The following is an 84,258-nucleotide window of genomic DNA, read 5'->3' on the forward strand; positions in this document are numbered from 1 at the left end:
TCGACGTGCTCTGGGCGATGCTGCGTGACAAGAGGCTGTTCACCTCCGCCCCACCGGTCACGCAGACGGCTTGACTTCATCATTGAGATTCCTCCCGGCGGTGCGCTAATTACGTAACCAGCAGTATCGATATGAGGATGCGGCGGGGCAAGGGGTCTGGCGCATCGATTTCCCGGCGGCCCCGCGGGCTGTCCAGCGACCCTTCCGGCCGGTTCCGGGCATGCCGGAGTACCCGGCGGCGAGCCGGGTGAAGGGCGTACGCGGCTACGCCGGGGCGGCGACCGCCCGGCCGATCAGGTCCACCACGGAGTCCACCAACCGCTGGTCCGGCAGGCGCTGTTCGCCGACCATGCGGAAGACCAGCGAGGCGGCGACGAGCGTCGCGGCGGCGGCGAGGTCGACGTCGGGCCGGACATCGCCGCGCGCCACCCCGCGCTCCAGGAGATGGCGGGTCTCGCTCATCACGCGCGCCGTGTAGTCGCGGTACGCGCCCGGCTCGGCGCCCGCCTCGGATGCGGAGCCGATCACCCCGGCGAGCAGGCGGGAGACGCCGGGCTGCCGGTACGCCTCCATGCGCGCCGTCAGCACGGCGCGCAGCTCGGCCCGGAAGTCGCCCATGTCGGGGACGGTCAGCGGCCCGATCCTGGACTCGGCGGCGGCCAGGACGAGATCCTGCTTGGTGGCCCAACGCCGGTACATGGCGGGTTTGCTGACGCCGGCCCGGGCCGCCACCGCGTCCATCGTCAGCGCGCCCATGCCGTGCTCCGTCACCAGCGCCACGACGGCGTCCAGCACGGCCCGGGTGACGCGCTCCTCGCGAGGTCTGCCGGGGCCCCGCCGCGCCTTGGGCACCTGTTCGTCGGCCATGCCCCGACCCTACGCGGACCGGGCCCGCCCCCTCCCGCAGGGGTGCGGCCCCGGGCTCACCGCGTCAGCTCGTCCCGCAGGACGTGCTTGGTGATCTTCCCGGACGGCGTGCGGGGCAGGTCGGGGCGCAGGACGAGCTCGCGGGGCACCTTGTAGCGGGCGATCCGGGTCTCCAGCCAGGCGCGGACGCCCTCCAGGCCGAGCGAGGCCCCCTCGCGCGGGACGACGACGGCGACCACGGTCTCGCCCCACTGGGGGTGGGGCCGGCCGACCACGGCGACGTCCAGGACGTCGGGGTGGCCGCGCAGGGCGCCCTCCACCTCCTGCGAGGCGACGTTCTCGCCGCCGGTGATGATCACGTCCTTCATCCGGTCCACGACCGTGACGAACCCGTCCTCGTCGACCCGGCCCAGGTCCCCGCTGCGGTACCAGTCGCCCGCGAACACCTCGGCGGTGGCCTTCTCGTCGTCCAGGTAGCCCAGCATGCGGGTGTCGGAGCGCAGCCAGATCTCGCCGGTCTCCCCCGCCCCCGCGTCGGCGCCGTCCCGGCGCACGACCCGCAGCTCGACCCCGGGCATGCCGCCCCGGCCGATCGCACCGGCCTTGGCGACCTGCTCGGCGGGCGGGAGCGAGGCGCCGACCGGGCCGGTCTCGCTCATCCCGTACACCTGGTGGAAGTTCTCGGAACCGTACGCCTTCATGAGGCGGCGGGCGGTGCCCGCGTCGAGCGGCCCGGCACCGTAGATCCAGGCCCGCACGGACGAGAGGTCGTACGAGGCGAAGTCGGGGACCGCCTGGGTCGGCGCGATGAGGGCGATCGGGGCGCCGAACATCGCGGTGACGCGTTCGCGCTGGATGACCTCCAGCATGCCCCGGGGTTCGTACTCGCGCTGGAGGACCACCGTGCCGCGCGTCAGCAGCGTGCCCATCACCCAGTTGTTGAGCGGGGAGGCGTGCCAGACGGGCATGCAGATCAGGAACCGCTCGTCCCGGCGGAGCGGGATGGCGGCGGCGGTGTAGGCGGCCGTCAGGGTGATCGTCCGATGCGTGTGGACGCAGCCCTTGGGGGTGCCGGAGGTGCCCGAGGTGTACAGGATCTGCGCGACCTCGTCGTCCGGACCCGGCTCCCCGGCGTACGGTTCGGCCGCCGCGATCCGTGCCTCGAACGCGTCGGCGGGCAGGGTGTCCGGCTCGGCGTCGGGGTGGCTGACCAGCCAGGTCACCCCGGCGCCGGCGGCGGTGGCGTGCTCGCCGATCTCCGCGTCGACCACGGCGACCGCGGCCCCGCAGTGGGCCAGCTGGCGGGCCACCTCGGCGGTCCGGAGCTTGTGGTTGACCGGGACCAGGGTGGCGCCCGCGTACCAGGCGCCGAACGCGGCGAACAGGAAGGCGGGGGTGTTGTACGTCATCACGGCCAGCCGGTCGCCGGGCCGGAGTCCGGCCTCCCGCAGCACGGTCGCGGCACGGCGGGCCGCGTCGGCGAACTCCCGGTAGGACCACCGCTGCTCGCGGTAGACGACCGCTTCGTGGTCGCCGGCCGAGCGGACGGCGCTGTCCAGCAGGGTACTGAGGTGCATGACGTTCTCCTGACGAACCGGACCGTGCGGACGGACCATGGCGGGAAACTCTGAATGATGGTTCACTTCTTTCATGGCCTACCGCAAGACCCCAGCCGAAATAAGCCGGCTCGAAGCAGCCAGGGAGCATCTGATCGCCGCCGCCACCTCGGTGGTCACGGAGGTCGGCTGGTCGCAGGCGTCGGTCACCGCCGTCGCCGACTCGGCCGGCATCGCGGCCGGCTCCGTCTACCAGCACTTCGCCTCCAAGGCGGCCCTGGCCGTCGAGGTCTTCCGGCGCGCCGCCGGCCGCGAGGTCGAGGTGCTGGGCAAGGTGCTGCGCGAGCCGGGGACACCGGTCGAGCGGCTGGCCCGGGGCGTCGAGGTCTTCGCCCGCCGCGCCCTGGAGAACCGGGGCCTGGCCTTCGCGCTGCTCGCGGCCCCGGCCGATCCGGCGGTCGGCTCCGAACGCCTGGAGTACCGCCGCCGCTACCGCGCCCTGTTCGCGGAGGTGGTCCACGAGGGCATCGAGGAGGGCCTGCTGCCCGCGCAGAACGGCGAGATCACCGCCGCCGCGCTCACTGGCGCGGTCGGCGAGGTCCTGGTCGATCCGCTCGGCGCCGGCGACGGGGAGACCACCGAGGCGCTGCTCACCGAACTCGTCGCCATGGCTCTGCGCTGTGCGGGCGCCCCGCCCGCACAGCTGCCCTGACACCCCTTCCACCAGGAGGCTCCCGTGCCCGAAACCGCCGCCCCCCGCTCCCACCCCACGGCCGCGACCCACGAAGTGACCAACCAGGCACCGCCGTTGACGGGTCACGACGCGGCCGACGACGTGGTGCTCCTGGAGGGCCTGCGCCGCGAGGGCGCCGAGTGGCACACCGAGGAGCTGCACCGGCTCGGCCGCCTCGTCGGCAGCGCGCAGGCCCAGGAGTGGGCCGAGCAGGCCAACGTCAACGAGCCCGTGCTGCGCACCCACGACCGCTACGGCCACCGCGTGGACGAGGTGGACTTCCACCCCGCCTACCACCACCTGATGAACGCCTCGGTGGGCGCGGGGCTGGCCGGCGCCGCCTGGGCGGACGAGCGCCCCGGCGCCCATGTGGCGCGCGCGGCCGGATTCATGGTGATGTCGACGCTGGAGGCGGGCCACCTGTGTCCCGTCTCCATGACGTACGCCGTGGTCCCGGCCCTGCGGCACGCCCCCGACCTCGCGAAGACGTACGAACCGCTGCTGACCAGCAGGGTGTACGAGGCCGGGCTGCGCACCCCGGCCGAGAAGCCGGGTCTGCTCGCGGGGATGGGCATGACGGAGAAGCAGGGCGGCACCGATGTGCGCGCCAACACCACCGTGGCCACCGAGGCGGGCGACGGGACCTGGCGGCTGCGCGGGCACAAGTGGTTCACCAGTGCCCCGATGAACGACCTCTTCCTGGTCCTCGCCCAGGCACCGGGCGGCCTCTCCTGCTTCCTGGTACCGCGCGTCCTGCCGGACGGCAGCCGCAACACCTTCCGCATCCAGCGGCTCAAGGACAAGCTCGGCAACCGGTCCAACGCCAGCAGCGAGCCCGAGTTCGACGACACGGTCGCCTGGCTCGTCGGCCCCGAGGGCAAGGGCGTGCGCACCATCATCGACATGGTGACGATGACCCGTCTGGACTGCGTCATCGGTTCGGCCGCCGGCATCCGCGCCGCGCTCGCCCAGGCCGCCCACCATGTGCGCCACCGCTCGGTGTTCGGCGCCAAACTGATCGACCAGCCGCTGATGCGCAATGTGATCGGCGACCTCGCGGTCGAGTCCGAGGCGGCGACGACGCTCGGGCTGCGGCTGGCCGGCGCCGCCGACCGGGCCCAGCGGGGCGACGCGCGGGAGCGGGCGTTCCTGCGGCTGGCCACGGCGGTGTCCAAGTACTGGGTGTGCAAGCGCCAGCCGGTCGCGGTCGCGGAGGCGCTGGAATGCCTCGGCGGCAACGGCTACGTCGAGGATTCGGGCCTGCCGCGCATGTACCGGGAGGCGCCGCTCAACGGCATCTGGGAGGGCTCGGGCAATGTGAACGCCCTTGACCTGCTGCGCGCGCTGGCCCGGGAGCCGGAGTCGCTGGACGCCTTCCGCGCCGAGGTCGAGGCCGCCTCGGGGGCGGACCGCCGGCTGGACGCGGCCTGGCAGGAGCTGCGCGGCGAACTGGTCCTCACCGAGGACGCCCCGCTGCGGGCCCGGCGCCTCATCGAGCGCGCGGCGCTGGTGCTCCAGGGCTCGCTGCTCGTCCGGCACGCGCCGGCGGCGGTCGCCGACGCGTTCTGCGCCTCGCGGCTGGCCGGGGACCGGGGGCTGGCCTTCGGCACCCTGGCGCCGGACACCGACTTCGCGGGGCTGCTGGAGCGGCTACCCGCGTAGGCACCCCGGAACGGAGCCGGACCGCCCCCGTCTAGGGCCTGTCCGGCTCCGTTTCCATGAGCCCGCGCACCTCGGCCGCGTGGACCGCGCCCGCCGGGTAGGGCAGGGTCCGCACCAGGTCGTCGGCACGTGTCAGCGCCTCGCGGGCCGCGCCGGCGTCGCCGAGCCGGTGCAGGGCGAGCGCCAGCACCGTGAGCGCGTCCGCCTCCGCGATGCGCTCGCCGGTCCGGGCGGCGCGGGCGACCTCGTCCGCGGCCAGCCGGCGCGCCGGTTCCGGGCGGCCGCTGTGCAGCTCCGCCCAGGCCGCGAGCACCGGCACGTCCCGCTCGTGGCCCTTCAGGGCGCGCCGGGCGTGGCCGGGGAGTCCGTCACGCAGGGCGAGTTCGGCACGGGCCGCGCGCACCTCGTGGCCCGCCTGGCGGTCCACCAGCCCGGGCGACGACTGCGCCCGGTCCAGCAGCGCGGCGGCGCCCGGGGCGTCCCCGGTGCGCATCCGGACCAGGGCGAGGGCCGCCTGGGTGTACGGAAGGCACCAGGCATCGGCCTGCTCGGCGCCCGCCACGGCCGCCTCGGCGAGCGTGCGGGCGGTGCCGAACTCCTGGAGGAGCATCCACAGTTCGGCGAGGTTGGCGCGTTCGAAGGCGGCCCCGGCCGGGTCACCCGACTGCTCGACCAGGTCGAGGGCCCGCTGCCCGGTGGCGACGGCCCGGCGCAGCTGCCCGCTCCGCCGCTCGTTCTCCCGGAGGGTCGACAGCACCTGGCCGAGCAGCGTCGGGTCCCCGTACGCCTCGGCCGGGGCCAGCGCCAGGTCGGCCGCCTCGCGGGCCTCGTCCAGCCGGCCGCTCAGGCCCAGGATGCTGGCCCGCAGCGAGTGTGCCCGGGCCAGCAGCCCGTGCCCGGCCCGGCCGGCCACCCGCTGACCGGCGGCCACCGCCTGCCGGGCGGCCGGGTGGGCGTCCTCGTACCGGCCCTGGATGCGGCACAGCACGGCCTGGGCCAGGTAGTGGCTCGCGGCCGGCTCCGGCGCGGTGCCGGGGGTGACCGGGTGCGCGGCCAGCACCTGCCGGCCGGCGTCGGGCAGGCCGGTGCGCCCGAGGGTGTCGGCGAGCCAGGCCGCCGCCAGCACGATGTCCTCGTGGTCGCCGCGCCGGACGAACTCGTCCAGCGCGAGCCGCAGCACTTCGGCGGCCTGGGCGAAGTTCCCCATGCGGCGCAGCACCTGGCTGTGGGCGAGGCGAGCGCGGGCGGCGTCCACGTCGAGCCGGGCGACCAGGTCGCGGTAGTAGCGGTCGGCGGTGTCGTTGGCGAAGAGAGCGGCGGCCCGGGCGGCGGCCCGGCGCAGGTATTCGGCGGCGCGCGGGTCGTCGGCGCGGGTGAAGTGCGAGGCCAGGGTGTCCACGGCGTCGGGGCGGCGGCGGAGCACGGCCTGCGCGAAGGCGCCGTGCAGCTGCCTGCGGCGGACCGCGGACAGCTTCTCGTAGCAGGTGAGCCGCACCAGGGGGTGGCGGAAGGTGAGACCCGCCTCGTGCCGGCCTCCGACCAGGATGTCCCGTTCCTCGACGAGGGAGGCGCCCATGGCCCGCTCCAGCGCGTCGGTCGCGGCGCCCCCGGTGACGGCGGGGTGGAGTCCGTGGGCGGCGACGTCGAGCAGCTCCGACAACGATGTCTCGGGTCCGGCCGCGGAGAGCGCCTCGACGATCCTCCGGGCGTCGCGGTCGAGCCGCGCCAGCCGGTCCGCGACGAGCTGCCGGACGCCGTCCGGGGCCACGGTCCCGGCACCGTCGGCCAGGCCGTGGGCCAGCTCGACGGCGAACAGCGGGTTGCCGAGGGACAGTTCCCAGATCCGGTCCGGGGCGCCGGCGGCGGGGGCGGCGGTCGGCCCGACCGTGTCGCGTACGACGGCGAGGCACGCCTCCTGGTCCAGGCGCGGGACGTCCTCGCGGACGGCGAGGCCCTGGCGGGTCAGGGAGGACAGGCCGGCACCGCGCGGGTCTCCGTCCGGGATCTCCTCCTCGCGGTACGTCACGAGGAACCGCCAGCCGTCGGTTCGCGCCGCCCGCCGGGCCAGGTGGCTCAGCAGCTGGAAGGAGCCCAGGTCAGCGGCGTGCAGGTCGTCCAGCACGATCAGCACCGGCTGGACGGAGGCCAGCTCGCCGAGCAGGCCGGCCGTGGCGCGGAAGAGCCGGTCGCGCTCCTCCTCGGGACTGCGCTCGGAGTCGGCGCGGACCCGGCCGAGCGCCGGCAGGAAAGCGGCCAGTTCGGGGTACTCGCCGCCGACGCGGGCGCGTTCCGCCTCGTCGCGTTCGGCCAGCCAGCCGTCCAGGGCCTCGGCGAAGGCGCCGTACGGGGTGTGCCCCTCCGCGTCGTGTCCGCCGCCCCACAGGACGGCGGTGCCGGACGCGGCGGCCTGCCGGGCCACCTCGCCGACCAGCCGGGTCTTGCCGACGCCCGCTTCGCCGGTGAGCACGTTGACGACGGCACGCCCGTCCGTGGCGAGCAGCCGCCCGAGCACGGCCTCGCGCCCGCGCAGCGGGGTGGCGGCGGGCACGCGGAGCGAGGCGGGCAGGGAGGGCGCGGCGGGCGGTCCGGCGGGCTCCGCCGCGAGCGCGGCGCGGTGCAGGCGCTCGGTCTCCGGGCCCGGCCGTACGCCCAGCTCGGCGTCGAGGGCCGCCCGGCAGACGTGGTACTGACGCACCGCGCGGCGGCGCAGGCCGAGCCGGGTGAACGCGCCGATGAGGACCTGGTGCGCCATCTCCTCGGCCGGGTTCGCCGCGACGACCTGTTCCGCGACGGCGGCGGCCTCCCCGGGAGCGCCCGCCTCCAGGTGGGCCGAGGCGAGCCCCAGGAGCAGCTTCTCCTTGAGCCCGGCGAGTTCGGAGCGCCGGCCCTCGGCCCAGTCGGCGTAGCGGTCGTCGGGGAGCAGTTCGCCGGAGAACAGCTCCAGGGCCCGGGTCAGGGCGTCCGCGTCACCGGTGGCGAGGGCGGCGCGCGCGGCGTCCTGGGCGTGGTCCACGTCGACCCGGACGGTGCGGGGGTCGAGGCAGAGCAGGGGCCCGTCCGAGACGAGGTAGGAGGACGCGGCGCGGGAGGCGAGTTCGGGCTCCAGGGCGCGGCGTGCGGCGTGGAGGGCGACGCGCAGACTGCCCTGGGCGGCCTGGGGGTCCGCGTCGGGCCAGCAGACGTCCATGACCTGCTCGCGGTGGAGCCGGTGTCCGGGGACGACGGCGAGCAGCTTCACCAGCGACTGGGCGGTCAGTCTCGGCCACCGGGCGGCGGGTTCGGGGCCGCCGTCGCGAGTGACCCGGAATCCCCCGAGGAGGCGTATGCGGAGCAGTGGTGCTGTCGGGCCGGTGCCCGCTGTCTGGCGCGCGTTCATGAGGGCGCCACTTTATCCGGGGACGCACAGGACCCTCCGGGCGGTGCCCGGAGGGTCCTGTGGTTTACGCGGTGGGACCGGATTCAGGAGAGTTTGTACGTCACCGTCTTGGGCGTCCCGTCGCTCTGGATGAGGTAGCGGCCGCCGACGAGTTCGGCGGACTGGTCCGCGCCCCGCTCGTCGAAGTTGAGCGTGACGACCTCGTCCACGCCGTCACCGTCGAAGTCGGCGGCGAGGTAGTTGCGGGCGGAGAAGGAGCCGGAGCCGTCCGTCCGCCCGAGCGCGGCCGGGTACGGGTGCTCACCGTCGAGGAGGCTCGGGTCCCAGAGGTAGGCACCGCCCTGGACACCGGTGACGACCACCTTCTGACCGCCGGGGGCGGTCAGCCATCCCCCGGAACGCGAGTCCGGCGTCAGGAACAGCGTGTGGTCGTCGCCGCCCGGCAGGAACGACCGGACGGTCGCGGCGCCGGCCTGCATCAGGGTGCCGTCACCGTCGAAGTAGTTGCCGTGCGTCCACAGCCCGCCCATGTAGGTGCGGTGCAGCATCTCGCCGGTACGGCCGTCGCGGATCTCCATGACGTTGTACGGAAGCAGCGCGTCCGCGCCGCTGGCGCCCAGCGGCGCCCACGCGATCCAGGTGTAGACGACGGCGTGGCCGTCGGCGTAGGGGATCTCGGGCGAGGCGTACACCGCGTGGTCGAGAAGGCCGCCGCGCAGCTTGCCGTCCTGCGCGCTGGAGGGGGCCTTCGGCTCGATGGACCAGCCCGCCGCCCCGGTCTTCGCGTCGAGCTGCACGGCCCGCATGACAGGGGCGTCGAGCTGGATGGCGTCGGCGCTGACGTACTGCGCGTACACCTTGCCGTCGCCCGTCGACGGGTCGGAGAAGCGGACGTCACCGGCGCTCTCGGGCGCGGAGTACGTCCAGAGCGCCTTGCCGTTGCCCCGGTAGGCGCGCAGCGCGTCGGTCGGGACGAGGACGTCGGCCTTCTTGTCACCGTTGACGTCGGCGAGCACGACGGACCGGACGTACTGACCGCCTCCGTCGATCGTCGTCAGGACCTTGCCGGTCCGCGAGTCGAGCACGACGACGGCGCTGTCCGCGGCGACGACGATCTCCGGCTGCTTGTCCCCGGTCACGTCCGCGGTCTCGATGCGGTGCACCGAACCGGGGAGAGTGGCCTGCCACAGCTTCTTCGGCTTGCCGTTCAGCAGCGAGGTGCCGGAGTAGGCCCAGACGGCGTGTGCGTTGCCGCCGCCGACGAAGTCGGCCTTCTCATCGCCGTCGACGTCGACGCTCCGCGCGTACGCCATGTCGGCCTGGAGCGGCGTGAACCGCTGCTCGGCACCGTCCTTGAAGTCGTACGTGCGGACGTTCTGGTCCCCGTCGACGACGCGGATGTGGCGGCCGCTCTTGTCCTTGAAGACGTCCTGGAAGGTGGGGGACGCGGTGGCGCCCTTCGTCTGCCAGCGCACCTTGCCCTTGCCGGAGAAGACCGTCAGGGAGGCGTAGCGCCCGCTCACGTTGGCGGCCGTGCCGATCCCGGTGTCATCCTGGGCGGCGGCGACCAGCTTCTTGTTGACGACGTCGAGCCGCCAGGTGCTCGGGCCGTCCTGGTAGTTGCCGGCACCGCGCTTGGTGGTGTGCTGCCAGAGCGCGGTCTCCGGGTCCGAACCGTCCAGGACGCGGACGGTGGCGGCTCCCACGAACAGCTCGGGTGTCAGGGAAGACTCGCTGACGGCATACTCGGGCTTCTTGTTCCCGGTCAGGTCACCGACCGCGAAGGCGGTGGGGAGCACGTTGACGCGGCTGTCCAGGGTGGTTCGGCGGCCGTCGCCGAGGTCGTAGGCGACGACCTCGTAACGGACCTCGTCGTTGGGGTCGGACTGCTCCACGGCGACGAGCCGGCCGCGCTCGGCGTCCACGCGCAGCTGCCGGCTGTAGAGCGCGCTGTCCTGCTGCCAGACGACCGAACCGTCGTCGGTGTCGAGTACGAGGGTGCGGCCGCGCGCGGTGGTGATCTCCGTCTTCCGCAGGTCCCAGGAGACGGCGACCCTGCCGTCGCCGAGGTCCTGCAGAGCGCCCCAGGTGGCGGGCTGGATCTCCTCGGTGTCGTACGTCCAGGTACTGGACTCGGTGAGCTTGCCGTCGGCGTACGAGAAGCGCGTGCCGGTCAGCCGCGCCGTCTCGGACGTCGAGGAACTGCCGTTCATGCGCGGGGCGTCGCCGACGAGCAGGGCGCCGTCGACGACCTGGACCATGGTCGCGTAGGAGTAGAACTTCGACCAGAGGGTGCTCCCCGTCCTGCCGTCGAGGACGGTGACGATCGTGCCCGAGGTCATCTTCGTGCCCGGGATGGTCACGCCGGTGGGCGGGTTCTCGCCCACGCTGGCCGAGAAGACGACATCCGGCACACCGTCACCGGACAGGTCACCGGAGCCGTAGCCCTGGTCGGACGCCGGGGTGAAGGGGCTGACGGCGTTGTAGCCCATCTGGACGAGCGGCGGGTACAGCTCCCTGTCCCACACCCGGAGCGGCTTGACGCCCCAGTCGGCGTACAGGGACGTGGCGGTATGGGACCACTGCTCGGTGCCGTCGGCGGCGGAGCGCGCGACGTGGCCGAGGCTGTGCAGGGTGAAGTAGTCACCCTTCTTGCTGTCAGCGGGCATCGTGGCGGCGAAGCCCTTCACGCCCTCGACGGACGAGGTGGACGTCATGGTGACGTTGGCGGCGGCGTCGGTGGTGGCGTCCTGGGGAGCGGCGCTCCCGGCGGTGGCGTCCGGGTGGGAGCCGCCGGCGGTGCCGGTGACCTTCGCCGGGTCGCTCGTGTCGATGCCGGCCGTGCCGTCCCCGTAGAGGTCGGCCTGGAGGCGGTCCGTCAGTTTCTTGGCCTGGGCGCTGGTGAGGCGCATGCCGTGGGTGCCGTCACCGCTGTCGGCGGCGAGGGCGTGCGGGGCGGCGGTCAGGGCCAGGCCGGCCGCGACCAGTCCGGAGGCGAGCCGCAGGGCGCGCCGCGAGGTGTGGGCTCTCATCACTTGTCTTCCTGCGCGATGTGGACGGCCGAACCGGCGCTCAGGACCGGCTGGTCGAAGGAGTACTGCAGGGCGTCGTCGCCGGTCTGGTTCTCGATGCCCACCGTGGCGCCCGCGCCGCGGTCGGCGACGGACTTGTACTGGAGGGTGACCGAGCCGGTGGCCTCGTCGAAGACGGCCTCGAAGGTGGCGCGGTCTCCGGAGCCGTCGGCGTAGGCGGCGTTGTTCCAGACGACGGCGAAGGAGCGGTTGCCCTTAGAGCCCTTGACCGCGGTCTGCACGCTGGACTTCTTGTCGAGGAGCAGGTCGTCCCAGAGGGCGGCGACGGTGCCGTTGGGCCGGGCGGCCGAGGGGAGCGCGACGTTGGCGTAGTCACCGATGCGCGGCTCAAGGAAGTTGATCAGACCGTTGGTCGAGACGGAGGCGCTGGTGTAGGAGACGCCGTACAGCTCGACCGGGAAGGGCAGCGAGACCGTCTTGGCGTCCTCGTCACCGGTGAGCGCCACCTTGGTGGAGCCCTTGATCCAGGAGTACGTCGCCGGGGCGCAGGTGTTGCCGTAGGCGTCGGTGCGGTTCGGGAGCTTCACGTTCGCCGTCCGGTCGCCGTCGACGGTCAGGGCGCCGCGCGAGACGCCGTTGCACAGGATCGGGGCGGCGGGCGTCACGGTGAGGGTGTAGCTGCCCTCGGAGACGGCCGGCAGGGTGTACGTGCCGTCGGTGGCGGTGGTGACCGCGGGCACCGGAGAGCCGGAGACCTGGACGGTGGCCTTGGCGAGCGGGCGGCCCTGGACGTCGAGGACCTTGCCGGAGACCTGGTGGGAGGAGACCGCGGCGAGTGCGAAGTCCTTACCGAGGTCCTGGCCGGTGGTGACCGTGAGATCGGAGACCGTGGCCGGGGCGAAGCCGTAGCCGCTCAGCTTGAAGGAGTACGTGCCCGGCGCGAGCGTGAACCGGTAGGTGCCGTCGGCGTGGGTGCTGACCGCACGGGTGCCGGTGGCGCCGGTGGCCTCGATGGTGATGCCGGACAGGGCGGCGCCGGTGGTCTTGTCGGTGACCTTGCCGGTCATCGTCGCGGCGGTGTGCGGGGCCTTGTCGATGGAGGCGAAGATGTCGAGCTTGCCCTCGCCCCAGACGTTGTTCATGTCGGCGGTGCCGCCGCAGTGGGTGTCGTCCACGTCGATCGCACCGTCGTTGAGCAGGGCGCGGGTGGCGTCGATGTCACCGATGAGCGAGGGAGCGGCGGACCACAGCAGGGCCACCGAACCGGCGAGGTGCGGGGTCGCCATCGACGTACCGGAGATCGTGTTGTACGCGTTGCCCGGCCAGGTGGAGCGGACGTCGACGCCCGGCGCGGAGATGTTCGGCTTGGCCGAGCCGTCGATCGGCGAGGGGCCGAAGCCCGAGAAGTCGGCGATCTTGCCGTTCACGTCGTAGGCGCCGACGCCGTAGGACTCGGCCTGCGAACCCGGCGGGTGGGTCGTCGAGCAGGTGGCCCCGTCACCGTCGTTGCCGGCCGCGAAGGCCTCGAAGATCCCCGCGGAGTTCCAGGCGTTCAGGATGTCCGTGTAGAAGGTGCCGTCGTCACCGCCCCACGAGTTGTTGACGATGTTCGGCGCGAGGTCCGGGCGCGGGTTCTGCCCGTTCGCGTCCGTCGGCGCCAGAATCCACTGACCGGCCTTGAGCAGATCGCTGTCCTGGCACAGGTCCGTCTCACAGCCCTTGGCCGCGATCCACTTGGCGTTCGGGGCGACGCCGACGCCGTTCTCGCCGACCATGGTGCCCATCGTGTGGGTGCCGTGGCCGTTGTTGTCGCAGGGTGCGTCGGTCGAGCACTGGCCGGTGGCGTCGTACCAGTTGTAGTCGTGGGTGAACGAGCCGTCGCCGTTGTTGCCCCGGTAGTTGTCGACCAGGTCCGGGTGGTCGAACTGGACGCCCGAATCGACGTTGGCGATGACGATGCCTTCGCCGCGGTCCTCGTACTCGTCCCAGACCCGGTCGGCCTTGATGTCCTTGACACCCCACTCGGGGGTGCCCTCCTCCGCCGCCCGGGCCTTCGCGGCGGCCTTCACGGCGGCCTTCGTCCGGGCCTCGGTGGGCGCCTTCTCGATGTCGTCGAGCTTGTACTGCCGCTCCTTGACGATCCGCTCGACGTCCGGGCGCTTCGCGAGCTGCTCGATCAGGTCCTGGTCCCCCGTGACCTTGACCGCGTTGGCGATCCAGAAGTCCTGGTGGCCGACCTTCTTCTTGTCGAAGAAGGCGGTGAGGGACCGCTGGCTCTGGTGGGCCTTGGTCTTCAGCTCGTTGAACGCCGACGTGGCGCGGGCGGCGTGCCCGTGCTTGCGCTTGGCGGGGGTGAGGTCGGCCTTGTCCTTGAGGACGACGAAGAACGAGCTCTCGCCGCCCTTGTCCACGGCCTTCATCAGGGCGGAGTCGACCGGGGCGGTCGGGCCGGTGGCCGCGGCGGCGGACGGGGCGCCGGTCAACAGGCCCGTGATGGTGAGCGCTGCTGCCGCCCATGCGGCGGCTCTCCGCCGGGGCGATCGGGACAGGTGCATCGGGATGCTCCTCCAGGGACGGTACGGGGGAGTCCGCACGCTAGGAGGACGGCGTTACTCGGGCATTACAAGCCCGCCCCGGCCGACGTTTTCGCTGGTCATGCCGGTTCGGGGGACTTCACGGCAAAGGTCGCGGGCGGGCCGCGTCAGACGGCGGCGACCCCGTTCGTTACGCCCCCGCTCGCGTGAACCCGTCGATGAACGTCGGGATCGCGCCGTGTCCGCCGTTCCTGCCGGCGGTGGCGGAGTTCCCGGCGGCCGGCGCCGCCCGGTCAGCGGCGGCGGCCGGGCTCCCCCGACTCGCGCAGCCTTCGCCACACCGCCTTCGCCGCGTGGTGTCCGGACATGCCGTGCACCCCGGGGCCGGGCGGGGTCGCGGAGGAGCAGAGGAAGACCGCCGGGTGCGCGGTGGCGTACGGGACGCGGGCGAGCTTGGGGCGGATGACGGTCTGGAGGCCGGTGAACGCGCCGCAGGCGATGTCCCCGTCCACGTAGTTCGCGTTGCGCTGCGCGATGCCGGGCGGGCCGGCGACCGCGCGGGCGAGGACCAGATCGCGGAAGCCGGGGGCGAACCGCTCCAGCTGGCGTTCGATGACCTCGGTCGCGTCGCCCTGCCAGCCGGCCGGGACGTGCCCGTACACCCAGAAGACGTGCTTGCCGTCGGGGGCGCGGGACGGGTCGACCAGGCTGGGCTGCGCGGTGATCAGGAAGGGGACGCGCGGGTCCCGGCCGCCCACCGCCCGGCGCAGCGCGTCGTCGATCTCGCCGGCGGTGGGGCCGATGTGCACGGTGCCGGCCCGGCGGGGCTCGTCGGCGGTCCACGGCACGGGACCCGACAGCGCGTAGTCGATCTTGAAGCAGGAGGCGCCGTAGTGGTACGCCCGGTAGGCACGGCCGAGTCCGGCGATCCGGGCGAGCGCGGCCGGCGAGGTGTCGAAGACGTAGGCGCGGGCGGGCGGCAGTTCGTCCAGGCGCTTGACCTCCGTACCGGTGGTGATCGTGCCGCCCAGCTCCCGGAGGTACGAGGCGAGGGCGTCGGAGATGGCCTGGGAGCCGCCGCGCGGCACGGGCCAGCCCCGCTCGTGCGCGGCGAGCGCGAAAAGGAGGGCGACGCCGCCGGTGGCGAGGCCGTTCGTGGGCGCGATGGCGTGCGCGGCGAGGCCGGCGAGCAGGCCGCGGGCCTTCTCGTCCCGGAAGCGGCGGGAGAGCAGGGCGACGGGCTGGACGGCGTCGAGCCCGAAGCGCGCCCAGCGGTACGGGTCGCGGGGCAGCCCGTCCCAGGGGGTGCGCAGGAAGTCCTGGGCGAGGGTGTCCCAGTGGCCGAGGTACGGGGCGAGCAGCCGGCGGTAGGCGCCCGCGTCCCCGGGGCCGAGCGACATCGCGGTCTCCCCCACCGAGCCGGCGAGCACGGCGGCGGTGCCGTCGGGGAAGGGGTGGGCGAGCGCGAGGGCGGGCTGGACCCATTCCAGGCCGTGCCGGTCGAGGGGCATCGCGTCGAAGGCCGGGGAGCCTATGGCCAGGGGGTGCACCGCCGAGCAGGGGTCGTGCCGGAAGCCGGGGAGCGTCAGCTCCTCCGTACGCGCCCCGCCGCCGACCGCGGTCCCGGCCTCGAAGACCTGGACGGCGAAGCCCCGGCGGGCCAGTTCGACTGCGGCGGTCAGTCCGTTGGGGCCGGCGCCCACCACGACCGCATCGAGCATCGACGGCACCTTCGGACTCCTTTGTCAGCCGACGGTCGGAGCACCCAGGATATTCGCAGGCACCGACAGCCGGGGGGCGGGTAGTGTCCTGGCCCGATGACATCGGAGAACCTCGCGAGCCCCGCCGGCTCCGCCATGACCGCCCGGGTCGCCGAGATGGCCGCCCGGCTCACCCGCGTACCCGGCATCCGGGCCGTCATGCTCGGCGGCAGCCGCGCCCGGGGCACCCACCGCCCGGACTCGGACTGGGACCTGGGCGTGTACTACCGCGGTACGCCGGACACCGCCGCCCTGTCCGCACTGGCCTCCGCGTTCCAGGGCTCCCCGGTCGAGGTGACCGGCCCCGGCGGCTGGGGACCGTGGGTCGACGCCGGCGGCTGGCTGCGGGTGGACGGCGCGCAGGTCGACTGGATTCTGCGCGACCTGGACCGGGTCGAGGCGGTCTGGGCCGACTGCCGCGAAGGCCGCTACGAGGTGGGAATCCAGCCGGGACATCCGCTGGGCTTCTGGTCGCCCGCCTACCCGGGGGAGGTCGCCCTCGGGCGCATACTGTCCGACCCCGGCGGAGAGTTGGCGGTGCTGAAGCGGGAGACCGCGGTCTACCCGGAGCCGCTGCGCGAGGCGCTGGCCGGCGCGGCCTGGGAGGCGGAGTTCTCCGTCCAGGGCGCCCGCAAGTCGGCCCCGGCGGGCGACCGGCTGCATGTCTCCCTCTGCCTCTCCCGGGCCTTCGGCATCCTCGCCCAGGCGCTCCACGCCCACCACCGCACGTGGTGCCTCAACGAGAAGGGCGCCATCGCGGCGACCGCCGCCCTGCCCGGGACCCCGGCGGGATTCGCGGACCGGGTGGACGCGGCGCTGCGGGGCCTGGACGCGGCGGCGGTGGAGACGGCCGCGGAGCTGGTACGCGAGGTGCGCGCGGTGCTGGCGTCATGACCGGGGGCCGCGCGGGCCCCCGGACTTCCGCGCATGATCGCCGGACCGCAGCGCGTGGTGTTCGACCGCCCCGAGGCCCGCAGCGCCTCGCCGCGCGACCGGGGAGCTACTGGGCCTCTGACCGGCCGGCGCGCAGCGCCTCCAGGACGCGGTCGGCGGTGCCGTGGTCGCGGGCGGCGGTGAAGGGCAGGGTGTTGCCGCCGGCGATGCGGAACGGGGCGCCGGACAGCGTGGCCTCGGCGCCGCCCGCCTCGGCGACCAGGAGGAGCCCCGCCGCGTGGTCCCAGGCGTACTCCCAGCTGAACGCTATGGCGTCGAGCTCTCCCCGGGCCACGGCGAGGTATTCGAGGCCCGCCGAGCCGCAGGGGCGGGCGGCGAAGCCCTCGGCGCGCAGGCCGAGCAGGGCGGCCTTCTGCGCGTCGGTGGTGTAGTCGGGGTGCGACATCGCCACGCGCAGCACGGCGTCCGGTGCGGGCGAGCCGGAACGTATCGGGGTGCCGTCGAGCCGCGCGCCCCGGCCGCGTACGGCGACGGCCATCTCGTCCGGGACGGGGGCGTACGTCCAGGAGGCCAGCAGCTCGCCCCGGTGGGCGAGGGCGACCAGGGTGCAGAAGCCGGGTTCGCCGCGGACGAACTGACGGGTGCCGTCGACCGGGTCCACGATCCATACGGGCGCGTCGCCGCCCAGTGCCTCGTACACCTTCGGGTCGGCGTGGACGGCCTCCTCGCCCACGACGACCGAGCCGGGCAGGAGCCGGCCGAGGGAGGCGGTGAGGTGTTCCTCGGCCCGCCGGTCCGCGACGGTGACGAGGTCGTGCGGGCCGTTCTTCTCGACCACCTCGTCGGCGGCGAGCTGCCGGAAGCGGGGCATGATCTCGGCGGCGGCCGCTGCGCGGACCGCCGCCTCGATGTCGGACAGGTCACCGGCGAGGAAGGCATCGATCATGCCCCCAGCCAATCATGGGCCGCCGGGGCGCCGGCGGGCCGGGCCGGTCAGCCGTTGACCGTCCACTTCTGGTTGGCCGTTCCCGCGCAGGTCCAGATCTGCAGCGGGGTGCCGTTGGCCGAGTTGTTGCCCGTGACGTCCAGGCACTTGTTCGCCTGGGGGTTCACGATGTCGCGGGCTCCGCTGACCGCCCACTTCTGGGCGGCCGTTCCGTTGCAGTCCCAGAGCTGGACCTTGGTGCCGTCCGCCGTGCCGCCGGAGGCCACGTCGAGGCACTTGCCGAGGGCCCGGATCGTGCCGTCGGCGCCCACGGTCCACTTCTGCGCGTTGGTGCCGTTGCAGTCGTAGAGCTGGACCGGGGTGCCGTTCGCGGTGCCGGCGGCGGCGACGTCCACGCACTTGCCGGCGAGCCCGGTGATCCGGCCGCCCGTGCCGGTCTGGCTGTCGCTGGTGGTGACGCGGACGTGGTCGACCACGAGCTGGTTGGGGAAGGCGGTGCTGCCGTCCGGGTCGCCGGGCCAGTAGCCGCCGACCGCCAGGTTGAGGATGAGGAAGAAGGGCTTGTTGAAGACCCAGGCGTTGCCGTTGGTGTCGGCGGGGGTGCGGTGCTGGTAGACGTTTCCGTCGACCGACCAGGTGATGGAGTCGGGGGCCCAGTCGACGGCGAAGGTGTGGAAGGCGTCCGCGAACGCCTGGCCGTTCGGCAGGGTGTAGCCCGCGCCGATGCCGCCGGAACCGGAGTAGCCGGGGCCGTGAAGGGTGCCGTGCACGGTGGAGGGCTCGAAGCCGACGTTCTCCATGATGTCGATCTCACCCGAGTTGGGCCAGCCGACCTGTCCGAGGTCGTTGCCGAGCATCCAGAAGGCGGGCCACATGCCCTGGCCGCGCGGGATCTTCATGCGCGCCTCGACGTGCCCGTACGCCTGGGTGAACTTGCCGGAGGTGTTCAGCCGCGCCGAGGTGTACTGGCAGGTGCCGTACCAGCACTGGTAGTTGGCGGGATTCTCCTTGCGGGCGGTGATGACCAGATGGCCCTGGCCGTCCAGCGCCGCATTCTTGTTGCCCGAGGTGTAGTACTGCCGCTCGTGGTTGTTGACGTTGTCGCCGGTCTCGATCTGCCACTTGCTGCCGTCCACGGCGGAACCGGCCGCGCCGTCGAACTCGTCGGAGAACGTCGTCGTGGCGGTCGCCGCGGCCTGCGACATCGGCGCGGCGTCCGCCGGGGCGGGGCCTCCGGCGCCGGCCAGACCCGCGGTGGCCAGGGCGAGAGCGAGTGCCGGGAGTACGGAGCGCAGCAGGCGCCGCGAAAGGCGTGGGGAGTCCATGACTCTCCCTTCCGGTGCAGGGGGGAGGGAAGGGGAACCCTGCCGCGCACATGTAAGTCATGCGCATGACAGGTCGAGCAAGCACGGTGGAGCGGACGCTGTGGAACGGGCACGGGTCACTTGGTTCGCTACGTGATTTAAGAAGTGAAGAAAGGCGGTGTCAAGAGTTTGGTACGGACCACAGGAGTCGAAGTGACGGCGAGCCGCCCGCGCGCACTCCGGTCCGCCGGACTATTCCGTGCGACGGTGGCGTTGTCACCGGCCGGAACCCGTACGAGGCGGACGAGCCGGGCGGAAGTGGAGGCAGGGCTGTGCACGGTGAGTACAAGATTCCCGGCGGCAAGCTGGTCGTGGTGGACCTGGAGGTCGAGGGCGGCGCCCTGCGCGACGTCCGGGTGGCCGGTGACTTCTTCCTGGAGCCGGACGAGGCGATCCTCGCGATCGACGCGGCCCTGGAGGGCGCCCCGGCGACCACCGACACAGTGGCCCTCGCCGCCCGGATCGACGCGGCGCTGCCGGAGTCGACGGTGATGCTCGGCCTCACCTCGGAGGGGGTCGCCGTCGCCGTGCGCCGGGCGCTGGCGCAGGCCACGGAGTGGAGCGACTACGACTGGCAGCTCATCCACGACGCCCCGCAGTCCCCGGCGCTGCACATGGCCCTGGACGAGGTCATCACGGCGGAGGTCGCCGCGGGCAGGCGCCCGCCGACGCTGCGGGTGTGGGAGTGGGACGCGCCCGCGGTGATCATCGGCAGCTTCCAGTCGCTGCGCAACGAGGTGGACGCCGAGGGCGTCGAGCGCCACGGCGTCACCGTCGTCCGGCGGATCTCCGGCGGCGGCGCGATGTTCGCGGAGCCGAGCAGCACCATCACGTACTCGCTCGCCGTGCCCCAGTCGCTGGTCTCCGGGCTCTCCTTCGCGGACAGTTACGCCTATCTGGACGACTGGGTGCTCGAAGCCCTCGGGGACATGGGCATCAAGGCGTGGTACCAGCCGCTCAACGACATCGCCACCGAGGTCGGCAAGATCGCCGGTGCCGCGCAGAAGCGGGTGGTCGGCCCGGACGGCGGCCCGGGCGCGGTGCTGCACCACGTGACCATGTCGTACGACATCGACGCCGACAAGATGCTGGAGGTGCTGCGCATCGGCAAGGAGAAGATGTCGGACAAGGGCACGAAGAGCGCCAAGAAGCGCGTGGACCCGCTCCGCCGGCAGACCGGCCTGCCGCGCCAGGCCGTCATCGAGCGGATGATCGAGTCCTTCCGCAACCGGCACGGGCTGACCCGGGGCGAAGTGACCCCGGAGGAGCTGGCCCGGGCGGAGGAGCTGGTCCGTACGAAGTTCGCGAACGACGAGTGGACCGCCCGGGTGCCCTAACCGAGGGGCGGCGGCCGGTGGTCCTGCCAGCGCAGCTCCGCCTCCAGCTGGGCCGCCAGCGAGACGAGCCGCTCCTCGCCGCGGGACGGTCCGAGGAGCTGGGCGCCGACCGGGAGGCCGTCCCGTGTGAAGCCCGCCGGGACGTTGACACCGGGCCAGCCGAGCACGTTCCACGGCCAGGCGTACGGGCACGCCTCGGTCATCGCCACATCGGTGCGCCAGGCGCTCAGCCCGTCGAACCGGCCGATCCTGGGCGGCGGCATCGCGGTCGTCGGGGTCAGCAGCACATCGAAACCGGCGCCCCCGCGTCCGAGGTGGAACAGCGCCCCGATCCGCCGGTGCTGGTGCACCTCGCGCGCCCGGGCCGCCCGCACCACCCTGCCGCCCAGCCGGGTGCCGGTGCGCAGGGCGCTGCGGGTGCGCGCGTCCAGGAGCGCCGGTTCGGGGTGCAGGGCGGCGAGTTCGGCGATGCCCGCCGTGGCGCGGGGCACGAAGCCGAGGCCGATGAGCCCGTAGCGCGGCCGGGCCTCCTCCACGTGGTGGCCGAGCCGGGCCAGCGCCTCCGCGATCGCGGTGACCGCGCGGCGCACCTCCGGGTGGGGTGCCGAGCCGGTGAGGGTGAGCGGGGGCCGCCAGGCGAGCGCGATGCGCAGCCGGCCCGGGTCGCGGCGGGCGGCGGCCGAGGCGTCGACCGGCGGCGGGCGGTGCGGGTCCTCGGGGTGCGGCCCGGCTACGGCGTCGAGGAGGAGGGCGGCGTCCTCGACGGTCCTGGCCAGCGGTCCGTTGACGGTGAGGCCCTGGAACGCGTCGCTGTGCGGGTGCACCGAGATCCGGCCGCGCTGCGGTTTGATGCCGACCAAGTGGGTCCAGGCGGCGGGGATGCGGACGGAGCCGGCGCCGTCCGAGCCGAGGGCGGCGGGCACCAGGCCGGCGGCGACGGCGGCGGCCGAACCACCCGACGAGCCGCCCGGGGTGTGGCCGGGGTGCCAGGGGTTGCGGGTGGCGCCGAACGCGGCGCCCTCGGTGAACGGCCACTGGCCCAGCTCGCAGGAGTTGGTCTTGCCGACGATCACCGCCCCGGCCGCGCGCAGCCTGCGGACGGCCTCGCTGTCGGCGGTCGCGGCGGCCCGCTCCCCGGCGCAGCCGAAGTACGTGGGCATCCCGGCGACGTCCGTGTCGTCCTTGACCGCGACGGGCACCCCGAGCAAGGGCAGCCGCTCCCCCGCCGCGAGCCTCCGGTCGGCCTCGGCGGCCTCGGTGAGCGCGGCCTCGGCGCGCAGGTGGCGGAAGGCGTTGAGGGTGCCCCGGCTCGCCTCGATCCGGTCCAGGGCGGCGGTGACGAGCGCGGCCGAGGTGGTCCGGCCGTCCGCGAGGTCCCGCACGCTGTCGGCGAGGCCGCGCGGGGCGGGGTCCGCGGTCTCCCGGTCGGGTACGGGGTCTTCGGCCGTTCGGGTGGCCGGGGCTGAGGACATGGGCGGCTCGCCTCCTCGTACCGTCAGGTGCGCGCGTACACCTGCCCGCGCGAACGGGCTTACTGGAGGGTAACGAGTGGGCGCGCCGCCCTCAACCGTTCGGCGCGACGGTCCTTACGGGCGCACGCTGATCTCGCCGATGCCGGTGCCGAGGCCGGCGCAGTGCGCGGTGGACTGGCCGGACTGGCCCGGGGCGAGGGTGACGTGCTCGCCGTCCACGTCGGGTGACCAGCCGCAGACCAGGTGGACCCAGAAGGTCTGGGTGGTGGAGCCGTTGTTCCGGCACAGCGCGTAGCCGGTGTAGTCGTCCACGGCGTGCTTGCCGGTGTCGCAGGACAGGCCGGGCGGCGTGGCGGCGGCCGGGGCGGCGACGGCGAGGCCGCCGGCCAGGGCCAGGGCCGTGGACAGGCCGGTGACGGCGGCCCGGCGCAGCGCGGTGCGGGACAGGTTCCCCAGGGTCTTCTTCATGGTGCCCTTCCGGTGGTGACCGCCCGTGACCGCCGGGGCGGCACGCGCGCGGTCGCGTTCGACTCTGGCGCGGGCGGAGGCCGGAGCCTGGCCGCCCGCGTTCTGCCTAACCCGGGAACCCCGCGAAACGTCACGCTGTGTAGACGCCGTCGGCGGGTCTTGCGCCGAACGGGCGGCGTTCACTCCCCCGGCGTACGCTCGACGGGACCGGACCGCAGTCATCCGGAAGTCCCCCACGACCCTTCGCACGAGGAGGCGACGTGACCGGTTCAGCTCTCGGCACCCGCCCGGCCGCGTGGGCCGCCGCGTTCCTGATCGGCGCCGGCGGTACCGGCGTCCTGGGCGGCGTGGCCCACGCGGAGGACATCGACCATCTCACCGCCCAGCAGATCGCCGACCGCTCCCGGGACGCGCTGCTCGGCGCGGAATCGCTGCACGTGTCCACGCGGGGCGACCTGGGCAAGGGCACTCCGTCCATGTCCCTGGACCTGGCCGTGGACCGGCACGGCAACTGCAACGGCTCGGTGGACCTGGGCCGGAGCCAGGGCTCGGTGCTGATCGTCAAGCGCGGTGACGACGTGTGGCTGAAGCCGGACGCGGACTTCTGGAAGAACCAGGTTCCGAACGGCGGTTCGGCCTTCGCGGCGATCGTCGGGGACCGCTATCTGAAGGCGCCCGCCGACAGCCCCCGGCTGCGCGCCCTGACGAAGACGTGCGACCTCAACACCTTCCAGAAGCTGGTCAGCGACAACGCGAACGACGATTCGGGCACCCTCAACAAGGGCGCGAAGACCACCATCGGCGACAGGCCCGTGGTCCCGCTGACCCGGATGCGCGGCGACCTGACGCTGACGGTGGACGTGGCGGCGACGGGCAAGCCCTACCCGCTGCGGCTCTCGCTGCGCGGCGGGGACGGCACGGACGCGGTGGTGAACTTCTCGGACTTCGACGAACCGGTGCCCAGGAACACGCCGTCGCCCGCCGACTCGTACGACGTCAGCGCGCTGCTGAGCCGGACCTCCGCCCCGTCGTGACCTTCGCCATCAGCGCCACGTACACGAGGAGCGAGGCCGCGAGGCCGACCGCCCACCCGTAGTCCGCGAGCGGTTTCAGGAACGGGATGACGCCGTCCGAGGGGAACGGCCCCTCCCCGGGCTTCGAGTGGGAGCCGCCGATCGCGAGGACACCGCCGATCGCGAAGGCGGTGACGGCCCGCCAGTTCCAGCCGCCCGTGTACCAGTAGCGCCCGCCGGGCCGGTAGAGGTCGGCGAGGTCGAGCACGGTGCGGCGGACGATCCAGTAGTCGGCGATCAGGATGCCCGCGACCGTGCCGAGCAGCCCGCCGACCAGGCCGAGCCAGGTGAAGATGTACAGCTCGGGCGTCTCGGTGAGCTTCCACGGCATGATGACGACGCCGACGACTCCGGTGATCAGCGCGCCCGTGCGGAAGCTGATGAACTTCGGCGCGAGGTTCGCCAGGTCGTACGCGGGTGAGACGACGTTCGCCGCGATGTTGACGGAGATCGTCGCGACCAGGACGGTCACCAGGGCGTAGAGGAGTCCGAAGACGTTGTCGGTGTGGGCCACCAGCTCGACCGGGTCCCAGACGGCCTTGCCGTAGACGGCCTGGGAGCCGGAGGTGACGAGCACCGAGAGGAGCGCGAACAGGGTCATCGTCGTCGGCAGCCCGAGCGACTGGCCCCGGATCTGGGCCCGTTGGCCCGCCCCGAAGCGGGTGAAGTCGGGGATGTTCAGGGAGAGCGTGGCCCAGAAGGCGATCATGCCCATCAGGGACGGGAAGAAGACGGGCCAGAAGTCCTTGCCCCAGCCGAGCTCCGACGGCTGGTCGAGCAGCGGTCCGAAGCCGCCCGCCTTGACGGCGATCCACACCAGGAGCACCACCGCGCCGACGATCACGAACGGCGCGGCCCAGTTCTCGAACCGGCGCAGCGCGTCCATCCCCCGGTGGATGATGGCGAGTTCGAGCGCCCAGAAGAGGACGAAGCACAGCCAGAGCGTCCAGGGCTGCCCGCCGATCTCGGACGCCTCGGCCCAGCCGCCGAACACCTTGCCCAGCAGCGTGAAGATGCCGACGCCGCCGATCCAGGTCTGGATGCCGAACCAGGCGCAGGCGACCGCCGCCCGGATCAGGGCCGGCAGGTTGGCGCCGCGCAGCCCGAACGAGGCCCGCGCCAGCACCGGGAACGGGATGCCGTACTTGGGCCCGGCGTGGCCGGTGAGCAGCATGGGCCCGAGCACGATCAGGTTGGCGAGCGCGATGGTGAGGACGGCCTGCTTCCAGTCCATGCCGAGGGCGACGAGACCGGAGGCGAGCAGCCAGGACGGAATGTTGTGGGCCATGCCGACCCACAGGGCGGTGAAGTTGTACGTGGTCCAGACGCGCCGCGCCAGCGGGACGGGCAGCAGGTCCGCGTTGACGAAGCGGGGGTCGTCGGGGACGGCGCCGGGGGCGAGTTCGACGCGGTCGGAGCGCCCGGCCGGTATGGGCTCCGGTGAGGAGGACGGGGAGGGAGGTGCGGTCGATGTCATGGCGGCTGGACCCTTCGCTCGGGGCGGTGCCGTGCGGGGCGGGCGGGGCGCGGGGGGTTGCGTACGACCGGAGGTGCGTTCGACCGTGGGGGCGGTCAGTCGGTGAGGGCGGGGATGACGGCGGAGCCGTAGGCGTCGATGGTGGCCTCGCGGGCGTCGTGCATGTTGTACACCGCGAACTGGTCGACGCCCAGCCCCTTGAGGTGTCTCAGCTTCTCGACGTGGGCGGCGGCCGGGCCGAGCAGGCAGAAGCGGTCCACGATGGCGTCGGGGACGAACGCGGTGTCGGGGTTCCCGGCGCGCCCGTGGTGGCTGTAGTCGTAGCCCTGCCGGTCCTTGATGTACGCGGTCAGCTCGTCCGGGACCAGGCCCGAGTGTTCGCCGTACCGGGCGACGAGGTCGGCGACGTGGTTGCCGACCATCCCGCCGAACCAGCGGCACTGGTCCCGGGCGTGGGCCAGGGCCTCGGGCGAGTCGTCGTCGGTGACGTAGGCGGGGGCGGCGACGCAGATGGTGACCGAGTCCGGGTCGCGTCCGGCCCCGGCCGCCGCGTCCCGTACCGCCTTGATCATCCACTCGGTGAGGTAGGGGTCCGCGAGCTGGAGGATGAAGCCGTCGGCCTTCTGCCCGGCGAGCGCGAGGGCCTTGGGGCCGTAGGCGGCCATCCAGACGGGGAGCTTGCCGTCCTTGATCCAGGGGATGCGGACCGGGTTGCCGTCCACGTCTGCCTCGCGGCCCTCCGCCAGGTCGCGGATGACGTCGATGGCCTCGCCGAGCCGGGCCAGAGTGTTGGGGGCGCGCCCGGCGACGCGCATCGCGGAGTCGCCCCGGCCGATCCCGCACACGGTCCGGTTGCCGTACATGTCGTTGAGGGTGGCGAAGGTGGAGGCGGTGACCTCCCAGGTGCGGGTGCCCGGGTTGGTGACCATGGGGCCGACGGTGAGGCGGTCGGTGTGTTCCAGGATGGCGCTGTAGATGACGAAGGGCTCCTGCCAGAGCACCGCCGAGTCGAAGGTCCAGCCGTAGCGGAACCCGTTGCGTTCGGCGCGGCGCATCAGGCCGATCACGGCCGATGCGGGCGGGTCCGTCTGGAGGACGAGTCCGAAGTCCATTCCCGTTGCTCCTAGTTCAGGTACTGACAGGTGGCGCGCGGGGTGTACATGCCGTGGCCGGCCCGGCCGGTGTACGTGCGGTGGTCGATGACGACCTCGCCGCGCGAGAGCACGGTCTCGACCCGGCCGGTGAGCCGCTTCCCCTCGTATGCCGAGTAGTCGACGTTCATGTGGTGGGTGGCGGCGGACACGGTCTGCTCGGCGGCCGGGTCGTACACGACGATGTCCGCGTCCGCGCCGGGCGCGATCGTGCCCTTCTTCGGGTAGAGGCCGAACATCCTCGCCGGTGACGCGCAGGCGATCTCGATCCAGCGGCGGCGCGAGATGTGGCCGTCGACCACCGCCTGGTGCAGCAGGTCCATGCGGTTCTCGACACCCGGCATGCCGTTGGGGATCTTCGAGAAGTCGCCCCGCCCCATCTCCTTCTGCCCGGAGAAGCAGAAGGGGCAGTGGTCGGTGGAGACGACCTGGAGCTCGTTGTTGCGCAGCCCGCGCCACAGGACCTCCTGGTGCTCCCGGGGCCGCAGCGGCGTGGAGCAGACGTACTTGGCGCCCTCGAAGTCCGGTTCCGCGAGGTTGTCGGTGGACAGGAAGAGGTACTGCGGGCAGGTCTCACCGAAGACGGGCTGTCCCTTGTGGCGGGCCGCGGCGATCTCGGCGACGGCCTCGTCGGCGGAGACGTGCACGACGTACAGCGGCGATCCGGCGACCCGGGCGAGCTGGATCGCGCGGTGCGTGGCCTCGGCCTCCAGCGCCACCTTGCGTACGTCGCCGTGGTGGCGGGGATCGGTGCGGCCGGCGGCGAGGGCCTGCTCGACCAGGACGTCGATGGCGATGCCGTTCTCCGCGTGCATCATGATCAGGCCGCCGTTGGACTCGGCCCGCTGCATGGCGCGCAGGATCTGCCCGTCGTCGCTGTAGAAGACACCGGGGTACGCCATGAACAGCTTGAAGGACGTGATGCCCTCGCCGACGAGAAGGTCCATCTCCTTGAGCGAGGACTCGTTCACGTCCGCGAGGATCATGTGGAAGGCGTAGTCGATGGCGCAGTTGCCGTCCGCCTTGGCGTACCAGGCGTCCAGGCCCTCGCGCAGGGAGCGGCCGACGGACTGGATGGCGAAGTCCACGACGGTGGTGGTGCCGCCCCACGCCGCGGCGCGGGTGCCGGTCTCGAAGGTGTCCGCCGCGTAGGTGCCCCCGAACGGCATCTCCATGTGGGTGTGCGCGTCGACCCCGCCCGGGATGACATATCTGCCGGTGGCGTCGATGGTCCGGCCGGCGGTCCAGCCGGCCGCCTCGTCGCTGTCGTGGGCGGCGAGCGCGGCGATCCGGCCGCCGTCGACGAGGACGTCCGCGTGCATCTCGTCCGACGCGGTGACGACCAGGCCGCCGCGGATGACGGTACGGCTCATGGGTACCCCTCCTCGTTGTGCTGGTGGAGCGCGGGTGCGGGGCCGGGCCCCGCACCCGCGCGGTGTCCGGCGCTCAGCCCACCGTGCGCAGCGCGTCGGCGAGGATGTCCGCGCCCTCTTCCGCCTCCGGGATCGCGAGCGAGAGGGGCGGGGCGATGCGCAGGACGCTGGTGTTGTGGCCGCCGCCCTTGCCGATGAGCAGGCCGCCCTCGCGCGCCGCCTCCAGCACGGCCGCGGCCGCTTCCGGATCGGCCTCGTCGGTGCCGGGCTTCACGAGCTCGACGCCGATCATCAGGCCCCGGCCACGGACCTCGCGCACCCGCTGCGAGGCGGCGCCGATCGCGCGCAGCCGCTCGATGAGCAGGCCGCCGACGCGGCGGGCGTTGCCCTGGAGGTCGTGTTCCAGGAGGTACGAGAGGTTGGCGAGGCCGGCCGCCATGGTGACCGGTGAACCGCCGAACGTCGAGATGGAGTTGGCGTCCAGGCAGTTCATGACCTCGGCGCGGGCGACCACCCCGCCGATGGACATGCCGTTGCCGATGCCCTTGGCGAAGGTGAGGATGTCCGGCGGCCCGTTCTGGGCGTGGGCCTGCCACCCCCAGAAGTGTTCGCCGGAGCGCCCCCAGCCCGTCTGCACCTCGTCGGAGATCCACAGCACGCCGTGCCGGTTCAGCACCTCCCGGAACGCGCCGTACAGCCCGTCGGGCGGCGAGGTGAAGCCGCCGACGCCCTGGATGGGTTCGGCGATCAGGGCGGCGGGGGTGCGGGTGTGGCCGAGCAGGTCCTCCAGGTCCGCGACGCAGGCGGCGGTGAACTCCTCGTCGCTCAGGTGCGCGTACGGGCCCCGGGTGCGGACGCCGCCGTGCACGTACAGGGTCTGCAGCGGCGAGAGGCTGGTGGGCGACCAGGCGTTGTTGCCGGTGATGGAGACCGCGGAGAAGGACCGGCCGTGGTAGCTGTTGCGCATCGCCAGGATCTGGTTCGACCGGCGGTAGGTGGTGGCGAGGAGCAGGGCGGTGTCGTTGGCCTCGGTGCCCGAGGTGGTGAAGAAGACCCTGGCGTCGGGGATGCCGGAGAGCGAGGCGACGCGCTCGGCCAGCTCGATCATCGGGCGGTTGAGGTAGAGCGTCGAGGAGTGGATGATCCGGCCGGCCTGCTCGCTGACGGCCTTGGTGACCTCGGGCAGCGCGTGGGCGGTCATGGTGGTGAGGATGCCGCCGAAGAAGTCGAGGTAGCGGTTGCCGTCGGCGTCCCAGACGTGGCGGCCCTCGCCGTGCGTGATCTCCAGCGGGTGGCGGTAGTAGAGCGCCAGCCAGTCGGGGCTGACGGCGAGGTGGCGGTGGTGGAGGCTGCTCACGGCTCGACCAGCCCCTCGTACGCGTCGGGCCGTCGGTCCCGGTAGAACGCCCACTGCTGCCGGACCTCCTCGATGAGCCCGAAGTCCAGGTCGCGGACGAGGAGTTCCTCCTCCTTGTCACTGGCGACGTCGCCGACGAACTGGCCGCGCGGGTCGACGAAGTAGCTGGTGCCGTAGAAGTCGTTGTCGCCGTACTCCTCCTGGCCGACGCGGTTGATCGCGGCGATGAAGTACTCGTTGGCGACGGCGGACGCGGGCTGTTCCAGCTGCCACAGGTAGCCGGAGAGGCCGCGTGAGGTGGCGGACGGGTTGTACACCAACTGGGCTCCGTTGAGTCCCAGTTGCCGCCAGCCCTCGGGGAAGTGCCGGTCGTAGCAGATGTAGACGCCGACCTTGCCGACGGCGGTGTCGAAGACCGGCCAGCCGACGTTGCCGGGTTTGAAGTAGTACTTCTCCCAGAAGCCCTTGACCTGCGGGATGTGGTGCTTGCGGTACTTGCCGAGGTAGGAGCCGTCGGCGTCGATCACGGCGGCGGTGTTGTAGTAGAAGCCGGACTGCTCCAGTTCGAAGACCGGGACGACGATCACCATGCCGGTCTCGCGGGCCAGATCCCGCATCCGCCGTACGGTCGGCCCGTCCGGCACCGCCTCGGCCCAGCGGTAATGCTCGGGCTCCTGCACCTGGCAGAAGTACGGGGCGTTGAACACTTCCTGGAAGCCGATGATCTGCGCGCCTTGCCGGGCGGCCTCGCGGGCGTGCTCCTCGTGCTTGGCGATCATGGATTCGGTGTCGCCGGTCCAGGTCGCCTGGACGAGTGCGGCGCGTACGACGTGGGACATGAGCTGCTCCTTCGACGCGGCGTCAGAGAGCCTCTTCGTGCTTCTACGCCCGTAGACACGTGCGTAGGGGAGAACGTAAGCCCCGTCACACGGCGGGGCAAGACCATCGCCGTGAACCAGCTGAGTCGATCATGTTTCACACCCGTGCGGGCCAGCGCGCGGCGCGCCCGGGCGTCAGAGGGTGATGGCGATCCCCGTGTGCGGGCGCTTGCCGAGCCGGACGATCATCGCCGGGTAGTCGAGCAGCCAGTACTTCCAGGTGTACTTGCGGCCGATCGCGCGGCGCACGGCGGCCGTCTCGCGCTCGCCGAGCAGCCTGGCGGTGCCCTCGGCGCTCGGGGCGCCCTCCTCGGTCCGCCCGCGTACGTCGCAGACGGTGACGCGGACCCGGCTGTCGTTGCGCAGCCGCTTGACCTTCCAGGAGTCGGTCTTGGTCCAGACGAGCAGCTCACCGCCTTCGGCGACCGCCCAGACGGGGGTGGCGACGGGCGTGCCGTCCTTGCGGTACGTGGTCAGGCTGACGTACTCGCTGCGCGCGAAGTCCTGGAGGCTCATGAGCCCCAGACTAGGCGCGCGGGCGCAAGCGGGGCGCGAGCGCGGTCGCGTTCCGCGTTATCCGGCCAGGGGCACGGCCGCCGGTTCCGGGGCGCAGCGCAGCAGGAGTTCGTCCATGGAGAGGCCGAGCGCGCCGGCCAGGGCGGCGACGGTGAAGAACGCGGGGGTGGGGGCGCGGCCGGTCTCGATCTTCCGCAGGGTCTCGGCGGAGATGCCGGCGTGGGCGGCGATGTCGGTCATGGAGCGGGCGCCGCGCGCCTCGCGCAGCAGGAGGCCGAGCCGTTCGCCGCGCAAGCGCTCTTCGGGGGTCAGGGGGGTACGGACCATGCCGTCATTCTAATACCGCTCGGACCGGTATAGTAATTGCGGTATTGTAATTGGCATGGTGCAACTCAAGACGGACACATCCATCGAAGCCATGCGTGCGACCGGCCGCGTCGTGGCACACATGCTCACCGCCGCCCGGGAGGCCGCCGAGGTCGGCGTCTCACTGCGCGAACTGGACGAGGTGGCGCGCGGGGTGCTGCGCGAGGCTGGCGCCGGCTCGCCCTTCCTGGGCTACCGGCCGCACTTCGCCCCGGTCCCCTTCCCCGCGGTCATCTGCGCGTCGGTCAACGACGCGATCGTGCACGGCATCCCGACGGACTACCGGCTGCGCGACGGCGACCTGGTCAGCATCGACGCGGGCGCCACGCTGGACGGCTGGGCCGGCGACTCCGCGATCAGCTTCACCGTGGGCCGCGCCCGCCCCGCCGACACCCGGCTCGTGGACACCGCGTACAAGGCCCTGGCGGCGGGCATCGCGGCCGCCACCGTGGGCAACCGGATCGGTGACATCGCGCACGCCATCGGCACGGTCTGCCGCACCGCCGGCTACGGCATCCCCGAGGGCTTCGGCGGGCACGGCGTGGGCCGCGAGATGCACGAGGACCCGGGGGTGCCCAACGAGGGCCGGCCGGGGCGCGGGATGCCGTTGCGGCACGGCATGGTGCTGGCGATCGAGCCGATGCTGATCGGGGGCGGCGTGGACACGTACCGCGCGGACCGCGACGGCTGGACCCTGCGCACGACGGACGGCAGCCGGGCCGCGCACGCCGAGCACACGGTGGCGATCACCGACGACGGCCCGCGCATCCTGACCGCCCTCTAGCGCACGAACTCCTCGGCGAGGGCCCGCCCCGCACGCACGGCGGCGTCGTGGTCCTCGATCGGTGACACGCGGGAGTCCTTGAACAGGATGTAGGTGACCCCCGAAGGCGCGCCGCCGCTGCTCGGGTCGGGGTCGATGCCGAGCGACTTCGCGGTGGCGTACGAGGCTTCGCCGATGATGCGCTCCGGGCCGACGTCGCCGACGACCGCGTACTCCACCTTCTCGCCGTGCACGACGGCGACCACCCCGCCGCCCCGGATGCCGGACTTCGCGTAGTCCCAGGTGCCGGAGGGCGCCGGCACGACCACGTACGGCAGTTCCGCCGCGTTGAGCGGCCGGCCGTCCGAGGCGTGGAAGGCGGTGTCGGCGTGGAAGGAGGGATCGGTCGCGGTGTTGCAGGCGGTGGTCGTCCGGCCGTCGCAGTCGATGTCCAGGTCGGCCTTCCAGAACACCGCCTCGCCCGCGCCGCAGACCGGCACGGTCGGCGATGCCGTCTCGTCCGTCCGGTACGTGCCGTTCGACACCTGCTCGCAGTCCGACACCTTGGCCAGCAGGTCGGCCGCCCCGACACCGGTGCTCTCCCGGGCCGGGGCGGGCGCCGGTTCGGATCGGTGGGCCCGGGTGGATGCCTGGTGGACCCGCGCCACCAGGGCGGGCGGCACGGCCGGCCGGATGGGCCGGGACGGCGGCGCGGGGGCGGCGGTGGCGGGGTCCGGCTCCCCCGCCACCGCGAGGGTGGCGGGGGCCGGTGCGCCGGCGGTGAGCAGCGCGGCACCGGAGGCCGTGACGAGGGCAAGCGTTCGCATACGCACTGGGGGGCGCCCTTCTGGCGAGGAGATGGTCGTGCCGTGCCCCCCTGCGAAGGTGTGCCGTCAGGGCCGCCCGCTCGGCCTCACCACCATCGCCGAGCCGCCGCCGCGCCGCACCTTCTCGGCCGCGGCGAGCCACCGCCCGTCGGGCAGCCGCTGTACGCCGGTCGCCGCGCCGATCTCCGGGTTGAGCTTGAAGACGTGGCCGAGGGATTCCAGCTCCGGCCGCAGCGGGCTGTTCCAGAGCGCCGGTTCCAGCTCGGTCGCCGGGGCGTTGCGCTGGCTGGCCCGGGGTGCGGCGATGGCGTCGACCAGCGGCAGCCCGCGGTCCAGCTTGCCGGTGAGCGTCTGGAGCACGGTGGTGATGATGGTCGCGCCGCCGGGCGAGCCCAGGGCGAGGACCGGCTTCCCGTGCCGGAGCACGATGGTCGGCGAGATCGAGGAGCGCGGGCGCTTGCCGGGACCGGGCAGGTTCGGGTCGTGGACGGCGGGGTCGGCCGGTGCGAAGGAGAAGTCGGTCAGCTCGTTGTTGAGCAGGAAGCCGCGTCCCGGCACGGTGATCCCGCTGCCGCCGGTCTGCTCGATGGTCAGGGTGTACGCGACGACGTTGCCCCACTTGTCGGCGGTCGTCAGATGCGTGGTGTTCTCACCCTCGTACGTGGTCGGCGCGGCCTTCCCCGCCGACCGGCAGGCGCCGGGGTGGCGCGGGTCGCCCGGGGGGAGCGGGCTGGTCAGCACCGCGTCGTCCTTGATCAGGCAGGCGCGCGCCTCCGCGAACCGCCGGCTGAGCAGGCCCTTCGTCGGCACGTCCTCGAACGCGGGGTCGCCGACCCAGCGCCCCCGGTCGGCGAACGCGATACGGCTCGCCTCGATGTACCGGTGCAGGTACTGGGCCTCGCTCGCCCGCGAGAGGTCGGTGGACTCCAGGATGTTGAGGGCCTCGCCCACCGTCGTACCGCCGGACGAGGACGGGGCCATGCCGTACACGTCCAGCCCCCGGTAGTTCACCTTCGTGGGCGCCCGGCGCAGCGCGCGGTAGGAGCGCAGGTCCGCGGCGGTCAGGTCGCCGGGGCGCACCACCCGGTCGGACGCCGGGTCGACGGGCGGGTTGCGTACGGTCCGGACGACGTCCTCCGCGATCTCGCCCCGGTAGAGCTCGTCCACGCCCTTGCGGCCGACCTCCTCGTAGGTGCGCGCCAGGTCCGGGTTCCTGAGGACCGAGCCGACCACGGGGAGCTTCCCGCCGGGCAGGAACAGGTCGCGGGTGGCCGGGAAGTCCCGGAACCGCTCCTCGTTGCCCGCCGTCTGCGAGCGGAACGTTTCGTCAACGACGAAGCCGTCCCGGGCGATCCGCTCGGCGGGCTTCAGGACCTGCCGGAGCGACTTGCTGCCCCAGGCGTTCAGGGCGGTGTCCCAGGTGGCGGGCGTCCCGGGGGTGCCGACGCCGAGCCCGCTGGTCACGGCGTCGGCGAAGGGCAGCGGCTCGCCGTTCTCCAGGAAGAGGGAGGAGTCGGCGCTGCGCGGTGCGGTCTCGCGGCCGTCGATGGTGCGGACGGTGTGGCTGCGGGCGTCGTAGTAGACGAAGTAGCCACCGCCGCCGAGCCCCGCGGAATACGGCTCGGTGACGCCGAGCGCGGCTGCCGTGGCCACCGCGGCGTCGACCGCGTTGCCGCCCTTGCGCAGCACCTCGATACCGGCGGCCGTGGCGTCCGCGTCGACGCTGGAGACCGCTCCCCCGTATCCCACCGCGACGGGTGACTTGGGCGGTGGCGCCGAGGGGTGGGCGGACGAGGAGGGGGCGGCGGCCCCGACCGACACGACGGCGGCCAGGATCGCCGCCAACGACACATTTCGCCTGATGGAACGTCGCATGCGCAACCTCCGGTGAAGGATCGTCCGCGCAGGGTAACGCCGCTCCGGCCGCCCCGTCAGGACCGCCTCGGTCGTGAGGCCGAATGCCCGCTAACATGCCCGCCCATGACTGACGACGTACGCAACATCGTGCTGGGCGTGATAGCCGCCGGCATCAGCGCCGCTCTCGGCTGGCTCGCGCGCACCTACCTGTGGCGCCGCAGACTCCGCCGCAAGCAGGCGTTCTTCGGGCTGCCGGGGAACTCCGAGTGCCTGCTCGTCGTCAACCGGGACGCGGGCGGCGACGGCTCGGTCCACCGCCACGACGTCTTCGCCCTGCTGGAGCTCTCCGCGCTGATCAAGGACTGCGCGGCGCACGCCCAGATCCTGTCCCACGACATCGCGCAGCAGGGCATCGGCGAGCGCACCGAATTCTGCGTCGGGGGGCCGGTCTCGAACCGCCGGATGGCCGCGCATCTGCACTCGCTGCTGCCCGGGGTGCGGATCAACACCGAGCCGGAGCCCGGCCCCGACCGGGGCGCCTTCCAGATCGGTTCGGAGCGCTACCGGGTCGAGAAGGGCGTCAGCGAGTACGTGCTGCTGGCCCGGCTGACGACCGGTCGGGACGCCAGACCGGTCTTCCTCTTCTGCGGCCAGCAGGCCATCACCAACCAGGCCGCCACCCGCTACCTGGCCCGCAACCACGAACAGCTCGCCCGCAAGCACGGCAACAGCACCTTCTGCCTGCTCCTGAAGGTCGTCAACTCCCAGGCGTACGGCCCCGACGTGGTCGAGGTCGTCGCGGACGTCACCCGCGCGGCCCAGGCCCCGGCCCCCGCGCCGCGCACCTCGCACCGCGCGGGGAGCTGAGCGGGAACGCCGTCATGCGGCGCCTCCGCGCATCCGCCGGCGCAGCCCGCCGAGCATCGGCATGGTCAGACCGGCGAAGAGGAAGAGGACGGCGAGCCCGCTCAGCGCCGGGCTCACCGCCTCCTCGACGTCCAGCGACCAGGGGCTGCCGAGTGCGTAGCAGAGGAGGTACGACCCCTTGGACACCGTGTAGCCGACGCCCAGGACCGCCGCGAAGGCCCCCAGGGCGAAGCCCGCGCCGCTCCAGGGGCGGGTGGTCCGGCACCGGCGGGCGGTGCGACCGCACATGAAGACGAGTTCGCCGCAGGTGATCAGGACGTAGAAGAGGTAGACGAGGAGGTAGGCGGCCACGGCGGAGTGGTCGGCGTACGCCGTGGTGAACTCGACGTCCTCGCCGTTCGTGGCGAGGAAGAGCGGGACCATGACGGCCAGCACGACGACGGCCACGCATATGCGCTGGTACATGGCGGCGCGCAGGTATTCCGGGCGGTAGGCCAGGTCCACCATCGTCATCTGCAGTGCCGCGCACCAGAGGATGGCGCAGACGTGTGCCACCAGCTTCCCGGCGTTGTCCAGGCCGGTGACCTCCTCGGCCGTCCGGGCCACCGCGGGCACCGCGAAGAAGACGCCCACGGTGCACACACCGAACGCCACCGCGATCAACCAGGTGAACGCGCGCGGGTGGCGCATGGCTCTCCGGGCGCAGAGCACGGTGACGAGCACGCCCGCGACGGTGCAGGCGCCGAATATCATGCCGTCCATCAGAGACCTTCCAATGCATCGGCCGCGTACTGGGCGGCCTCGGTTTCGGTGCGTCGCCGTCGGGCCCGCTTCGGCTTCCCGGCGCCCGGCACGCCGTCCGGCACGGAGGGGAGGCCGAGGGCCTTCCGCCGTTGTTCCAACTGGGCTGCCACCTGGTGGACTTCGCTCTCCGGCAGGTCGCTCAGGAGGGCGAGGACGCGACGGGCAAGAGGGTCCTCGAAGGCTTCGAGTGCCGCGAGGTCGTCGTAACCGGGGTGCGGCAGCAGGTACGCCGGCGGCACGTCGCCGAGAGCCCGGCACAGGGCGAGGACGGTCTTGATCGTCGGGTTGTCCTGCTGGCCGCCGGCGAGCTTCGCGATGAGCGCGAACGACGTCGTCGCGGGCGGGTCGGGCAGGTCCTCGACGGCCTGGGACAGGGTGCGGGAGACGAATGCCCTGCCGCGTGCGTCCTTCCGCTGGGCCATGAGCGACTTCAGCTTGTGCGCGAGGGACCGCGGTCGCGGGTGGCGCCCTTCGACGGCAGTGCCCCTCGGGGGCTCACCCTCGTCACGGCTCGCGCTCACGTGGATCTCTCTCACCGTCACCGATCTTGCTCTTGTGTACTTTAGTTGACACGCCGTCGGGCGCAAGGGCAGGATCGCGGCTTCGGCAGACTCTGGAATCCGACCGCGGCGGCCGCCGAGAGGAGCGCCACTTGAGGCAGCACGGCTTACCCGCTCCGGTGATCGACACCGGCCGGCCTCACTCCGCAAGGATCTACGACTACCTGCTCGGCGGCAAGGACAACTACCGGGTGGACCAGCAGGCCGGTGACGAGCTCGTCGCCGCCGCGGCCCATGAGCGGGCTGCCGCCCGGGCCAACCGCGCCTTCCTGGAACGCGCCGTCCGCCATGTCGTCGGCGCGGGTCTGCGGCAGGTCCTCGACATCGGCACCGGGCTGCCCCATTCCCCCAACGTGCACGAGGTCGCCCTCGAAGCGGCGCCCGACGTGCGCGTCGCGTACGTGGACAACGACCCGATCGTCGTCGCACACGCGGACGCCCTGCTGCGCAGCTCCGACCGGGTCGGCGTCGCGCTCGCCGACCTCCGTGACCCGCTGGCCGTCGTGGACCACCCCCACGTCCGGGACGTCATCGACTTCGGCCGGCCCCTCGCGCTGCTCCTCACCTCCGTGCTTCATTTCCTCACCGACGCGCAGCGGCCCGGTCAGGTCGTCGCCACCCTGCGCGACGCGCTCCCGGCCGGCAGCTGCCTGGTGCTCTCGCACGCCACCGACGACTTCGCCGACTGCAGCGCGGCGCGCGCGGTCTACGAGACCGCCACCACGCCCCTCACCCCGCGCTCCCACGCCGAGATCGAGAAGTTCCTCGACGGTTTCGAACTCCTGGCGCCCGGCCTCGTTCCCGTCCCGTCCTGGCGGCCGGACGCACCGTGCGCGGCACGGCCGGCCACGATCGGCGTCTACGGGGCGGTCGCCCGCAAAACCGGCTGAGCGGCGAGGCGCGGTCAGACCGAGCAGTGCGTCGGACCGATGGCGCCGTCGGTGCCGGTCACCGTGACCACCTCCGTCCGGTCGGCGGTACTGGCCGTGGCAGCGGTGCAGATGAGCTGCTGGCGGGCGGCCTGGGAGAGCTTGGTGACCGGCATGTCGACGGTGGCCTTCACGCCCTCCGCGCTCAGCTCGACGGCCGCACGCACCCGGCCGCTGGGCAGCTCGGTGCGCAGTCCGGCGTCGTGCTCCGCCCTGGTGGGCCCCTCGAAGAGCAGGTACAGCGCCGCGGAGGCCCCGCTGGGCCGGGTGTCGTCCGCCCAGGCCCCGCCCTCGCCGTCCTCCGGAGGGCTGACGGTCCGGACGACCGGCAGCAGCCGGGCCGCCGAGGACGAGGAGACGAAGTAGAGCAGGGCGCCGCGCTGGCCAGCCGGGGCCACCTCCACGGTGGCCGGTTCGCCCGCCTCCACGACGTCCGTCGCACGAATCCCGCACCCGGGGGCGAGCAGCAGCACGGGCAGCAGCGCGCCGAGCACGCGCCCGCCCCTCACCGCTCCCCCAGCGGCAGTTCCACGGTGAACACCGCGCCGCCCCCGGGACGGTTCGCCGCGACGACCGTGCCCCCGTGCAGCCGTACGTTCTCCTGGGCGATGGCGAGGCCCAGGCCGCTGCCCGCCGACCGGGTCCGGGCCGCGTCGGCCTTGTAGAACCGGTCGAAGATGTGCGGGAGCACCGCCGCGTCGATGCCCGGCCCGCTGTCCTCCACCTCCACGACGAGCCGGGCGCCTCCCCGGACCCGCACGGTGACGGGCTCCGCGCCGTGCCGCAGGGCGTTGCCGACCAGGTTGGCGACGGCCACGTCGAAGCGGCGCGGGTCGAGCACCGCCCGCACTCCGTCGGGCAGTTCGGTGGTGACCCGGTCCTCCCAGCGGCGGCCCTGAAGGGTCTTGCGTACGGTCTCGGCGATGTCGACCTCGTCCAGGTGCAGCTCGGCGGCCCGGGCGTCGAAACGGGATATCTCCATCAAGTCCTCGACCAGAGTGGCCAGTTTGCCGGTCTCCGTACTGATCAAGCGGACGGCGGCTGCGGTGTCGGGGCGCAGTTCACCGGCGTCCTCGTCCAGGACCTCGGTGACGGCGAGCATACCGGCGAGCGGGGTGCGCAGCTCGTGGGAGACGTCGGACGCGAAGCGCCTGGCCCGCTCCTCGGCCCTGCGCAGCTCCTCGACGGACTCCTGGAGCTTGGTGGACGACTCGTTGAACGTCCAGGCGAGGTCGGCGAGTTCGTCGGAGCCGCGGACGGTGATCCGGGTGTCGAGTTCGCCCCTGCCGATGCCCGCCGCCGCGCGGCGCAGCTCGCGGACCGGGCGCAGGACGCTGCGGGCGGCGAGCAGCGCGGGCACCAGGGCGACGAGCAGGGCGGGCAGGGCGCCGTCGCGGGCGGCGGTGACCATGGCGGCCACGTTGGCGTCCTCGGTGGAGAGCGGCATCACGGCGTAGAGGACGAGGCCGGTGGGCTGTTTGCCGTCGCCCCGGTTGAAGAGGGCGGGCATGCCGACGGTCAGCCACGGCTTGCCGTCCTTGACGACGCGCTGGAACGAGCCGTGGGTGCTGGCACGGGAGGCCGTGCGCAGCCCGGCGGTGATGACACCGGAGGAGGGCCGGTCGGAGGAGGAGGCCCGCAGTTCCCCGTACTCCGCGAACACGGTCCAGCCGCGCGCGCTCCCGGCCCGGGCCAGCCCGAGGCAGACCTGGCGCAGCTGCTCGGCGTCGATGGGGAGGCTGACGGCCTGGGAACCGATCCGGTCGCGGAACTGGGCGACGGCGGAGTCCTGCGCCTGCTGGAGGATCGCGGAGCGGGCCTCGCGGTAGGTGAGTGCGGCGGTGGTGGCGGCGCTGACGGCCGCGACGAACAGGAACGCCGCGATCAGCCGGGTGCGGAGGCCGAACCGGGCGGCGAAGAGTTTCACGTCAGCGGTCCGAAGCGGTAGCCGAAGCCTCGGACGGTCTGGATGTAGCGGGGGCTGCCGGGGACGTCCTCGATCTTCTGGCGGAGGCGGCGGACGCAGGCGTCGACCAGACGGGCGTCGCCGTGGTAGCTGTGCTCCCAGACGTGTTCCAGCAGCTGCTGGCGGCTGAAGACCTGTTCGGGCGAGGCCGAGAGGTGGAGCAGCAGCTTCAGTTCGGACGGGGCCAGGAGCAGCCGTTCACCGGCCTTGGCGACGGCGAGGCCCGCGCGGTCGACGGTCAGTTCCCCGTGCGCCTCGGTGCCGCCGCGTCCGGCCGGGACGGCGAGGCGGCGGAGCACGGCGCGGATGCGGGCCTCGATGACCTCGGTGCGGGCGGGCTTGACGATGTAATCGTCGGCACCGGCCTCCAGGCCGACGACGACGTCGAAGTCGTCGCCGCGTGCGGTCAGCATGATCACGGGGAGCTGACTGGTCTCCCGGATGCGGCGGCAGACCTGGACGCCGTTCATGCCGGGCAGCATCAGGTCGAGGAGGACCAGGTCCGGCCGGAACTCCCCGAGCGCGGCGAGCCCGGCCTCGCCCGTGCCGACGGCCCGCAGCTCGTGGCCGCGCCTGCGCAGGCCCAGCTCGACCCCTTCGCGCACCGAGGGGTCGTCTTCTATGAGGAGCACGCGAGGCATGGCGTCAGTATCCCAGCGATCAAGGAATGGATTCGAACGGGCGGACGGGCGCGGGCCGCTTCAGCCGCGTCGCAGCCGGCCCCGGGCGGCGGTCAGCGCGGCGCTCACCTCGGTGAGCCCCAGCGGCCGGGCCAGCCCCGCCACGACCAGGACGAGGACGGCCGTCCCTGCGCCCAGCGCGGCGAAGTCCCCGAGCCCCGAGCCGTCCGTGTCGACGGCGCGGGCCGCCGCGTACGCCAGCGCACCGGCCGGCACACACGCGGCGACCAGCCGTACGTGCGCCCGCATCCCGGGCGAGCGGCCGAGCGGAGAACGCGGCGCACCGCGCGGGGAGAGCCTGCGGTGCAGCACGTACGCGGTGACGGCGAAGCCGGTGAGCAGGGCCACGGAGTACGCGCCCGCCATGCCGGTCACCGCCCAGCGCGCGGGCAGCGTCAGATAGGCGACGACCGAGAGTCCGGCGTTGAGGGCCGCGATGACCAGGTTCAGCAGGAACGGCGTACGGGTGTCGCTCATCGCGTAGAACCCGCGCGAGAGCACGTACTGGCCGGAGAAGGCGATGAGCCCGGGGGCGAACGCGGCCATCATGCCGGCCATCACCGTGATGTCCGCCGGTCCGGTGCGCCCGTAGCCGAAGACCGAGCCCATCACCCAGGGTGCGAGCGCCAGCAGCAGCGCGGCGGCCGGGACCACCACGGCCGCGGAGGTGCGCAGCGCGTACGACAGGTCCCGGCGCACCCCGGCGAGGTCGCCGCCCGCCGCCGCCCGGCTCATGCGGGGCATCAGCGCGGTGACGAGGCTGACGGTCACGATGCCCTGCGGCACGACCCAGAGCTGGTAGGCGTAGCTGTACGCGGTGTAGCCGGCGCCGCCCGCGAGGTGCTGGTCCACGGCGTGCTGGCCGCTCGCGGTGGAGAGGCGCGTGATCACCCAGTACGCGGCCTGGTTGGTGAGGACGAGCATGACGAGCCAGCCGGCGGCACGCAGCGGACGGGTCAGTCCGCTGCCGCGCCAGTCGAACCGGGGCCGCCAGCGGAACCTCGCGGCGCGCAGCGAGGGCACCAGGGCGAGGCTCTGCACGGCGATGCCCGCCGTGGTCCCCCAGCCCAGCCACTGCGCCTGCGCCTGCGCCGGGCTGAGGGTGCCGTCGGAGCTCGCGGCCGTCCAGAGGTAGAGCCCGAACACCGCGATGATCACGAGGTTGTTGAGGACCGGCGTCCACATCATCGCGCCGAACCGGTCGCGGGCGTTGAGCACTTGGCCGAGGAGCGTGAACAGGCCGTAGAAGAGGATCTGCGGCAGGCAGTAGCGGGCCAGGGCGATGGTGAGTTCGGCCTGCTCCCCGTCGTAGGTCGGGGCGTACACCTGGATGATCAGCGGTGCGCCGAGGACGGCGAGCGCGGTGAGGGCGAGCAGGCCCGCCGTGCACAGGGTGAGCAGGCGGTCGGTGTAGGCGGCTCCGCCGTCGCTGTGCTCCTTGGCGGCCCGGACGAGTTCGGGGACGAAGACCGCGTTGAGGGCGCCGCCGATGAGCAGCATGTACAGGATGTTGGGCACGGTGTTGGCCACGGTGTACCCGTCGGCCCGCAGTCCGGTGCCGAGCGCGGCGACGACGACCGCCGAGCGTACGAACCCCGTGGCCCGCGAGACGACGGACCCGGCGGCCATCAGGGCGCCGCTGCGCAGTACCGAGCCGGAGCCGCGCGCGCCGCGCTCCTCGGGGGCGACCGCCTCCGGGGCGGCGTCGGCGGCCGTCACCGGCGCGCCAGGTAGGCCTGGAACGCCCGGTACAGCGTGTTGTTGGCGGCTCCGCCCACCGATGTCTCCCATTCTCCGAGGGTCTCCACGACCTCCCCGCCGGTGCCCAGCTTCCAGCGCAGCAGCCCGAAGGGCCGGTCACCGGGATCGAGGGTGGAGGATACCCCGCGCATGTCGTAGACCTCGGCGCCGCCTTCGAGGGCGTCGCACATCATCCGCCACTGCAGGGCGTTGCTGGGGCGGACCTCACGGCGGTGGTCGGCGGAGGCACCCGTCTGGTACCAGACCCGCCGGCCGGTGCTGATCATGGTGTGGGCGGCCAGGATCTCACCGTCGTGCACGGCGAGGCAGAGCTTCATGCGGCCGGGCTCCTCGGCGTTGAGCACGGCGTACTGGCGCTGGTAGTAACCGAGCGAGCGGCCGAGCCGGAAGCCGTCGCGCTCCTCGGTGATCCTCAGCAGCCGGTGGAACTCGGGCAGTTCGGCGGCGCTCCCGGTCACGATCCGCACCCCGGCCTTGTGCGCGCGGCGGACGTTGCGGCGCCACTCCTGATTGAGCCCGGACCACAGGTCGTCGGTGGTGCGCCCGGCGAGCGGCACCCGGAACACGTACCGGGGCTGGGCGTCCGCGTCGTCGCCGTCCCCGCCGCAGCGCCGCCAGCCGCGCGCCCGCAGCCGGTCGGCCACGGCCGCGCCGAGCGGGTCGACCTCGCTGGCCAGGACGTCGCCGACGGTGCGCCCGGGGCCGGTGGCGGCCTTGAGGCGGGCGCCGGTCCAGCGGCGGTAGGCGGGGCCGGGTCCGATGCGTACGGCGAACGCCCCGGCCGCGCGCAGGTGCGCGAGCAGGGGGCGCAGCCAGCGGTCCATCCCGGGGTCGGCCCAGTCGGCGGCCGGGCCCTCCGGAAGGTAGGCGAAGTACTTCCGGGTGCCCGGGAATTGCCGGTACAGGACGAGTGCGCTTCCGCTCAGGGTGCCGTCGTCGTCGTGCCAGCCGAGCCTTTCCGAGGACCAGCCCTCCTTCACCCCGGCCCAGGAGGGGTACTGCAGGAAGCTGGCGTCCGCGAGCGTGGCCAGATGGGCACGGTGCTCGTCCGCCGTGAGGCCGTGGATGCGTAGGTCCCGTTCCCTGCTGCGGTCTCCGGTCGCGAGCAGCGCTGACATGTCGGTGGCCCTCCCTCGTGGACCCCGCGGTCTGCTCTGCGGGGCTGCACAGGATGCTCACAGCGGTCCGTGACGGGTTCGCGCGCCGAATGTGACCGGACGATGACCGTTGCGCCGCACTTGCCGTCACACGAGGAATTCCTGCTTTTCCGCGGATTTACGGAACTTAGGCTCCGATGCGTTCCTCTTCACCGATGACCGAGCACGGCCCCGGAGGTTTCCGTTGATTCCCGCATTCCTGACACCGGCGCGCCCGCAGCGCCCCGCCCGGCTCGCGCTGATCGCCGGCTGCGCGGTGCTCGGCGTCACCCTCACGGCCTGTTCCGGGGGCGCCGCCGCGTCGGACAAGGGCGATGACGCCGCCCCCGCGAAGGCGGCGCCGGCCGCCATCTCGGTGAGCCCGCACGGCACCGCGGCCGTCGCGGGCAAGCCGGTGACGGTGACCCTGGCGGCCGGGAAGCTCCGTGAGGTGACCGTCACGGCCGGGAAGGGCGGCGCGCTCACCGGCCGGATATCCGCCGACGGCCGGACCTGGACGTCCGACCGGATGGCGGCGCCCGGCACGGCGTACCGCGTGGAGGCGCACGACACGGCGGGCAGCCGCGACACGGCCTCCTTCACGACGAGGGCGGCGGACAAGGTGAACAAGCTGACGCTGGCGCCCGGCAAGAACACGACGGTGGGCATCGCCCAGCCGCTGTCGATCGTGTTCGACAACCCGGTCAAGGACAAGGCGGCCGTCGAGAAGGCGCTCAAGGTGTCCACCTCGAACCACACCGAGGGCTCCTGGGGCTGGCTGCGCGACTACTCGGGCCGCGACCGCGTCGACTGGCGTCCGAAGGAGTACTGGAAGTCCGGGACGCGCATCACGCTCGACGCCGAGCTGAACGGCGTCGACTCGGGTCCGGAGGGCGGCTTTTTCGTGCGGGACTACGCGACGACGTTCACGGTGGGGGCGAGCCAGGTGGTGAAGGTGGACCTGGACCGGCACCGGCTGGCGCTGGAGCGGGACGGCCGCACGGTCATGGACGTGCCCGTGTCGGGCGGTACCCCGGGCGGCGACAAGCGGTCGTGGCGGGGGACGGCCGTGCTGATGGCGAAGGAGGGCACGATCAACATGCGCTCCGAGACGGTGGGCCTGGGCCACACGTACGACAAGATGGTCGACTACTCGATGCGGCTGACCTGGTCGGGCATGTACGCCCACGCCGCGCCGTGGAACGCGGCGTACTTCGGGCGGGCCAACCACAGTTCGGGGTGTGTCGGGATGAGCGACGCGGACGCCGCCGCCCTCTACCGGCAGGCCCGCGTCGGCGACCCGTTCGAGATCACGGGCGCGGAGACCAAGGGCACGGTCGCGGAGGGCAACGGCTACGGGGCGTGGAACGTCTCCTGGGACGCGTGGCGGACGAGGAGCGCTCTCGGCTGACCGGTCCGCCGGCGCGCAGCTGACCTTCTTCCCGCGTGCGAGAAGTGATCACCGGCTGCTGCCGGGCGGACCTTGCTCCCGTCCTTCTACCGCCCTCCCGGCATGAGCGTTCCGGGCTGTGCCGGTCCGACGCCCACCGCCTCCGTCTTCGGATTGCGCCGTTGCCGCCTCGCCACCCAGGTGGCGAACCAGGAGAGCAGCATGCACATCCCGATGTAGATCGGTGAGATCACCATCACCACGGGGATGAAAGGCAGATCGTAGTCCAAATTGGAGGCGATGAGCTTGCCCGCGTGGAGGAATTCCTCGTAGGTGATGAGGTAGCCGAGCGAGGTGTCCTTCAGGGCCACCACCAGCTGGCTGATGATGGTGGGCAGCATCGCGCGGATCGCCTGCGGCGCCAGGACGAAGGTGGTGACCTGCGTCTTCCGCATGCCGAGTGCGTACGCCGCCTCGCGCTGCCCGCGCTCGACGGAGTTGATGCCGGTGCGGAACACCTCGGCGAGCACCGAGCCGTTGTAGAGCGTCAGTCCGGCGACCAGCGCGGGCAGCGGCTGCACCTTCAGCGCCACGAAGATGAAGAAGATCATCACCAGCACGGGCATGGCGCGGAAGAACTCGACGAGTACCGTCGCCACCCAGCGCACCGGGCGGTGCTCGGACAGCCGCCCGACCGCGAGGACGGCGCCGAGCACCAGGGAGAGGACGGCGGCGTACGCGAACGCCTTGAGGGTGTTGCCGAGTCCGCGCAGCAGGAGTTCCTGGATGCCCTTGTACTCGAAGGGCGTCCACTTGGCGGCGGTGAACTGGTCGGTGTCGAAGAGGAGATAGATCACCCATCCGATCAGGGCGAGGATGAGGACCGTCGACAGAATTCCGTAGAGGCGGTGCCTCTTGCGGGTGTGCGGCCCGGGGATGTCGTACAGGGCGCTGGCGGTGGGGGCGGAGTGGGCGGTCATCGGGCGACTCCCCAGCGCTTTTCCATGACGTGGAAGAGCGCGCTGATGGCGAGGGTGATGATCAGGTACCCCACGGCGATCCACACGAAGGTCCAGATGATGCTGTATCCCAGTTCGTTCAGGGTTTTGTAGGTGCCGAGGAGTTCGGTGACGCTGAACGCGCCGGCGATCGCCGAGTTCTTGGCGAGTGCGATGAGCGTCGAGCCGATCGGCGGGATCACCGAGCGGAAGGCCTGCGGCAGCACGATGGCGCCGAGGCTCTGCCCGAAGGTCATCCCGAGACTGCGGGCGGCCTCGCCCTGCCCGGTGGGCACGGTGTTGATGCCGGAGCGCAGCACCTCGCAGATGAACGCGGAGGTGTAACAGCCCAGCGCGAGGATCGCGAACACGTTGAACGGCAGGACCAGCCCGAAGCGCGGCAGGCCGAGGAGCACGGCGAAGAAGAGCAGGGTGAGCGGGGTGTTGCGCAGGACCGTCACCCATACGGTGCCGAACACCCGGAGCGAGCCGACGGGCGCCACCCGGAAGGAGGCCATGACGAAGCCGAGGACCAGCGCCAGGACGGAGGCCCAGACGGTGAGTTCGACGGTGCCGAGGAAGCCCTTGCCGTAGAGCGAGAAGTTGTCGGTGAGTACGTCCATGGAGCGGGCCGTCCTCTCAGTTCGCCGGGTAGCGGTCGATGGGCGGCGGCTCGGGCGCGGGCGCGCCGGACAGGCCGAGGGTCGCCTCGAACGCCTTCTTCCAGTTGCCGTTCTTCTGGTTCTCCTCCAGCGCGTCGTCGAGTGCGAACCGCAGCGCGTTGTCGCTGCGCGGGACCCCGATGCCGTACGGCTCCTCGGAGAACGGCTTGCCGACGACCTTCATCTCGTCGGGCGCCTTGGCGGCGAAGCCCAGCAGGATCGCGTCGTCGGTGGTGACGACGTCCACCTGGAACGTCAGCAGGTTGTCGACGCAGATCGAGTACGTGTCGTACGCGACCAGCTTCGCCTTCGGATAGTCGGCGGCGATCCGCTGGTACGGGGTCGAGCCCGCGGCGGAGCAGACCGTCTTGCCGGCCAGGTCCTGCGGGCCGTGGATGTCGTCCTCGTCGGTGCGCACCAGGAGCCCCTGGCCCGCCATGTAGTAGGGCCCGGCGAAGCCGACGAGCTTCTTGCGCATGTCGTTGATGGTGTAGGTGCCGACGTAGTAGTCGATCTGTCCGTTCTGGAGTGCGGTCTCGCGGTTGGCGGAGGCGATGGTCTTGAAGCGGATCGTCTTCGGGTCGAAGCCCAGCGAGGCGGACATCATGCGGGCGATCTCGATGTCGAAGCCGGAGTAGACGCCGGTGGCGGGGTCCTTCTCGCCCAGGTAGGGCTGGTCCTCCTTGGCGCCCACCCGGAGGTAGCCGCGCTTCTTCGCGTTCCGCCAGGTACGGGAGTCCGGCAGCCGGAAGTCCTCGTCGACCTGGTAGACGGGCAGTTGGTCGGCCTTCGGGCCCTTGACCGGTGGGCTGCCCTCCTTGCCGCAGGCGGCGGCGAGGAGGGCGAGCAGGAGGCCGGCGCAGACGGCCGGCAGTTTCCTCGTACGCAACTCAGGGCCTCCCGTCAGTGCTTGAGGATCTTGGACAGGAAGTCCTTGGCCCGGTCGCTCTCCGGGGAGGTGAAGAAGTCCTCCGGGGCGCGGTCCTCCACGATGCAGCCGTCGGCCATGAAGACGACCCGGTTGGCGGCGGAGCGGGCGAATCCCATCTCATGGGTGACGACGACCATGGTCATGCCCTCGCGGGCGAGCTGCCGCATCACTTCGAGGACTTCGTTGATCATCTCCGGGTCGAGCGCCGAGGTCGGCTCGTCGAACAGGAGTGCCTTGGGGTCCATGGCGAGGGCGCGGGCGATGGCGACGCGCTGCTGCTGCCCGCCGGAGAGCTGGGCGGGGAACTTGTCGGCGTGTGCGCCGAGCCCCACCCGGTCCAGCAGTTCCCGGGAGCGCTGGTCCGCCTCGTCCTTCTTGCGCTTGCGCACCTTGACCTGGGCCAGGGAGACGTTGGCGAGGACGCTCTTGTGCGCGAAGAGGTTGAACGACTGGAAGACCATGCCGACTTCGGCCCGCAGCTGGGCCAGCCCCCGGCCCTCCTCGGGGAGGGGCCGGCCGTCGATGGCGATGTGGCCGGACTCGACGGTCTCCAGCCGGTTGATCGTCCGGCAGAGCGTCGACTTCCCGGAGCCGGACGGGCCGATGACCACCACCACCTCCCCGCGGCCGACGGTGAGATTGATGTCCTGCAGTACGTGCAACTTCCCGTAGTACTTGTTGACGTCTCGCAGCTCGATCAACGGATCGACGGCCATACGCTGCCCTACCCACTTGTCGCTCGGTCGAGGTCAGCGCAAACTAACCAGCCCGGCAAGGGACTTCTCGACCGACACGCACCAATGGGGCAAAAGGATTCTTATCGCTTCGCCCGGTTCCCCGCGGTGCGCGGGTCAGCCTTCGGCGGACTCCGCGTACACCTGGGACAGCTCGGGGCTGCCGGACATCGCCCAGTCGAGGCCCGCCGCGACGACGTCGATCTCGCGGCCCGAGGCGAGCCGCACGACGGGCTGACCGCTCGGCCAGATGTGCCAGTGCGCCCCGGGGACGTCGCGCACCAGGACCGTGCCCAGGTAGAGCCCCGCGTCGTTGCCCAGCCAGGGCAGCTCCTCCGGGTCGTCGCGCCAGCGCGGCACCAGCTGGTCGAGGGCCGTCAACGAGGCGGGACTGTCGTCCAGTTCGATGCCGTACTCCCCCACCCGGACCCGGAGCAGCTCGCACTCGGCGAGCAGTTCGGCCACGCCCTCCGGATCGGCGTCGACGGCGCCCGCGAGGCCCGTCTTCCGCGTCCCGTCGTGACGCTTACGCCAGTTGTCCAAGAAAGGGATGTTCATACCACTCAGAATCGCATCCCGGCACGGCCGCGCACCACAGGGCGCGCGGCCTGTCGTTCGAGTGCCGAACACCACACGGTCACCGTGCGTTCACGGAACGCGAGGCCCGGGCGCCGCTCAGAGGTCGAGGTCCACGACCACCGGGGCGTGGTCGGAGGCGCCCTTGCCCTTGCGCTCCTCGCGGTCCACGTAGCCGTCCCGCACGGCCGCGGTGAAGGGGGCGTTGCCGTAGACGAGGTCGATGCGCATGCCCTTGTTCTTCGGGAAGCGCAGCTCGCGGTAGTCCCAGAAGGTGTACGGGCGGTCGTACTTCAGGGGGCGGGGCATGACGTCGGACAGGCCCTCGGCGCGCAGGGCGGCCAGGGCTTCGCGCTCGGCGGGCGTGACGTGCGTGGCCCCCTCGAAGAGGGCCGGGTCCCAGACGTCCTCGTCGGTCGGGGCCACGTTGAAGTCGCCGAGCACGGCGAAGGGGGCCGCACCGGCGGCGTCGGCGGCCACCGCCTTGCGCAGCGCCTCCAGCCAGCGCAGCTTGTACGCGTAGTGCTCGTGGGCGACCTCGCGGCCGTTGGGCACGTACACCGACCAGAGGCGCACCGGGCCGCACGTCGCGCTGATCGCGCGGGGCTCCTGCGCCGTCTCGTACGCCGGGCCGTCGGGCAGGCCGAGGACGATGTCGGAGAGGCCGGCGCGGGAGATCAGCGCGACCCCGTTCCACCGCCCGTTGGCGTTGACCGCGGACTCGTAGCCCGCCTCGCGGAGCGCGTCGGCGGGGAACTGCTCGGCGGTGCACTTGGTCTCCTGGAGGCACAGCACGTCGGTGCCGCTGCTCTCCAGCCAGGCCAGCAGCCTCGGCAGGCGGGCGGTGATCGAGTTGACGTTCCAGGTGGCGATGCGCATGTACGTAAACCTAACGCCTGCCACTGACAGCCGCGGGGGCGGCGGCCGTCACAGGCCCGTCGAGTCGCCCGGTGTCATCCGGCCGTGGTCGGAGCCGCCCAGCTCGCCGATCTGGCGGTCGTAGATCGGCCGGGCCAGGTCGGTGAGGAGCGCGTCGTGGATGTCGATCGCGCGGCGCGGCTTCACCTCGCGGACGTAGTCGATGACCTCGGAGATCTTGTTCCACGGAGCCATCACCGGCAGCAGCAGCGTGTCGACGGCCCGGCCGGGCACCGTCAGGGCGTCGCCGGGGTGGAAGACCTGACCGTCGGCGAGGAAGCCGATGTTGGTGACGCGCGGGATGTCCGGGTGGATCACCGCGTGCAGCTCCCCGTGCACCTCGATGTCGAATCCGGCGGCCGAGAAGGTGTCGCCGTGGCCGACCGTGTGGACGCGCCCCGGGAAGGCGGCGCCCAGTCGCTCCGCGACGCTGCGCAGGGTCCAGACCCGGGCCGCCGGGTCGGCTTCGAGACCGGCCCTGATCCGGCCCTCGTCGAAGTGGTCGGGGTGCTCGTGCGTCACGAGGATCGCCTCGGCACCGATCGCCGCGTCGCCCTCCGAGAAGCCGCCCGGGTCGATGACGAGCGTGCGCCCGTCCTTCTCCAGGCGGATGCAGGAGTGCGACTGCTTGGTCAGGGTCGGCGCGGCGTTCCCGGGGTGGCTGCTCATGACTCCATCCTGCTACGCGGGCGGCGTCGTTTCCGCCCGAATCACCGACTGCGCGATGGTGAAGGCGGCGCTCGCGGCCGGGACCCCGCAGTACACGGCCGTCTGCATCAGCACTTCGCGGATCTCGGTGGGCGTGAGGCCGTTGCGGAGAGCGGCCCTGGTGTGGGCGGCCAGGCTCTCCATCCGCCCGGAGGCGACGAGCGCGGTGAGCGTGACGGTGGAGCGGGTGCGCCGGTCCAGTCCCTCCCGGTTCCACACCTCTCCCCAGGCGTACCGGGTGACCAGTTCCTGGAAGTCCCCGGTGAAGTCGTCGGCGGCGGCCATGACCCCGTCCACCTGCGCGTCGCCCAGCACCTCGCGCCGCAGCCGCATGCCCGGCGGGTACGGGTCGGGGCGCCCGCCGGCCGCCGCCTCGGGGGCCGGTCCGGCGGGGGCGATCTCCGCGACGGGCTGGACGGGGGCGGAGAGCCGGGGCACGGAGTCGGGCATCGGGATGGCCGCCTGGGTGTCCTGCCAGGCGGTGGAGAAGTGGGTCAGCAGGAGATCGGTGACCGCCCCGGGCTGCTCGACGGGCGCCAGGTGCGAGGCCCCGGGCACCAGCGCGAGCCGGGCGTCCGGTATCCCGGCGACCAGGGTGCGCGCGTCCCCGGGCCCGGTCACCCGGTCCTCCGCCCCGACCACGACGAGGGTGGGGACGGGGATGCGGCTCAGTTCCGTACGGACGTCGAACGCGGCCAGGGCCTCGCAGGCGGCGATGTAGCACCCCGGGTCGGTGGTCCGCACCATCTGGACGGCCCACTCCACGATGGCGGGCTGCGCGGCGGCGTAGGCGGGCGTGAACCAGCGCTCGGGCGCGGTGCGCGCCATGGGCTCCAGGCCGTTCGTACGGACGATGACGCCGCGCTGCCGGAACTCGTCCGCGCTGCCGAACCGGGCCGAGGACGCCACCAGTGCGAGCGCGGCCACCCGGTGCGGGTGCCGCAGCGCCAGGTCCACGCCGATCGCCCCGCCGATGGAGCACCCCACGTACCCGAACCGCTGGACGCCGACCCCGTCGAGCGTCGCGAGCAGCCGGTCACCCAGCTCCGCCACGGCGGTCGCGGGCCGGGCGGGGGCGCCGCCGTGACCGGGGAGGTCGTACCGGAAGACTCTCCAGTGCCGGGTGAGCTCGGGTATCTGTCGGTCCCACATGTGCCAGGTGGTACCCAGTGAGGGGCCGATGACCAGGACCGGGGCGTCTTCCGGCCCGTCAAAGCGGTATTGCAGGGTGTTCGGCGGTGTATCACTCACGCCCCGCACCCTCTCATGTCTCACGAAATCCCACACAGCTGGGGGAAGGCGGCGGGCCCGGTGCGCCGCTTCCTTCACAGCATTCCGTGATCACCGTCACGCGGGACTACAGCCGCACCACGTTCGCTCCGGTCAGGGCGCCGTGTGTGTCGAAGACCAGGCGGGCCGCGGTCGGAAGTGCCAGGGACTCGTAGGCCGTGTGCGGCTGGAGCAGGACGGTGATGTCCGCCTTGGCGGCCTCTTCCTCCAGGTTCTCGGCGCGGTGGACCGTGGCGTCCGCCGGTGCCCAGGACGTGAGGTAGGGGTCGTGGTAGTAGAGGTGCGCGCCGCGCCGGGTGAGTGCGGACGCCAGGGCGTAGGCCGGGGACTCCCGGTCGTCCGCCACGTCGGGCTTGTACGTCACGCCGAGCAGGAGGACGCGGGCGCCGTCGACGTCCACGCCCGCTCCGGCGAGCGCGGTGGCGACGCGGTCGGCCACGTAGGCCGGCATGCCGTCGTTGATCTGCCGCGCGGCGGTGATCATGTGGAAGTCCCGGTCGGTCGCCTGCCGGGTGAGCCAGCCCAGGTAGTGCGGGTCCACGGGGATGCAGTGGCCGCCGACTCCGGGCCCCGGGGTGAACGTCTGGAAGCCGAAGGGCTTGGTGCCGGCGCACCGGATCACCTCCCACACATCGACGGAGAGGCGTTCGCAGACCTGGGCCAGCTCGTTGACGAGGGCGACGTTGACGTAGCGGTAGGTGTTCTCCAGCAGCTTGGACATCTCCGCCTCGCGGATGCCCGATGCCCGGACCACCTCGGGGGTGATCCGCCGGTAGAACGCGACGGCGAGATCGGCGCAGCGCTCGGTGAGGCCGCCGACGACCTTGGGGGTGTTGCGCACGTCGAAGCGCCGGTTTCCGGGGTCGATGCGCTCGGAGGAGAAGGCGAGGTGGAAGTCCGTGCCCGCGCGCAGCCCGCTCGTCTCCAGGATGGGCAGGACCAGGTCCTCGGTGGTTCCGGGGTAGGACGTGGACTCCAGGATCACCAGCGTGCCGGGGCTCAGACGGGGAGCGAGGTCGTGGGCCGCGCGCGTGATGCTGCCGGTGTCCGGGTCGCCCCGCCCGTCCAGCGGAGTGGGCACGCAGATCGCCACCACGTCGGCGTGCGCGGCGGCCGACGGATCGTCCGTGACGACGAGGCTCCGGTCGGCCAGGAGCGGTGCGAGCGTCTCGGACGGTATGTCGTCGATGTGCGAGTCGGCCCGGCGCAGGCGCGCGACGATCCCCGCGTCGATGTCCACGCCGGTCACCGTGAGGCTCGCGGCCGCGGCGGCGGCCAGCTGCAGTCCTACGTAGCCGAGGCCGAGAACGACGAGGCGCGGGGCGCGCTCGCCGGGCGTCGCCGCGCTCACCGCGTCGATCCCTCGTGCTGGAGCGCCCAGCGGCCGACGCGCGCGACGGTGGCGTCCCGTGCCGGCTGCCGGAGGTAGACGGTCAGGTCGCGGTGGATCTGTTCGATCACGGACGGGCGGACGAAACACCTCGACCCCAGGGCCTGTTCCACCAGCCGCATGGTCTGGAGGCAGGCGTCCTCGACGGTCAGCCGGGTCATGCCCAGGTACGCCGCGTACTCCTCCAGGCCCTCGGTGACGTCCTCGGTCACCGGAGTGCTCGTGTCGAAGGCCGGCCCGTTCTCCTCGGTGAGCAGGGCGGCCCGGTCGAGCCAGAGCCGGCCGCCTTCGAGCAGCCTGGCCGTCTCGGCGACGCGACCCAGCTGGACGTCGTCGGTGCCCCGCCGTCCGGACCGCAGGGCGGTGCGCAGCTCGGTCAGCAGCTGTTCCGCCGCGCCGAGCTGGGCGGCGGCGTAACGGGCGACTCCGGCGATCAGCCAGGGCTGGCGGTGGTAGTCCTCGGTCCCGCCGACCAGGCGGTCGGGCTTAATGACCGTGCCGGCGAACGAGATCCGTCCGCTCACCGAGCCGCGCATGCCCAGGACGTCCCACCAGGAGAGGTCGGTGCTGACCGTCTCGTCGGTCGTGTCGACGAGTACGAGCTGCCAGCCCTTCTCCTCGCCGTCGGCCACCAGGGTCGCGCCGACGAGGGCGACCGTGCACACGCCCGTCCCCGAGGCGAAGCTCTTGCCTCCGGTGAGGAGGTAGGTCCCGTCCGGGCGGGCGGTGAGCCGGGCCTTGTCCTGCTGGTCGTTGGTGTTCCACAGGCCGACGACGGCGCCGCTTGCGACGATCCCGCCGAGGATCGCCGGGGCGTCGGGGCCGGCGAACGCCTCGATGAGCTGGAGGGCGTTCGCATGGCCTTCCCAGATCCTGGCGGTGGAGAGCGAGCCCGCGCCGAGAATCCGGAGGACGTCGAGGTGCGCGCGTACGGCGCCGGGTGTGCGCGGGTCGCCGAGGCCGGAGCCGCCGAGCGCTTCGGGAAGCGTGGCGTGGAGCAGCTCCGATGCCCGCAGCGCCTCCATCGCCCCGGGTGGGCACAGGGTGTCCGGGGTGCCGGACCGCACCTCCTGGAGGGCGCCTTCGGCGATCTCCCCGGCAGCGTGCCGGAGGGACGGCCAGCGGGTGCCGCCGCCCTCGGGGGCAGGGGGGTTGGCTCTCATGTGTCTCCGTTCAGCGCGGGCCGGCGCCGTGCCGCGTCAGCCTCAGGACATCGATCTGGAAGGAGTTGCCGTGGAGGGTGTGCCGGCCTCGCGAGAGGGGTTCGAGGGCGGGGTGGGCGGCGAACGCCTCGTGTACCTCGGCGCCCGTGACCCGGTGGTCCGGGTGGTCGTGCGACCAGTGGACGAGCAGGAGGTCGGCGCCGGGCTTCATGGCGTCCACGACGGCCCGGACGGTGGTGTGCAGGTCACCGGGTGTCAGGTAGTAGCCGACCTCGGACATCGCGACCAGGTCGTACGTGCCGCCGAGAGCCGACCGGGGCGGCAGCAGGAGGTGGCGGACCGTGGCGTGGCCGAGGTGCGCCAGCCGCTCGGTGGCCTGTGCGACCGCGCCCTCGGACCCGTCGGCGGCGACCACGGAGCGTGCGATGCGGGCGAGTTCCTCGGTCAGCGCGCCGACGCCGCATCCCAGATCGAGGGCCTCGCCGTACCGTTCGCGCGGGAGGGCGGCGAGTGCGAGGGCGATCTTCTCGCGTTCGTAGGCGGAGGTCAGGGTGGACCAGGGGTCGTGCGCCTTGGCGTACGCCCGGTCGAAGTGGGCCATGTCCATGGAGTGCCGGGGGGTGTCGCCGTCCAGGGGGGTCGTCGGGCCGGCCGGGTGCTCCGGGGCGTCGTTCGGGTGCTCCGGGGCGTCGTTCGGGTCCGGCGGGCCGGCCGCCGGGGCGAGGGCCGTCCACGTCAGCGCGGCGGTCAGCAGGAAGGCGGCCGAGAGCGCGAGGGCGACCGGTTCGGCGCCGGCCCAGCCGATGAGGGCCCCGCCGAGTGCGACACCGGCCGGCGGCGACGCCTGGGACAGGAGCCGGTAGATGCTGTTCACCCGGCCGAGCACCCGGTCGGGGATCAGGGTGACGCGGTGCGCGTACATCGTCGAGAAGTACACCGGCACCATCAGCGAGAAGAGCGTCCAGGACCCGACCAGCGGGAGGAGGCCGGACCCGGCGGCGGCGAGTGCGGTGCCGGCGCCCCAGACCGCGGTCGCCAGGACCATCACCTTGCGGTGGTCCAGCCGGTCGCGCAGCACGGGCGTCAGCGCGGCGCCGGCGATCCCGCCGATGCCGCCGAGCGTGAAGACGAGGGACAGCCGCTCCGTGGCGACGTCGTCCACGGCGCCTCGGGTGAGCAGGATGAGCTGGATGGGGGCGAGCAGCCCGCACACCACGAAGTTGAGTCCCGCCAGCAGGCGCAGTTCCCGGTGGCGGACCAGGAAGGTGACGCCGGTGGCGAGCGCCTTGCGCACCGGCTCGACGGCCGCCGTGGCATCGCGTGGCTCCTGGAGGGGCCGGCGGATGCCGAGCAGCAGGGCGATCCCGGCCAGGAAGGTCATCGCGTCGAGCCCGTAGGTGAAGGCGGACCCTTCGAGCCGGGTGCCGCCCAGGCCGAGCAGGAGGCCGGCCACCAGCGGGCCCAGCAGTTGGGCCGCCGTACCGCCGCCCTCGGACAGGGAGGCCGCGCGGGGCAGTTGCCCGGCGCCCACCACGCGCGGGAAGGAGGAGTTGTCGGCGATGTCGAAGAACGTGAACGCGGCTCCGGTGACGACTGCGGCGACCAGCAGGTGCCGGAGTTCCAGGTCACCGGTGTACGCGGTGACCGCGACCGCGCCGAGGACCGCGAACCGGACGGCGTCGGCCACGATCATCGTCCGGCGCCGGTCCCAGCGGTCCACGAGCACGCCCGCGTGCAGCCCCAGCAGGAGATAGGGGATCTGCTGGGCGGCCAGGACCAGGCCCGTCCGCGCGGGTGACCCGGTGATCCCGAGCACCAGCACGGGCAGCGCGAAGTTGGTGACCGCGTTGCCGAGCTGCGAGATCATCTGGCCGATCCACAGCAGCAGGAAGTCGCGGTTGCGGAACAGCGACGGTGCGGTGGGCGCGCTCGTGGTGTCCGTCATGCGCGGGGTCCGGGGGCCGCGGCCGGGGCGTCGCCGGCGACGGCGCGGCGGACGCGCAGGGCGGTGCCGTACGGGTCGGGGCTGCCCCAGATCCCCCGGCCGACGGCGGCACCGGCGGCGCCGGCGGCGACAGCCCGGCCCACCCGGCCGACCAGCGCGTCCGGTCCGTCCGCGGTGCCGCCGGCGACGATCAGCGGGACGGTGGTGGCCGCGACGCAGCGGCGGACCACCTCCTCGTCGTCCGGGAGGCCGCTCTTGACGAGGTCCGCGCCCAGCTCCTCGGCGATGCGGCAGGCGTGGACATGGGCGTCCGTGCCGTTGCGGTCCAGGATGTCCGGCAGCGCGTAGACCGTGACGAGCAACGGCAGCCCCATCCGGTGCGCCTCCTCGGCGACGGTACTGACGACCTGGGCGTTGGCCAGCTCGCCGTCCGACCCGAGCTTGAACTCGGCGCACACCGCGTCGGCGCCGCTCGCCGCCGCCTGCTCGACGCTGTTGAGGAGCACGTGGTCCACGCCCCGGTCCAGGCGGCCGGTCACGCACAGGATCATCCCGAGGTCCCGGGTGTCGGTGTCGAGGACGGCCGGGACCAGGCCCGGACGGAGCATGACGGCGTGGAAGCCCGCCCGGCGGGCCACGTCGATCACGGACGACGCCGACTCCAGGCCGCCTCGCGGGCCGAAGGTGATCGCGTGGTCCAGCGGCAGGACGGTGGTGCGCCCGTCGGCCCCGAGAATCCTCCGGAGACGGAGCAGGTGGCCGGCCGCGGCCGGGGTCGGGCGCACGGACGGTGCGCCGAGGATGTGAGGCATGGTTCCTTCCGCAGGGCTCAGGTGTGCGGTTCGATGTGCGGTTCGATGACGAGGGAGACGCAGTGCGGGTCCGCCGAGACGGCCGGCGCGCGCGGGGCGTCGGCGAGGCCGAGGCGGTGGGTGAGGATGCCGTCGAGCGTGACCTCGCCGGAGGCCAGCAGATCGACGGCCCGGCCGAAGCGGCCCGGTGCGTAGTGGTAGCTGCCCACCAGACGCAGCCCCTCGTAGTGCAACTGGTTGACCGGGAGGGGCACGGTCGTGCCGGGTGGGTAGCCGCTGAACGCGACGATCCGGGCGCCGGGGGCCGCGAGGCGGAAGGCCGTCGCGAGGGCGGCCGGGTCGCCCGACATCTCCAGCACGACCGGCGCCTTCGGCACCTCCTCGTCGGTGAGCACGGCGAGCCGTGCGCCGAGGACCGCCGTCGCGCCGAGGCGTTCGGCCAGCGCGGCCCGCTCCGGTCGGCGGGCCACGCAGGTCACCCGGCGCGCGCCGGCCCGTCGGCTCGCCTGGACGGCCATCAGGGCCAGCGCGCCGGTACCGAGCACGACGACGTCGTCGCCCTCCCGCACGCGGCCCCGGTCGAGGGCTTCCAGGACACAGGCCAGCAGTTCGGCGTGGACGGCCGTGGCGAAGGGGAGGGTGTCGGGGAGGACGGCGACCGCTGCCGGGGAGGTGCGGACGCGGACCGTCCGGGCGAGGCCGCCGGGCTCCGGGGGAGCGGTGTGCGGGCACAGCGCCTGGAGCCCGCGGGCGCAGGTGTCGCAGGTACCGCACGGCGGATGGGGATCGACGACCACACGGTCGCCCGGCTGGGCGGGCGCGTCGCCGCCCGCGTCGGTGACGACGCCCGCGACGAGGCTGCCGAGGACGCGGGGCGGGCGGATCTTCGGGTGCCCGATGGTCACCGCCCGGCGCAACGCCGCTCCGAAGTGGGCGGCGCGCACCTCGATGACGAGGTCACCGGGCTGCTCGGCCTGCGGGGCCGGCAGGTCCACGAGGCGCAGTTCGCCCCGCGCGGTCCACTCGACCGCGCGCGTGGTCGGGAGCCGGGTGGGGGCGGCCGTCATGGCGTGCCCTCGATCCAGGCGTGCCGCGCGTCGGTCCGGAACCGGGCCGTGGGTTCCTGGCCCCACAGCGCCCAGAGGTAGTACAGCTCGTGGCCGCCGGCACAGGCGAACGAGTGGAAGCCCTCGACGCCGTCCACGATGTCGCCGTCGTGCACCACGCGGGCGTTCTCCGGCCGGGTGTCGTCGGGGTAGTCGAGGAACACGGCGAATCCGGTCGGCGGCTCGACCCGTACGTGGAAGACCTCGGCGTGCCGGGTCTCGTCGGGGCTGTCGTCCTTCGCGTGCCGGTGCGGCGGGTAGCTGGACCAGACGCCCCCGCGGCTGAAGGTCTCCCCCACGACGAGGTGCGGGCCGGTGCCCCGGCCGGTCACGATGTCGTGGACCTCGCGGGCCCAGTGTCCCCTGCCCCGGCTCTCCACGGCGACGTCGTCGGGCCGGACGAGGGCGCTCTCCTCGCCCTTGTCGGCCGACGGTGCCGACACCACCGCCACCTGTGCCGCGCCCGCGCCGATCAGGTCGACGCGGCGGCCGGCCGGGACGATGACGGCGGACGCGCGGCCGTCGAACACGTCGGCGCGACCACCGAGTTCGGTGCGCCGGGTGCCGGTGGGAGCGGTCTGTTCGACGACGACCCGCCCGCGCTGGACGACGACGACGTGCTCGCGGTCGGCGGCGCCGACGGTGAGCCGGTCGCCGTCCCCCAGGTCCTCGATGGACATCGTCGGTGTGCCGGACATCATGCCTCCTGCGGGTGCGGTCGGTGGTCGGCGGCGCCGCGGGCCAGCGCCAGGTCGAGGACGGGGCGCAGCACTTCGGCGTCGGTGGCGAGCTCCGCGTGGCTCCTGGCCGGGAAGAGCCCGCCCGGTATCAGCGTCCGGACGGCCTCGCGGCGCACCAGCTCGCCCGCCGTGGCCAGGCCGTCCGTGACCGGCCGTACGGGGTGGGGCCCGGCCGTGCGGGCGAGCCAGTAGCCGGCCGCCCACAGGGACCACAGGGCCTGGGGCGGGACCAGCGCCATGGCCGCGTGCACGGCGTCGGTCGCCAGGTGTCCGAGGTCCGCGTGGTAGCCGTCGAGCATGGCCGGCAGGTCGAACCCGAACAGTTGGGGGCAGGTCTCGACGTAGGCCTTGTGCCATTCCATCGCGGCGGTCCCCGGCGCGTGCAGCACTCCGTCCGGTGACCGCCGGCTGTAGGCCCAGAGCCGGGCCTCGCGCAGGAAGGCGACCGTGTCGTACCGGCCGATGGTGTCGTCGGTGGCGAACCAGGGTGTGGGGAGGCGTTCGACGTGGCAGACGGCGGCACGGCGGCCCTGGCCGTCGTTGCCGATGGCGCTGCGGACCGGCAGGTGCTCGACGAGGTTGGGCACCGAGAGCAGCAGTTCCTCCCGCTGCTCGACGAAGAACTTGCGGAGCACGTTGTCGTCCGGCTCCAGGGGGTCCTCCCAGGCGGACGCACGGTCCACGAAGCCCTCGACGAGCCTGCGCGGCATGACCATGGCCTGGCACGGCGTGTACTGGGGGATCGCCGTGGCGACCCGGCGCCCCTCCAGTGCGGCGAGGCGGACGACGGTGCCGTTGCGGCTGCCCCAGTCGGTGAACAGGGAGACGGCGCGGTCGGGGTGGGTGCGGGTGAGCGTCTCGATGTGGGCGGTGAAGTCCGCGGTCAGGACGATGTCGTCCTGGAGCACCACGTGGTGCGTGACCTGGGGGTCCATCGCGGCCCAGGCCCGCACGGCGGTGCGGAGCGTCGCCGGGACGCCCCACGGCTCCGGGTCCAGGACGACGGTGCACTTCTGCGGGGCGAGTTGCTCGGCCACCGCCTGGGCCAGACGGCTGCGGGTCGGGTGGGCCATGATGGCGTAGGAGATGCTCACAGGGTTCCTCGCAGGTACCGCACGGCGTCGGTGCGGGAGATGTCGATGGGGCGGCCGCCCCTGCTGGAGCGGGTGATCGCCTCGCCCACCGTGACGGCGACGGCCGCGTGCGCGACGTTGCCCGTGCCGGGGTTCCACGGGGCGAAGCGGTGGCTCAGCATCCGGGCGTCGGCGCCGCCGTGCCGGCCCGCCTCGACCGGGATGCGGGGGTTGGCGGGCGGCTCGCCGGTCGGCAGGACGCGGACGAGGTGTTCGGCGCCGGGGGGCGCCTTGGCGTCCCACTCGGCCTCGATCCGGCCTCCGGTGCCCTGGATCTGGAGCGAGCATCCCTCCCGGTCGGCGCGTCCGACCAGCGTGTACATCGCGAGTCCGCCGCCCGCGTAGCGGACCGCGGCCGAAACGGTGTCGTCGATGTCGGCGTCCGCGAACTCCCCTTCAAGGCCGTAGTGTTCGCGGGATGCGCTGCCCATGACCTGGACGGGCACATCGGCCATCCACCAGGTGAGCAGATCAAGGTGGTGGCAGCTCTTGGTGATCTCCAGGCCGCCGGAGCGGTCGCGGCGGCGGTGCCAGCGCCGGAAGTAGGACTCGCCGTGACCGGGCAGCAGGAAGTAGGTCATCGAGACGCTGGTGACGCGTCCGACCCGCCCGGCGTCGATGGCGTCCTTGACCGCGCGGTGCAAGGCGTGGAAGCGCAGGTTGTGCCCGACGACGACCCGTGCGGCCGAGGCGCGGACCGCGCGCAGGACGCGGGAGACGTCGTCGCCGCCGATACCGAGCGGCTTCTCGCAGAACACGTCCACCGTGTGGCACAGGGCCGTCTCGATCTGGGCGGCGTGCACATGGTCCGGGCTGGCGAGGATCACCAGATCCGGCCGCGTCCGTCCGAGCAGGCCCGCCAGGTCGTCCGCGTACTGGGCCGCGTCCGGCCGCCCGGCGGAGTCCAGGAAGCGCGCGCGGGCCTCCGCGTCGGGGTCGAGCACCGCGACGAGGTCGGTGCGGCCGTCCTCGGCGGTGAACAGCGGCAGGAAGGTGGTCAGGGCGCGCCGGCCGAGGCCGAGCAGGGCGACGCGGTCGGGGCGTGGGTCAGACAACGCGCTCACCGTCCTCGACGACGCCCGCGACGGTCAGGTCCGGGCGGAGCAGGACGAAGGTCGCCGGGCCTCCCTCGACGACCTGGCCCGTGCCCGGTGCCAGTCCGGCCACGCGGGCCGGGGTGGTGGTCGCCATGCGGACGGCGTCGGTCAGGCCGATGCCCGCGCCGCGCACGGCGAAGCGCAGGATGTCCACGAGGAAGGAGGTGCTTCCGCAGTAGGTGCGGCCGTCCGAGGACCGGGCGACACCGTCGCGTACCGTCGCCGTGCCGCCGGCCAGCGTGAACGAGGCGCCGTCGGGCAGCCCCGCGCCGGGAGAGGCGTCCGAGACGAGGCACAGCCGGTCCGGGCCCAGGCACCGGTAGGCGATCCGGGTCAGTTCGGCGGTCAGGTGGCGGCCGTCCGCGATCGCCTCGGCCGTAAGGGTGTCGGAGGAGAGGACGGCCTCCAGCAGTCCGGGCCGGCGCTCCGGGCCGTCCTGCGTGAGCCGGGAATGGCCGCTCCACAGGTGGGCGACATGGCTCAGCCCCGCCGCCGCCGCCTTGGCCAGGTCCTCGGGTGTCGCCGCCGTGTGGCCGGCCGACGCGGTCGCACCGGCGTCCACGCAGGCGGACAGCAGCGCCTCGGCACCGGGGAGTTCGGGGGCGAAGGTGATGATCCGCATCCCGTCGAGGTCGTCCGCGGGCGGAGGCAGCGGCGCCGGTACGCGGGCCCGGATGAGTTCCGCCGCGTGGGCGCCGCGGAACTCCGGGGCCAGGAAGGGGCCTTCCAGGTGGAGGCCGGCGATGCCGGGGGTCCGATCGGCGAGGAGACGGCGGCCGGTGGCGAGGGCCGCCGCCATGGTGTCCTCGGTGGCGGTGGCGAGTGTGGGGAGCAGAGTGGTGGTGCCGCGCCGCAGGTGTGCGGCACGGACGGCCCGCCAGGTGTCCGGGTGCGGGGTGTCGAATCCGGCGCCCCCGGCGCCGTGGCAGTGGATGTCCACGAGGCCGGGGATGATCAGGAGGTCCGTTCCGCCCTTCGGTGCCGGGGCGACCTCGGCGACCCGGCCGCCGTGGACGGCGATGACGGCGTCCCGCGCGGCGGAGCCGGTGACGAGCCTGCCGCGCACCGTGCGCGTCCCGGTCATGCGCCGCGCGCCGTTCGGTCGAAGATCTCCGCGTAGCGCGTGGCCTGGAGGGTGACGTCGTAGTCCGCGGCCCGCTCCTTCGCACGCGCGGCCAGGGCCTCGCGCCGGGCGGGGTCGCCGGCCAGGTCGCCGAGCCGCGCGGCCAGTGCGGCCGGGTCGTCGGCCGGGAAGTAGACGGCCGCGTCGCCCGCGACCTCGCGGTGGGGTGCGATGTCGGACAGGACGAGGGGCAGACCGCACGCCATGGCCTCGAGGACGGAGATCGGCATGCCCTCGAACCGGCTTGCGGAGACGAAGACCTGGCCGGCGGCGACCAGTGGCACCACTTGGTCGCGCCGCCACACCGCGCCGTACCAGTCCACCGCGTCGGCGATGCCCAGGGTCCGGGCGGCGCGGTGCAGGCCGATCAGTTCGGGGCCGTCACCGATCATCCGCAGTCGCAGCCCGGACCACCGCTCGTGTGCCGTGGCGAACCCGTCGAGCAGTGTGGCGTGGTTCTTGTGCGGATAGAGGCTCGCGAGGGAGACGACGGACAGCTCCTCCGGTTCGGCCGGCCCGTCGTGCGTCGCGGTGAGGCGGCCGATCCGCTCGATCTCGACCCCGTTGGGCACGACGACCACCTTGGCCGGGTCCATGCCGACCTCGTCCACGCAGAACCTGCGGACGGCCTCGGACACGGCGACGACGGTGTGCACCGACCGCGACCAGAACCGGTCCGCCCGGTTGATCAGCGCCGTGCGCTTGTGGCTGTAGACGGAGTGGCAGGTCACCACCGTGGGGCGGTCCCGCAGCGCGGCCCGCACCAGCGGGTGGATGCGCCCGTCGCCGAAGTTCACATGCACCACGCGGCCCTCGGTCAGGGTGCGCAGCGCACGGAGGCGGGCGGTGGTCGAGCCGGACAGGGCGACGACGTCCACCCGCTCGTCCAGCTCCGTCAGCAACGCGTTCCGTTTGCCCGCGTAGAGGACGATCACCCGGACCGGGAGGCCGCGCCCGACGAGTTCGTTGGCGAGCGAGGTGACCACCCGTTCCAGACCGCCCACGGTGAAGTACCGGACGACCACCGCGACGCCCGGTCCGGCCGGCCCCGCTGACGACATGCCGCTCCCACTCATCCGACCAGCCCTTCCAGGATTCCGGCGTAGCGCCGGGCGCCGCCGAGGAGGTGCGGCACCCGCGGTGCGAGCGGTGCGGCGAGCCCTTCGCCGACCAAGGCGTCGAGTGCGCCGTCGAGCACCTCGCGCAGTCCCGCCGTACGGACCAGACCGCGCTGCCGGAGGAGTCCGGCGTGGATCGACTGCTCCGACTCGCGGAGCTGACGCGGGATGAGGATCGCGTTGGCCCCCACGCTCAGCACCTCGCTGACCATGTTCGAGCCGGCCGCCCCGATGAACAGGTCCGCGCCCTTCATGGCCTGCGGCAGCTCCTCGTCGTAGACGACCACACGGACGCCCTCCAGGTCCTTCACCTGCTCCCGCACCTCGCGCAGCGTGTCCTGTTCGAGGTAAGGGCCGGTGACGAGCACCGCGCGGTCGTACGCCCGCCGGTTCACCCGCAGGGCCCGCGCGATCGCGGACCAGATGTGTCCCGCCCCCTGGCCGCCGCCCATGCTCGCCACCACGACCCGCTCGCCGGCATCCCAGCCGCGGCGCTCACGGGCCCCGGCCCGGGTGAGCGGCGACGGCTCGGCGAGGTAGCCGGTGTAGCGGATGCGGTCGGACAGCTGGGCCGGTACGTCGTAGTGCTCCTCCAGCCGGAAGACCTCGGAGGGCGCGTGCACGGTGATCAGGTCGTAGGTCCGCGCGATGTGGTCGGCGACCTCGCCGAGGAAGTACTCGCGGTTGGTCTTGGCCCGGTCGAACAGGACGCCGCGCAGCGTGAGCACCGCGGTCCTGAACGCCCGTTCGCCGAGGGCCGGGGCGAGCTCCGACTCGGCCCCGCTGGGCAGGTGGTTGACGAGGAAGACGTCCGGTGCGTAGTGGCGCAGGAACACCTGCGCCAGCTCGCCCCGGGCGGCGAAGAACTCCTTCTCCGGGAACCCGAGGCGTGAGCTGAAGCGCCATCCCCGGGGGTCGTCGAAGTTGGCGAAGGAGGGCAGCTTCACCACATCGACCGCGTCGGGAAGCATCCCGAGACCGCGGTACGCGCCGGTGAGGCCCGCGAAGCGGACGTCCGGTGACATGTCGAGGAGCGCGGAGGCGATCTTGGCGGACTCCGCCGTGTGGCCGAGGCTGCGGCCGTTGTGCCAGTACATGGTGACGCGCATCAGGAACTCCTCACGTTCGTGGACCTGTTGGCGTCCTCCGGTTCGACGCACGCCGCCAGTGCCCGCACGACCTCGGTGCCGAACGCGTCGACGTCCCACTCGGGCCGCACCTGGAGCCGGCGCATCGCGAGCGGGTGGGCGGGATGCGGCCAGGACCCGCCGTCCGTGACGAAGGCGTGCCGGTAGAAGCGGCCGACGACCTCGCGTACGGCCTGGTCCGACTTGCCGAACGGGTAGCAGAAGGTGGCCGGCCGGTGGCCGGTCGCGGATTCGATCGCGCGGAGGTCGAGGTCGATCTCGGCTTCCAGCTCCTCCCGCGGCAGGCCGGTCAGTCGCGGGTGGGTGTAGGAGTGGCCCGCTATCGCGTGTCCCGCCGCCAGCCAGTCCCGTACGTCCCCCGCCGACGCGAACTCCTGTGAGGCGTGCGGGATGTGGTCCGGCAGGGTGGCCGGGTCGAGGTAGCTGCCGCAGACGGCCATCACCGCGGACAGGCCGCGTTCGTCCAGCAGCGGCCGGACCGTGGTGACGGTGTTGAGGTAGCCGTCGTCGAAGGTCAGCAGGACACCCGGCGAAGGCGCCTGTCGCGTGTGCTCCGGCTCGGCGGCGGCGAGCGCCCGGTCGGGAGTGAGCACCGGTATGCCGTTGTCGCCGAGCCAGTCGAGCTGGCGGCGGAAGGAATCCTCCGGCACGGACATCGGGTGGTCGATGCGCGCGTCCACGAGGTGGTACATGAGCGGGACGAACATGCCTGCCTCAGAGGGTGGACGCGGCCGTGAACCACGGCACGGTGGCGGCGATGCCGGTGCGGAGGTCGCGGACGGGGCGGTAGCCGAGCGTCGCGGACGCGTACGTCAGGTCCGCTACGGAGGCCGCGACGTCATGCGGCCGGCCGGGTCCGAACGCGGGTGGCGGTGTCTCCCGGCCGGACAGGGCGCCGGCCTCCTCCCGGATGGCGTCCGCGAGTTGGAGCAGGGTCGTGGACGTGCCGCACCCGACGTTGACCGCGGCGAACTCCAGTTCGACACGGGCCGCGAGAAGGTTGGCCTCCACGATGTTGTCGACATGGGTGAAGTCCCGCACGGACGATCCGTCACCGTTGACCGGGACGGGCTCGCCGCGCAGGGTGGCCGCCACCCATCGGGGGACCACCGCGGAGTACGGGCCCTCGGGGTTCTGCCTGCTGCCGAACACGTTGAAGTAGCGCAGGCAGACCGTCGCCGCACCGGTCATCTTCGCGTAGGCGGCGGCATACCCCTCCAGTGCCTGCTTGCTGGCGGCGTAGGGGGACAGCGGCCGGCCGACCGACGGCTCGACGCGCACGTCTCCGGGCGCGTCGCCGTACACCGAGCTGGAGCTCGCGCAGACGATCCGCCGCACGCCCGCCGCGCGGGCCGCCTCCAGCAGCCGGACGGTGCCGAGCACGTTGACCTGTGTCACGAGGTCCGGTTGGCGCACGGAGCGGGGCACGGAGTTCACGGCCGCCTGGTGGAGGACGACACCGACGCCCTCGACCGAGTCGGCGCAGGCCCGCGGGTCGAGCAGGTCGCCCTCGACCAGGCGGAACCTGCTCCAGGCCGCCGGGCCGACCTCCCGCTCGACATCGGCCAGATTGCGCCGGGTCCCGGTGGAGAAGTCGTCGAGGCCGACCACCCGGTGGCCGTCGCCCAGGAGGCGCGCGACCAGGTGTGAGCCGATGAATCCGGCGGCCCCGGTGACCAGCCAGCCGTCCCGTCCGGGCGGCCCGGCGGCCCGGTCGAGGTCGTCCCCGGTCTCGTCCGTCAGGTGGTGCACGTGCGTCTCGACCCCCATGTGTGCCCCGGCGAAATGCGCCGGTTCCTTACTGGATGCCCCCTGCGGGAGCGCTCCCATAGCGCCAGAGGCTATAGGCGGTCCGAGCGTGCGTCTAGAGATGACGGAGATCCAACTCGACTTGCCGCTGGGCGAGTTGATGATCATCCAGGGCATCCCCGGTGCTGCGGCTTTCCTGGCGGGGGTGGGTGGTGCCGGACGCCGGAGGTGTCTACAGTGCGGGCCCATGCGAACCCCTTGGGTGGATGATCTGCGCCTGGCGCTCGAGTTGGCGGACCTGGCGGACGGCGAGACGATGCGAGCCTTCGCCGGGCAGGGCGCGCGCTCCGCGGAGGTCAAGGCGGACGGCACTCCCGTCACCGAGGCCGAACGGGAGATCGAGCACCGGATGCGCGCCAGGCTCGCCTCCGAACGGCCCGGTGACACGGTGCTCGGCGAGGAGACGGGCGGGGACTCCGGCGACCGGTGCTGGATCGTCGATCCGGTGGACGGGACCTCCGGGTTCATCCGCGGTTCGGTGGTCTGGGCGTCCCTGATCGGACTGCGTGTGGACGGCTCCGTCGTCGTCGGCGTCGTCTCCGCGCCCGCCCTGGGCAGGCGTTGGTACGCGAGCATGGGCGGCGGGGCGTGGGTCCGTGACCTGACCGGGCGCGACGAGGGCCCCGACCGGCGGCTGCGCGTGTCCGGCGTGGCAAGCCTCGAAGCGGCCCACCTGTCCTTTTCCAGCCCGTGGAGCTGGGCGGAACACGGCCGGTTCCACGGCGCCATCGACCTCACGCGCCAGGTGCGCCGCACACGGGGTTACGGGGATTTCTACTCGCACGTCCTCGTCGCCGAGGGGGCGGTGGACATCTCGTGCGAGGCCCACATCGCCCCCTGGGACATCGCCGCCCTCCAGCCCGTCGTCGAGGAGGCCGGGGGCCGGTTCACCGACTTGACGGGCCGGCGCCATCCGGCGGGCCACGACCTGCTCGTGAGCAACGGGGTGCTGCACGAGCGGGTACTGGACGTACTCGACGGCGAGACCGACCCCCTCCCCCTGGCCATCCAGCGCTCGGCACCGAACCTCGGACGCCGGGCGGTACGCGCCACCGAGGAGGCGCTCCCCCTGGATCACGCCTGACCGACGGGGCGAGATCCCACTGACGGCGCTCGCCGGCGCGCTGCCGGCGTGGCCGGGCAACGGCGTCGGCGCCCCGGACGGCCGGACTCCCGCCGCCGCCGGCCGTAGGGCGCTCCTCCGTCACACACCCGCCCACTAGTTGCAAAGAAAGCCTTGCAAAGGAAGCTTTGCAAGGCTACTTTGGCGTCATGGAAGAAGAGCCGAGCGGACAGATCCGCACTCTCGACGCCCGCTCGCTGCGTGGGCTCGCCCATCCGCTGCGCATGCGGCTGCTGGACGCGCTGCGCTTCGACGGACCGGCCACCGCTTCCCAGCTCGCCGCGAAACTGGGCGAGTCGAGCGGGGCCACCAGCTATCACCTGCGGCAGCTCGCGGCGCACGGCTTCATCAAGGACGCCCCCGAGCACGGCAAGGGGCGGGAGCGCTGGTGGCAGGCGGTGAGTCAGGGGCTGACCTTCGACGACTCACTGCTCACCCACTCCAGCCCGGAGGTGCGCGGGGCCGCCGAGATGTATCTCCACGAGGTCGCGATGACCCAGGCCCGGGACCTGTCGACCTGGCTCGGCGACCGCACCGCCTGGCCCGAGGAGTGGCAGCGCACCTGGGACATGAGCAGCGCGACCCTGCGGCTGACGCCCGAGCTCGCCGGGGAGCTCATCGGGAAGATGCACGCGCTGGTCGACGAGTACCGCGACCGGATCGCCGACGAGGACGAGGACGACAGCACGCGTGTGCGCGTCCACACCCATGCGTTCCCCCTCACCACCGAGTAAAGGAGAACCACCGATGCATCCCCACGACCACCTCGCCCTGCACCACATCCGCGCCGCCGAACTCCACGCCGAGGCAGACACGTACCGCCTCACCCGGCCCGCCCGGGCCCCCCGGCCCCTGCGCACCGCCCTCGGGCGGACCCTGATCGCGGCCGGCCTCCGTCTGACCGCCGCGTCCTCCCCCGCCCCGTCCCGGCCCGCCGCCGCCCTCGCCCGGGGCTGACGGCGTCGGCACGACGGACTGCCGGTCGACCGCCGCGCCGACTGCCGTCCGGCGCACGGTCGGACCCCTAGCGTTCCGCACATGTGAGCGGCCGCGTCCGAGCGGCCGGACCATGTCCGCAGCCAAGGGAGTCCCCATGAAGAAGAACCCGTCCCGGACCGCGGCGGCCACCGCCGCCGCGGCCCTCGTCGCCGCCGGTGTCCTGGTGGCCGGCTCGGCCACGGCCACCGCCGCCCCCGTCGAGCGCGTGACCTCGCCGGAACAGTTGAAGGCGAGCATCCAGCTGGCCGCCGAGCGGGAGTCCGGGGCGCCCCTGGGCACCGACCCGACCGGCTACATCACGCAGAACGGCGCGGCCTCCCGCGCCGCCTGCTGACACGAGGGGCCGAGGACCGTGGACAAGGACAAGTCCCCGACGAGCTGGTGTCCCAGCGGTGACGCGCACGCACCCGAGGCGGTCGTCCTGGGTGTGCGGTCCGGGCCGGAGGGCCGGGTCGCCTATCTGGCCGACCCGGTGCCCGCCTCCCAGGTGCTGGGCGAGGTGCCCGAGGGCATCGACCCCCGGCGCATCCTGCGGTTCGCCTCGCACTGCGTCAGCGGCTGCGCCAACCGGCGGGGCGACGACTGCGCCCTCGTGGAGCGGGTGGTCGCCGCCACGCCGAAGGTGGTCGAGGCGGCCGTGCCGCGCTGCCATCTGCGGACGACGTGCCAGTGGTGGACGCAGAGCGGTGTCGAGGCGTGCCGGCGCTGCCCGGCGGTCGCGACCCGCCATCTGGCCGACGACGAACTCGCCGGGCTGATCGCGGACCCCTCGACCACCCGCGAGCAGCTGGACGCCTGGATCGCCGCCGGGGCCGGCTGACCGTCCGGCCGCCGGACAGTGGTGGCCGTCTCCGGGTCCCCGGGGGCGACCGGGTACAGTGCCCGGCGGCATTCCGGCCGCCCGAGGAGGGAAACGTGACCGACACCAGCGAGGCCCGGTCCGCGGACGGCAAGGCGGCGACGCCGCCGAGCCGGGTGCGGCGCCTGATGCGTTACGTCCCCCTGATCGCCCCGGTCCTGCTGTGGGCGGTGCCGTGCTGGGTGCTGCTGTACACCGGACAGCGCTGGCCGCTCCCGGTCACCGTGGGCGGCACCTGTCTCTTCGTGCTCGGCCTCGTCACCATGCCGGTCGCGATGGTGCGGGGGCACGGCAGGCGGCAGCAGGACCGGGCGGCGATCGTCGGGGACGGCCTGCTCGGGTCCATCTGGGTGCTGTTCACCTGGTCCGTGCTGCTCGGCGTCCTGCTGCGGCTCGCCCTGACCGTGGCCGGGGCCGGCGACGGGCAGGACCGGGCCAGGATCGTCACCTGGTCGGTGCTCGCGGCCGCCGCCGTCCTCCTCGGCTGGGGATACGCGGAGGCGCGCCGGGTGCCGAGGGTGCGCCGGGTCGAGGTGCGGCTGCCGCGCCTCGGGACCGGCCTGGACGGGACGCGGGTCGCCCTCATCACCGACACGCACTACGGACCGCTGGACCGGGCCCGCTGGTCGGAGCGGGTGTGCGCGGAGGTCGACGCGCTGGAGGCGGACCTGGTCTGCCACACCGGCGACATCGCGGACGGCACCGCCGAGCGCCGCCGCGCCCAGGCCGCGCCGCTCGGCACGGTGCGCGCCGCCCACGCCCGCGTCTACGTCACCGGGAACCACGAGTACTACAGCGAGGCGCAGGGCTGGGTGGACCTGATGGACGAGCTGGGCTGGCAGCCGCTGCGCAACCGCCACATCCTGCTCGAACGCGGCGGCGACACCCTCGTGGTCGCCGGCGTGGACGACGTCACCGCCGAGTCCTCCGGCCTGGCCGGTCACCGCGCGCACCTCGCCGGGGCGCTGGACGGCGCCGATCCGGACCTGCCGGTCCTGCTCCTGGCCCACCAGCCGAAGTTCATCGACCGGGCCGCCGAGGGCGGCGTCGACCTCCAGCTGTCGGGCCACACCCACGGCGGCCAGATCTGGCCCTTCCACTACCTGGTCCGCCTCGACCAGCCGGCCGTCGCCGGGCTGAGCCGCCACGGCGACCGCACACAGCTCTACACCAGCCGGGGCACCGGGTTCTGGGGCCCGCCGTTCCGGGTCTTCGCGCCCAGCGAGATCACCCTGCTGGTGCTGCGCTCACCGGAGGGACCGGCCGGCACCGCCGCGCCCTGATCCGGAGGGGAGGTCCGGAGCCGTACCGGCCGACGTCGGTGACCCGTGGTGCTCCTCCCCCGTGGAGGCGCCCCGCGCTCGGCGGACGGGGCCGGTCAGGGCAACGCGTGGTAGTAGCGGGTGCAGGACTCCACCATGCCGTCCTCGGCGATACGGAAGAGGTCCACGAAGCGCACGCACGTGTCATCGGCGCCCGGAGCGAACCGGCGGCCCGCGGCCACCACGTTCCGGGCGTGCGCGACGACGTGGTCGATCTCGTGGCGGGCCGGGGACCCGAGGGCGTGCAGGAACGCGGTACGGCCGTGGGCCGTCGGGGCGCCGGGCAGCTCCAGGGCGACGTGGTCGTGCAGCAGGGAGGCGCACGCGTCGAGGTCGCCGGCGTCAAGGTATGCGTAGACGAGTCGGACGTGGTCGGTTCCCGCGGCGGTGACCAGGTCGCCCCCGATGGACGGGGCGCCGCTCGTCCAGGCGTCGGTGTGCATGTGGACGCCTCCTTTCTCCTTCGCCCGGCACTCTTCCGGGCCGCGCCAACCCCCGCCTATCGCGCCGCTATTCGCCGGCCGGTCACGCTGGGCATGCAGGATGGACAAATGCGTGAGGATTGTGAAAACTTCGGGGACGTTGATCCCGGAGTATCAACGCGCTTACGAGCTGGGGGTCTCGGTGGCCGAGGGTACGACGCACACGGTCCAGGATGCCCCCGGCGCGGCGAGACCGCCCTTCCAATTGCTGGGCCCGCTCCAGGTCCGCGGCAAGGACGGTCCGCTGCGGGTGCCGCCCGGGCGCCAGGAGGTCATCCTGGCCGCGTTACTGCTCGAAGCAAACCGGGTGGTCAGCACGCATTACCTGGTGGACCTCATCTGGGAGGACAACCCGCCGGAGACCGCCCGCACCCAGGTGCAGATATGCGTCTCCCGGCTGCGGAAGCTCCTGGCCGGCGCGGACAGCACGGTGTCGATATCGACCCGCCCGCCGGGATACGTCCTGCACGTGGACACCGGGGACGTGGACTCGCTGCTCTTCACCGGCCTGGTCGCGATGGCGAGGCGGCAGCGCGACGAGGGCGAGTCCGAGAAGGCGGTGGCGCTCCTGAAATCCGCCGTGGCGCTGTGGCAGGGGGACTCGCTGACCGGCCTGGACAGCGGCCCGCTCGCCAACAAGGCGCGCCAGCTCGACGAGGAGCGGCTGAGCGCCGTCGAGCTGCGGATGCAGTTGGAACTGGAGCTGGGCCGGCACGACCGGCTGGTCGGTGAGCTGCAACTCCTCACCCACGAGAACCCGTTGCGGGAACGGCTGCGCGGCCAGCTGATGTGCGCCCTGTACTGGTCGGGCCGGCAGGCGGAGGCGCTGGAGGCGTTCCGGGACGGGCGCCGCATCCTCGACCGGGAGCTGGGGCTCGAACCGGGCCGGGAGCTGCGCCGGCTGGAGGCGGCGATCCTCGCCGGCGAACTGCCTCCGCCGGTACGGGGGCAGGCGCCCCGGTCCGCGGCCGGCCGTTCCGCGTCGGGCGCGGTCGCCGCCGGGACCGCCGCGTCCCCGCAGCGGTCCGACGGCACCGGGCGCACCGTGCCCCGTACCGACGCCGATGGCGACGGCACCGCCCGTCCTGAGCCGGGCCGTACCGGCCCGGGCCGCCCCGACACCGGAACCGGCATCGGCACGGGCACCCCGGGCGTGCGGTCGGTGGCCGGGGCAGGCCAGGACTTCCCGGCCGCCCCCGCCTCCCTCGCCTCCCCCGCCGAACCGCAGCCGCACGACGTCCGGCCGCAGCAGCTCCCCGCCGCGACCTCGGACTTCGTGGCCGACGAGAACCAGCTCGCCGCGCTGGAGAAGGCTCTGACCGGAGGCCGGGAACGCAGGGCGGTCGGCCTGGCCGTGATCACCGGGAAGCCGGGCACCGGCAAGTCGACGCTCGCCGTGCATCTCGCGCACCGGCTCGCGGAGACCGGGTTCCCGGACGGCCAGTTGTACTGCGATCTGCGCGGCACCGGCACCCCGGCCACCACCGCGGAGGTGCTGGGCCGCTTCCTGCGGGCCCTGGGCATCCCGGGCCAGCTGATCCCGGACTCGCTGGACGAGCGGGCGGAGATGTACCGCACCCGGCTCGCCTCGCGCCGCCTCCTGGTAGTCCTGGACGACGCCGCGTCGGAGAGCCAGGTGCAGCCGCTGCTGCCGGGGAGCCGGGACTGCGCGGTCCTGGTCACCAGCCGGGCCCGGCTGACCGCCCTGCCGGGCGCGCACCGCGTGGAGCTGGACGTCCTGGACGAGGAACGGGCGCTGAAGCTGCTGTCCCGGATCATCGGGGAGGAGCGCGTCGAGGGCGAGGCCGCGTCGGCCGAGGCTCTGGTGCGTACGGTGGGACGGCTGCCGTTGGCACTGCGGATCGTGGCCGCCCGGCTCGCCGCCCGCCCGCACTGGACGCTCGCGTCGATGGTGCACCGGCTGGCCAACGAGCGGCACCGGCTGGACGAGCTGGCGCACGGCGAGATGACGATGCGCGCCAGTCTTTCGCTGACGTACAACGGTCTGGCGCCCGAGGACCGGGGGCTGCTGCGGCTGCTGTCCATGGCACGCACCCCGACGCTGCCGGGCTGGCTGGCGGGCGCGCTGCTGGACGACGACCGCCCCGTGCCGTCGGACCTGCTGGAGCCGCTGGTCGACATGCAGATGCTGGATGTCGTCGGGGTGGAACGGACCGGCGGCTACCGGTACCAGTTCCACGAGATCATCCGCGTCTACGCGCGCGAGCAGCTGGCCTCGCAGGACGCGCCGGAGCTGCGCCGGGACGCGCTCGTCCGGATGGCGGGCGGCTGGATGTATCTGGCCCAGGAGGCCCACCGCAAGGTGTATGGAGGCGATTTCACCGTGCTGCACGGTGACGCCCCGCGCTGGGCGCCTCCCCCGTCGTGCACGAGCGACCTGCTCGCGGGCGATCCGCTGGCCTGGTTCGACGCGGAGCAGGGGGCCCTGTGCGGGATGGTGGAGCACGCCGCCGACGAGGGCCTGCACGACGTCAGCTGGAACCTGGCGACGACCCTGGTCACGCTGTTCGAGGTCCGGGGCCATTACGACCTGTGGGAGCAGACCCACGTACGGGCGCTGGCCGCCGTGCGCAAGGCGGGCAATCTGCGCGGTACCGCCGCCGTCCGGGCCTCGCTGGGTTCGCTGTACATGAGCCGCAACGAGTTCGACATGGCGCGGCAGGCGCTGAGTTCGGCACTCGACGTCTTCCAGGCACTGGACGAGCCGCAGGGCGAGGCGCTGTGCCGCCGCGACATGGCGCTGATCGCGCGGACCAGCGGGGAGGACGACACCGCGCTCGATCTGTACGAACGGTCCCTGGCGGACTTCGACCAGGCCGGTGACGTGGTCGGGCGGGCGATCGTGCTGACACAGAGCGCGCACATCCGGATGCGCCGGGGTGACATGGACCTGGCGCAGGCGCAGTTGGACGAGGCGCTGGAGATATACGACGGGGTGGGTTACCTCGGCGGCCGGGCACGGACCTTGCGCCGGGTGGGCCAACTTCTCCTGGAGCGGGGCGAGCTGGATCTCGCGGTGCTGACGTTCACGGAGGTCCTGGAGCTGTGCCGGGATTCCGGCGACGTGATCGGCGAGGGGCATCTGCTGCGGGACCTCGGTCAGGCGTTCGTGCTGATGGGGCGGCCCGACCGGGCGAGGTACTTCTTCGACCGGGCCGTCGCGGCCCGGGAGCGGATCATGGATTTCGGCGGTGGCGCTCTGGCCCGCCTGGATCTGGCGCGGCTGCTGGGCGAGGAGGAGCCGGGGCGTTCCCGGGAACTGCTGGCCCCCGCGGTGGAGGTCTTCACGAGCCGGGGCATGAAGCGGGAACTGGCCGAGTCCCGGCGGTTGTTGGGCACGGGCTGAGTCCTGCGGGCGGCTGATCGGCGCCGGCGGGGCCTCGCGGTCCGAGGGCGGGGCGCGGGAGGCGCCCGGCGGGGTCAGTCCCAGGGGTTGTTGTCGGTGGAGCCGGTGGGGCCCGGGGTGGGGGTGCTGCTGGTGCCGGTCGGCTGGGTGCCGGTGCCGGACGTGTCGTCGGCCCAGCCGGCCTGGACGCCGATGCCGGTGACGATCACGACCGCGACGGTGGCGAAGGCGGCGCGGAGGGCGGTGCGGGCGGTGGTGTTCCTGTTCATCGGACTGTCCCTTCGTCGGTGTTCCGTTTCCTTCTGGACACCACGTTAGGAACGGGCGGATTCACGGCACCGCCCCCGCCCCTATCCCCCCGCTATCACGGCCCGGTATCCCCTGCCGCCCGCCCGGACGGGCGCCCTGTCGGCTATCCCGGAGGGCCGGGCCGGGCCCGGACGGCGTTTGGCCGCGCGATGCCTCCCGGATAGGGCGCGAGCGGAGGATTCCGGCAGCAGCAAGGCACGTCAGCCGTCCCTCCGGCGCCCCAGGCCCGCAGCCGCTTCCGGGGCGTTCATTCCCCGACGAGCAGGAGTCCTTCCATGACGCTCAGCCACCCCCCGCAGGACACCCCGGCCACGACCGCCCCGCTCGCTTCCCTGATACGCGGCCACCGGCTCCGTATCGGCCTGACCCAGCGGGAGTTGGCGGATCTTTCCACCATCAGCGTGCGCGCCATCCGGGACCTGGAGAAGGGGAAGGCCCAGCGGCCCAGGACGGACACGGTCCGGCTCATCGCCGACGCGCTCAGACTCGGCCCCCGAGCCCGTGCCGCGCTGGAGGGGGCGGCCCGGCGCGGGGCCCGGGCGGAGGGTGACGTCCGGCGGCTGTCCATGGAGCGGGCCGCACCGCCCGTTCCGCTGTATCCGCTGGTCGGGCGCGACGCGGAGACCGGTGTGCTCGTGGAGGAGTTGTGCTCCGGCGCCGAACGTCTGGTGACCGTCGTCGGGTTGAGCGGGGTGGGGAAGACCCGGCTCGCCCTGGAAGCGGCCGCCCGTCTGCACGACGCCGGGCTGCCGGTGCTGTGGCACGACGGTGACGGCGCCGCGGCCGACTGCCTGCGTGCCGACGACGACCCGTTGCCCCGGCTCGCCGACGACTGTGCCCGGTTCCTGCGGGGCGGCGGCGCGCCCGGGGATGGGCTGCCCGCCCTGGTGGACGCGCCGGCCGCCCTGGACGACGACGGAAGCCCTTCGGTACGCGGCGCCGCCGTGCTCGTCCTCGACGGTGTGGACACCGCCGCCCTGGATTTCGGCCGCCTGAGCAGGCTGCTGCGCGCGTTCCCGGGTTTGCGGCTGCTGATCACCGGTGAGCGGCCCTGGAACGTGCCCGGTGAACGCCTGTTCCTGCTCTCCCCGTTGGAGGCACCGGACCCGGCGGCCGGGCACACGGACGCGCCCGCCGTACGGTTCTTCCTCAGCCAGCTCCGCCGCGTCCGGCCCGACATCGTCCCCGATGAGCAGGCGCTCGCGGATGTGGCCTGGATCTGCCACCGGCTCGACGGCCACCCGGCGGCGCTCGGTGCCGCCGCTTCCTGGCTCACCGTGTGCGACCTGTCCACCCTGCGGAACATCGTGGACTCCGACCCGGCCCCGCTCCTCGACCACCTGGCCGGCGGCCCGGACGGCTCCCGGCTCCAGGTGCGGGTGAGCCGCGCCCTCGCCGCGCTGCCCGCCCCGTACCGGGCGCTCATCGGCGACCTGGGCGAGGTGGGCGACGGTGAGTTCCTTCTCCAGGACGTCGTGCGGCTCACCGGCCGCCCGCTGCCGGAGTGCGGCCGGCTGATCCGCGAACTCCTGGTCGGCGGCGTGATCCGGGCCAGTGCGGACGGGGGGCGCTCGGCGTTCCGGGTGCTGTGCGTGGTGCGGGCGGCGGCGGGGACGACGGCTGCGGTGTGACGGCGGCGGGCGGTGCGGGCGGCGGTGGGCGGGCGGGGGCGCGGCGGTGGGCGGGGGGCGCGCGGTGGTGGGCGGGCGCCGGGCCTCGCCTGCCGTTCGACTGCCGCCGCACCGCCGAACTGCTGGCCCTACCGCCGGAACAACTGCCGCTCGGCACCGGGCCCCGGCGGTTGTATGGCCACTGCCCCGCCCCCTCCCGCCGCGACCCACAGGAGACCTCATGCCGTCCGACGCCACCGTCGCACCCGCTCCGGCCGCCCTCCGGTTGCCGCTTTCGGAGGCCCAGCGTGACATCTGGACGGCGCACACCCTGGACCCCACCGGCCTGAAGTACAACGTCGCCGAGGTCCGGGACATCCTGGGCCCGGTCGACCCGGCGCTGATGGGTGCCGCCTGGCGCCGCCTCGTGGAGGAGGCGGACGTCATGCGCACCCGCTGCTTCGAGGACGACGGGGAGCAGGTGTGGCAGCTGATCGACACCGTCCCGGGCGACCGGACGCTGGCGTACACCGATGTGAGCGGCGAGGCCGACCCGGAGGGCGCGGCCTGGGGCCTGGTGGACGCGGCGGTCGGGGCACCCTTCGACCTGACCCGCGAGTCCCCGGTCCGCTGCGCGCTGATCAAGCTCGCCGAGGACCGCTTCTTCTACCTGTACACCTTCCACCACCTGCTCGTGGACGGCGCGAGCGTGTCGATGCTGCTGCACCGGCTGGTCGAGCTGTACGAGCGGGCGGTCGCCGGTGAGCCGTGGGGCGACTCCCCGTTCGGCCGGCTGGCCGACCTGCACGCCGAGGACGCCGCCTACCGGCGCTCCGAAGCAGCCGACGCCGAACGGGCCGCGTGGCGCGCGCACTTGACCGGCGCTCCGGAGGCGGCGGCCGGTCTCGTCCGGGGCTCCGGCCGGGCGGCCCCCTCCCGGGGGGCGCTGCCCTTCGCCCGGCGCACGGTCCTGGTGCCGGCGGCGGAGGCGGACCGACTGCGCACCGTCGCACGGGCCGAGCGGGTCTCCTGGCCCGTCCTGGTGGTCGCGCTGTTCACGGTGTACCTGCACCGGGTCACCGCCCAGGACGAGCTGGTGCTCGCGCTGCCGGTGGCGGGCCGCACCACGAAGACCGCGCGCAGCACCCCGGGCATGGCGTCCAACGTCGTGCCGCTGCGGCTCCGGGTGGGCGCCGGCGAGACCCTGGGCACCCTGGTACGGGCGGTGTCCGCCGAGGTCAAGCACGGTCTGCGCCACCAGCTGACCCGGTACGAGGACCTGCGCCGGGACGCCGGTGCGCTCACCGGTGGGCGCAGACTGACGGGCCCTGTGCTCAACATCATGGGGTTCAACGCGGACCTCACGGTGTGCGGCCACCCGACGGTCAACCACAACGTGAGCAACGGCCCGGTGGACGACCTCAGCGTCGCCGTGTACGACCTGGGCGCGGCGGACGGTCTCCGGATCGACTTCGACACACCGGTGGACGGCGTCGACCCCGAGGCCGTCGCGGCCCACCAGGACCGCTTCGTCGCCTTCCTCACCGCTGCGACGGAGGCGGACGCGCGGGCCGTGGAGCCGGGCTCGCGGAGCGTCGCGGAGTTGGAGGTGTTGTCGACGGGTGAGCGGGAGTTGCTGCTCGGGGCGTGGGCCGGGGAGGTGGCCGGCCGGGACGACGTGTCGCTCGTGCGGCGCTTCGAGGAGCAGGTGGCGCGGGTCCCGGACGCGGTCGCGCTGATCGACGGTGAGCACGAGTTCTCGTACGCGGAGCTGAACGCGACCGCCAACCGCTGGGCCCGTGAACTGCGCGGACGCGGCCTCGGCCGGGGCGACCTGGCCGGCATCCTCCTGGAACGCGACGCCACCTTCGCCGCCGCGCTCATCGCCGTACTCAAGACCGGCGCCGGACACGTGCTGCTCGACCCGGACTTCCCCGACGAACGTCTGCGGTCGGCGGCGGACGAGGCCGCGATCAGCCACCTGGTGACGCGGCCCGGGCTCGCGGGAAGGCTCACCGGGGCGTGGACGACGTGCACCGAGGGCCCGGAGGATGTGGCCGGCCACGACGCGGGCGATCTGGATGTGCCGATCGGGGGTGACGACCTCGCCTGCGTGATGTTCACGTCGGGCTCGACGGGCCGCCCGAAGGGCATCGTCTCCTCGCACCGCAACCTGGTATCGACGCTGGTCGGGCAGACCTATCTGCCGACGGGTGCGGACGAGGTGTACCTCCAGTCCTCGCCCATCTCCTGGGACGCCTTCAGCCTCGAATTCTGGGGCCCGCTCCTCCACGGCGCACGCGTCGTGCTGCAACCCGGGCAGAAGCCGGAGCCGGCGCTCATCGCGGAGCTGGCCCCCAAACACCGCGTCACGACGCTGCTGCTGTCGGCCAGCCTCTTCAACTACCTCACCGACGAACACCCCGAGACCTTCGACTCGGTGACGACCGCGTACACGGTGGGTGAGGCGGCGTCCCCGGCTCACGTGCACCAACTGCAGATCCTCCGGCCGGGCATCAAGGTGATCAACGGATACGGGCCGGCCGAGGCGATGATCTACGCCACCACGCACACCATCGAGCCCGGCGACACACCCCACACCGCCATCCCCATCGGCACCCCGCTGGTCAACAAGCCCCTCTACGTCCTCGACACATCGCTGCGCCTGTGCCCGCCGGGTGCCACCGGTGAGCTGTACGTCTCCGGCGACGGCCTCGCCCACGGCTACCTCAACCGCCCCGACCTCACCGCCGCCACCTTCGTCCCCAACCCGTTCGGCCCCGACGGCACCCGCCTCTACCGCACCGGCGACCTCGCCCACTTCGACCACGACGGACGCCTCCACTACGAAGGCCGCGCCGACCACCAGATCAAAATCCGGGGCTTCCGCATCGAACCCGCCGAAGTCGAAGCCGCACTCCTCACACACCCGCACGTCACCCAAGCCGTCGTCACCAAACACCACGACCAACTCTCCGCCTACGTCGTCACCAGCGGCGACCCCGTAGAACTCAGACGCCACCTGACCGACCGCCTCCCCGAACACCTCATTCCCACCTACCTCACCCCGCTCGACCGGCTCCCCCTCACCCCCAACGGCAAAGTCGACAAACGTGCACTGCCCGAGCCCGTCGCGGTGTCGTCGGGCGGTCGCGCCCCGCGCACCCTGCTGGAGGAGACCCTGACCGGTCTCTTCACCAGCACGCTCGATGCCCCCCGCACGCTGACGATCGACGACGACTTCTTCCACCACGGCGGCCACTCGATCCTCGCCGCCCGCCTCACCAACCGCATCGCGCAGGCTCTCGGCGTCCGGCTGACGATCCGGGACGTGTTCGAGTACCCGACCGTGGCGCGGCTCGCGGAGAAGGTCGGCGCGGCGAAGGGCCTCCCGGCGCTGCCTCCGCCGGCCGCCGGTGAGGGGCCGGGTGAGGGACTGGCCCCGATGTCGTTCGCCCAGCGTCGGCTGTGGCTGCTGGCGGACCTGGAGGGCGGGAGCACCGCGTACAACGTGCCGATGGCCGTTCGCCTGGAAGGCACCCTGGACGCCGACGCCCTGGAGGCCGCGCTCAACGACGTGATCGAGCGCCACGCCCCTCTCCGCACCCTGTACGAGACGGTGGACGGCGAGCCGCACCAGCGCATCCTTCCAGCGGCCGAGGCGCGGTTGCGCATGGGGCGCCGGGAGGTGGCTGCCGAGGAGCTGGACCGCGCGGTGGCCGGTGCCGGCCGCCATGTCTTCGACCTCCGCAGCGAACTCCCGCTCTCCGTCACGCTGTTCCGGCTGGGCGAGACCACGCACCACCTGGTCGTCGTGCTCCACCACATCGCCACGGACGGCCGGTCGAGCGAGGTGTACGTGACGGACCTGGCCCGTGCGTACGAGGCACGGGTGGCCGGGGACGGGAGCAGCGTGCTCGAGCCGCTGCCGGTGCGGTACGCGGACTACGCGGTGTGGCAGCAGCGGGTGCTGGGGGCGGCCGACGACGCGGACAGCGTCCTCTCCCGTGAACTCGCCTTCTGGCGGGACGCCTTGAAGGGGGTGCCGGAGGAGCACGGGCTCAACCCGGACCGGCCGCGTCCCGCACGCGCCTCGCACCGGGGCGGAGCGGTGGCCGTCGATCTCGGTGACGACCTGTACGCGCGCATCGGGGAGCTGGCCCGCGCCGAGGGCTGCACCCCCTTCATGGTCGTCCATGCGGCCCTCGCCGCAACGCTCAGCCGTCTGGGCGCCGGCACCGACCTGGCCATCGGCTCACCCGTCGCCGGCCGCACCGACGAAACACTCCGCGATCTCGTCGGCTTCTTCGTCAACACCCTCGTCCTACGCACCCACACCGACGGCAACCCCACCTTCCGGGAGCTCCTGGGGCGCGTCCGCACCACCGACCTCGACGCCTTCGCCCACCAGGACGCCCCCTTCGACGTCGTCCTCGACACCCTCAACCCCACCCGCACCCTCGCCCGCCACCCCCTCTTCCAGATCTGCCTCACCCTGGAGACCGGCGCACCGGTGCTCGCTCTGGCCGGGTTGCGACCGGAAGCGGTGCAGACGTTCGCCAACGGCTCGGCCAAATTCGATCTGGAGTTCCTGCTCCGCACGGACGACGGCCAGGGCCTGCGCGGCACGGTCGTCTTCGCGGAGGACCTGTTCGACCGCTCGACCGTCGAACGCATGATGTCGGTGCTCGGCGCGGTGCTGCACCAGGTGCTGGACGACCCGGAGGCGCGTCTCGGGAACGTGGAGGTGTTGTCGGCGGGTGAGCGGGAGTTGCTGCTCGGGGCGTGGGCCGGGGAGGTGGCCGACCGGGATGACGTGTCGCTCGTGCGGCGCTTCGAGGAGCAGGTGGCGCGGGTCCCGGACGCGGTCGCGCTGATCGACGGTGAGCACGAGTTCACGTACGCGGAGCTGAACGCGACCGCCAACCGCTGGGCCCGCGAGCTGCGCGACCACGGCCTCGGCCGGGGCGACCTCGCCGGCATCCTCCTCGAACGCAACGCCACCTTCGCCACCGCGCTCATCGCCGTACTCAAAACCGGCGCCGGACACGTGCTGCTCGACCCGGACTTCCCCGACGAACGACTGCACTCCGCCGCGACCGAAGCCGCCATCAGCCACCTGGTCACACACGCGGGACTCGCCGGCCGCCTCGACGGAGCGTGGGTCACGTGTGTGGCAGGACCGGGCGACGTGGCCCACCACGACGCGGGCAACCTGGATGTGCCGATCGGGGGTGACGACCTCGCCTGCGTGATGTTCACCTCCGGCTCCACCGGGCGGCCCAAGGGCATCGTCTCCTCACACCGCAACCTGGTGTCCACCCTGGTCGGGCAGACCTACCTCCCCACCGGCCCGAACGAGGTCTACCTCCAGTCCTCGCCCATCTCCTGGGACGCCTTCAGCCTCGAATTCTGGGGACCACTGCTCCACGGCGCACGCGTCGTGCTGCAACCCGGGCAGAAGCCGGAACCGGCGCTCATCGCGGAGCTGGCCCCCAAACACCGCGTCACCACCCTGCTGCTGTCGGCCAGCCTCTTCAACTACCTCACCGACGAACACCCCGAAACGTTCGACTCGGTGACCACGGCCTACACCGTCGGGGAAGCCGCCTCGCCCGTCCACGTACACAAGCTGCACAGCGCCAGGCCGGGCATCGACGTGATCAACGGATACGGGCCGGCGGAGGCGATGATCTACGCCACCACCCACACCATCGAGCCCGCCGACGATCCCCACACCGCCATCCCCATCGGCACCCCGCTGGTCAACAAGCCGCTGTACGTGCTCGACTCCGCGCTCCGGCTCTGCGCACCCGGTACGACCGGTGAGCTGTACGTCTCCGGCGACGGCCTCGCCCACGGCTACCTCAACCGCCCCGACCTCACCGCCACCAGCTTCGTAGCGAACCCGTACGGCGAACCGGGGAGCCGCCTCTACCGCACCGGCGACCTCGCCCACTTCGACCACGACGGACGCCTCCACTACGAAGGCCGCGCCGACCACCAGATCAAGATCCGGGGCTTCCGCATCGAACCCGCCGAAGTCGAAGCCGCACTCCTCACACACCCGCAGATCACCCAAGCCGTCGTCACCAAACACCACGACCAACTCTCCGCCTACGTCGTCACCAGCGGCGACCCCGTAGAACTCAGACGCCACCTGACCGACCGCCTCCCCGAACACCTCGTCCCCACCTACCTCACCCCGCTCGACCGGCTCCCCCTCACCCCCAACGGCAAAGTCGACAAACGTGCACTGCCCGAACCCGTCGCGGTGGTGACCACCGAGCGTGTGCCGCAGACGCAGCTAGAAGAGGTGACGGTTGGCCTGTTCAGCCGGGTGCTGCGCACCCCGGAGCCGGTGGGTGTGGACGACAGCTTCTTCGCGCACGGCGGTCACTCGCTGCTGGCGGCCCGACTCACGAACCACCTCGCCGACGTGCTGGGCGTCCGGCTGACCATCCGGGACGTGTTCCAGCACCCCACACCCGCGCGCCTCGCGCAGTACATCGCCTCGCTGAAGGGACGGCCCGCGCTGCCGCCCCTGGTCGCGGGCGAGGCGGGCGGCGGTCCGGACAGCCCCGTCTCGTTCGCGCAGCGCCGGCTGTGGCTGCTCGCCGAGCTGGACGGCGGGAGCACCGCGTACAACGTGCCGATGGCCGTACGCCTGGAAGGCACCCCGGACGTCGATGCCCTGGAAGCCGCGCTCAACGATGTGGTGGGGCGCCATGCGCCGCTGCGCACCGTGTTCACGACGGTCGACGGGCAGCCACTGCAGCGGGTCCAGCCGGCCGCCGGGGCCCGGGTCGTCATCGAGCACCGGACCGCGACGCCGGACTCGCTGGACGGCGACCTGGACACGGCCACCCGGCACCGGTTCGACCTCAGGACCGAGAACCCGCTGCGGGCCACGCTCTTCGCCCTCGAAGACGGGTGCTGCGTCCTGTTCCTGCTGTTCCACCACATCGCGACCGACGGACGCTCGGCCGATGTCTTCTTCCAGGACCTGTCACGGGCCTACGAGGCCCGGTGCGCGGGTGCGACCGCGAGTGTCCTGGAGCCACTGCCCGTGCGGTACGCGGACTTCGCGGTGTGGCAGCAGCGGGTGCTGGGTTCCCCTGACGACGCGGACAGCGTGCTCTCCCGCGAACTCGCTTTCTGGCGGGATGCGTTGGACGCGCTGCCCGAGGAGCACGGGCTGAGCCTCGACCGTCCCCGTCCGGCGGTCGCCTCGCACCGGGGCGGTCGGGTCGAAGTCGCTTTCGGTGACGACCTGTTCGCGCGCATCGGGGAGCTGGCCCGCGCCGAGGGCTGCACCCCCTTCATGGTCGTCCACGCGGCCCTCGCCGCAACGCTCAGCCGACTGGGCGCCGGCACCGACCTGGCCATCGGCTCACCCGTCGCCGGCCGCACCGACGAAACACTCCGCGATCTCGTCGGCTTCTTCGTCAACACCCTGGTCCTGCGCACCGATACGGCTGGCAACCCCACCTTCCGGGAGCTGCTTGAACGCGTCCGCGCCACGGATCTGGACGCCTTCGCCCACCAGGACGCCCCCTTCGACCTCGTCCTCGACACCCTCAACCCCACCCGCACCCTCGCCCGCCACCCCCTCTTCCAGATCTGCCTCACCCTGGAAGCCGGGGAGGCTCCGGCGCTGGTCCTCGGTGAGGGCCGGACGGCCGAGGTGCGGGGGCTGACCAACGGTTCGGCCAAGTTCGACCTGGAATTCCTGCTCCGGTCGCACGACAGCCGGGACCTGCACGGGGCGGTCGTCTTCGCGGAGGACGTGTTCGACCGGTCCACGGTCCAGCGCATGGTGTCGGTGCTCGGCGCGGTGCTGCGCCAGGTACTGGACGACCCGGAGGCGCGTCTCGGGGACGTGGAGGTGCTGTCCGACGCCGAGCGGGGACTCATCCTGGGACCGTGGGCCGGAACGACTGCCGGCATCGACGACACCTCACTGGTCGCTCGGTTCGAGGCCCAGGCCGCCCGCGCCCCGGAGGCCGTCGCGCTCATCGACGGCGACCAGGCCCTCACGTACGCGGAGCTGAACGCGACCGCCAACCGCTGGGCGCGCGAGCTGCGCGACCACGGCCTCGGCCGGGGCGACCTCGCCGGCATCCTCCTCGAACGCGACGCCACCTTCGCCACGGCACTCATCGCCGTACTCAAGACCGGCGCCGGATACACCCTGCTCGACCCCGATTTCCCGGACGAGCGCCTTCGCTCCGCCGCGCACGATGCGGGTATCGCCCTGCTCGTCACGGACGACGGCCTCGGGCAGCGCGTCGAAGGCCCCTGGGGTGTGGTCTCGTGCTCCGGCGGGGCCCCGGCCGCCGGGCAGGAGGGCAACCTGGGTGTGCCGGTCACGGGGGACGACGTCGCGTGCGTGATGTTCACCTCCGGCTCGACCGGGCGGCCGAAGGGCATCCTGTCCTCGCACCGCAACCTCGTCTCCACGGTCACCGCGCAGACGTACGGGAACTTCGGGCCCGACGAGGTGTTCCTCCAGTGCTCACCGGTCTCCTGGGACGCCTTCAGCCTCGAATTCTGGGGCGCCCTCCTCCACGGCGGCACCACCGTCCTGCAACCCGGCCAAAAGCCCGAACCGGCACTCATCGCGGAGTTGTCGCGCCGGCACGGCGTGACGATGCTCCAGCTCTCCGCGAGCCTCTTCAACTACCTCACCGACGAACACCCCGACGCGTTCGAGTCGGTAACCGTCGCCTACACCGGCGGCGAAGCCGCCTCGCCCGCCCACATCCACACACTCCAGCAGATCGCGCCGCACACCACCGTCGTCAACGGATACGGTCCCGCTGAATCCATGGGCTTCACCACCACCCACACGGTCACACCGTCCACCGAACCCCACCCCACCGTCCCCATCGGGACCCCACTCACCAACAAGGGCGCCTACCTCCTCGACGGGAGTCTCCGGCCCGTCCCGCCCGGCGTCACCGGCCACCTCTACCTCACCGGCCACGGCCTCGCCCACGGCTACCTCAACCGCCCCGACCTCACCGCCACCACCTTCATCCCCAACCCCTA

The 84,258-nt window shown here is 72.9% G+C and carries 67 protein-coding genes; 18 read left to right on the forward strand and 49 right to left on the reverse strand.

Annotated elements, in window-relative coordinates; translation table 11 throughout:
• Nucleotides 1–264: 264 nt before the first annotated feature.
• Together ACFUJY_RS31860 and ACFUJY_RS31865 are read right to left on the reverse strand one after the other, a co-directional pair.
• Nucleotides 265–867 (reverse strand): TetR/AcrR family transcriptional regulator, encoded by a 603-nt coding sequence (locus ACFUJY_RS31860; protein WP_383306048.1) that lies wholly within the window; start codon nucleotides 865–867, stop codon nucleotides 265–267.
• A gap of 56 nt (nucleotides 868–923) precedes the next feature.
• Nucleotides 924–2,444 carry a class I adenylate-forming enzyme family protein gene (locus ACFUJY_RS31865; protein ID WP_383306050.1) on the reverse strand — a complete coding sequence of 507 codons (1,521 nt, stop codon included), beginning with the start codon at nucleotides 2,442–2,444 and terminating at the stop codon, nucleotides 924–926.
• Between the two features lie 73 nt (nucleotides 2,445–2,517).
• On the opposite strand from ACFUJY_RS31865, the gene ACFUJY_RS31870 reads away from it, so the two are divergent.
• Entirely contained in the window at nucleotides 2,518–3,135 is a 618-nt protein-coding gene (locus ACFUJY_RS31870; protein ID WP_383306053.1) for a TetR/AcrR family transcriptional regulator, read from the forward strand.
• Nucleotides 3,136–3,159: 24 nt separating this feature from the next.
• Nucleotides 3,160–4,818: an acyl-CoA dehydrogenase family protein gene (locus ACFUJY_RS31875; protein ID WP_383306055.1), complete on the forward strand. Its 1,659-nt coding sequence runs from the start codon at nucleotides 3,160–3,162 to the stop codon at nucleotides 4,816–4,818.
• Nucleotides 4,819–4,849: 31 nt separating this feature from the next.
• Here ACFUJY_RS31875 and ACFUJY_RS31880 read toward each other — a convergent pair whose 3' ends face one another.
• The 4 genes from ACFUJY_RS31880 to ACFUJY_RS31895 form a co-directional block, all read right to left on the reverse strand.
• Nucleotides 4,850–8,194 (reverse strand): ATP-binding protein, encoded by a 3,345-nt coding sequence (locus ACFUJY_RS31880; protein WP_383306057.1) that lies wholly within the window; start codon nucleotides 8,192–8,194, stop codon nucleotides 4,850–4,852.
• 83 nt (nucleotides 8,195–8,277) lie between these two features.
• Nucleotides 8,278–11,226 (reverse strand): FG-GAP-like repeat-containing protein, encoded by a 2,949-nt coding sequence (locus ACFUJY_RS31885; RefSeq protein WP_383306059.1) that lies wholly within the window; start codon nucleotides 11,224–11,226, stop codon nucleotides 8,278–8,280.
• Nucleotides 11,226–13,781: a S8 family serine peptidase gene (locus ACFUJY_RS31890; RefSeq protein ID WP_383306061.1), complete on the reverse strand. Its 2,556-nt coding sequence runs from the start codon at nucleotides 13,779–13,781 to the stop codon at nucleotides 11,226–11,228. Before ACFUJY_RS31890 ends, ACFUJY_RS31885 begins: the two co-directional genes overlap by 1 nt.
• Before the next feature lie 272 nt (nucleotides 13,782–14,053).
• Nucleotides 14,054–15,490: a phytoene desaturase family protein gene (locus tag ACFUJY_RS31895; RefSeq protein WP_383306063.1), complete on the reverse strand. Its 1,437-nt coding sequence runs from the start codon at nucleotides 15,488–15,490 to the stop codon at nucleotides 14,054–14,056.
• 87 nt (nucleotides 15,491–15,577) lie between these two features.
• Here ACFUJY_RS31895 and ACFUJY_RS31900 point away from each other — a divergent pair, with 87 nt between their 5' ends.
• Nucleotides 15,578–16,414 carry a nucleotidyltransferase domain-containing protein gene (locus tag ACFUJY_RS31900; protein WP_383306065.1) on the forward strand — a complete coding sequence of 279 codons (837 nt, stop codon included), beginning with the start codon at nucleotides 15,578–15,580 and terminating at the stop codon, nucleotides 16,412–16,414.
• Between the two features lie 106 nt (nucleotides 16,415–16,520).
• On the opposite strand, the gene ACFUJY_RS31905 is transcribed toward ACFUJY_RS31900, so the two are convergent.
• Nucleotides 16,521–17,360 carry an inositol monophosphatase family protein gene (locus ACFUJY_RS31905; RefSeq protein WP_383306067.1) on the reverse strand — a complete coding sequence of 280 codons (840 nt, stop codon included), beginning with the start codon at nucleotides 17,358–17,360 and terminating at the stop codon, nucleotides 16,521–16,523.
• A 47-nt stretch (nucleotides 17,361–17,407) separates the two neighbouring features.
• Nucleotides 17,408–18,685, reverse strand: a complete 1,278-nt coding sequence (locus ACFUJY_RS31910; protein WP_383306069.1) for a lectin — start codon at nucleotides 18,683–18,685, stop codon at nucleotides 17,408–17,410.
• Nucleotides 18,686–18,996: 311 nt separating this feature from the next.
• Between ACFUJY_RS31910 and ACFUJY_RS31915 the strand changes: the two genes are divergently transcribed.
• Nucleotides 18,997–20,061 (forward strand): biotin/lipoate A/B protein ligase family protein, encoded by a 1,065-nt coding sequence (locus tag ACFUJY_RS31915; RefSeq protein WP_383306071.1) that lies wholly within the window; start codon nucleotides 18,997–18,999, stop codon nucleotides 20,059–20,061.
• On the opposite strand, the gene ACFUJY_RS31920 is transcribed toward ACFUJY_RS31915, so the two are convergent.
• Nucleotides 20,058–21,533: an amidase gene (locus tag ACFUJY_RS31920; RefSeq protein WP_383306073.1), complete on the reverse strand. Its 1,476-nt coding sequence runs from the start codon at nucleotides 21,531–21,533 to the stop codon at nucleotides 20,058–20,060. The two genes, ACFUJY_RS31915 and ACFUJY_RS31920, sit on opposite strands and share 4 nt — an antisense overlap.
• 114 nt (nucleotides 21,534–21,647) lie before the next feature.
• Nucleotides 21,648–22,001, reverse strand: a complete 354-nt coding sequence (locus ACFUJY_RS31925) for a hypothetical protein (RefSeq protein ID WP_383306075.1) — start codon at nucleotides 21,999–22,001, stop codon at nucleotides 21,648–21,650.
• A 260-nt stretch (nucleotides 22,002–22,261) separates the two neighbouring features.
• On the opposite strand from ACFUJY_RS31925, the gene ACFUJY_RS31930 reads away from it, so the two are divergent.
• On the forward strand, nucleotides 22,262–23,035 hold the full coding sequence (locus tag ACFUJY_RS31930) for a hypothetical protein (protein ID WP_383306077.1): 774 nt from the start codon (nucleotides 22,262–22,264) through the stop codon (nucleotides 23,033–23,035).
• On the opposite strand, the gene ACFUJY_RS31935 is transcribed toward ACFUJY_RS31930, so the two are convergent.
• From ACFUJY_RS31935 to ACFUJY_RS31965, 7 genes are all read right to left on the reverse strand, one after another.
• A complete protein-coding gene (locus ACFUJY_RS31935; protein WP_383306079.1) occupies nucleotides 22,998–24,551 on the reverse strand; it encodes an NCS1 family nucleobase:cation symporter-1 in 1,554 nt (517 codons plus the stop codon). The two genes, ACFUJY_RS31930 and ACFUJY_RS31935, sit on opposite strands and share 38 nt — an antisense overlap.
• 95 nt (nucleotides 24,552–24,646) lie before the next feature.
• On the reverse strand, nucleotides 24,647–25,663 hold the full coding sequence (locus tag ACFUJY_RS31940) for a TIGR03842 family LLM class F420-dependent oxidoreductase (protein ID WP_383306081.1): 1,017 nt from the start codon (nucleotides 25,661–25,663) through the stop codon (nucleotides 24,647–24,649).
• 11 nt (nucleotides 25,664–25,674) lie between these two features.
• Nucleotides 25,675–27,075, reverse strand: a complete 1,401-nt coding sequence (gene hydA / locus ACFUJY_RS31945) for a dihydropyrimidinase (RefSeq protein ID WP_383306083.1) — start codon at nucleotides 27,073–27,075, stop codon at nucleotides 25,675–25,677.
• A gap of 73 nt (nucleotides 27,076–27,148) precedes the next feature.
• A complete protein-coding gene (locus tag ACFUJY_RS31950) occupies nucleotides 27,149–28,432 on the reverse strand; it encodes an aspartate aminotransferase family protein (protein WP_383306085.1) in 1,284 nt (427 codons plus the stop codon).
• Nucleotides 28,429–29,271, reverse strand: a complete 843-nt coding sequence (locus ACFUJY_RS31955; protein WP_383306087.1) for a nitrilase-related carbon-nitrogen hydrolase — start codon at nucleotides 29,269–29,271, stop codon at nucleotides 28,429–28,431. Before ACFUJY_RS31955 ends, ACFUJY_RS31950 begins: the two co-directional genes overlap by 4 nt.
• Nucleotides 29,272–29,445: 174 nt before the next feature.
• Nucleotides 29,446–29,826: a PPOX class F420-dependent oxidoreductase gene (locus tag ACFUJY_RS31960; protein ID WP_383306089.1), complete on the reverse strand. Its 381-nt coding sequence runs from the start codon at nucleotides 29,824–29,826 to the stop codon at nucleotides 29,446–29,448.
• Between the two features lie 57 nt (nucleotides 29,827–29,883).
• Entirely contained in the window at nucleotides 29,884–30,153 is a 270-nt protein-coding gene (locus ACFUJY_RS31965) for a helix-turn-helix domain-containing protein (protein ID WP_383306091.1), read from the reverse strand.
• Between the two features lie 55 nt (nucleotides 30,154–30,208).
• On the opposite strand from ACFUJY_RS31965, the gene map reads away from it, so the two are divergent.
• Nucleotides 30,209–30,976, forward strand: a complete 768-nt coding sequence (gene map, locus ACFUJY_RS31970; protein WP_383306093.1) for a type I methionyl aminopeptidase — start codon at nucleotides 30,209–30,211, stop codon at nucleotides 30,974–30,976.
• Here the strand turns inward: map and ACFUJY_RS31975 are convergent.
• A complete protein-coding gene (locus tag ACFUJY_RS31975) occupies nucleotides 30,973–31,782 on the reverse strand; it encodes a glycoside hydrolase family 75 protein (RefSeq protein ID WP_383306095.1) in 810 nt (269 codons plus the stop codon). The genes map and ACFUJY_RS31975 overlap by 4 nt on opposite strands.
• Before the next feature lie 66 nt (nucleotides 31,783–31,848).
• Nucleotides 31,849–33,657 (reverse strand): gamma-glutamyltransferase, encoded by a 1,809-nt coding sequence (ggt, locus tag ACFUJY_RS31980; RefSeq protein ID WP_383306097.1) that lies wholly within the window; start codon nucleotides 33,655–33,657, stop codon nucleotides 31,849–31,851.
• Between the two features lie 105 nt (nucleotides 33,658–33,762).
• On the opposite strand from ggt, the gene ACFUJY_RS31985 reads away from it, so the two are divergent.
• Nucleotides 33,763–34,506 (forward strand): hypothetical protein, encoded by a 744-nt coding sequence (locus ACFUJY_RS31985; RefSeq protein ID WP_383306099.1) that lies wholly within the window; start codon nucleotides 33,763–33,765, stop codon nucleotides 34,504–34,506.
• A 12-nt stretch (nucleotides 34,507–34,518) separates the two neighbouring features.
• On the opposite strand, the gene ACFUJY_RS31990 is transcribed toward ACFUJY_RS31985, so the two are convergent.
• Entirely contained in the window at nucleotides 34,519–35,268 is a 750-nt protein-coding gene (locus ACFUJY_RS31990) for a hypothetical protein (RefSeq protein ID WP_383306102.1), read from the reverse strand.
• Nucleotides 35,268–35,732, reverse strand: a complete 465-nt coding sequence (locus tag ACFUJY_RS31995) for a hypothetical protein (RefSeq protein WP_383306104.1) — start codon at nucleotides 35,730–35,732, stop codon at nucleotides 35,268–35,270. The genes ACFUJY_RS31990 and ACFUJY_RS31995 overlap by 1 nt, the downstream gene beginning before the upstream one ends.
• A gap of 230 nt (nucleotides 35,733–35,962) precedes the next feature.
• On the opposite strand from ACFUJY_RS31995, the gene ACFUJY_RS32000 reads away from it, so the two are divergent.
• On the forward strand, nucleotides 35,963–36,760 hold the full coding sequence (locus ACFUJY_RS32000) for an SAM-dependent methyltransferase (protein ID WP_383306106.1): 798 nt from the start codon (nucleotides 35,963–35,965) through the stop codon (nucleotides 36,758–36,760).
• A gap of 14 nt (nucleotides 36,761–36,774) precedes the next feature.
• Here the strand turns inward: ACFUJY_RS32000 and ACFUJY_RS32005 are convergent, their stop codons facing one another.
• Genes ACFUJY_RS32005 through ACFUJY_RS32025 form a run of 5 tightly spaced genes read right to left on the reverse strand, consistent with a single transcriptional unit; the run spans nucleotide 36,775 to nucleotide 42,324 of the window.
• Complete coding sequence (locus ACFUJY_RS32005) at nucleotides 36,775–37,293, reverse strand: hypothetical protein (protein WP_383306108.1); 519 nt, start codon at nucleotides 37,291–37,293, stop codon at nucleotides 36,775–36,777.
• Between the two features lie 11 nt (nucleotides 37,294–37,304).
• A complete protein-coding gene (locus ACFUJY_RS32010) occupies nucleotides 37,305–38,726 on the reverse strand; it encodes an ATP-binding protein (RefSeq protein ID WP_383306110.1) in 1,422 nt (473 codons plus the stop codon).
• On the reverse strand, nucleotides 38,723–39,406 hold the full coding sequence (locus ACFUJY_RS32015) for a response regulator (protein WP_383306112.1): 684 nt from the start codon (nucleotides 39,404–39,406) through the stop codon (nucleotides 38,723–38,725). The genes ACFUJY_RS32010 and ACFUJY_RS32015 overlap by 4 nt, the downstream gene beginning before the upstream one ends.
• A 60-nt stretch (nucleotides 39,407–39,466) precedes the next feature.
• On the reverse strand, nucleotides 39,467–41,164 hold the full coding sequence (gene murJ / locus ACFUJY_RS32020; protein WP_383306114.1) for a murein biosynthesis integral membrane protein MurJ: 1,698 nt from the start codon (nucleotides 41,162–41,164) through the stop codon (nucleotides 39,467–39,469).
• The gene (locus tag ACFUJY_RS32025; RefSeq protein WP_383306116.1) at nucleotides 41,161–42,324 is read right to left on the reverse strand and encodes a lipid II:glycine glycyltransferase FemX; all 1,164 of its coding nucleotides are present in this window, start codon (nucleotides 42,322–42,324) and stop codon (nucleotides 41,161–41,163) included. Before ACFUJY_RS32025 ends, murJ begins: the two co-directional genes overlap by 4 nt.
• 223 nt (nucleotides 42,325–42,547) lie before the next feature.
• On the opposite strand from ACFUJY_RS32025, the gene ACFUJY_RS32030 reads away from it, so the two are divergent.
• Nucleotides 42,548–43,753 (forward strand): Ig-like domain-containing protein, encoded by a 1,206-nt coding sequence (locus ACFUJY_RS32030; RefSeq protein WP_383306118.1) that lies wholly within the window; start codon nucleotides 42,548–42,550, stop codon nucleotides 43,751–43,753.
• Nucleotides 43,754–43,839: 86 nt separating this feature from the next.
• On the opposite strand, the gene ACFUJY_RS32035 is transcribed toward ACFUJY_RS32030, so the two are convergent.
• The 21 genes from ACFUJY_RS32035 to ACFUJY_RS32135 all read right to left on the reverse strand — a co-directional run bounded on the left by ACFUJY_RS32035 (nucleotide 43,840) and on the right by ACFUJY_RS32135 (nucleotide 65,094).
• Nucleotides 43,840–44,712, reverse strand: coding sequence for an amino acid ABC transporter permease (locus ACFUJY_RS32035; RefSeq protein ID WP_383306120.1), 873 nt, complete (start codon nucleotides 44,710–44,712; stop codon nucleotides 43,840–43,842).
• Nucleotides 44,709–45,353, reverse strand: a complete 645-nt coding sequence (locus ACFUJY_RS32040; RefSeq protein WP_383306122.1) for an amino acid ABC transporter permease — start codon at nucleotides 45,351–45,353, stop codon at nucleotides 44,709–44,711. The genes ACFUJY_RS32035 and ACFUJY_RS32040 overlap by 4 nt, the downstream gene beginning before the upstream one ends.
• Nucleotides 45,354–45,369: 16 nt before the next feature.
• Entirely contained in the window at nucleotides 45,370–46,281 is a 912-nt protein-coding gene (locus ACFUJY_RS32045; protein ID WP_383306124.1) for a glutamate ABC transporter substrate-binding protein, read from the reverse strand.
• A 14-nt stretch (nucleotides 46,282–46,295) separates the two neighbouring features.
• A complete protein-coding gene (locus tag ACFUJY_RS32050) occupies nucleotides 46,296–47,039 on the reverse strand; it encodes an amino acid ABC transporter ATP-binding protein (RefSeq protein WP_383306126.1) in 744 nt (247 codons plus the stop codon).
• Between the two features lie 135 nt (nucleotides 47,040–47,174).
• Nucleotides 47,175–47,615: a DUF6278 family protein gene (locus ACFUJY_RS32055; protein ID WP_383306128.1), complete on the reverse strand. Its 441-nt coding sequence runs from the start codon at nucleotides 47,613–47,615 to the stop codon at nucleotides 47,175–47,177.
• 117 nt (nucleotides 47,616–47,732) lie between these two features.
• The gene (locus ACFUJY_RS32060; protein WP_383306130.1) at nucleotides 47,733–48,512 is read right to left on the reverse strand and encodes an exodeoxyribonuclease III; all 780 of its coding nucleotides are present in this window, start codon (nucleotides 48,510–48,512) and stop codon (nucleotides 47,733–47,735) included.
• A gap of 48 nt (nucleotides 48,513–48,560) precedes the next feature.
• Nucleotides 48,561–49,220, reverse strand: a complete 660-nt coding sequence (locus tag ACFUJY_RS32065; RefSeq protein WP_383306132.1) for an MBL fold metallo-hydrolase — start codon at nucleotides 49,218–49,220, stop codon at nucleotides 48,561–48,563.
• Nucleotides 49,221–49,232: 12 nt separating this feature from the next.
• Nucleotides 49,233–50,510 carry an alpha/beta fold hydrolase gene (locus ACFUJY_RS32070; protein WP_383306134.1) on the reverse strand — a complete coding sequence of 426 codons (1,278 nt, stop codon included), beginning with the start codon at nucleotides 50,508–50,510 and terminating at the stop codon, nucleotides 49,233–49,235.
• A gap of 106 nt (nucleotides 50,511–50,616) precedes the next feature.
• Nucleotides 50,617–51,900, reverse strand: coding sequence for a nucleotide sugar dehydrogenase (locus tag ACFUJY_RS32075; protein ID WP_383306136.1), 1,284 nt, complete (start codon nucleotides 51,898–51,900; stop codon nucleotides 50,617–50,619).
• Complete coding sequence (locus tag ACFUJY_RS32080) at nucleotides 51,897–53,102, reverse strand: hypothetical protein (RefSeq protein ID WP_383306138.1); 1,206 nt, start codon at nucleotides 53,100–53,102, stop codon at nucleotides 51,897–51,899. The genes ACFUJY_RS32075 and ACFUJY_RS32080 overlap by 4 nt, the downstream gene beginning before the upstream one ends.
• A 10-nt stretch (nucleotides 53,103–53,112) precedes the next feature.
• Nucleotides 53,113–55,047: an MFS transporter gene (locus ACFUJY_RS32085; RefSeq protein ID WP_383306140.1), complete on the reverse strand. Its 1,935-nt coding sequence runs from the start codon at nucleotides 55,045–55,047 to the stop codon at nucleotides 53,113–53,115.
• A complete protein-coding gene (locus ACFUJY_RS32090) occupies nucleotides 55,044–55,859 on the reverse strand; it encodes a class I fructose-bisphosphate aldolase (RefSeq protein ID WP_383306142.1) in 816 nt (271 codons plus the stop codon). Before ACFUJY_RS32090 ends, ACFUJY_RS32085 begins: the two co-directional genes overlap by 4 nt.
• A 17-nt stretch (nucleotides 55,860–55,876) precedes the next feature.
• A complete protein-coding gene (locus ACFUJY_RS32095) occupies nucleotides 55,877–56,926 on the reverse strand; it encodes a zinc-binding dehydrogenase (RefSeq protein WP_383306144.1) in 1,050 nt (349 codons plus the stop codon).
• Entirely contained in the window at nucleotides 56,923–57,663 is a 741-nt protein-coding gene (locus ACFUJY_RS32100) for a 5-deoxy-glucuronate isomerase (RefSeq protein ID WP_383306146.1), read from the reverse strand. Before ACFUJY_RS32100 ends, ACFUJY_RS32095 begins: the two co-directional genes overlap by 4 nt.
• On the reverse strand, nucleotides 57,663–58,799 hold the full coding sequence (locus tag ACFUJY_RS32105; protein WP_383306148.1) for a hypothetical protein: 1,137 nt from the start codon (nucleotides 58,797–58,799) through the stop codon (nucleotides 57,663–57,665). Before ACFUJY_RS32105 ends, ACFUJY_RS32100 begins: the two co-directional genes overlap by 1 nt.
• Nucleotides 58,796–59,893, reverse strand: coding sequence for a Gfo/Idh/MocA family protein (locus ACFUJY_RS32110; RefSeq protein ID WP_383306150.1), 1,098 nt, complete (start codon nucleotides 59,891–59,893; stop codon nucleotides 58,796–58,798). Before ACFUJY_RS32110 ends, ACFUJY_RS32105 begins: the two co-directional genes overlap by 4 nt.
• Nucleotides 59,886–61,019, reverse strand: a complete 1,134-nt coding sequence (locus ACFUJY_RS32115) for an N-acetylglucosamine-6-phosphate deacetylase (RefSeq protein ID WP_383306152.1) — start codon at nucleotides 61,017–61,019, stop codon at nucleotides 59,886–59,888. The genes ACFUJY_RS32110 and ACFUJY_RS32115 overlap by 8 nt, the downstream gene beginning before the upstream one ends.
• Nucleotides 61,016–62,119, reverse strand: coding sequence for a glycosyltransferase family 4 protein (locus ACFUJY_RS32120; protein ID WP_383306154.1), 1,104 nt, complete (start codon nucleotides 62,117–62,119; stop codon nucleotides 61,016–61,018). The genes ACFUJY_RS32115 and ACFUJY_RS32120 overlap by 4 nt, the downstream gene beginning before the upstream one ends.
• 11 nt (nucleotides 62,120–62,130) lie before the next feature.
• Nucleotides 62,131–63,285, reverse strand: coding sequence for a glycosyltransferase family protein (locus ACFUJY_RS32125; RefSeq protein ID WP_383306156.1), 1,155 nt, complete (start codon nucleotides 63,283–63,285; stop codon nucleotides 62,131–62,133).
• Nucleotides 63,285–64,031 carry a polysaccharide deacetylase family protein gene (locus ACFUJY_RS32130; protein ID WP_383306158.1) on the reverse strand — a complete coding sequence of 249 codons (747 nt, stop codon included), beginning with the start codon at nucleotides 64,029–64,031 and terminating at the stop codon, nucleotides 63,285–63,287. Before ACFUJY_RS32130 ends, ACFUJY_RS32125 begins: the two co-directional genes overlap by 1 nt.
• Nucleotides 64,032–64,038: 7 nt before the next feature.
• On the reverse strand, nucleotides 64,039–65,094 hold the full coding sequence (locus tag ACFUJY_RS32135; RefSeq protein WP_383306160.1) for an NAD-dependent epimerase/dehydratase family protein: 1,056 nt from the start codon (nucleotides 65,092–65,094) through the stop codon (nucleotides 64,039–64,041).
• A gap of 226 nt (nucleotides 65,095–65,320) precedes the next feature.
• On the opposite strand from ACFUJY_RS32135, the gene ACFUJY_RS32140 reads away from it, so the two are divergent.
• The 6 genes from ACFUJY_RS32140 to ACFUJY_RS32165 all read left to right on the forward strand — a co-directional run bounded on the left by ACFUJY_RS32140 (nucleotide 65,321) and on the right by ACFUJY_RS32165 (nucleotide 69,397).
• Nucleotides 65,321–66,217, forward strand: coding sequence for an inositol monophosphatase family protein (locus ACFUJY_RS32140; RefSeq protein WP_383306163.1), 897 nt, complete (start codon nucleotides 65,321–65,323; stop codon nucleotides 66,215–66,217).
• A 188-nt stretch (nucleotides 66,218–66,405) separates the two neighbouring features.
• Nucleotides 66,406–66,990: an ArsR/SmtB family transcription factor gene (locus ACFUJY_RS32145; protein WP_383306165.1), complete on the forward strand. Its 585-nt coding sequence runs from the start codon at nucleotides 66,406–66,408 to the stop codon at nucleotides 66,988–66,990.
• 13 nt (nucleotides 66,991–67,003) lie between these two features.
• Nucleotides 67,004–67,213: a hypothetical protein gene (locus ACFUJY_RS32150; RefSeq protein ID WP_383306167.1), complete on the forward strand. Its 210-nt coding sequence runs from the start codon at nucleotides 67,004–67,006 to the stop codon at nucleotides 67,211–67,213.
• A 136-nt stretch (nucleotides 67,214–67,349) separates the two neighbouring features.
• Nucleotides 67,350–67,589, forward strand: coding sequence for a hypothetical protein (locus ACFUJY_RS32155; protein WP_383306169.1), 240 nt, complete (start codon nucleotides 67,350–67,352; stop codon nucleotides 67,587–67,589).
• Between the two features lie 18 nt (nucleotides 67,590–67,607).
• Nucleotides 67,608–68,075 (forward strand): hypothetical protein, encoded by a 468-nt coding sequence (locus ACFUJY_RS32160; RefSeq protein ID WP_383306171.1) that lies wholly within the window; start codon nucleotides 67,608–67,610, stop codon nucleotides 68,073–68,075.
• A gap of 95 nt (nucleotides 68,076–68,170) precedes the next feature.
• Entirely contained in the window at nucleotides 68,171–69,397 is a 1,227-nt protein-coding gene (locus ACFUJY_RS32165; RefSeq protein ID WP_383306173.1) for a metallophosphoesterase, read from the forward strand.
• A 95-nt stretch (nucleotides 69,398–69,492) separates the two neighbouring features.
• Here ACFUJY_RS32165 and ACFUJY_RS32170 read toward each other — a convergent pair whose 3' ends face one another.
• Entirely contained in the window at nucleotides 69,493–69,879 is a 387-nt protein-coding gene (locus tag ACFUJY_RS32170; protein ID WP_383306175.1) for a nuclear transport factor 2 family protein, read from the reverse strand.
• Between the two features lie 244 nt (nucleotides 69,880–70,123).
• Here ACFUJY_RS32170 and ACFUJY_RS32175 point away from each other — a divergent pair, with 244 nt between their 5' ends.
• The gene (locus ACFUJY_RS32175; RefSeq protein ID WP_383306184.1) at nucleotides 70,124–73,285 is read left to right on the forward strand and encodes a BTAD domain-containing putative transcriptional regulator; all 3,162 of its coding nucleotides are present in this window, start codon (nucleotides 70,124–70,126) and stop codon (nucleotides 73,283–73,285) included.
• A 74-nt stretch (nucleotides 73,286–73,359) separates the two neighbouring features.
• On the opposite strand, the gene ACFUJY_RS32180 is transcribed toward ACFUJY_RS32175, so the two are convergent.
• A complete protein-coding gene (locus ACFUJY_RS32180) occupies nucleotides 73,360–73,554 on the reverse strand; it encodes a hypothetical protein (protein ID WP_383306177.1) in 195 nt (64 codons plus the stop codon).
• Between the two features lie 315 nt (nucleotides 73,555–73,869).
• Here ACFUJY_RS32180 and ACFUJY_RS32185 point away from each other — a divergent pair, with 315 nt between their 5' ends.
• Both ACFUJY_RS32185 and ACFUJY_RS32190 read left to right on the forward strand, forming a co-directional pair.
• On the forward strand, nucleotides 73,870–75,225 hold the full coding sequence (locus ACFUJY_RS32185) for a helix-turn-helix domain-containing protein (protein WP_383306179.1): 1,356 nt from the start codon (nucleotides 73,870–73,872) through the stop codon (nucleotides 75,223–75,225).
• A gap of 220 nt (nucleotides 75,226–75,445) precedes the next feature.
• The coding region (locus ACFUJY_RS32190) for an amino acid adenylation domain-containing protein (protein ID WP_383306181.1) at nucleotides 75,446–84,258 on the forward strand (8,813 nt) is incomplete at its 3' end.

Source organism: Streptomyces sp. NPDC057249 (genome assembly GCF_042669245.1).
GTDB lineage: Bacteria > Actinomycetota > Actinomycetes > Streptomycetales > Streptomycetaceae > Streptomyces.

Coding starts and splice junctions, on each gene's coding strand:
- ACFUJY_RS31860 (WP_383306048.1), bottom strand. CDS start 867: ATGGCCGACGAACAGGTGCCCAAGGCGCGGCGGGGCCCCGGCAGACCT.
- ACFUJY_RS31865 (WP_383306050.1), bottom strand. CDS start 2,444: ATGCACCTCAGTACCCTGCTGGACAGCGCCGTCCGCTCGGCCGGCGAC.
- ACFUJY_RS31870 (WP_383306053.1), top strand. CDS start 2,518: ATGGCCTACCGCAAGACCCCAGCCGAAATAAGCCGGCTCGAAGCAGCC.
- ACFUJY_RS31880 (WP_383306057.1), bottom strand. CDS start 8,194: ATGAACGCGCGCCAGACAGCGGGCACCGGCCCGACAGCACCACTGCTC.
- ACFUJY_RS31885 (WP_383306059.1), bottom strand. CDS start 11,226: ATGAGAGCCCACACCTCGCGGCGCGCCCTGCGGCTCGCCTCCGGACTG.
- ACFUJY_RS31890 (WP_383306061.1), bottom strand. CDS start 13,781: ATGCACCTGTCCCGATCGCCCCGGCGGAGAGCCGCCGCATGGGCGGCA.
- ACFUJY_RS31900 (WP_383306065.1), top strand. CDS start 15,578: ATGACATCGGAGAACCTCGCGAGCCCCGCCGGCTCCGCCATGACCGCC.
- ACFUJY_RS31905 (WP_383306067.1), bottom strand. CDS start 17,360: ATGATCGATGCCTTCCTCGCCGGTGACCTGTCCGACATCGAGGCGGCG.
- ACFUJY_RS31910 (WP_383306069.1), bottom strand. CDS start 18,685: ATGGACTCCCCACGCCTTTCGCGGCGCCTGCTGCGCTCCGTACTCCCG.
- ACFUJY_RS31920 (WP_383306073.1), bottom strand. CDS start 21,533: ATGTCCTCAGCCCCGGCCACCCGAACGGCCGAAGACCCCGTACCCGAC.
- ACFUJY_RS31925 (WP_383306075.1), bottom strand. CDS start 22,001: ATGAAGAAGACCCTGGGGAACCTGTCCCGCACCGCGCTGCGCCGGGCC.
- ACFUJY_RS31935 (WP_383306079.1), bottom strand. CDS start 24,551: ATGACATCGACCGCACCTCCCTCCCCGTCCTCCTCACCGGAGCCCATA.
- ACFUJY_RS31940 (WP_383306081.1), bottom strand. CDS start 25,663: ATGGACTTCGGACTCGTCCTCCAGACGGACCCGCCCGCATCGGCCGTG.
- hydA (WP_383306083.1), bottom strand. CDS start 27,075: ATGAGCCGTACCGTCATCCGCGGCGGCCTGGTCGTCACCGCGTCGGAC.
- ACFUJY_RS31955 (WP_383306087.1), bottom strand. CDS start 29,271: ATGTCCCACGTCGTACGCGCCGCACTCGTCCAGGCGACCTGGACCGGC.
- ACFUJY_RS31960 (WP_383306089.1), bottom strand. CDS start 29,826: ATGAGCCTCCAGGACTTCGCGCGCAGCGAGTACGTCAGCCTGACCACG.
- ACFUJY_RS31965 (WP_383306091.1), bottom strand. CDS start 30,153: ATGGTCCGTACCCCCCTGACCCCCGAAGAGCGCTTGCGCGGCGAACGG.
- map (WP_383306093.1), top strand. CDS start 30,209: ATGGTGCAACTCAAGACGGACACATCCATCGAAGCCATGCGTGCGACC.
- ACFUJY_RS31975 (WP_383306095.1), bottom strand. CDS start 31,782: ATGCGAACGCTTGCCCTCGTCACGGCCTCCGGTGCCGCGCTGCTCACC.
- ggt (WP_383306097.1), bottom strand. CDS start 33,657: ATGCGACGTTCCATCAGGCGAAATGTGTCGTTGGCGGCGATCCTGGCC.
- ACFUJY_RS31985 (WP_383306099.1), top strand. CDS start 33,763: ATGACTGACGACGTACGCAACATCGTGCTGGGCGTGATAGCCGCCGGC.
- ACFUJY_RS31990 (WP_383306102.1), bottom strand. CDS start 35,268: ATGGACGGCATGATATTCGGCGCCTGCACCGTCGCGGGCGTGCTCGTC.
- ACFUJY_RS31995 (WP_383306104.1), bottom strand. CDS start 35,732: ATGGCCCAGCGGAAGGACGCACGCGGCAGGGCATTCGTCTCCCGCACC.
- ACFUJY_RS32015 (WP_383306112.1), bottom strand. CDS start 39,406: ATGCCTCGCGTGCTCCTCATAGAAGACGACCCCTCGGTGCGCGAAGGG.
- ACFUJY_RS32025 (WP_383306116.1), bottom strand. CDS start 42,324: ATGTCAGCGCTGCTCGCGACCGGAGACCGCAGCAGGGAACGGGACCTA.
- ACFUJY_RS32035 (WP_383306120.1), bottom strand. CDS start 44,712: ATGACCGCCCACTCCGCCCCCACCGCCAGCGCCCTGTACGACATCCCC.
- ACFUJY_RS32040 (WP_383306122.1), bottom strand. CDS start 45,353: ATGGACGTACTCACCGACAACTTCTCGCTCTACGGCAAGGGCTTCCTC.
- ACFUJY_RS32050 (WP_383306126.1), bottom strand. CDS start 47,039: ATGGCCGTCGATCCGTTGATCGAGCTGCGAGACGTCAACAAGTACTAC.
- ACFUJY_RS32055 (WP_383306128.1), bottom strand. CDS start 47,615: ATGAACATCCCTTTCTTGGACAACTGGCGTAAGCGTCACGACGGGACG.
- ACFUJY_RS32060 (WP_383306130.1), bottom strand. CDS start 48,512: ATGCGCATCGCCACCTGGAACGTCAACTCGATCACCGCCCGCCTGCCG.
- ACFUJY_RS32065 (WP_383306132.1), bottom strand. CDS start 49,220: ATGAGCAGCCACCCCGGGAACGCCGCGCCGACCCTGACCAAGCAGTCG.
- ACFUJY_RS32080 (WP_383306138.1), bottom strand. CDS start 53,102: ATGAGAGCCAACCCCCCTGCCCCCGAGGGCGGCGGCACCCGCTGGCCG.
- ACFUJY_RS32085 (WP_383306140.1), bottom strand. CDS start 55,047: ATGACGGACACCACGAGCGCGCCCACCGCACCGTCGCTGTTCCGCAAC.
- ACFUJY_RS32090 (WP_383306142.1), bottom strand. CDS start 55,859: ATGCCTCACATCCTCGGCGCACCGTCCGTGCGCCCGACCCCGGCCGCG.
- ACFUJY_RS32095 (WP_383306144.1), bottom strand. CDS start 56,926: ATGACGGCCGCCCCCACCCGGCTCCCGACCACGCGCGCGGTCGAGTGG.
- ACFUJY_RS32100 (WP_383306146.1), bottom strand. CDS start 57,663: ATGTCCGGCACACCGACGATGTCCATCGAGGACCTGGGGGACGGCGAC.
- ACFUJY_RS32115 (WP_383306152.1), bottom strand. CDS start 61,019: ATGACCGGGACGCGCACGGTGCGCGGCAGGCTCGTCACCGGCTCCGCC.
- ACFUJY_RS32120 (WP_383306154.1), bottom strand. CDS start 62,119: ATGTCGTCAGCGGGGCCGGCCGGACCGGGCGTCGCGGTGGTCGTCCGG.
- ACFUJY_RS32125 (WP_383306156.1), bottom strand. CDS start 63,285: ATGCGCGTCACCATGTACTGGCACAACGGCCGCAGCCTCGGCCACACG.
- ACFUJY_RS32130 (WP_383306158.1), bottom strand. CDS start 64,031: ATGTTCGTCCCGCTCATGTACCACCTCGTGGACGCGCGCATCGACCAC.
- ACFUJY_RS32135 (WP_383306160.1), bottom strand. CDS start 65,094: ATGGGGGTCGAGACGCACGTGCACCACCTGACGGACGAGACCGGGGAC.
- ACFUJY_RS32140 (WP_383306163.1), top strand. CDS start 65,321: ATGCGAACCCCTTGGGTGGATGATCTGCGCCTGGCGCTCGAGTTGGCG.
- ACFUJY_RS32145 (WP_383306165.1), top strand. CDS start 66,406: ATGGAAGAAGAGCCGAGCGGACAGATCCGCACTCTCGACGCCCGCTCG.
- ACFUJY_RS32150 (WP_383306167.1), top strand. CDS start 67,004: ATGCATCCCCACGACCACCTCGCCCTGCACCACATCCGCGCCGCCGAA.
- ACFUJY_RS32155 (WP_383306169.1), top strand. CDS start 67,350: ATGAAGAAGAACCCGTCCCGGACCGCGGCGGCCACCGCCGCCGCGGCC.
- ACFUJY_RS32170 (WP_383306175.1), bottom strand. CDS start 69,879: ATGCACACCGACGCCTGGACGAGCGGCGCCCCGTCCATCGGGGGCGAC.
- ACFUJY_RS32180 (WP_383306177.1), bottom strand. CDS start 73,554: ATGAACAGGAACACCACCGCCCGCACCGCCCTCCGCGCCGCCTTCGCC.
- ACFUJY_RS32185 (WP_383306179.1), top strand. CDS start 73,870: ATGACGCTCAGCCACCCCCCGCAGGACACCCCGGCCACGACCGCCCCG.